87 protein-coding genes and 11 pseudogenes (1 of these 98 running past the window's edge) are annotated in these 101,607 nt (G+C 59.8%); 44 read left to right on the forward strand and 54 right to left on the reverse strand.

Translation table 11 applies throughout. From position 1 onward, the window contains the following. Both AC1DZ8_RS28990 and AC1DZ8_RS28995 read left to right on the forward strand, forming a co-directional pair. Positions 1 to 139, forward strand: partial view of a DUF899 family protein gene (locus tag AC1DZ8_RS28990; protein ID WP_477402025.1) — the end only. 566 nt of this gene lie to the left of the window's left edge; only the last 139 of its 705 coding nucleotides appear in the window; its start codon lies beyond the left edge, outside the window; it ends in the stop codon at positions 137 to 139. A 35-nt stretch (positions 140 to 174) separates the two neighbouring features. Further along, a complete protein-coding gene (locus AC1DZ8_RS28995) occupies positions 175 to 807 on the forward strand; it encodes a cupin domain-containing protein (RefSeq protein ID WP_477308166.1) in 633 nt (210 codons plus the stop codon). A gap of 950 nt (positions 808 to 1,757) precedes the next feature. Here AC1DZ8_RS28995 and AC1DZ8_RS29000 read toward each other — a convergent pair. After that, a complete protein-coding gene (locus AC1DZ8_RS29000; protein WP_477308168.1) occupies positions 1,758 to 1,994 on the reverse strand; it encodes a hypothetical protein in 237 nt (78 codons plus the stop codon). 323 nt (positions 1,995 to 2,317) lie between these two features. Between AC1DZ8_RS29000 and AC1DZ8_RS29005 the strand changes: the two genes are divergently transcribed. From AC1DZ8_RS29005 to AC1DZ8_RS29020, 4 genes and pseudogenes are all read left to right on the forward strand, one after another. After that, on the forward strand, positions 2,318 to 2,410 hold the full coding sequence (locus AC1DZ8_RS29005) for a sigma factor (protein ID WP_477308249.1): 93 nt from the start codon (positions 2,318 to 2,320) through the stop codon (positions 2,408 to 2,410). Between the two features lie 521 nt (positions 2,411 to 2,931). Continuing rightward, positions 2,932 to 4,435, forward strand: a pseudogene (locus AC1DZ8_RS29010) (ATPase domain-containing protein). After that, on the forward strand, positions 4,432 to 5,472 hold the full coding sequence (locus AC1DZ8_RS29015) for a sensor histidine kinase (RefSeq protein ID WP_477308251.1): 1,041 nt from the start codon (positions 4,432 to 4,434) through the stop codon (positions 5,470 to 5,472). The pseudogene AC1DZ8_RS29010 and the gene AC1DZ8_RS29015 overlap by 4 nt, the downstream one beginning before the upstream one ends. 52 nt (positions 5,473 to 5,524) lie before the next feature. Further along, a pseudogene (locus AC1DZ8_RS29020) lies at positions 5,525 to 5,851 on the forward strand (alpha/beta hydrolase); the annotation flags it as partial. A gap of 72 nt (positions 5,852 to 5,923) precedes the next feature. Here AC1DZ8_RS29020 and AC1DZ8_RS29025 read toward each other — a convergent pair. From AC1DZ8_RS29025 to AC1DZ8_RS29040, 4 genes are read right to left on the reverse strand one after another with little or no spacing between them, the layout of a single operon-like run. Next, complete coding sequence (locus tag AC1DZ8_RS29025) at positions 5,924 to 6,256, reverse strand: hypothetical protein (RefSeq protein WP_477308170.1); 333 nt, start codon at positions 6,254 to 6,256, stop codon at positions 5,924 to 5,926. A gap of 2 nt (positions 6,257 to 6,258) precedes the next feature. Then, on the reverse strand, positions 6,259 to 6,618 hold the full coding sequence (locus AC1DZ8_RS29030) for a hypothetical protein (protein WP_477308172.1): 360 nt from the start codon (positions 6,616 to 6,618) through the stop codon (positions 6,259 to 6,261). Further along, positions 6,618 to 7,838, reverse strand: coding sequence for an NRAMP family divalent metal transporter (locus AC1DZ8_RS29035; protein WP_477308174.1), 1,221 nt, complete (start codon positions 7,836 to 7,838; stop codon positions 6,618 to 6,620). The genes AC1DZ8_RS29030 and AC1DZ8_RS29035 overlap by 1 nt, the downstream gene beginning before the upstream one ends. After that, complete coding sequence (locus tag AC1DZ8_RS29040) at positions 7,835 to 8,233, reverse strand: hypothetical protein (RefSeq protein WP_477308176.1); 399 nt, start codon at positions 8,231 to 8,233, stop codon at positions 7,835 to 7,837. Before AC1DZ8_RS29040 ends, AC1DZ8_RS29035 begins: the two co-directional genes overlap by 4 nt. A 346-nt stretch (positions 8,234 to 8,579) precedes the next feature. Between AC1DZ8_RS29040 and AC1DZ8_RS29045 the strand changes: the two genes are divergently transcribed. The 3 genes from AC1DZ8_RS29045 (at position 8,580) to AC1DZ8_RS29055 (ending at position 13,173) form a co-directional block, all read left to right on the forward strand. After that, positions 8,580 to 11,921 carry a DEAD/DEAH box helicase gene (locus AC1DZ8_RS29045; RefSeq protein WP_477308178.1) on the forward strand — a complete coding sequence of 1,114 codons (3,342 nt, stop codon included), beginning with the start codon at positions 8,580 to 8,582 and terminating at the stop codon, positions 11,919 to 11,921. Positions 11,922 to 12,341: 420 nt separating this feature from the next. Beyond that, entirely contained in the window at positions 12,342 to 12,563 is a 222-nt protein-coding gene (locus AC1DZ8_RS29050; protein ID WP_477308180.1) for a hypothetical protein, read from the forward strand. A 79-nt stretch (positions 12,564 to 12,642) separates the two neighbouring features. Then, positions 12,643 to 13,173 carry a YciE/YciF ferroxidase family protein gene (locus AC1DZ8_RS29055; RefSeq protein ID WP_202322604.1) on the forward strand — a complete coding sequence of 177 codons (531 nt, stop codon included), beginning with the start codon at positions 12,643 to 12,645 and terminating at the stop codon, positions 13,171 to 13,173. Positions 13,174 to 13,233: 60 nt separating this feature from the next. Here the strand turns inward: AC1DZ8_RS29055 and AC1DZ8_RS29060 are convergent, their stop codons facing one another. From AC1DZ8_RS29060 to AC1DZ8_RS29080, 5 genes are all read right to left on the reverse strand, one after another. Further along, positions 13,234 to 13,914, reverse strand: a complete 681-nt coding sequence (locus AC1DZ8_RS29060; RefSeq protein ID WP_477308182.1) for a cysteine hydrolase family protein — start codon at positions 13,912 to 13,914, stop codon at positions 13,234 to 13,236. Next, positions 13,853 to 14,065: a hypothetical protein gene (locus tag AC1DZ8_RS29065; RefSeq protein WP_162256690.1), complete on the reverse strand. Its 213-nt coding sequence runs from the start codon at positions 14,063 to 14,065 to the stop codon at positions 13,853 to 13,855. Before AC1DZ8_RS29065 ends, AC1DZ8_RS29060 begins: the two co-directional genes overlap by 62 nt. Positions 14,066 to 14,641: 576 nt before the next feature. Beyond that, positions 14,642 to 16,756: a catalase gene (katE, locus tag AC1DZ8_RS29070; RefSeq protein ID WP_477308184.1), complete on the reverse strand. Its 2,115-nt coding sequence runs from the start codon at positions 16,754 to 16,756 to the stop codon at positions 14,642 to 14,644. A 34-nt stretch (positions 16,757 to 16,790) separates the two neighbouring features. After that, positions 16,791 to 17,258: a DUF6894 family protein gene (locus AC1DZ8_RS29075; protein ID WP_477308186.1), complete on the reverse strand. Its 468-nt coding sequence runs from the start codon at positions 17,256 to 17,258 to the stop codon at positions 16,791 to 16,793. Positions 17,259 to 17,271: 13 nt separating this feature from the next. Continuing rightward, entirely contained in the window at positions 17,272 to 17,580 is a 309-nt protein-coding gene (locus AC1DZ8_RS29080; protein WP_441935437.1) for a hypothetical protein, read from the reverse strand. A gap of 420 nt (positions 17,581 to 18,000) precedes the next feature. On the opposite strand from AC1DZ8_RS29080, the gene AC1DZ8_RS29085 reads away from it, so the two are divergent. The 8 genes from AC1DZ8_RS29085 (at position 18,001) to AC1DZ8_RS29120 (ending at position 26,084) form a co-directional block, all read left to right on the forward strand. After that, positions 18,001 to 20,397 carry an FdhF/YdeP family oxidoreductase gene (locus tag AC1DZ8_RS29085; protein ID WP_477308188.1) on the forward strand — a complete coding sequence of 799 codons (2,397 nt, stop codon included), beginning with the start codon at positions 18,001 to 18,003 and terminating at the stop codon, positions 20,395 to 20,397. 30 nt (positions 20,398 to 20,427) lie between these two features. Beyond that, positions 20,428 to 21,012 (forward strand): c-type cytochrome, encoded by a 585-nt coding sequence (locus AC1DZ8_RS29090; RefSeq protein WP_477308190.1) that lies wholly within the window; start codon positions 20,428 to 20,430, stop codon positions 21,010 to 21,012. After that, positions 21,009 to 21,998 (forward strand): cytochrome c oxidase subunit II, encoded by a 990-nt coding sequence (gene coxB, locus AC1DZ8_RS29095; protein WP_477402031.1) that lies wholly within the window; start codon positions 21,009 to 21,011, stop codon positions 21,996 to 21,998. Before AC1DZ8_RS29090 ends, coxB begins: the two co-directional genes overlap by 4 nt. Beyond that, positions 21,995 to 23,905, forward strand: coding sequence for a cytochrome c oxidase subunit I (gene ctaD / locus AC1DZ8_RS29100; protein WP_477308253.1), 1,911 nt, complete (start codon positions 21,995 to 21,997; stop codon positions 23,903 to 23,905). Before coxB ends, ctaD begins: the two co-directional genes overlap by 4 nt. Continuing rightward, complete coding sequence (locus tag AC1DZ8_RS29105; RefSeq protein ID WP_441935446.1) at positions 23,902 to 24,504, forward strand: cytochrome c oxidase subunit 3; 603 nt, start codon at positions 23,902 to 23,904, stop codon at positions 24,502 to 24,504. The genes ctaD and AC1DZ8_RS29105 overlap by 4 nt, the downstream gene beginning before the upstream one ends. After that, on the forward strand, positions 24,501 to 24,809 hold the full coding sequence (locus AC1DZ8_RS29110; protein WP_477308195.1) for a hypothetical protein: 309 nt from the start codon (positions 24,501 to 24,503) through the stop codon (positions 24,807 to 24,809). Before AC1DZ8_RS29105 ends, AC1DZ8_RS29110 begins: the two co-directional genes overlap by 4 nt. Continuing rightward, positions 24,797 to 25,675 (forward strand): cytochrome c oxidase assembly protein, encoded by an 879-nt coding sequence (locus tag AC1DZ8_RS29115; RefSeq protein WP_477308197.1) that lies wholly within the window; start codon positions 24,797 to 24,799, stop codon positions 25,673 to 25,675. Before AC1DZ8_RS29110 ends, AC1DZ8_RS29115 begins: the two co-directional genes overlap by 13 nt. A 121-nt stretch (positions 25,676 to 25,796) precedes the next feature. Further along, the gene (locus AC1DZ8_RS29120) at positions 25,797 to 26,084 is read left to right on the forward strand and encodes a c-type cytochrome (RefSeq protein WP_477402074.1); all 288 of its coding nucleotides are present in this window, start codon (positions 25,797 to 25,799) and stop codon (positions 26,082 to 26,084) included. Between the two features lie 2 nt (positions 26,085 to 26,086). On the opposite strand, the gene AC1DZ8_RS29125 is transcribed toward AC1DZ8_RS29120, so the two are convergent. From AC1DZ8_RS29125 to AC1DZ8_RS29135, 3 genes are all read right to left on the reverse strand, one after another. Next, positions 26,087 to 27,007 (reverse strand): cytochrome c, encoded by a 921-nt coding sequence (locus AC1DZ8_RS29125; RefSeq protein ID WP_477308199.1) that lies wholly within the window; start codon positions 27,005 to 27,007, stop codon positions 26,087 to 26,089. A gap of 49 nt (positions 27,008 to 27,056) precedes the next feature. Further along, positions 27,057 to 27,950, reverse strand: a complete 894-nt coding sequence (locus AC1DZ8_RS29130) for an SDR family oxidoreductase (protein WP_477308201.1) — start codon at positions 27,948 to 27,950, stop codon at positions 27,057 to 27,059. Between the two features lie 365 nt (positions 27,951 to 28,315). Continuing rightward, positions 28,316 to 29,470, reverse strand: a complete 1,155-nt coding sequence (locus tag AC1DZ8_RS29135; RefSeq protein WP_477308203.1) for a zinc-dependent alcohol dehydrogenase — start codon at positions 29,468 to 29,470, stop codon at positions 28,316 to 28,318. Between the two features lie 370 nt (positions 29,471 to 29,840). Between AC1DZ8_RS29135 and AC1DZ8_RS29140 the strand changes: the two genes are divergently transcribed. The 6 genes from AC1DZ8_RS29140 to xth all read left to right on the forward strand — a co-directional run bounded on the left by AC1DZ8_RS29140 (position 29,841) and on the right by xth (position 33,691). Further along, positions 29,841 to 30,581, forward strand: a complete 741-nt coding sequence (locus tag AC1DZ8_RS29140) for a DUF4142 domain-containing protein (protein WP_477308205.1) — start codon at positions 29,841 to 29,843, stop codon at positions 30,579 to 30,581. Positions 30,582 to 30,602: 21 nt separating this feature from the next. Continuing rightward, positions 30,603 to 31,199 carry a hypothetical protein gene (locus tag AC1DZ8_RS29145; RefSeq protein WP_477308207.1) on the forward strand — a complete coding sequence of 199 codons (597 nt, stop codon included), beginning with the start codon at positions 30,603 to 30,605 and terminating at the stop codon, positions 31,197 to 31,199. A 694-nt stretch (positions 31,200 to 31,893) separates the two neighbouring features. Next, positions 31,894 to 32,085 (forward strand): DUF3606 domain-containing protein, encoded by a 192-nt coding sequence (locus AC1DZ8_RS29150; RefSeq protein ID WP_441935462.1) that lies wholly within the window; start codon positions 31,894 to 31,896, stop codon positions 32,083 to 32,085. 154 nt (positions 32,086 to 32,239) lie between these two features. Then, positions 32,240 to 32,449 carry a hypothetical protein gene (locus tag AC1DZ8_RS29155; protein WP_477308209.1) on the forward strand — a complete coding sequence of 70 codons (210 nt, stop codon included), beginning with the start codon at positions 32,240 to 32,242 and terminating at the stop codon, positions 32,447 to 32,449. Positions 32,450 to 32,561: 112 nt separating this feature from the next. After that, entirely contained in the window at positions 32,562 to 32,858 is a 297-nt protein-coding gene (locus AC1DZ8_RS29160) for a SemiSWEET family sugar transporter (protein ID WP_477308211.1), read from the forward strand. A gap of 38 nt (positions 32,859 to 32,896) precedes the next feature. Further along, positions 32,897 to 33,691, forward strand: a complete 795-nt coding sequence (xth, locus tag AC1DZ8_RS29165) for an exodeoxyribonuclease III (protein WP_477308213.1) — start codon at positions 32,897 to 32,899, stop codon at positions 33,689 to 33,691. A gap of 238 nt (positions 33,692 to 33,929) precedes the next feature. Here the strand turns inward: xth and AC1DZ8_RS29170 are convergent, their stop codons facing one another. Then, positions 33,930 to 34,178 carry a DUF6894 family protein gene (locus AC1DZ8_RS29170; RefSeq protein WP_057143639.1) on the reverse strand — a complete coding sequence of 83 codons (249 nt, stop codon included), beginning with the start codon at positions 34,176 to 34,178 and terminating at the stop codon, positions 33,930 to 33,932. 167 nt (positions 34,179 to 34,345) lie between these two features. Between AC1DZ8_RS29170 and AC1DZ8_RS29175 the strand changes: the two genes are divergently transcribed. After that, complete coding sequence (locus AC1DZ8_RS29175) at positions 34,346 to 34,555, forward strand: hypothetical protein (RefSeq protein WP_477308215.1); 210 nt, start codon at positions 34,346 to 34,348, stop codon at positions 34,553 to 34,555. A 31-nt stretch (positions 34,556 to 34,586) separates the two neighbouring features. Here the strand turns inward: AC1DZ8_RS29175 and AC1DZ8_RS29180 are convergent, their stop codons facing one another. The 4 genes from AC1DZ8_RS29180 to AC1DZ8_RS29195 form a co-directional block, all read right to left on the reverse strand. Continuing rightward, positions 34,587 to 34,793, reverse strand: a complete 207-nt coding sequence (locus AC1DZ8_RS29180; protein WP_477308217.1) for a hypothetical protein — start codon at positions 34,791 to 34,793, stop codon at positions 34,587 to 34,589. Between the two features lie 74 nt (positions 34,794 to 34,867). After that, complete coding sequence (locus tag AC1DZ8_RS29185; RefSeq protein WP_477308219.1) at positions 34,868 to 35,110, reverse strand: hypothetical protein; 243 nt, start codon at positions 35,108 to 35,110, stop codon at positions 34,868 to 34,870. 87 nt (positions 35,111 to 35,197) lie between these two features. Next, positions 35,198 to 35,455 carry a DUF6894 family protein gene (locus AC1DZ8_RS29190; RefSeq protein WP_477402037.1) on the reverse strand — a complete coding sequence of 86 codons (258 nt, stop codon included), beginning with the start codon at positions 35,453 to 35,455 and terminating at the stop codon, positions 35,198 to 35,200. A 1-nt stretch (position 35,456) separates the two neighbouring features. Then, positions 35,457 to 36,182: a Crp/Fnr family transcriptional regulator gene (locus AC1DZ8_RS29195; RefSeq protein ID WP_477308223.1), complete on the reverse strand. Its 726-nt coding sequence runs from the start codon at positions 36,180 to 36,182 to the stop codon at positions 35,457 to 35,459. A 433-nt stretch (positions 36,183 to 36,615) separates the two neighbouring features. On the opposite strand from AC1DZ8_RS29195, the gene AC1DZ8_RS29200 reads away from it, so the two are divergent. The 3 genes from AC1DZ8_RS29200 to AC1DZ8_RS29210 all read left to right on the forward strand — a co-directional run bounded on the left by AC1DZ8_RS29200 (position 36,616) and on the right by AC1DZ8_RS29210 (position 39,311). Then, on the forward strand, positions 36,616 to 36,840 hold the full coding sequence (locus AC1DZ8_RS29200; RefSeq protein ID WP_477308225.1) for a hypothetical protein: 225 nt from the start codon (positions 36,616 to 36,618) through the stop codon (positions 36,838 to 36,840). 1,480 nt (positions 36,841 to 38,320) lie between these two features. After that, on the forward strand, positions 38,321 to 38,518 hold the full coding sequence (locus AC1DZ8_RS29205) for a hypothetical protein (protein WP_477402076.1): 198 nt from the start codon (positions 38,321 to 38,323) through the stop codon (positions 38,516 to 38,518). 124 nt (positions 38,519 to 38,642) lie between these two features. Further along, positions 38,643 to 39,311, forward strand: coding sequence for a methyltransferase domain-containing protein (locus AC1DZ8_RS29210; RefSeq protein WP_477308229.1), 669 nt, complete (start codon positions 38,643 to 38,645; stop codon positions 39,309 to 39,311). A gap of 27 nt (positions 39,312 to 39,338) precedes the next feature. Here AC1DZ8_RS29210 and AC1DZ8_RS29215 read toward each other — a convergent pair whose 3' ends face one another. Both AC1DZ8_RS29215 and AC1DZ8_RS29220 read right to left on the reverse strand, forming a co-directional pair. Next, positions 39,339 to 40,535, reverse strand: a complete 1,197-nt coding sequence (locus tag AC1DZ8_RS29215; RefSeq protein ID WP_477308231.1) for a glycosyltransferase family 4 protein — start codon at positions 40,533 to 40,535, stop codon at positions 39,339 to 39,341. Further along, a complete protein-coding gene (locus AC1DZ8_RS29220) occupies positions 40,535 to 41,359 on the reverse strand; it encodes an amidohydrolase family protein (protein ID WP_477402040.1) in 825 nt (274 codons plus the stop codon). Before AC1DZ8_RS29220 ends, AC1DZ8_RS29215 begins: the two co-directional genes overlap by 1 nt. A gap of 172 nt (positions 41,360 to 41,531) precedes the next feature. Between AC1DZ8_RS29220 and AC1DZ8_RS29225 the strand changes: the two genes are divergently transcribed. From AC1DZ8_RS29225 to AC1DZ8_RS29235, 3 genes are read left to right on the forward strand one after another with little or no spacing between them, the layout of a single operon-like run. Beyond that, the gene (locus AC1DZ8_RS29225; protein WP_477402042.1) at positions 41,532 to 42,698 is read left to right on the forward strand and encodes a glycosyltransferase family 1 protein; all 1,167 of its coding nucleotides are present in this window, start codon (positions 41,532 to 41,534) and stop codon (positions 42,696 to 42,698) included. Beyond that, entirely contained in the window at positions 42,691 to 43,821 is a 1,131-nt protein-coding gene (gene glf, locus AC1DZ8_RS29230) for a UDP-galactopyranose mutase (RefSeq protein WP_477308237.1), read from the forward strand. Before AC1DZ8_RS29225 ends, glf begins: the two co-directional genes overlap by 8 nt. 5 nt (positions 43,822 to 43,826) lie before the next feature. Then, positions 43,827 to 45,461 (forward strand): family 1 glycosylhydrolase, encoded by a 1,635-nt coding sequence (locus tag AC1DZ8_RS29235; RefSeq protein ID WP_477308239.1) that lies wholly within the window; start codon positions 43,827 to 43,829, stop codon positions 45,459 to 45,461. A gap of 686 nt (positions 45,462 to 46,147) precedes the next feature. Here AC1DZ8_RS29235 and AC1DZ8_RS29240 read toward each other — a convergent pair. Beyond that, positions 46,148 to 46,324: a hypothetical protein gene (locus tag AC1DZ8_RS29240; RefSeq protein ID WP_477308257.1), complete on the reverse strand. Its 177-nt coding sequence runs from the start codon at positions 46,322 to 46,324 to the stop codon at positions 46,148 to 46,150. Between AC1DZ8_RS29240 and AC1DZ8_RS29245 the strand changes: the two are divergent. After that, a pseudogene (locus AC1DZ8_RS29245) lies at positions 46,269 to 46,382 on the forward strand (short-chain dehydrogenase); the annotation flags it as partial. The gene AC1DZ8_RS29240 and the pseudogene AC1DZ8_RS29245 overlap by 56 nt on opposite strands. 4 nt (positions 46,383 to 46,386) lie before the next feature. Here the strand turns inward: AC1DZ8_RS29245 and AC1DZ8_RS29250 are convergent. The 4 genes and pseudogenes from AC1DZ8_RS29250 to AC1DZ8_RS29265 all read right to left on the reverse strand — a co-directional run. Beyond that, positions 46,387 to 46,623 (reverse strand): annotated as a pseudogene (locus AC1DZ8_RS29250) (hypothetical protein); the annotation flags it as partial. Positions 46,624 to 46,724: 101 nt separating this feature from the next. Beyond that, positions 46,725 to 47,141: an HD domain-containing protein gene (locus AC1DZ8_RS29255; RefSeq protein WP_477308241.1), complete on the reverse strand. Its 417-nt coding sequence runs from the start codon at positions 47,139 to 47,141 to the stop codon at positions 46,725 to 46,727. A gap of 29 nt (positions 47,142 to 47,170) precedes the next feature. Further along, entirely contained in the window at positions 47,171 to 47,581 is a 411-nt protein-coding gene (locus AC1DZ8_RS29260; RefSeq protein WP_477308243.1) for a DUF427 domain-containing protein, read from the reverse strand. A 169-nt stretch (positions 47,582 to 47,750) separates the two neighbouring features. Further along, positions 47,751 to 48,386, reverse strand: a pseudogene (locus tag AC1DZ8_RS29265) (molybdopterin cofactor-binding domain-containing protein); the annotation flags it as partial. A gap of 975 nt (positions 48,387 to 49,361) precedes the next feature. Between AC1DZ8_RS29265 and AC1DZ8_RS29270 the strand changes: the two are divergent. The 3 genes and pseudogenes from AC1DZ8_RS29270 (at position 49,362) to AC1DZ8_RS29280 (ending at position 51,320) form a co-directional block, all read left to right on the forward strand. Then, positions 49,362 to 49,739 carry a DUF2934 domain-containing protein gene (locus tag AC1DZ8_RS29270; RefSeq protein WP_477308245.1) on the forward strand — a complete coding sequence of 126 codons (378 nt, stop codon included), beginning with the start codon at positions 49,362 to 49,364 and terminating at the stop codon, positions 49,737 to 49,739. 667 nt (positions 49,740 to 50,406) lie between these two features. After that, positions 50,407 to 50,846, forward strand: a pseudogene (locus AC1DZ8_RS29275) (Ros/MucR family transcriptional regulator). Positions 50,847 to 51,077: 231 nt separating this feature from the next. After that, entirely contained in the window at positions 51,078 to 51,320 is a 243-nt protein-coding gene (locus tag AC1DZ8_RS29280) for a hypothetical protein (RefSeq protein WP_477402045.1), read from the forward strand. A gap of 1,031 nt (positions 51,321 to 52,351) precedes the next feature. On the opposite strand, the pseudogene AC1DZ8_RS29285 reads toward AC1DZ8_RS29280, so the two are convergent. Both AC1DZ8_RS29285 and AC1DZ8_RS29290 read right to left on the reverse strand, forming a co-directional pair. Next, positions 52,352 to 52,459 (reverse strand): annotated as a pseudogene (locus AC1DZ8_RS29285) (ATP-dependent DNA ligase); the annotation flags it as partial. 615 nt (positions 52,460 to 53,074) lie between these two features. Continuing rightward, complete coding sequence (locus AC1DZ8_RS29290; protein WP_477402047.1) at positions 53,075 to 53,368, reverse strand: hypothetical protein; 294 nt, start codon at positions 53,366 to 53,368, stop codon at positions 53,075 to 53,077. A 280-nt stretch (positions 53,369 to 53,648) separates the two neighbouring features. Here AC1DZ8_RS29290 and AC1DZ8_RS29295 point away from each other — a divergent pair, with 280 nt between their 5' ends. Further along, positions 53,649 to 53,999, forward strand: a complete 351-nt coding sequence (locus AC1DZ8_RS29295) for a hypothetical protein (protein WP_477309624.1) — start codon at positions 53,649 to 53,651, stop codon at positions 53,997 to 53,999. Positions 54,000 to 54,214: 215 nt separating this feature from the next. Here the strand turns inward: AC1DZ8_RS29295 and AC1DZ8_RS29300 are convergent. The 3 genes and pseudogenes from AC1DZ8_RS29300 to AC1DZ8_RS29310 all read right to left on the reverse strand — a co-directional run bounded on the left by AC1DZ8_RS29300 (position 54,215) and on the right by AC1DZ8_RS29310 (position 56,990). After that, a pseudogene (locus tag AC1DZ8_RS29300) lies at positions 54,215 to 54,557 on the reverse strand (low affinity iron permease family protein). Positions 54,558 to 55,723: 1,166 nt separating this feature from the next. After that, on the reverse strand, positions 55,724 to 56,389 hold the full coding sequence (locus AC1DZ8_RS29305; RefSeq protein ID WP_477402049.1) for a response regulator: 666 nt from the start codon (positions 56,387 to 56,389) through the stop codon (positions 55,724 to 55,726). Between the two features lie 238 nt (positions 56,390 to 56,627). After that, entirely contained in the window at positions 56,628 to 56,990 is a 363-nt protein-coding gene (locus AC1DZ8_RS29310; RefSeq protein WP_477309622.1) for an ArsR/SmtB family transcription factor, read from the reverse strand. A gap of 682 nt (positions 56,991 to 57,672) precedes the next feature. Here AC1DZ8_RS29310 and AC1DZ8_RS29315 point away from each other — a divergent pair. Both AC1DZ8_RS29315 and AC1DZ8_RS29320 read left to right on the forward strand, forming a co-directional pair. Beyond that, complete coding sequence (locus tag AC1DZ8_RS29315; RefSeq protein WP_477309621.1) at positions 57,673 to 57,858, forward strand: hypothetical protein; 186 nt, start codon at positions 57,673 to 57,675, stop codon at positions 57,856 to 57,858. A gap of 237 nt (positions 57,859 to 58,095) precedes the next feature. Next, a complete protein-coding gene (locus AC1DZ8_RS29320) occupies positions 58,096 to 58,290 on the forward strand; it encodes a hypothetical protein (RefSeq protein ID WP_477309620.1) in 195 nt (64 codons plus the stop codon). Between the two features lie 668 nt (positions 58,291 to 58,958). On the opposite strand, the gene AC1DZ8_RS29325 is transcribed toward AC1DZ8_RS29320, so the two are convergent. Further along, positions 58,959 to 59,438, reverse strand: a complete 480-nt coding sequence (locus tag AC1DZ8_RS29325; RefSeq protein WP_477402051.1) for a hypothetical protein — start codon at positions 59,436 to 59,438, stop codon at positions 58,959 to 58,961. A gap of 154 nt (positions 59,439 to 59,592) precedes the next feature. Here AC1DZ8_RS29325 and AC1DZ8_RS29330 point away from each other — a divergent pair, with 154 nt between their 5' ends. Together AC1DZ8_RS29330 and AC1DZ8_RS29335 are read left to right on the forward strand one after the other, a co-directional pair. Beyond that, positions 59,593 to 59,814, forward strand: coding sequence for a hypothetical protein (locus AC1DZ8_RS29330; RefSeq protein WP_477309618.1), 222 nt, complete (start codon positions 59,593 to 59,595; stop codon positions 59,812 to 59,814). 184 nt (positions 59,815 to 59,998) lie between these two features. Beyond that, positions 59,999 to 60,274 carry a hypothetical protein gene (locus AC1DZ8_RS29335; protein ID WP_477309617.1) on the forward strand — a complete coding sequence of 92 codons (276 nt, stop codon included), beginning with the start codon at positions 59,999 to 60,001 and terminating at the stop codon, positions 60,272 to 60,274. 644 nt (positions 60,275 to 60,918) lie between these two features. On the opposite strand, the gene AC1DZ8_RS29340 is transcribed toward AC1DZ8_RS29335, so the two are convergent. The 9 genes from AC1DZ8_RS29340 to AC1DZ8_RS29380 form a co-directional block, all read right to left on the reverse strand. Then, positions 60,919 to 61,824: a glycosyltransferase gene (locus tag AC1DZ8_RS29340; protein WP_477309616.1), complete on the reverse strand. Its 906-nt coding sequence runs from the start codon at positions 61,822 to 61,824 to the stop codon at positions 60,919 to 60,921. A gap of 86 nt (positions 61,825 to 61,910) precedes the next feature. Then, entirely contained in the window at positions 61,911 to 63,371 is a 1,461-nt protein-coding gene (locus AC1DZ8_RS29345) for a nucleotidyltransferase family protein (protein WP_477402054.1), read from the reverse strand. After that, positions 63,368 to 64,048 carry a glycosyltransferase family 2 protein gene (locus AC1DZ8_RS29350; protein WP_477309614.1) on the reverse strand — a complete coding sequence of 227 codons (681 nt, stop codon included), beginning with the start codon at positions 64,046 to 64,048 and terminating at the stop codon, positions 63,368 to 63,370. Before AC1DZ8_RS29350 ends, AC1DZ8_RS29345 begins: the two co-directional genes overlap by 4 nt. Continuing rightward, positions 64,045 to 64,809, reverse strand: coding sequence for a glycosyltransferase family 2 protein (locus tag AC1DZ8_RS29355; RefSeq protein WP_477309613.1), 765 nt, complete (start codon positions 64,807 to 64,809; stop codon positions 64,045 to 64,047). The genes AC1DZ8_RS29350 and AC1DZ8_RS29355 overlap by 4 nt, the downstream gene beginning before the upstream one ends. Positions 64,810 to 64,822: 13 nt before the next feature. After that, positions 64,823 to 65,899 (reverse strand): serine kinase, encoded by a 1,077-nt coding sequence (locus AC1DZ8_RS29360; RefSeq protein WP_477402056.1) that lies wholly within the window; start codon positions 65,897 to 65,899, stop codon positions 64,823 to 64,825. Beyond that, complete coding sequence (locus tag AC1DZ8_RS29365; RefSeq protein ID WP_477402058.1) at positions 65,900 to 66,349, reverse strand: PqqD family protein; 450 nt, start codon at positions 66,347 to 66,349, stop codon at positions 65,900 to 65,902. 449 nt (positions 66,350 to 66,798) lie between these two features. Beyond that, on the reverse strand, positions 66,799 to 68,271 hold the full coding sequence (locus AC1DZ8_RS29370; RefSeq protein ID WP_477309610.1) for a nucleotidyltransferase family protein: 1,473 nt from the start codon (positions 68,269 to 68,271) through the stop codon (positions 66,799 to 66,801). A gap of 520 nt (positions 68,272 to 68,791) precedes the next feature. Then, entirely contained in the window at positions 68,792 to 69,952 is a 1,161-nt protein-coding gene (locus AC1DZ8_RS29375; RefSeq protein ID WP_477309609.1) for a sugar ABC transporter substrate-binding protein, read from the reverse strand. Positions 69,953 to 70,052: 100 nt separating this feature from the next. After that, the gene (locus tag AC1DZ8_RS29380; RefSeq protein ID WP_477309608.1) at positions 70,053 to 71,408 is read right to left on the reverse strand and encodes a sensor histidine kinase; all 1,356 of its coding nucleotides are present in this window, start codon (positions 71,406 to 71,408) and stop codon (positions 70,053 to 70,055) included. A gap of 682 nt (positions 71,409 to 72,090) precedes the next feature. On the opposite strand from AC1DZ8_RS29380, the gene AC1DZ8_RS29385 reads away from it, so the two are divergent. Then, positions 72,091 to 73,842 carry an adenylate/guanylate cyclase domain-containing protein gene (locus AC1DZ8_RS29385; RefSeq protein WP_477309607.1) on the forward strand — a complete coding sequence of 584 codons (1,752 nt, stop codon included), beginning with the start codon at positions 72,091 to 72,093 and terminating at the stop codon, positions 73,840 to 73,842. 459 nt (positions 73,843 to 74,301) lie between these two features. Here the strand turns inward: AC1DZ8_RS29385 and AC1DZ8_RS29390 are convergent, their stop codons facing one another. The 12 genes and pseudogenes from AC1DZ8_RS29390 to AC1DZ8_RS29445 all read right to left on the reverse strand — a co-directional run bounded on the left by AC1DZ8_RS29390 (position 74,302) and on the right by AC1DZ8_RS29445 (position 91,954). Further along, a complete protein-coding gene (locus AC1DZ8_RS29390) occupies positions 74,302 to 75,546 on the reverse strand; it encodes an adenylate/guanylate cyclase domain-containing protein (RefSeq protein WP_477309606.1) in 1,245 nt (414 codons plus the stop codon). After that, the gene (locus tag AC1DZ8_RS29395; protein WP_477309605.1) at positions 75,543 to 75,932 is read right to left on the reverse strand and encodes a response regulator; all 390 of its coding nucleotides are present in this window, start codon (positions 75,930 to 75,932) and stop codon (positions 75,543 to 75,545) included. Before AC1DZ8_RS29395 ends, AC1DZ8_RS29390 begins: the two co-directional genes overlap by 4 nt. Next, positions 75,929 to 80,017, reverse strand: a complete 4,089-nt coding sequence (locus AC1DZ8_RS29400; protein ID WP_477309604.1) for a GAF domain-containing protein — start codon at positions 80,015 to 80,017, stop codon at positions 75,929 to 75,931. Before AC1DZ8_RS29400 ends, AC1DZ8_RS29395 begins: the two co-directional genes overlap by 4 nt. A gap of 388 nt (positions 80,018 to 80,405) precedes the next feature. After that, entirely contained in the window at positions 80,406 to 80,837 is a 432-nt protein-coding gene (locus AC1DZ8_RS29405; protein WP_477402062.1) for a DUF2062 domain-containing protein, read from the reverse strand. A 229-nt stretch (positions 80,838 to 81,066) separates the two neighbouring features. Then, positions 81,067 to 81,291 (reverse strand): annotated as a pseudogene (locus tag AC1DZ8_RS29410) (PRC-barrel domain-containing protein); the annotation flags it as partial. 51 nt (positions 81,292 to 81,342) lie between these two features. Continuing rightward, the gene (locus tag AC1DZ8_RS29415; protein WP_477311038.1) at positions 81,343 to 81,564 is read right to left on the reverse strand and encodes a hypothetical protein; all 222 of its coding nucleotides are present in this window, start codon (positions 81,562 to 81,564) and stop codon (positions 81,343 to 81,345) included. Positions 81,565 to 81,576: 12 nt separating this feature from the next. Next, positions 81,577 to 83,304 carry an SEL1-like repeat protein gene (locus AC1DZ8_RS29420; protein ID WP_477402064.1) on the reverse strand — a complete coding sequence of 576 codons (1,728 nt, stop codon included), beginning with the start codon at positions 83,302 to 83,304 and terminating at the stop codon, positions 81,577 to 81,579. Positions 83,305 to 83,332: 28 nt separating this feature from the next. Then, positions 83,333 to 84,742 carry an HlyD family type I secretion periplasmic adaptor subunit gene (locus tag AC1DZ8_RS29425; protein WP_477311034.1) on the reverse strand — a complete coding sequence of 470 codons (1,410 nt, stop codon included), beginning with the start codon at positions 84,740 to 84,742 and terminating at the stop codon, positions 83,333 to 83,335. Positions 84,743 to 84,852: 110 nt separating this feature from the next. Next, positions 84,853 to 87,159 carry a peptidase domain-containing ABC transporter gene (locus AC1DZ8_RS29430; RefSeq protein ID WP_477402066.1) on the reverse strand — a complete coding sequence of 769 codons (2,307 nt, stop codon included), beginning with the start codon at positions 87,157 to 87,159 and terminating at the stop codon, positions 84,853 to 84,855. A gap of 170 nt (positions 87,160 to 87,329) precedes the next feature. Further along, complete coding sequence (locus AC1DZ8_RS29435; RefSeq protein WP_477311030.1) at positions 87,330 to 87,509, reverse strand: hypothetical protein; 180 nt, start codon at positions 87,507 to 87,509, stop codon at positions 87,330 to 87,332. 3,558 nt (positions 87,510 to 91,067) lie between these two features. After that, positions 91,068 to 91,514: pseudogene (locus tag AC1DZ8_RS29440) on the reverse strand (DUF4347 domain-containing protein); the annotation flags it as partial. Positions 91,515 to 91,606: 92 nt separating this feature from the next. Further along, positions 91,607 to 91,954, reverse strand: coding sequence for a hypothetical protein (locus AC1DZ8_RS29445; protein ID WP_477310709.1), 348 nt, complete (start codon positions 91,952 to 91,954; stop codon positions 91,607 to 91,609). 1,085 nt (positions 91,955 to 93,039) lie between these two features. On the opposite strand from AC1DZ8_RS29445, the gene AC1DZ8_RS29450 reads away from it, so the two are divergent. Both AC1DZ8_RS29450 and AC1DZ8_RS29455 read left to right on the forward strand, forming a co-directional pair. Then, positions 93,040 to 96,819 carry a glycosyltransferase gene (locus tag AC1DZ8_RS29450; protein ID WP_477310707.1) on the forward strand — a complete coding sequence of 1,260 codons (3,780 nt, stop codon included), beginning with the start codon at positions 93,040 to 93,042 and terminating at the stop codon, positions 96,817 to 96,819. A gap of 82 nt (positions 96,820 to 96,901) precedes the next feature. Further along, positions 96,902 to 97,978, forward strand: coding sequence for a tetratricopeptide repeat-containing glycosyltransferase (locus tag AC1DZ8_RS29455; protein WP_477310705.1), 1,077 nt, complete (start codon positions 96,902 to 96,904; stop codon positions 97,976 to 97,978). 55 nt (positions 97,979 to 98,033) lie between these two features. Here the strand turns inward: AC1DZ8_RS29455 and AC1DZ8_RS29460 are convergent, their stop codons facing one another. Next, positions 98,034 to 98,765 carry a glycosyltransferase family 25 protein gene (locus tag AC1DZ8_RS29460; RefSeq protein WP_477310703.1) on the reverse strand — a complete coding sequence of 244 codons (732 nt, stop codon included), beginning with the start codon at positions 98,763 to 98,765 and terminating at the stop codon, positions 98,034 to 98,036. Between the two features lie 176 nt (positions 98,766 to 98,941). On the opposite strand from AC1DZ8_RS29460, the gene AC1DZ8_RS29465 reads away from it, so the two are divergent. Beyond that, entirely contained in the window at positions 98,942 to 99,850 is a 909-nt protein-coding gene (locus tag AC1DZ8_RS29465) for a hypothetical protein (protein WP_477310701.1), read from the forward strand. Between the two features lie 1,039 nt (positions 99,851 to 100,889). On the opposite strand, the pseudogene AC1DZ8_RS29470 reads toward AC1DZ8_RS29465, so the two are convergent. Next, positions 100,890 to 101,291, reverse strand: a pseudogene (locus AC1DZ8_RS29470) (hypothetical protein); the annotation flags it as partial. Between the two features lie 91 nt (positions 101,292 to 101,382). Between AC1DZ8_RS29470 and AC1DZ8_RS29475 the strand changes: the two are divergent. Next, a partial coding sequence (locus AC1DZ8_RS29475) for a tetratricopeptide repeat protein (protein WP_477402069.1) occupies positions 101,383 to 101,607 on the forward strand: 225 nt, incomplete at its 3' end.

The following is a 101,607-nucleotide window of genomic DNA, read 5'->3' on the forward strand; positions in this document are numbered from 1 at the left end:
GGCAAGCGAGATGACGAGGGAGATGGCCGACCCCGGACAAGATCCCCGAGACGCCCCAGACATCGCGTCCCTCTGGTCGATCCTTGACCTTACCCCTGGCGGACGCGGGACCGATTGGTATCCGAAGCTCAACTACTAGTCTCGAGCCGCCTATCGGAAAGAGGAAGCTTCGGCATGAGCATTCTGGAGAGTGCGAAGAAAGCCGTCGAGCGGATTGCCGGTGTTGCGCGACCGGGGAAAAATGAGCTCGACGGTCTCGTAGTGAGGCGTAAAGCGCATACGTTCCGTTTCAAGGATGATGGCCTCGTGCCCAATCATCCGGTTTGGCCCCTCGTCTTTTATCGGGGCGCCGTGCGGCTGCCCGATAAATTCGATCCCGCCGCCGTCATGGAAGCGCTCTTCAGAGCCAATGGCTGGGGCGATAGCTGGCGCAATGGCATCTACAACTACATCCATTACCATTCGCGGATACACGAGGTGCTCGGCATCGCACGTGGCCGCGCCAAAGTACAATTTGGCGGCAAGAAGGGCCGGACGCTATCCCTGAAGGCGGGCGATGTGGCGATACTTCCGGCCGGCACCGGTCACGAATGCCTGTCAGCATCCAGTGATCTCTTAGTCGTTGGCGCGTATCCGCCTTTTGGAACGTACGACGAATGCACGACTGCCGAGCAGCATGAGGACGCACTCGCTACGATCCCGAAAGTTGGCCGCCCAGGCAAGGACCCCGTTTACGGAAAAAACGGTCCCCTTCTTGGGTTGTTCGAACGTGCCTCACAGACAAAGAGTAAGCCTGGAGGGGGATGATCAGCTCACTCTGCCGGGAGCGAGCAGACGATCCCTAGGCAATGGCACAATGGCGTACCAGGCCGGAACCGAGCGACCCGAGATGCGTTCTGCCCTTCGAGGGGGCTAGAAGAGACGGAAGCGCGGTCCGTCTTTAGACGACGACATAGCCAAATCGCACAGGGGATTGTCGCAGGACGTCACAATGACCCAGATTATACCAATGCCACCCAATCCAATGTTGGAACAACCTGCCAGCGAAAACCGACCGGACAAAAACGGTGAGGCTATCCCCCCGTCAAAATCCGCGCAGCAGCAGGTGGCTCAACCTCAGCGGTCGCTGCCGCTGCCAGAGCAAATGGCGCGCTCGCCAAGTCGGTATTAGTCGTTGAGAAGCTTACCGCCAACACCATCCGTTCTCCCATTTGGCATGTGCGGCGGTCATCAGGCAGCGCGTCCGCCGCCTTACCTCCATGGGTTCAGTGTCCAGCGGAACGCCGAAGGACAGTGTGATCAGTCTTGCCCCAGCCGTTGGTGGCCGTGGCGATTGACCTTTCGCCATCGTCATAGTCGAGCGAAGGTCCATTTTTTCAGGACTTCGGATCGAGATCCGCCTTGCCCCATGTCAGCGACATGGAGACGGTCGCACCGTCCCTTGCCCGCGGTGACCGCGGAGCAGCGCCAGTCGCCATTCCGTGCGCGGCGCGCGATGTGGATGGACTTCTCTGCAATGCCTTCAGGGAACATTGCGGACTGACGAGTTTGTTCGATCGGCCACTAGGCCTGAGACTATCTAGATCGAGGGGAAGCAATGAATCGAGTCTGAAAAGGTGCCGCAAGCGGACCGGCGGCTGCTAGGGTGGCGACGTGAAGAGCGGGCATACGGCCACCCGATACCAGATGCACGCGCATGTTGTGCCTTTGCTTCTGTAACGCCGCACTATTGCGGCTGAGGTTGACGCCAAGAAACCCTAACTGGCGACCTTCCAGTCTCTCAGCCGGCGCGCCCGCATCGCGATCTTCAACATATCCTCATCAGCCATGCCGGTCTGGAAAAGCCTTATGAGCTCGCCGGCAATTTCGTGCGCGTCTGAGGTTTCCGGAAGCACATGAAACTCAGCGCACAGCCAGTCAAAGACAGCTTTGAGTGCATCGAGGTCGTGGGGATAAAATGCTTCGCCGTAGGGGCGCACAGGTCGGTTTTGCATCAGACGCCTCCAAAACGGGGAGAGTGCGATGGTCGCTCTCTAGCAGCGAAGCCCCAAGGATGGTCGCCGACCTGGTCGTTGTCGCAGGGTACCTAAACGAGGTCATTAAACTATGATGTATCGCCCAGCAGATTCATTTGTGAAGACTTGCCGCTGCATCGATCGCTGCTTATAGCCGCTCCCATAGGTGGCAATGCCAACAACGATGTTTGCAGTGATCCGATCCGGCCTTTCGCGCGTAGTCGTCTGGTAGGCGTAAGGAGAACAGGCGACCACTGCCACGCCGCCCAACCAGCGCGAAACTGTTCGGAGTATGTCTCCACATTCTTGGCGACCGAGCGGACGCGGAGGAAGCGCTGCAAGAGGTGTTTTTGAAGGTCTGGGCAAAGGCCGACCGCTTCGCAGTATGGAGCTGAGCCCTATTTCATGGCTGGTTGCGATTGCGCGCAACCAGGCGATAGATCGCATACGGTCACGTCGTCCTCCATCTCTGGAGATCGATCATGCGCGAGATTTTATCGATCCCGTTCAGTGGTCAGGCACAGCTCCTTGCACGCGATAGCATCCGGCTACTTCATCAATGCATCGACCATCTCAGCAACGAAAAAGCCGAAGCCGTTCGATTGCATATTTCGACGGCGAATTTTATGAGGTGCTGGCCCAGCGGTAAAACACACTGCTCAACACGATGCGAACATGGCTACGTCGCAGCCTGATAAACTCAGGCAGGCAGTCGAGGCGTGACATTCGCTCTTGTCCAACCGCAAGTGTCCGTTGGTCACCGCCTAATCCCAAAACGTTATGCAAATCAAACCTGCTAGGATAACGAACGTCTCCGACCGACATTCGGCGCAGACCTGCTTCGCTGACCAGGACCGATACGGTGCCCTTTGCCTAGGGAACCATTGAAAATGCCATCCGTTAGGCTTTTCACGAAATGCATCAGCGAGGCCACGTGGACAAGGGCGACGCTTCACCAATCCGATCAGGCGTTGAGGGTCTCGATTACGTCCTTCGAGGCGGCTACGCGAAATTCCGCTCGCATCTCGTGGAGGGGCGGCCTGGTTCAGGCAAGACCACTCTTGGTCTACAGTTTCTTATCGAGGGCGCCGAAAACGGCGAGAAGTGTCTCTACATAACGCTTTCCGAGAGCAAGCGGGAGCTGCGGTCAGTCGCTCACCGGCACGGGTTTTCACTCCAGGGCATTGATATCCTTGAGCTCGTGCCACCCGAACTTAGCCTCGACCCGTCGCAACTTCAGACCCTGGTTCACTCTTCCGATCTGGAACTTGGGGAGACGGTTCAATCCGCGCTCTCTGAGATCGAACGCATGAAACCAGACCGGGTGGTGTTCGATTCACTGTCGGAAATTCGATTGCTGTCACAAGGATCTTTGCGCTATCGGCGCCAGGTTCTGGCATTGAAAAGCTTCTTTTTGCTCAGCAATGCGACGGTGCTTTTGCTCGACGACCTCACAGCCGAACATGACGATCTCAACTTGCATTCGATCAGCCATGGCGTCATCCGGATGGAGCAGCTCTCTCCAATCTATGGAGGGGAGCGGCGGCGGCTTCGCGTGATTAAAATGCGTGGCGTCCAAATCCGCGGGGGCTTCCACGATTTCGTCATCCGCCCTGGCGGCGTTACCGTCTTTCCCCGACTCGTTGCCCGAACATGAAATGGCAGCGCACGGGACACCAGCACTCAGCAACAGCTCTGTCGATACGCTTGTCGGCGGAGGCCTGGAACGCGGCACCAGCACCCTGTTGATGGGCCCGTCCGGAGTTGGGAAGTCGACGATTGCGTGCACCTATTGCTACGCGGGGCTGAAACGGGGAGAACACGTTTTGGTCCTGCTGTTTGATGAAACCAAGCGCATCTTTCTGGCGCGCGCAACAGGCCTCGGCATGGAGCTGCAGCCTTTTGCCGACGATGGGAGCCTGTTGCTGGAACAGGTAGATCCTGCCGAGCTATCGCCGGGCGAACTGTCGTCCCGCATCCAATTAGCTGTTGAGAGCGCAGGAGCCAGGATTGTCGTGATCGACAGCTTGACCGGCTATCTCAATGCCATGTCGGAGGAACAGCATCTTGTGCTCCAGATGCACGAGATTCTTACATACCTAAACCAGAAAGGTGTGGTGACAATCCTGCTCTTGGCCAATCACGGGCTGATTGGGCAGATGTCCTCACCTGTCGATATGACCTACCTTTGCGATTCCGTTATGCTTCTGCGCTTTTTTGAAAACGGCGGGCGGCTGAGACGAGCTGTTTCGGTTGTCAAGAAGCGCGTCGGGCCGCATGAAGACACCATTCGCGAATTCAAGATCAGCGCAGCGGGCCTGGCAGTCGGGGAGCCCTTGGCGGAGTTTCGAGGCATTTTGACAGGTGTACCTATTTATGACGGCAAGCAGGGCGACCTCCTCAAAGACAAGGCATCATAATGTCGTCAGATCTAGGTGTGATCGTACTCGCCCCGGTGGGGCGTGACGCAAAGATTGCGGCCTCGATTCTCGCCACGAATAACATCCCGTCGCACATATGCTCCACCCTCGACGAAACCCTTCCATATTTGGAACACGCACATTGTCTGGTCGTTTCCGAGGAAGCGTTGATTAGCGCTGACCGAAACAGTTTCGCGTCCTGGCTGGAACACCAGCCGGCGTGGTCGGATTTTCCGATAGTGCTTTTGACCATGCGCGGCACAGAAATCGACAAGCGCCTTTCGTTTCTGGACGGGTATTTGATTGTACTGGAGAGGCCGTTCCTGGCCTCTAGCCTCGCCAATTCCGTGCGCTCGGCACTGCGCGCCCGTGCCCGCCAGCTGGAGGTGAAGTCCTATCTCGAACAGAAGCAGGAAGTTGCCGACCGGCAGAAGCTGCTAATCCGTGAACTCCATCATCGTGTTAAAAATACTCTGGCTAACGTTCGTGCGATGATGAGTGCGACCGCCAAGTCGAATGGCAGCGTGGAAGACTTCATGCGCGATTTCTCCGCAAGAATTGTCTCTCTGGCTGACACGCATTCGATGCTGACAGACGACTACTGGCAGATGGCGTCCTTGCAGAAGCCCCTCGAGTCGGAGCTGCGACACTACGACACCAGCGACAAGTCGCGTGTATTACTCGAAGGGCCGGACGTTGCGCTTGTCGCTGATTTAGCGATACCGGTCGGAATGGCATTTCATGAGCTAGCGTCAAACTCTTCGAAGTATGGGGCATTGTCCTACCCTCAGGGCCGCCTTGACGTGCGGTGGTCAGTCAGCAACTCAGGCGAGACCCAGATCGTCAATCTCGCTTGGCTGGAACGGGGTGGGCCTGCGGTAGAGCAGCCCAAACGGCGGGGTTTTGGTACGACACTTCTGGAGAAAGTTGTCGCCGTGCAGTGCGATGCCAAGGTCGAATTAAACTACCATCGCGACGGTCTACGCTTTGCGATGACATTTCCGGTGCGTGACACAAGGCTAGTGCCTGGCTATTGACGGCGGCGCACGTGATGATCGCTTGCCTAGTTTGGGATGGCGGATCGATGCGATGGGACGCGATGCCTATGAGGAGTTGGTTTCCTTCATCCACGATCCTACGGTCGTCCATGGCATGGTCGAAGACTACCGCGCAGGTGTCAGGATCGACCATCGCCACGACCTTGATGATCGAGATGCAGGCCGGAAAGTGCGCTGCCCGATGCTTTGCCTCTGGTCGCAAGACGATGACTTGGAGCAGATCTATGGCGATCCGGTCGCAATATGGAAGCACTGGGCCGACGACGTGGGAGGCTTTGGGATAAAGAGTGGGCACCATGTCGCCGAAGAAAATCCAGCCGTTCTCGCAGCAGCGTTCAAGGCCTTTCTTCAAAAATGATACCAGTTGATCGATCGCCGTTGCGTGCCAGTTACCTGATCGTCTGAAGCTCGACTGACCGGTGACCGGACCTCAGCGTTCGACCCGCACGCTGGATTGCATCGCTGCGAGCTCCTGCTCGGAGCAGCGAAGGACCGGCCGCGCGGGGTCGGAAATGTCAAGCTTGTCCCACGAAATTCGACAGATCCCTTCGCGATGGCGCAGCCGGACGAGGTCGAGCAGGGCCGTGCCCATTGACGAGGCGGACAGACGCTCGAAGACCGCGAAAATGCCGACATGGTACTCAGTGACGACAAGTTCATCGCCATCTGCCTCGGCGATGATCTCCTCCAAATGGCCTATGCAATGACCCTCTTTCGAGAAGACGCGCCGGCCAACCAGTCGGTCGAGATTTGCGGTTGCCATCGTCAAGCTCCCGGAATTCTTCCGACGATGTGTTCCCGCAACCAGTCCTGCCAGTCAAAAATAGCAGTCTTGCGCACATCGATATCGAACTCGATGTCGAGGCCGATGTCGCGAACCTTGCTCCATGCCACCCGATAAGGCTTGGCATGGCGTTCGCCGCCCAGCTTGGCGGCCAGAATAACCATCCAGCGTCCAGGGAGCGCTCCCAGGCGGCGCGCCAGCGCAATGGAGCCGATCTCGACGGCGATGACCCTTGGGGGCTTACCTTGTCTCAACTGGGCTACTATCCCGTCCACCTTGCCGATCTTGACCTGATTGCGGTCGACAACCTGCTTGTCCAGAACGTCGCGTATCATGTGCATCAACTGCCTCCAAATATTTGCAGAGGAATGGTGACAACCGCGAGGATGAAGCCAAGCGCGATAACAAAGAGCACTGCCGCGTTGGAGATCACGCCGTTGCGATGTTCGCCCATATAAGACCGGTCGTTGAGCAGGAAGAGAAATGGCACCACCGCCAGCGGTAGGCCTGCGGCCGTAAGGGCCATTGAAAAGATGGTAAGCTTCAGCGGATCAAGGCCGAGCGCAATCGGAATGGCGGCCGCGAAGATCGTGACGGTATAGACCATGGTGAAGCCTGGGTCGTCGCGAGGCTTGCTGTCCTCGCCCCAATTCCAACCGAACCCTTGCGCGACGAGGTATGCCTGCTGAAGGGCGATCTCGACCGTGGCGCCGAAGCAGGCGATGCCGAGCGACGCAACGAACAGCACAAAGCCCCAGAAACCGAACACCGGAGTCAGCATCAATGGCAATTGGTGGTAATCGTCCACCTGCGTGATGCCGTTCGTTCCAAGCACCAACGCAGCGACGATAAGCACGGCTATGGAGATGGTGCCGCCGAAACTCATGCCGAGCCCGGCAATGGCGCGATTGATACCGAGATAACTCTTGTCCCACTTGTCCTCGATCGCTCCCGCGGAATAGAACATGAAGAGATATGGCGAGATGGAAGCACCCAGAATGCTGACAGCCATGAACCAGTAAGTAGCCGAGTCGTGATGCGGCAAGGAGGGCACCGAACTGACGGCGACCCGCGTCCAATCAGGCTTGAGAATGACCGCCGCTACGACGAAGCAGAGCGTTACCAGCCCCAACAGCGAAACGCCTTTCTCAATCAGGCCGAAAGTGCCTTTCCACAGCAAGAGCCACGCAATGAAAGCTACCGGCAGCGCCCACCATTGGAAGCCGATCCCGGTGGCGAGTTCGGCAGCAACGGAGACACCGCCGATTTCAGCAGACAGCACCAGGAAATTGACCAGCAATGTACTGACCAGAGGCCAAAGGAACGCATTGAAGCCGAAGCGCTCGCGAATGCCGTCGGCTATCGTGTGCTTGCTGACGGCTGCGAAACGGCCGGCCATCTCCACCAGGAAAATAATGCAGATAGTCCCAAGGAGAATCGCCCAGACCAGCTGAAAGTGGAACAATGCACCGGCCTGGGCTGCTGTCGCCAACGATCCGACCTCAAGGAAACCGCCAACGCTGGTCACCACGCCGAGCGAGATTTCAAGCAATTTTTTCATGGATTTGTCGCTTGATCGGCGGGATCTGCCACAACGAACTTGGAAATGACAGTTCGAAGCTCCTGACCGGCTTGCCCCGCTTGTGCTCTGTCGCCGCTCGTGACGGCATTTTCGGCCCGCTCGGCAGCGGCTGCGAGTTGTCGCGCCAGTCGCCTGGAGGAGTCCGAACCGTCCGCCGTTTGTAGTTGCCGATCGTAGTCAGCTAACGCTTCGGCCAAAGACCGCAACGTGGCTCCCGCATAGTGGGAAGGTGCGGCGCCGGCGGTCCAACTGTCGATGACCATGATCGCTGAATTAGCGGTGGACTTGGCGTTCTGCGCCTGCTTGTCTTGAGCATCGGATGAAGAACAGGCAGCTACGCCGGCGAGCAACAAAGCCGCCAGCAGACGCGACATGATGGTATTGGCGAACGTTAGGACGCTGCGTGACATCGGATGCGTAAAGCATTGCGGTCGAAAAGGTTCCGCAAGCGTTCGGCTCAGGAACTACCCTCCCTGCTTGTGATCGTCACGTTCGCCGCGATTTCATTGCGGGCTTTGCTAACGACCGTATCCGGAGACCCGACTGCATCCTGCACGTCCTGCCGCCGAGGCGCACCAGCGAACCGTCAAAGAACAGCCCATCGCCGCTGTCCGTTGGCCGCCGCGCTGGGGCTACACGCCTTCTTGAAGCGCGCCCGCGGCCTTTGGAACACACTGTGCGCAAGCCCGTTAGAAGCGGGCAACCTCGGACCGAAACTTCATGAAACGACAAAAAGACTTAAAACCGCCGATCCACGTGGTGGGGTCGAGCACGCTTTCAGAATCGGGTGTCCCAAGCGAAGAACACGCAACAAGTTCGCGTCGAATACCAGCTTCGGCGATTGCCGCGCGGCTGGTCCAGGCCGTACGGGATGGCGGCGCGGATGACATGATTTTCATCGCACGGAGCGAAAACCAGGCAGAAGAAGTCTCAATTTCTTTCGCGCAGTTTATGCCGGAAACGCAGGTGATTTTATTGCCGCCGTGGGACTGCCTACCGTACGACCGTATCAAGCCATCGCGTGAAAGCATGGGACGACGTGCAACCGCGCTTCTCGCTTTGGCCAAGCCGGCCAACACTCGTCCTCGCGTAGTGGTCATGTCCCCAGAGGCGGCGCTGCAGCGCTTTCTTCCTGCCGATGCCATTGCGAGGGCCTTCACATCCCTGGCCACCGGCGACCGCGTTGATGTTGAGGCATTCCGCGATCGCCTGCAGACTTATGGCTACCTGATGGACGATCGGGTCGACGAGCCTGGGGAATTTGCCTTGCTTGGTCAGGGCATCGAGGTGTTTCCATCAGGAGCGCCACATCCCTATCGGATTCTAATCGAGCGTGGGGCCGTCGACAGCATTCGGTCATACAACCCGGTTTCGCAACGCACAGATGAGAGTTTCGAGAACATCACGCTGGCGCCTTCGACGGAGTTGCTGGAATGCAGCTCAGCGCCGGCTGGACCTACGGAAGCACAATGCATGGAAATGCAGATGGTCGGGGCCGGCTACAAGCTCAACAACATCTTCGAACTCTTGTCGCACGCCCGTGTCGCAATGGAGCCGGCTGTGGACGAACGCTTCGACGCCGCGATCGCGTTGATCGATGACGCCCGCATGATGCGCGACAGGCAGCAAGGCCGCAAGCCGACTTCGGAGCGCTTCTACCTTGATCGCCCGACCCTTGATAAGCACCTGGCGAAACGTCGGATGAAGCTCGATTTGCTGGGCTTGTCGCCAACGCCCGATTTTATCGTCGAGATCAACCCGTCAAAAGCCATGGCAAACTTTATTGCCGAACAGATCCAAGGCGACCGGCGTGTCGCCCTCGCCGGCCCTACGGTGGACCTCGATCGAATGGTCAAGACGCTGCAGCGGCATCTGACGCTCCATGTCGGCTACGCCGAAAGCTGGGCATCGGCGCTGGGCGCCGAGCCTGCAACCTTGGTCAGCCTCAATGTCGATATCGATGATGGCTTTGTCGATGAAAAGGCCGCAATTGCGGTCGTATCGGCCGCCGACGTGTTCGGTACACGATTAAACCCGGGAGATCATGGAGCCCTCTCCCTCGCTCAGCAGCCAGAGTTGCGAACCGGCGACGTCGTTTTGCATGAAGATCACGGCATCGCCGTTCTGCGAGACCTTGAGACCGTCGAGGTTCAGGGGATGGTCACCGATACCGTTCGGCTTGAATATAATGGAGGAGCCACGCTTCTGGCGCCCGTAGAGGAATTCGGCCGCATCTGGCGTTACGGGGCCGATGAAGAGGCAGTGACACTCGACAGGTTGAAAGGGGATGGCTGGGCCAAGCGCCGGGCACAGCTCGACATGGAGATTGCTGAGGCGGCAGAACAGCTTGTCAAACTGGCTGCCGAGCGTGAGAGTACTGGTGCCCGAGCGTTGAAACCACCGCGTATTCCTTACGCTCGTTTCGCCGGAAGGTTCCCCTATCCGGAAACCGCCGATCAGGCCGAGGCGATTGCCGCCGTCATCGACGACCTGTCATCTGGCAAGGCGATGAACAGGCTGATCTGCGGCGATGTCGGTTTCGGCAAGACGGAAGTGGCGTTGCGCGCTGCCGCCGTTGTCGCGTTGAATGGTTGTCAAGTCGCCGTCGTCGCACCGACTACAGTGCTGGCGCGCCAGCACTACGAAACATTTTCCCGCAGGTTTGAGGGCACCGAGGTGAGTGTGGCCCTTCTTTCGCGCGTCGTCGGCGAGGCTGAGTCAAGAAAGGTCAAGTCCGGGCTCACGGATGGATCGCTTCGAATCGTCGTTGGGACGCAGGCAATCGCGGCCAAGGACGTCATCTTTGCCGACCTCGGTCTGCTCGTTATCGACGAGGAGCACCGCTTCGGCGTCAAATTCAAGCAAACGCTTCGCGGCCTCGGCCAGAAGCTGCACGTTCTGTCTATGAGTGCCACTCCCATACCGCGTACGCTTGCGGCAGCCATGGTTGGCGTCCAGGAAGCCAGCCTGCTATCCACGCCACCGGCAAGACGGCGTCCGGTGCGCACAGAACTTGCACCATTCGATAGAGCGTCGGTCAAGACAGCACTCATCCGCGAGCATCGACGGGCTGGCCAAAGTTTTTGCGTGGTCCCACGCATTGAGGACATCGAACCCACGCTTGCTGAACTGCGCAAATTGGTTCCCGATTTATCCGTGCTGGTGGCCCATGGCGACATGAACGCCTCCGAGATGGACGAGGCTATCGTGACCTTTGCCAATGGGGATGGCGACATCCTTCTGTCGACAAACATCATCGAGAATGGCCTGGATGTGCCACGCGCCAACACCATCGTCGTGTTTCGAGCGGACCGGTTCGGGATGGCTCAACTGCACCAGTTGCGCGGCCGTGTCGGCAGGGGGCGGGTGCAAGGTTTGGCATACTTGTTAACCGAGGCTGGGAAGGACGTAGCGCCGCAAACGCGCTCGCGGCTCTCGACACTGCTCGCTTTCGACCGGCTCGGGTCAGGGCTTGCCATCAGTGCCCGCGATCTCGACCTGCGCGGCGCGGGCGATCTGGTTGGAGAGGAACAAGCCGGCCACATGAAGTTGATCGGGTTGAGTCTCTATCAGCGGCTGTTGGCGCGGGCGGTCGATAAGGTGCGGGGCAAAAATGCCACCTCGACCTTTGAAACCGAGATCGAACTGCAATTCTCGGGCACGCTTCCGTTCGACTATGTCCCCGAGGCTGTGGTGCGCCTCAACCTCTATTCGCGTTTGCAACGCTTTGAGACCCTCGCTGAAATCGATGCTTTTGCCGAGGAGCTTGAAGATCGGTTTGGAAAGCCGCCACCTGAGACGACCATGCTAATCGATTTCGCACGCCTTAAGCTTGCGGCGGTGAAGGCCGGCATCTCCAAGATCGGCGCTGGCCCCGTTGCCATAGCGATCGAATTTACGACGCCCGGTTCCAAGTCATATGACCGCTTCGTCCAGCGCCCCGACTGCGTTCGACGTCAAGGGCGGCTCATCTTTAAGATCGCCACGCAGCCTGGGCCGGAGCGGTTGGCCGCTGTTCATGAACTGGTGCTAGACGCTTTGGAACCGGCCCATCCGGCGTGATCGAAGCTTAACACTGGCTGGGGAGGTTCACGGACGGTGCCTCGTCCCATTGAGGGGGACGGGCTGCCACGGCGAGCGCCTACGCAGATACTGGCTTGTCCGCTGGCAAATCCGACTGTACCTGGCTTCCTTCACTGATCGATATGATCCCGTGCTTGAAAAAGACGGTGTTTGTCTCCCGGCCGGAATGCTCAGGCTCGCTTGGCCTGACAGCCAGTTCGCAATAACCCTTCGTGCTGCACTGGTCTACGAGGCTCGACAATCGAGCGTTCTCGCTGCTGGCACGAAACTGCCTCCCGTCAATCGTAGTCACCACAAATTCAGTCACCTTGTTCTCCCTTCGTTGGTGAAATGTTTACTTGATTTCTCGGGTCGCTCGGCTTGCCAAACGGACCTCCCCGAGTCTTCGGATGAAGGACGATGAGTAACCCGCGCCGAAGCGGTTCGTTCCCTGCAGCGTCGGTGAAGCCCCCGTATGGAGCCCTTCGTCGTGCATCACGGCGGTCATCCGTTGAAACGCCCAGCAGCAAACAGGATTCAAACGATAGCACCGAGCAGGTGCGCCGAGCACAAAAGTCGGTCACGTTTCGCATCGCTTTTGAAGAGCTTTTCGAGGCTAAAAAGAAAATTGATCACACCTGATTTCCGGAGGAACCCGCCGCGATCATCCTAGTTGGATTAGCACCCGAAGGGGTGATTTCAACCAAAAGGAGATTGTCAGATGGCAGCCACCAAGAAAGCAAGTGCCAGCCCCAAGGGCCTCGAGGATCTGTTCCTCGACGGCCTCAAGGACATATACTACGCTGAAAAGAAAATTCTCAAAGCCCTGCCGAAGATGGCCAAGGGCGCAGAGGACGCCCAGGTGTCCGCCGCTTTCGAGAAACATCTTGTCGAGACGGAGGGCCAGGTCGAGCGACTTGAGCAGGTGTTTGATATCCTTGGCATTGCTGCGCGCGGCAAGACCTGCCCTGCCATCGACGGCATCATCGAGGAAGGATCCGAAATCCTGGAGGAATACAAGGGTTCGACCTCGATCGACGCGGGCCTTGTCGCCGCCGCGCAGGCGGTCGAACACTATGAGATCGCGCGCTATGGCACGCTGATCGCCTGGGCGACATCGCTAGGCAAGGATGACATCGTCGAACTCCTCAACGCCACACTCGAAGAGGAGAAGGCCACCGACGATGCCCTGACCTCACTCGGTGAGTCCGGCGTGAACGACAGGGCGGCCGAGCAGCAAAAAGCGGCTTGATCTCACGCACTTAAAAAAGGGCCACGGCGACATCGTCGTGGCCCTTACTGTTAGGGTCGGTCACCCACCAATCCAACAGTTTACAAGCTGCTCAGTGGTCGCGGTCTCGATATGCTGGCCGTAGCGATTGCTGAACAGCCCGATCATGGCATCATGGGCCTCATCCGAGGCGCTGCAGACCGCATCCTGGACCACGATGGTACGCAAGCCATAGTCTGCCGCGCCCAACACCGTCGAAAGCACGCACATATCTGTTTCGCCGCCGGTGACGATTACGGTGTCGCAGCGCCGCTGCGCCAGTAGAGTGCGAAGGTTCGAGCCAAGCCAAGGCGAATACACCGGCTTGTCTACAACTGGCGCCGGCGGCGTAAACGCTCGAAGTTCCGGGACCAAGTCCACCATTCCCGGGCCAAGGCGCTCAAGCGTCATGTCCGCCCATCGTTTATAGTAGCGTTTCCAAGTCCCCTGCCCGGCGCCGGGCCGCCTAGCCGGTATAAACCGCGTGAAGACCAATCTTGACGGCTGTGTGCTGCAAAGATCTACGATCCTAGGAAGCACACGGTCCATCCATGGCAACGACCATTGCGACGGTTCGCGAAACATCGTCTGCATGTCGACGCAGATGTGCACTGCGTTGCTGCCAATGGGTTCCTCGCGCAGCGTAGGGTCAGCGGCCATGTCAGCGCGAGATCGAAAATTGCGGCGGGGATTGCTGCGCATCGAACGCAACACCCAGGCCATGAGCCACGGCGCTTGCGGCGATCATGTCGTCGAGCTCGCTTCTGGAAACCGGACAGGCTTTCATGACAGTCAGGACAGCCGCTGCTGCCTGCCTCACCGACACAACATCGTGCCGCTTCTTCCGCACCTCGACGTACTGCTCGATAAGCATTTTGAGGCGGCGCTCCTCTACCTCGTGTGACATTTTGATCCTCCACCCAGATCAACCGCGACGGGCGGTGCCCTTGTGGCACCCGCCGGGATTTCGATTGCTGTTAATTTGCGGCCCCGATCCTTGTTGTTCATTCATGAGCTCGCCGTAAACGCGGCGTCGCATGGCTCGCTCTCGCACGACACCGGCCAGGTCGCAATCAGTTGGAACGAAATCCCGCAAACCAAAGGGCTTGCGTTCGTTTGGGAAGAAACGGGAGGCCCGCCGCCTGCGGGCATCCGAAAGGCAGGCTTTGGCACTGTGATCGCCGAAGCTACGATACGGCGGCAGCTTCAAGGATCTACCGGGCGCGAATGGTTAGATCGCGGCGTGCGAATCGTCGTCGAAGTGCCTAACGTCACGAGCGAAACGTAGAAACCGTTCACCGCACATGAGCGAGCAGTCGTAGCGGCAAAAGCTGCGTCGGTCAGCGCCGACACGATGTGCACACCATTCGGAGCTGTGCTCTGTCAGAAATTCAGCAAAATGAAGGGCCCACTTTGCGGGCCCTTCTTTTGCAAGCCTCAAGACGCGGCCTCACAGCTTGACGGCGGCTTCCCGTGCCCACAGCCGCAGACCCCGGCAACTTTCAATGAAATCCGTGGCACTCGCCTTGTCAGCCAGCGGCAGCATTCCCTCGTCAGCCCCGGGCTCGACGCCCGCTTTGGCCAGAAGCGGCACGGCGCCGGGCGTGAAGCCGATGAACTTGCAATGGGAAAAGGCATCCGCAACGAAATCGCGAGCCGCTGCTTCGCCGGCCAGCAGATTGGCACTCTCTTCGGTGAGCAGGATGGCGACCGCGTCAAACAATACCGATGGGCCGCCATCGATCATATGCTTGGCCACAATCTTGGTGCCATCGCTGGCCACCGCGCCGCCGACCTTTGCCGCGATAACTTCCATGGCGGCCCCCTCATTCTCAATGGCAGCCTGCAAGGCTTTGAAGAGACCGGCATCCGTGCCGGTGCCGATCAGGACGCCAACCTTGCGGCCAGCAAAGCTCTCCGGACCATTGGCAATGATGCTCAGCGCTGGCGAGGGCTCGAGATCCGTGCGCGGCGATACAGCGGCGTCGGCTGGCTTCGGCATCTCGGTGATGCCGAGCTTGTCGGCGACCGTGACAGCCAGTCCCTCATCGATGTTCAGCAAGTGCGCGATCATCCGCTCGCGGATGGCTGGGGTTTCAACCTTGCTCAGTTCAAAGGTCAAGGCCTGAGCGATGTGGCGTTGCTCGGGTGGGGTCTGGCTGTTGAAGAACTGGGCGGCCTGGCTGTAGTGGTCGGCGAAACTTTCGGGCCGCAGCCGGACCTTCTGGCCCTCCTCCCCGTCAGCGAAGGAACGGAACCCACGGTCAGGGGATTCGCGCGGGCCGACGCCGAATGAATTTGGCTGGTAGTTGGCCCGTCCAACAGGATTGCGCATCGCCATATGGCCGTCCTGCTGGAAATGATGGAATGGGCATTTCGGCGCGTTGATCGGCAGATGCGTGAAATTGGGGCCGCCCAGGCGTTTCAGCTGCGTGTCGAGGTAGGAGAAGTTGCGGCCCTGCAGCAGCGGATCGTTGCTGAAGTCGATGCCAGGCGGAACATTCTGGGTCATGAACGCGACCTGTTCAGTCTCGGCGAAGAAATTATCCGGCATGCGGTCCAAGACAAGACGCCCGACAGGTATCGGCGGCAGGATCTCCTCCGGGATGATCTTGGTCGGATCAAGGATGTCGAAGTCGAAATTGTCGGCGAACTCCTGGTCGAACAATTGCAGGCATAACTCCCATTCGGGGAAATCGCCCGACTGGATGGCGTTCCAGAGGTCCCTCCGATGAAAGTCGGGATCGGCGCCGTTGATCTTGACCGCTTCGTTCCACACGACTGATTGCATGCCAAGCTTGGGCTTCCAGATGAATTTCACGAAAGTCGATTCATCGGCGGCATTGACGAGCCGGAAGGTGTGCACGCCGAACCCTTGCATGAAGCGGAAAGAGCGCGGGATGGCGCGATCCGACATCACCCACATGATCATGTGCATCGATTCCGGCGTCAGGCTGATAAAGTCCCAGAACGTGTCGTGCGCCGACTGCGCTTGCGGAAAGTCACGGTCAGGCTCCGGCTTGACCGAATGGATGACATCGGGAAACTTGATCGCGTCCTGAATGAAGAACACCGGGATATTGTTTCCCACGATATCCCAGTTGCCCTCTTTGGTATAAAGCTTCACGGCAAATCCCCGGACGTCGCGGGCAAGGTCGAATGACCCCTTGCTGCCGGCCACCGTCGAGAACCGCACGAATGCCGGCGTTTTTTCTCCAGCTCGCTGGAAGATGTCGGCGCGCGTATATTTTGCGAGCGACTCGTAGGTTTCGAAAAAGCCGTGGGCGCCATAGCCACGCGCATGCACTACCCTCTCAGGAATGCGCTCATGGTCGAAATGGAAAATCTTCTCGCGGAAATGAAAATCCTCGATCAGCGTGGGACCACGTGCGCCGATCTTGAGCGTGTTCTGGTCATCTGAGACCGGCCCGCCCTGGGCTGTTGTCAGGACGTCAGTGTCGCCCTCCGCAACCTGATGCAATTCCCCGCCCTGGCCTCTGACCAAGGTCAAGTCGTGGACGGTGGCGGACGATGCGTTGGCTTCGGCTGCTGGCTTACGCGGCATAGTGCTCTCCTTTGAAATGCTGAGAATGACGGGCTCAAATTTCGGACTGAGGTCGTTGACCCAGCTCGGCGGCGGCGCGTTGCAAGTCGGAAAAATCGACCGTGGCGACGATGTCACCGCGACGGTCACGCGCCCTGACGGCCCAGCCCACCGGTGCTTCACCCCGAGATAGGGCGTCTTTCCACAAATCCTCCGCCGAGCGCCTGCATTCGTCGCGCACCGCGTCCAGATCGGGAAAGACCAGGCCACTCACGTCACGGATCTCCCCATTGTCATGATACTCAAGCCGATACTCATCCCCCGCATCGGCTATCCGCTGTTCGCCAGAATTCTCTTCCTCGACACCAAATTTGGCGGCATGCAAAAGCATGATCTTCGATTTTTCGATCAGCTCTTCAGGGGATAAAACCGCCGGTTGCGCGACGGTGACGAGTATATTGTCACCACCCTCGCCGCGGAATTCCACCACGTTGTTGGCAACGACGATTTCCAGAACCTCCATACCTATGCTCCCTTCACATCTGGTCGTTGTAAGGCTGTTTGGTGATCCCGACCTGCTTGGCCAACTCTGAAAACGGCGGCACACCGGCTTCGAACTGGCTCGTGTTCGCGAGTTGCAGAAGGCGCAAAGGGAAGCAGACGGCATCACGGTTTGCCGGTGACATGTCCTCGAACAGGCGCTCGTCGCCGGTGAACGAGGCTTCCGCGGTTTTCAAGGCCCTATCGATATCGTCGATCGAGAGGAGTCCCTTCCGTACCAAGGCGTTGTTGACCGCTGCAACCGCCATCAGCAGCCCCTCCAGCTGTAGGTTGGCGACGTTCATCGATTTTTCTCCATCACATACGTCCGATGGTGGGCGGGACAACGGGTCTGCTAGCTGGACGCGCCATGGGGAATCTCCTTCGAGGACGGTGGACAACTTTCCACACGAGACGAGGTTCCAGAGCCGCCATGCAATCCCGAAGCGGCCGACGCCACGCTTCTCTGACGTCAGAAATCGGTGCCAAAAGTTGAGGAAAACGAAGTCAGTCCATGCGTGGAACCGTCAGGCAGATCCCAAGTTTCATATTGCCGGGAAACGCTGATTGGCCAACCCTTCGCATTGTCGAGCATGTCGCAGCCAGGAAGTCATCCCGTGGCCGGCGAAGGGAAAAAGGTTGCGGGCCAAGTGGCGTTGCTTGGGCGTCCACGGCAAATGAGAGCGAGAGCGACGGAAATCTCGCTGTGGCAAACGAGGTAGGAAATGGCGTCGAACACGAGAACAGCCACTATCAAGCCGTATAAAGGGCCCGCCGGTGGGTGGGGCTCAGCGAAATCCGTGGCTGGTGTTCTCCTTAAGGAACATGTTCCCTTGAAAGGGAGCCGATTGCTGTCGACGCAGAACAAGCCCGAAGGCTATATGTGCGTGAGCTGCGCCTGGGCAAAGCCGGCGCAGCCGCATCCGCTCGAATTCTGTGAGAACGGCGCCAAGGCGACAGCTTGGGAAACCACGTCGCGACGTGCAGGCCCGGCGTTCTTCGACAAGCACACGCTGAGAGAACTCGAGCGATGGTCGGATCACGACCTCGAAGAGGAGGGTCGGCTGACGCACCCGATGCGCTGGGACGCTGCCAGCGACAAATATGTGCCGGTCGAATGGCCCGCTGCATTCGAAGAGATCGGCAGGGAGTTGCGCGCTCTGGACCCGCATCAGACCGATCTTTACACATCCGGCCGGGCGTCACTCGAGGCGAGCTACATGTACCAGCTGTTCGCGCGGATGTACGGCTCCAACAACATGCCCGACAGCTCGAACATGTGCCATGAAAGCTCCTCCGTTGCGCTTCCCGAGAGCATCGGCGCATCGGTCGGCACCGCCATTTTGTCCGATTTCGAGAACACGGACTGTATATTCTACATTGGCCAGAATGTCGGGACATCCTCGCCACGCCTGCTTCATGATCTGCAAGACGCGGTCAACCGAGGCGTGAAGATTGTTACTTTCAACCTGCTGCGGGAGCGCGGGCTGGAGCGCTTCGTCAATCCGCAATCACCCGTCCAGATGCTGACCGGGAAAGAGACACCGATTTCGTCGCAATATTATCAGGTCAACAACGGCGGCGATATCGCAGCGTTATTCGGCGTCTGCAAGGCTCTCATCGAAGCAGACGACGCTCTGAAGGCCTCCGGTCAAAACCCTGTCGCCGGACGCGATGCGACGCCACACGATCCGGACAACGCAGCCATGATTGCCTTTGCGGCATCGATGGCATCCGCTGCCAAGAAGCACGTTCTCGATCACGATTTCATCAAGGAACACACGACCGGCTTCGAGGAATTCGCAGCAGCTGCGCGCGCCCACCAATGGGACGAGCTTGAGCGTGTATCGGGCCTGACACGCGCCGAAACGAAGAAGGCCGCTGCCACCTATGCCAACTCAAACGCAGTCATGATGGTCTACGGCATGGGCCTGACACAACAGCTCATGGGCGTCGAGAACGTTCACATGGTCTGCAACCTCGCCCTGCTGCGCGGCAACATCGGCAAGCCCGGGGCGAATATTTGCGCCGTTCGCGGTCACTCCAACGTGCAGGGCCAGCGCACCGTCGGGATTACGGAGAAGCCCGGCCTGGCGCCCCTCGACAAACTTTCCGAGCTCTATGGCTTTGAGCCGCCGCAATGGACCGGCCGCTCGACGGTGGAAACGTGCGAGGCGATTATGACGGGTCAGTCCCGCGCGTTTATCAGTCTTGGCGGCAATTTCCTCAGAGCGGTGCCAGACACCGCGGCCATGGAAGAGGGATGGCGCGAACTTCGTTTGAGCGTTCAGATAGCCACCAAACTCAACCGCAGCCATGTTCTGCACGGAGAGGTCGCATATCTGCTGCCGTGCCTTGGCCGCATCGAACTCGACCAGCAGGCGAATGGGCCGCAGGCAGTGTCCATGGAAAGCTCGATCGCTCATTTCCACGGTTCGCGGGGCAAGACCAAACCGGCAAGCTCTGAACTTCTGTCCGAACCGGCCATTATTGCCGGCATCGCCAAGGCTACGCTTGGGCAAACCAAGGTCCCATGGGACGACTGGGTTGGCGACTACGCCGAGATCCGCAATGCCATTGAGCGGACTTACCCCGAGACTTTCAAGGATTTCAACGACCGGCTTTTCAAGCCGGGCGGATTCGCGAGACCGCTGCCGGCGCGTGAGCGCAAATGGGTGACGAAAACGGGTAAGGCGAACTTTATCACGCCGGACAAGCTTTTCCCCGACTTTTCAACCGCCGACAGAGCAGATGTTTTGCATCTCGCCACGGTGCGCTCCAACGACCAGTTCAACACTACCATCTACGGCTACAGCGACCGCTTCCGTGGCGTTGAGGGCACGCGCCGGATTGTATTCATGAATGCACAAGATATCGCTGGCCTGGGCTTCGTCGATGGTGACATCGTCGACATGACGACAGCAATCGACGACAACAGCGTTCGCAGCGTCGGTGGCCTCAGGATCGTCCGGTACAACATTCCCAAAGGCTGTTGTGCGGCTTACTATCCTGAGACAAATCCGCTGTTTCCCTTGGCGCATCACGATCCAAAGTCCAAGACCCCTTCGTACAAACTTTTGCCGGTGCGTTTGAGCCGATCAACCCTGTCCCAGAATGGTTGAGTCCCTTGTAGGCGAATGATGAAGAGGGAGATGAGCTACTCGAATGGCGCCTTTGCGGCTGCGGCGATAGCGCTCGGCATTGCCAGCGCCGCCTTGGGATGGCTTGGCGAGTCGCGAGAGCTTCGGCTGGATCCGCCTGTCGCGTCTGATCTTGATGGATTCCGGCTGATGCCAAACGGCATCAGCGGAACGCCGCCCGAGAGTTATTTTGCGTTGGGCAAGCCTTACGAAACGGACGCCTACAATCTAAGCCAGGGCAAGCGTCTTTACGCCTGGTTCGGCTGCTCGGCATGCCATGGTGATGGTCGCGGCGGCGCTGGCCCGTCGTTCCTGGACGGCTGGTGGCTTTACGGGCCCGAGATCGTTTCCATCGTTGCGTCCGTCAGGGACGGCCGGCCGCATGGGATGCCGGCCTTTCGCGACCGGATGACGATCGAGCAGATATGGCAGCTCGCCGGCTACGTTCAAACGATTGGCGCTTACAAGCCCAAAGTTGCGGCCCCCAGTCGAAACGATGACAAACACACCCGCCCCGCCGAAAATCGTGGTCCCGCAAAAATCCTCTTCGACCAGGGGCCGGCGGCGGTTCACCCTGACCAGGGGCCCTCGCCTTGAGAGCCGCGCGCGTCATCGCGTTGTGGGCCGCTACGATCGCGTGCGGCTGCAGCGGAAACCAGTCCGCGCTCGACCCCTCTGGCGCGCCCGCGCTCCATATCGAACACCTGATTATCGGCATCGTGGCCCTGTGCTCGGTAATCTGGCTTGCTGTGATGCTCGTGCTTGGTGGCGCACTGTGGCGCAGACGCCAGCCGGACGAAACGGAAATCCGGCAACGGCGGCTGACTGTGGTCGTAACTGCGGCAGTGGCCGCGACCGCCATTATGATTGCCGGCATGACGGTTGCCAGCTTCTACACCACCCGAGGCATCGGCCTTCCGGAAAAAGCCTCTATAACGATCACTGTAAGAGGGCAGCAATGGTGGTGGCAGGTAATCTACGCCGGTTCCTCCGAAACACCCGGCTTTCAGACCGCCAATGAAATTCACATCCCTGTTGGTCAGGATGTTCATGTTCGGCTTGAAAGCGCTGATGTCATCCACTCTTTTTGGATCCCCAGTCTTGCCGGCAAGCAGGATCTTGTCCCGGGGCGCTCCAACAGCCTGCTGCTGCGGGCCGAGAAGCCCGGTGTCTATCGCGGTCAGTGCGCCGAATTCTGCGGACTGCAGCACAGCCATATGGCGGTGATGGTCATCGCCGAGGCGCCAGCCGACTACGCACGCTGGATCGCGTCACAGAGTGCTGATGCAATCCCGACGACGGGTCCTGACGTCGCCGCCGGACGCGCGGCTTTTCTGGCAAAGCCGTGCGCCGCCTGCCACACCATTCGGGGCACAGCCGCCAACGGCACCACCGGACCTGACCTTACCCATGTCGGCAGTCGTCAAACAATCGCGGCCGGCCTCGTCGAGACCACGCGCGGTTCACTGGCCGCATGGATCGCCGATCCGCAGACGCTGAAGCCCGGAAACATCATGCCGATGGTGCCGCTGACCAGTATGGAGCTCCAGGATATCGCCGCCTATATGGAGAGCCTGAAATGACCCGCTCAAAGGATGATGGGCTCAGGGACACGGCATTCAGCGACAAGGAACTCAACCGGGCCCTCGCCTCGACCTGGTCAGCGCAGCCGGGGCTGTGGGGCGCCCTGGCGACAGTGGATCACAAGGTGATCGGCCGACGCTATATCGCGACAGCTTTTGTTTTCCTGGCGCTTGGCGGGGTGCTGTCGCTGCTGATGCGGCTGCAACTGTCGCAGCCTGAAGCCAGGTTCATCGGACCCGATCGCTACAACCAGATTTTCACCATGCACGGTTCGAACATGATGTTCCTGTTCGCCGTCCCCGTCATGCAGGCAATGGCCGTCTACCTCGTGCCTTTGATGGTGGGGACACGCAACATCGCCTTCCCGCGCCTCAACGCATTTTCCTACTGGATCTATGTCGCGGGCGGCTTGCTCTTGTGGATTGCCTTCATCGTCGATACCGGCCCAGACGTCGGATGGTTCGCTTACGTGCCCTTGTCGGGCCCGCAATATGGCGTGGGAAAACGCGCCGATATCTGGGCCCAGATGATCACCTTCACCGAGGTTTCCGCCCTCGCCATCGCCGTCGAGATCGTTGTGACCGTGTTCAAGCAGCGCGCGCCAGGGATGTCGCTCGACAGGATTCCATTGTTTGTCTGGTCGATGCTCGTGACGTCGTTTCTTATCATTCTGGCCATGCCGGCGATCATGATCGCAAGCACGAGCCTTATCCTCGATCGCCTTGTCGGCACGCACTTCTTCAACCCCGCCGAAGGCGGCGATGTGTTGCTGTGGCAGCATCTGTTTTGGTTCTTCGGTCATCCCGAGGTCTACATAATCTTCCTGCCGGCAGTGGGCATGGTGTCGACCATTGTAGCGACGTTTACGCGTCGGCCAGTGTTTGGCTACCTGGCGATGGTTATGGCCTTGGTGGCGACGGGTGTCCTCGCCTTCGGCCTTTGGGTCCATCATATGTTCGTTGCTGGTCTTCCACGACTGGGAGAGAGCTTTTTCACCGCCTCCAGCATGGCGATTGCGGTCCCGGCCGGATTGCAGATTTTCTGCTGGCTTGCCACCATCTGGGCGGGAAAGCCGATCTTCAAAACGCCGTTCCTGTTCGTCATCGGCTTCATGGTGATCTTCGTGATTGGCGGCCTCACCGGCGTCATGGTGGCCTCGGTTCCGTTCGATACCCAGGTCCATGACACCTATTTCGTCGTCGCCCACTTCCATTATGTCCTGGTCGGCGGCGCGGTTTTTCCGCTGCTCGGCGCGATTTATTACTGGTTCCCGAAGCTGACGGGCAAAATGATGAGCGAGACCCTTGGCCGCTGGGTCTTCGGCCTGATCTTTGTCGGCTTCAACCTGACGTTTTTTCCGATGCATATCCTGGGTCTTCAAGGCATGCCGCGTCGCATCTACACCTATCAGCCCGAGATGCCTTGGACCGGCCTCAACATGTTCATTAGCCTTAGCGCAATCGTCCTGGCCGCTGGCTTCCTTGTGTTTTTCATCGATGCCATCCGCAGTGCCAGGTCAGGCGCCGTCGCGAGTGCTAACCCCTGGGGAGCCTCGACGCTTGAATGGGCGACGGCGTCGCCGCCGAAACCCTACAATTTTGCCAGGTCACCCGTGGTTAGCGACGGAGAGCCCCTGTGGGCCGAGGCGGCCGCCCTGCCCGTCGCTGCCGGCTTGCGGGTCGACCGGCGTGAGCTTTTGATCACCAGCGTCGTTGAGGGCATTCCGGAAGCGCGGGAATCAACGGTCGGCAATTCGATCTGGCCGCTTTGGGCAGCGCTTGCCACCACCTTGACGCTGGTCTGGTCCATATTCAGCCCATGGGCGGTTGTCTGGGGTTCCATCCCGGTCGCGGTCTCACTGATAGGTTGGTTCTGGCCCAAGGGCGCGCCGGAGGACGAGTCATGAAAGAAAATATCGTGCTCGATCTGACCGAGCTTCCAGCGCACGGCCTTGGCACCGCAAGCCCGTCATGGTGGGGAACGCTCGCTTTCATGCTCATCGAAGGGACAGGCTTTGCCCTCTCGATCGTGATCTATCTCTACCTGATGAGCCTGGCGCCGCGATGGCCATTGGGCGCCCCGCCGCCGGATCTGTTCGCCGGCACGGCGCTGACAGCCCTTCTGCTGGCAAGCCTTGTTCCCAACATCCTCGTCGCACGCTGGGCGCGCGAGCAGGATCTGCGAAAGGTTCGCCTCGGATTGATCGTCATGGCCATACTGGGAATAGTGCCTCTGGTCCTGCGTGTCTTCGAGTTTCCGGCGATGCATATCAAGTGGGATCAAAACGCATACGGTTCGATTGTATGGGTTATGCTTGGCCTCCACACCACCCACATCCTGACGGATGTGATCGAGACGCTGGTACTCGCCTGCCTGATGTTTTCCCGGCATGGCGACACGCCGCGCCGGTTCGGAGATGTCAGCGACAATGCGATGTACTGGAACTTCGTGGTTGCGACGTGGTTGCCCATGTACGCCTGCCTTTATTGGATACCTCGGCTTTGAGCAAAACATGGCTGCAATGGACCGGACTTGGTGTCGCCCCGCTGGCCTGGGCGCTCAGCACCCAACTTGGCCAAATCATGCCCTACCTTGACTGCCGACAGAATAGTTCGTGGAGCGCCATGCTCTGCGGCGTCCTTCTGGTTGTTTCGATCGCTGGCCTAACTGCAGCGCGTACGGCTTCACACGGGATGGCCCAGACCAGGCGCTTTATTGTTGACGCGGGATTTCTGATCGCGCTGGCATTTGTCTTTGCCTTGGTGTTGCAGGAGGCAGCCACGATACTGCTGGACGCATGCCAACGCTGATCTGCGCCCTGATCTGCGGTATGATGGCCTGGCCGGCCATGGCGCATGGCGACGATGCGCATGGCTTGGAGCCTGCCTGGACTTTCGATCCGTGGATGGTGGTGCCACTCGGGACGCTGGCAGTTCTGTATTGCGTGGGAGCGGCAAGGCTGGCTCGACGCACAAATCGGCCCGGTGGCATGCACCGCCCCATCTGCCTTTACAGCGCCGGGATCCTGACCCTGGCTGGTGCGCTGCTATCCCCGCTGCACTGGCTTGGCGAACACCTTTTTACCTTTCACATGATCGAGCACGAGATCGTCATGGCTGTGTCGGCCCCTTTGATCGTGTTGGCGCGGCCGATTGGAATCCTGCTTTGGGGATTGCCCGCCAGGGCCCGTATGGCGGCGGGAATGCTGATGCGGGCGCCTCTGATGCGCGGGCTGTGGGACAGGGGCACAAGCGCGACCAGCGCAACCATCTTGCATGGCGTTGCAATCTGGGCCTGGCACGTGCCGATAGTCTTCGACGCCGCCGTGACAAACCCCGCAGTGCATCGCTTTCAGCACCTCACTTTCTTCGCCACGGCGATCTTGTTCTGGTGGGCGCTTGTTTGGCGAAGTGATTACGGCTCGGCGGCCTGGCACCTGTTTTTCACTATGATCCACACGAGCATTCTGGGCGCATTGATGACTCTGGCTCCCCGCGTCTTGTACGTCGCGCAGACGCAAGCCGCGATGGCCTGGGGCTTGACGCCGCTTGAGGACCAACAACTAGCAGGCATGATCATGTGGGTCCCAGCCGGCACCATCTATGCGGGCGCGGCATTGACGATGCTGGCGCTTTGGATCAGAGGCTCGAGCGAGAGAAAGGCGCAGAATGTCTAGTCCACTCGCATCGGTCCCCGGCCGGGCCGCCTTGGCGACGGGGCTTGTTGTGGTGGCTTGCGCCGCGTTTGTCACGACCAGTGTCGTGCGTGACAAGCACACCAAAGCCTCCATCGCCAGGATGATGACCGGGGGCGATCCCGGTCGAGCGCCGGCGATCTTTCGTCGCTATGGCTGCGCCGGATGCCACACAATCTCCGGGATTCCTGGGGCGGACGGCCAGGCTGGGGCGCCACTGGCGGAGCTGTCGAAGCGTGTCTATATCGCGGGTGTGCTGGAAAACCGTCCCGAGAATCTTGTAGCCTGGATCGTTTCGCCGCAGCGCTTCTCCCCGCAGACCGCCATGCCGCAATCGGGGATTTCTGAACAGGAAGCGCGGGATCTTGCGGCGTATCTTTATGCCCAATGAACCTATGGGTGTGGGGTCGCGACCGGCGGAAGCGCTTTGATGTAGTGCGCGATCGCCTCGCGGTCGCCTTCAGGCAGCATGGCGGTATTCGTCACCACGTCGGCCATCGACGATCCCACCCGGCCGTGGTTGGGCGTCTCTCCAGTTCTAAGCATTGTGGTAATATCGGTCTCGGCCCAAGCCCCCAATCGTTCCTGCGTAATGTTGGGCACGAACCCGGTACCTTGCGGGTCGATGCCGCCGGCAAACAGCGTATCGGATCGGATTGCTCCAAACGCATTTCGCCTAGAGTGGCATTCCGCGCAATGAGAAACGGTTTCGACGAGGTATGCGCCGCGATCAGGCAGCGTTTTGCCGTCTGCGTTCGCAGCCGACCGGCCCTGGCGGAAAAACATCAGCTTCCAAAATCCGACGGACCGGCGAATGCTGAACAGGATTGCTGGATCGTGCGGGGGCACACGTCCAGACACTTTTGGCAGCGTCATGAGATAGGCGTAGACATCGTTGATGTCGGCGACGGTCATGCCGGTGAAGCTGGAGTAGGGGAAGGACGGGTAATAGTGTTCGCGCCTGGGAGACACTCCACCAATCAGCGCATTTGCCAGATCGGCGGCGCTCCATCTGCCTATACCGTCAACGGGATCAGGGGAAATGTTGGGCGGCCTGAAAGTGCCGAACGGCGACCCAAGCGCCATGCCACCGCCCAGTTGTAGTCGATCTGACTGTCCGGGGGTAGCGTGGCAGGAGGCGCAGTCCCCCGCCGCGAAGACCAGCTTGCCGCGGCCCACATCCCCTTTCACTTTGAATCGCGGATCGTCTGGCGAGAACGGCGGGCGAGCCGAGGTCACCAAGAACGCGGCGATCGCAGCAGCCGCTGCGGTCAGGAGAATGGCGACAGCAACTTTGTATGTAATGCGCCCCATGGCGTCCTTAAACTTCGATGTCTCTATATGGGGTCACGCGAATATAGGGTCACGCGACACCCTTGCCGCCAGTGACGCCGTAAACTTCGCCATTTATGAAACTGGCTTCCCGCGAGGCCAGCAGCACATAGACGGGCGCTAGCTCGACCGGCTGTCCAGGACGGCCGAAATCGCTGTCCTCACCGAAATGCTTGACCTTTTCATCTGGCTGACCACCGCTTGGCTGCAGCACGGTCCAGACAGGCCCGGGAGCCACGACATTGGCCCGAATGCCCCGCTTGATCAATTGCTTGGCGAGCGCCTTGGTATAAGCGACAATGCCGGCTTTGGTGGTGGCATAGTCGAGCAGGATCGCCGAAGGCTCGTAGGCCTGGATCGATGCCGTGGTGATGATGGAGGCGCCGGCAGGGAGATGCGGCGCGGCTGCTTGAGCGATCCAATGAAGTGCGTACAGATTCGTTTTCATGGTCTTGTCGAAGTCGTCTGTCGTCAACTCATCAATGCTCTCGCGATATTGCTGCCTCCCGGCATTGATCACAAGCAGATCGAGGCCACCGAGGGCGGAGACAGCTTTGTCTACCAAACCCCGACACCAAGCCTCGTCCTTGATGTCGCCAGGCAGCGCCAGCGCCTTGCTGCCCGCGGCTTCGATAAGGTGGATGACCTCCTTGGCATCCGCCTCCTCTTCCGGGAGGTAAGAAATGGCTACATCCGCTCCTTCCCGTGCAAAGGCTATCGCGACGGCCCTCCCTATCCCGGAATCGCCCCCTGTCACGAGCGCCTTGCGCCCAGCTAGCTTACCTGAGCCCCGATAGCTTTCCTCGCCGTGATCCGGCACCGGATCCATATTTCCGGCAAGGCCAGGAGTGGTCTGCGGCTGTTCTGGAAAGGGCGGCGCCGGATACTCCTGACGCGGATCCCGAAGTAATGCACGATCATTCACCGTGAAGCCTCCATATCCTCGTTGACCTTGCCGCAACGCGAGGAGAAACCCTTTGTTCCGCTGAGAGCCTGGTTAGAAAAACAGTCGCCGCGCAGCAGAAGTCATCTCCCGCCCAATAGTTGCGTCGGCCTCGGAACGCGACAAAGCCGCAACGGTCGACACCAGCTGGCGTGGCATCAGATTCGCTTCGGTCTACTGCGCAAAGGAACACACAAAGTTCCTGCATGTCGTAACATGGCAGGAAGCTTCATCTCGGGCGGTTCGCACCCATGCAAGATGGAATTCCCCCGCCGCAGCCCTCAAGGTTGCGCAATCGAAGTAAGTTTCCATCGAATTGAAGGCGATTGCCGGGCGGGTGATTGAGCCTACGGTTTGATGACGACCTTGATGCAGCCATCCTTCTTGTCGCGGAAGGTCTTGTAAGCCTCCGGTCCTTCTTCGAGCCCAATGCGGTGGGTAATCAGAAAGGACGGGTCGATTTTTCCGTCCTCAATGAGCTTCATCAACGGCTCCAAGTAGCGCTGGACATGTGTTTGGCCCGTTTTCATTGTCAGCCCTTTGCCGACGAACATTCCCATGGGCACAGTAATGCTTCCAACGAACACCCCCGGCAACGAGACAGTACCGCCCGGTCGGCAGGCCATCAGCGCCTGTTGCAGCGCATAAGGCCTCTCCATCGCCGTAAGGTCCGTTTCCAAGGTCTCCATGACGCCACCGGGGCCGTGGCTCTCCATGCCGACCGCTTCGATGACAGAATCCGGCCCTTTACCGCCCGTCATAGCCAGGATCTGCTTTTGCAGATCTTCGTCGTCATATCTCAGCGTTTCCGCTCCCGACGCTTGCGCAAGCGCCAGCCGTTCGGGGACGATGTCCAGCGCGATGACCCGGCCCGCGCCTAGGAGAAAGGCTGACTTGATTGCGAACTGGCCAACTGGCCCGCAGCCGAAGACGAGCACTGTATCACCGGGTTGAATGTTGCAGTTTTCCGCCGCCTGATACCCGGTGGGAAAAATATCGGAGAGAAACAGTACCTGCTCGTCTGTCAGGCCATCTGGCACCTTGATAGGGCCAACGTCGGCATAGGGTACGCGCAAGAATTCTGCCTGGCCGCCCGCGAAGCCGCCATACATGTGCGAATAGCCGAACAGCCCAGCAGTTGGATACCCCATCTGCTTGGCCTGCTTGGCGCCGGCTGGATTCGACCTCTCGCAGAGCGAAAACAGCTGCCACTTGCACATCCGGCACTCGCCGCAGGCGATCGTGAACGGCACCACGACGCGCTCGCCCATCTTGAACTTGGAGTGACCCTTCCCGACTTCAACGACCTCGCCCATGGTCTCGTGCCCAAGCACGTCATGGGCGTGCATTTCTGGGACAAATCCTCCCATCAGATGAAGGTCTGACCCGCAGATCGCACAAGCCGTAACCTTGATGATAATATCGCGGTCGTTCTCAATGATCGGCTCATCCACCTGCTCGCACCGTATGTCACTTTTGCCATGCCAGGTGAGCGCCTTCATTGTCATTCTCCGTTGATGTGCCTCGCTAACCTGCCGCTTGACAAAATGTTCCTGATCCAGCGCGAACCTTTGCTCGGTTTGAATATTCACAAAGCAAACAACCAGTGAACTCGTCCGTACGGATTTGACCTGACACCACGTCAGCCTGTGCGAGGACGCATTTCAGCACCGAGGGCCGCTCATAGGCTCGACGGCGAACCACCGGCTCTTCCGCGCAATTCGCGCCGCCCCAAAACTGTTTCGCCTGCTTCAACGCATGTGAACGACGAACAGCGCCTTCAGTGAATTTGGCCGCGCGTTCGTATTTGCCTGGGAACAAACACGCCGCGAGCAGGTTTGGATTCACCAATCTCAACTGAGGAACATCACCATGAGAAACAGTCTTCGTCTGGCGTCGCTATCGTTAGCCGCGTCGGTGGCATTTGCCTGGCCATCGCTCGCTGCCGAGACCGCCCAGGATTTCGTCACCAAGGCCGCGATCGGCGGAATGTTCGAAGTCCAGTCGAGCAAGGTCGCCCAAGACAAGCTGCAGGACCAAGGCCTAAAGGACTTCGCCCAGAAGATGATCTCCGATCATGGCGCCGCCAATGCGAAGCTTGAAAGCATCGCCGGCGAACAGAAGCTGAAGGTGCCCGCCGACCTCGATGCTGCACACAAAAGCGATGTCGACAAGCTGCAGGCGGGTGCGGCGCCAGTAGACGCATCTTATGCAGACATGCAGAAGGCGGCCCATGCCGATGCGGTCAGCCTCTTCGAGGCCTATGCCAAGGACGGCGACAACGCCGCCCTGAAATCCTTTGCGGCTGACACGCTGCCCACCCTCAAGATGCATCAGGACATGATTCAGAAGGTTGCAACGACCGCGCCTGCTTCTGACGGCAGCACACCGGCTGTCACCAGCGGCGCCACCAATCCGGCAGCTCCAGTTCCCGGCGCCAACAGTTTTACCGAAGCCCAGGCCAAGAGCGCGATCGAAAAGGCGGGTTATGCCGACGTCTCTGCCCTGACAAAGGATGACAACGGCATCTGGCGCGGAACAGCGAGCAAGGACGGCAAGTCGACGCCGATCGCGCTCGATTACCAAGGCAACGTTGTTGCCGGCACCAAGTGAATGGAAAGCGAGGAGAACCAGATGAAAACCGTAACCGGACTGTTCGACAATTATGACGATGCCAATGATGCCGTAGGCGAACTCGTGGCCACAGGCGTCCCGCGCGATGACATCAGCATTGTGGCCAACAATGCGACCGGCTGGCACAAGGATGAGGAAACCGACGCCGGCGAGGACGCGGCCACTGGCGCTGGCCTGGGCGCCGTCATTGGCGGCGCCGGCGGCCTGGCAACAGGCCTCGGCCTGATGGCCATTCCTGGGGTGGGACCTGTGGTTGCAGCTGGGTGGTTGGCTGCCACTGCTGTCGGCGCGGTTGGCGGGGCCGTGGTCGGTGGTGCAGCAGGGGGCATCATCGGCGCCATGACAAACGCCGGCGTCCCTGAAAACGACGCCCATGTCTATGCCGAAGGCGTTCGTCGCGGCGGGACGATGGTCACGGCCAAGGTCGACGAAAATCTTGCGGCGAATGCCGAACAAATCCTCAAGCAATACAATTCGGTCGACGTCGCTGGCAGACGCAATGAATACGAGGCTGGCGGATGGACCGGTTTCGACCCGAACGCCGACTTCTATAGCGGAGAAGACCTACAGCGGGATAGACGTGGACGCGATCTTTGATGTGACACTCGCAAGGCGGCCAAGGCCGCCTTGCTCCTTTCAGATCCGCTCATCGCTCATCAGCGGGAGCGTGAATTTACGTGCCCTAAGCGGCCGCAATCCCGCAGCCAAGCCCCTCGCCAGATTTTGAGATCAGGCGCCCAAACAATCGAAACCGCGCTTCGTAACGCTCGTTGCTGTTCGGTGGCTAGGAGCAGGATTCAATTCTATGAGCGTAGACAAGTCGACCGATTCAAGTCGCGTCGTAAAAGGGCAAGAGCTTGAAATCGACCATCTTACACAGGTCGCATCGATAACACCGAGGCAGGCACGCAGGCTCCTACAAAAGCACGGCGCCGACTGGCCCAAACTCAAGCGGGAAGCTGAAGCACTAAAACCGAAGACTGACGATATTTAACGTGTGGCAGCCGCGTCAGTCCAAAACCGCCGATAAGATGGAAAATCGCCTTGGCCTCGCCCGGCTTTAGCTTCTGGGTACGTCCGTCAGGTTCGACGATATTTTGTATATATACGTCGCACTTCCACGTCTCGACAAGATGCGCCCCAAGAGCCCGGCGGACTTCATGATATGAGTTGCCTCGCGAATTCGGGATGCAAGTCAGCGTCAAAAAATTTGCCAGCCCGCCAATGAGATAGGTTGAAACAAATCGCCTCGAATGGCGTTTCCGTCGATCGCTTTGTATGGAGGAACAAAATGGCTGATGATAAGAGCAAACGAGACTTTCGCGACCGCGATCGTGTATCGGCTGACGAGGACTACGAGGTCGAATATTTCGCCAGCAAGACAGGCATCACCCCCCAGCAAGTGAGGGAACTCATCGCAAAGCACGGCAACAGCCGTGAGATACTGGAAAGGGAAGCACTGGCGCTGAGAGGCCGAGCCTGAGGTAGGTGTTGAATCCTGTCGGTTGCGGCGCGTATTTGGGCCGCCCGATCGATCCCAAAAATTGGCTTGTGAGGGATCCTCGCCTCGCCGCGTTCCTTTTGTTAATTTTTTCTATTGGGACGTTCGCTAAACTCTAGGTGCGGGGGGCAAGCTGATGGAAAGCTTTCGGGTCGAATTGATGAATGGCAAAAAGGTCGTGCGGAGCCTTTCAGTTGCGGCGCAAAGCCATGTGCACGCGGTGGTTAAGACCGTCCCTAAGCCTATGATGCCCGGGAAAGCATCCGGAAAACTGTGGATTAGGGTAAGACTTGCTGCTGGCGGAAAAACCAGCGCGTTTCACGTTATTGAACAGGCGGAAAAGTAACCGAAAACCCCATTCCCGGAATGGGTCTGCACCTTAGGCGGGAGGCTCGGACGCCTGCTTGCGCGACAGCTGGCACGCATGTCCGAAGACCAGCTTCATTAGGGCGGCACGCATGAACGCAGTCACGCTTATAGGTTACCTCGCAACTGTCTGCTCCATGACCAGCTTTACACCACAGGCTTGGAAGATCATCAAAACGCGAGACACAGGCGGGATCTCCGCGCCGATGTATGGAATCACGGTTTTGGGTTTTGCCCTGTGGTTGGTTTTTGGCATGATGACGCTGGAATGGCCCATAATCATAACCAACGGCGTCTGCCTTTTGCTGTCAGCCTTCATCTTTACGATGACGGTTCTACCTCGCGATGAGAAGGATGCAGTCGCCGACGTGCTTGATCCGGATCATTAACGCGCATCCAGAACGCAACAGGGCAATAAGAGGTCCGCATGACCCGTATTGCAACTTTCAATGTAAACGGCGTCAACGGTCGACTGCCAGTACTTCTCAGATGGCTGGATGAAGCCAAGTGCGACATCGTTTGCCTTCAGGAACTCAAAACATCTGACGAAAAGTTTCCGTTGGATGCGATCAGGAACGCTGGATACGGCGCTATCTGGCATGGCCAGAAGTCCTATAACGGCGTTGCAATCCTTGCCCGCGGGACGGATCCCGTAGAACGCCGACGCGGTTTGCCTGGCGATCCCGACGATACGCATAGCCGCTACATCGAGGCCGACGTAAATGGGCTTGTGATCGGCTGTCTCTACCTGCCTAATGGCAATCCAGCGCCAGGTCCCAAGTTCGATTATAAGCTCGGCTGGTTTGAAAGGCTTATCAGCTACGGTCAGTCGTTGCTTGAAGCCGGCGGGCCAACCGTGCTCTGCGGAGATTACAATGTGGTTCCGACCGCACTCGATGCGGTCGTGCCGAGGCGATGGACCGGCGACGCGGTGTACTTCCCCGAAAGCAGGGACGCCTACAGCCGGATGCTTGCTGAAGGATGGATCGATGCCGTTCGTCACACTCATCCAGAGAACGCCATCTACACCTACTGGAACTTCTCCTATCGAGGCGGATACGACTGGAGTTCAGGACTTCGAATGGACCATCTCCTGGTGAGTCCTTCCCTCTCTTCCCATCTGCGCAGTGCCGGCGTCGATGTGGAGACACGCGGATGGGAGAAACCAAGCGATCACGCGCCGGCCTGGATCGAGATCGATGAGCAGAACGGCCGAAGCTGAACGGTGCGCAATGCTATATGGCATCCGCAAATTCCGCATCAGTTCCCCACTCACTCTCACGACGGGTCAACCGATCATTTCTGGGCTTCAGGTCGCATGGAGGGCCGCAAAGAAGATCGTCGAGCAATGCTAAAGTAAAGGCCCGCGCCAGACCAAGCAACAACGACCACCGGTATCGGCAGGTGCACACCTCAAGCCGCGACCAGCCTGAAAACGTGACGTCCTTGCGGTCGCCGGGTTAATGGCTTGCCATGGAAGGATGGCCCGGTGCATCCCTCCATTCAAGCGTGATGGTAAGGTGCAGATGGTGTCTGCCTGCTTCATCACAAACGTTGAATTCGAAGGCACGCTTGGTGCCGTCCGGATGTGATTCCCTCATGATCGCTGCGAGGGCCCGAAGTCCTGCCTCACGCGCGTCATGCACGTCGACAAGATCGTTTGGATCAGCGATATCGGCATCCGGCACGTCGAAGAAATATCTCGCCATAGCCGTCTAATTTGCGGGATTGGAAAAGGTTCAATGTTGAATTTTTCCGACCGCACGCACGAGCGATCCGCAAGGGTACCCCTTTGAATGAACAATTCGAACGGCAATGCCACTTCTTGGCACGTCGGAAGTTGTCCTGCTGTTCCAGGAATTGGCTGGATCGAAAAATGCTGAGAGGTAAGGCGATGAAAGAGGTTCGTCGCAGTGAGGTTGAGCGGATCGACCAGTTGGCAGAAAGCGCCACTGCCGACTTTCTCCGCCGCTCGTCGCTCACATATCTTGAATGCTGCATCGCGGTAATGCTTACCCATCTCGGTCCTGAGGAGGTAGCGGCAATCCTCGAACGAGAAGCGAAAGACCTGCGGGAGTTTGGGTGACGGCGCTGACGTTGGCGGGTCAGCTCGATGGTCAGCGGGATTCAGTTTCCGGAACATCCAGATGGAGGGCTTTTAACGCGCGAGCCGAGCCATCGAATTCGATCGCAAATCCAGCATCGACAGCAATCAGCGCGATGAGATCCTCAAGCTCCCGATCCGTATGTTGGTCAAGCGGGAACGTCTTCCTAAGGCTGTGAAGGATGTCAGCTATGAATACAGGGATGATCCACATTGCCAATTAGACAGCTCACAATCGCCTGGCGGATCTGCGACCTATTTGGCTTTTGCTGCGGCACAGTGCGCCCTCCTGCTCTACGCGCGCAGGGCTCTTGAGCCCGTGGCCTCTGCTACATCGAATGAGACTGGCACGCCGCGCGCATCGCATGTTTTCGCCGGCAATCGCTCCAACTCATGATCGGCTGCCATACAGTCCGGCATTAGCGTTCTGATGGCGCGGATCGCCTGCGCCATCGAGATGAACCGGCCCATGCTCCTGAAGAGAACATAAGCTTCAGCTGCCTTCTCAACCGTGAGCGCATCGAAAGTGTGGGTCATCTTTAGCCTCCCTAAGAGACGAAGTAGGCATGGTTCATCGCAGTCTTCAAGGCTCGGTATGACTCCGAACAGTCCCGATAAGGCCGGTCATGCTGATCCGAAATCGGGCTCGCCAATCACTGCGGCAAACGGCAGTACGAGAACGACCCTGCCGCTCTGGTCAGTGATCTCAAAACTGCAGTCGAACCAGCTGCGGATTGCGTCCATGCGGGTGCCGAATACAAGATCTCGCGCGATGGCGAGCGCATGGCCGCGAACAGCCTCCTCCACGGGCAACTCGTCGCCTTCATAATCGGGCATGATACGACCGCGATAGCGTATGTTCATGAAGTAACGCAAATCCAACTCACCGGCCTCGCTTGATGAGGAGGGCGAATACGTTGGAATATTCCTTCTCGGCATAACCGTAGGACTGCCCGGCGAGATGTTCCAGCTTCTCTCGATCGCGCATCGTGATGTGACCGCGGCCGGCTCGAATGGCGCCGGTACCCTCCAGCATTTGCACTGCGAGCGTGACGCCGGGTCGACGTGTACCGAGCATGATACTCATGAATTCGTGGGTGACCGGCATGTCGTCATGCTCCAGCCGATCGTGGGTCATCAGCAGCCAGCGCGCCAGCCGCTCCTCAAGCGAATAACCGGCATTCGCATACGCGGTCTGACTGACTTGAACGATGAAGGTGTGTATGAAGCGCAGAAGGTGCGCGCGCAATGTCGGGCTGCGGTCCATAGCCGACTGGAGTTCGCCTGACTCAATCCTAAAGGCTTCGCCAGTCGCCTGGACGAGGCAGGTGTGCGGTGTCCGGTCGACACCGAGCACGACAGATGTTCCTGCGAAACCTTCCGACCCGACCATGCCGACCTCGAACCTCCCCTCCCCGGTATCCGCCACGATGGAGGCGATTCCATATTCCGGAAAAGTCACATGTGCGATCTTCTGATCTGCTCGAAACAAATGGTCGCGCACCTCTAATGTGACCGTCTCTAGGTGCGGTCGTAAAAGCGCATAGTCATCCGCCGACAGCGAAGCTAACAGACGGTTGCGAACGGTCGATTGCTGAGCCTGGCTCATGCTCTTGGCCTCCGGTCTGGGGCAAGAGCACGAGCACCGCTATCTCTCAGCCGCTCGCGCCCGAACAGTCGGCAAGCGATGACTTAATTATCCCGCCTCGTTCTAACCAGCGCAACGGCTAAGAGCATTTTCCGAAGCCACAGGCGGCTTGGGTACGAGTCCGTACCAACATTTCTTAATGCAGCCGAGTCCCACGAAGATAGGATTCCATTGTCATCTAGAAGTGAGGACAAGGCAGTGGAAAAATCCGAAATGAACGTTCGCTGCGTTGAATTGGTCGAAGGTTACGGAGAATGGCACGTCCGTGTGATCGAGGAAGACCACGAGCACACCCGTTCTTTCGAGATCGAATCGTTTGCCTTGGCCTACGCGGAGGGCCAACGGCGGCGGTTAGCACTCGCAGATTTTACGCGGATATAGGCTCGGTGAGCCGATGGGAAAAGTCCGCATTGATCTAGACGACGAAGTTTCCAACAAGCCGGCAAAACAGGAGGCTGCCTTGGCAAAACGTCGAATCGACAAGGAAAAATTTGAACGAGCCGATCGTGAAGCGCGCAAGCTGATCGACGCCGAACGCCAGGCCAGAGATGCCAAGACCGCCCGGCTGAGAGAGTTGAGGCTCAGCGCAGGCCAAGACTTGGCTCTTGCCAAAGTATAGGCATATTTGCTCGTTTATGAGCGCTTCTGTCCCCACATCTTTGCAATTGGCTGCCTACAGTCTTCCGGAGGCGCATGCGCGTCACACAGGCTTCGGCACTCCAAGCCGATCGGAGACTTGCCGACCCAGGTCCAAGCGACTGGGGCAGTCGCAGAAATCGATGCTTCATTGTTGTTTGTCATGGAACTGTCTCTCAACGGCCGGAACCTTTGAGACCAGTCAAGGTTGAGCTGACGTACTACGTTTTATCGGTCCCTGCCGCTGGCCAAGATGTTCCTCGTCTCGGTCGGCCCGCCGGTCGCAGGCAAGGGCCAGACTTCTTTCCCGAGGTGTCCTATGACGAACAACGTTCCCGAGAACCAAGCCCGACAAGGCCCTCTTGGCAGGCCCGTCCTTGTTGTGCTCATAGCCACGCTGCTGCTAGCCATTGCCGCCTGGGGTGTCGCCGAAATCTATGGCGTAGTCATCAAAGGACCGTCGACAGACCAGCAAGACAGCCAGGCGCCTGTGAGCACCAGCCCAAACCCGGCATCAACTGATCCAGTTCAATCTCAGTCTGATAGTGTTAACAGCCAGCCGATCGACCAAAATCCCAAGGTGGACAAGAATCCAACCCCGCAGTCCAGCACAGGCGGGGACCAGCAAGGGGTGCAGCCGTCACAACCAGCGGCACATTGAGGATTAAACGGGTCCACCGACGCCGCATATCGTCGTTGGGTTCTCGACCGCATTGCCGCTGTGCGACCGCGTCTTTGAAAGCCGCTGCAGCGGCATCGCATGCCGGCCTGGATGGTCCATAAAGATTGAGAATGATCGCAGCCGACTTCTCGGACAAGCCGTGCTTCGATGCGAATTCATCTGCGCCGTATTGCCCCGTCCGCGCGTGTGACCTTCGGCCCTGCATTGCTCGTTCCTCGATCGCCAAGGTGGATCGGCGATCACAAAATTCACGCGCATTTCGGCAAACGTCAAGACTTTAGCCGGCCGGCTTTATGCAACGGTAGTTGACCAATGACAATCGCTCGCCGTCTATTGAACCGCGAGATACCGGTTTGCTTAGGCAATTCGCTCTATTGGACATCGGGGACACCCATGCGGTGAACGCTTTCCTCAGTGCATCTAAGCCCACAAGCCGCCAACAAGGGGCGACGTTACAGACCGACCTTGACGCGTCGAGACGAGCGTCCAATTCGCACAACTGCGCGATCTTTTCTTCAGTCGAAAGCAGTCCGTCTTCAACTATCTGTTGGGCCTTGGTCTCGGCGAACATCACCATACCGAAGTGTCCTCATTGGAGATTATCGGCAACGTAGATCAGCTAAGGACGTTCCACAGCCTCGGCGGCAAATCGAGGTCTACCAAAAAGCGCCGCATCGCGCGACCCTGCCGGAGTTGAACGACATCAAACCTCGAAGTGCTCCGGGTGGGAACAAATCATCTCCCGGAAAATTCCTATTAGGCATATCTGAAATGCTTGAACGTGGAGGAAATGATGGGGTTTTTCGGGAAGTATTTTTCCGGCCTCTTGGGCAAAAAAGAACAGCCAGAAAAGCGCAGCGGCGACATGCGTAAGGCGACCGGCGCTGGTCCCGCTTTGGCAGCTCACTCAAAGGACGCAAAGACAACGGCTCCCAGCGGTCAAAATGCGACGGCAGCGAGGAAGAAAGCCGATGGCTGATCCAAAAGGACTCCGCGGAAATGCCTCACCGTTGTGCCAGCGATCTGCCCCCAGGTCGGGTGGGCCTGAACGGTGCGACCCGGTACGATCCTTGCTGCGCTACGCCCGCGCGGTTTAATCACACATGCGCATTATCCCGGCGCCCGGTACGGTGGTTTTTGGAGACCTCGGCGATGTCGAGCCCCTAAGCCGTAAATTTGGCGGCGATCGCGGCACGCCACTTGACCGTTACTACATCGAGAGTTTCCTGCAGCGTCATGCGGGGGACATTCGAGGACGCGTCGCGGAGATCGGCGACAATGTCTACACGCTCCGTTTTGGTTTGGCACGAGTCGTCACTTCCGACATTATCGACTCACCCGAAAGTGCCAATCCTCAGGCCACGATTTGCATCGATCTCCAGAACGAGAATGCCGTGGAAGCCGGGCGCCTTGACTGCATCATCGTGACCCAGACGCTGCACATGATCTACGACGCGCGTGGTGCCATTGCTACGATCCATCGAGCCTTGGCACCAGGTGGCGTCGTGTTGGCGACGGTACCAGGCATCACTCCCATCGACGCGCAGGACGGGCCAGAAAAATGGTTCTGGGCCATGACACAGAGTGCCGCACGACGCCTGTTCGTGGAAAGGTTCGGGGCGGCCGGAGTGGAGGTACAGCAATTCGGCAACGTGCTTGCCGCCACAGCCTTTCTGCAAGGCCTCTCTTTCGAGGAGATCGACCGCGCAAGCCTTGACGTTGTTGATCCGCTCTACCCTGTCATTACCGGGATCAGGGCCACCAAATTCTGATCCTGCTGTGCTCGTGCTATCCTGAGGTCAGGGAACGGAGTGGAGGCGCGCCTTGTCGGTACGAGGTCCCAGCAACTGACGGAAAATATGGCTCGTCACAGTGGCCGACTGACGGATATCGAAGCTGGATTGCGCCCGCCTCACGCTCGCGCCAGCCATCGACTTTAGCCTGGCGGGATTGGATAGCAGCGAGATTGCCGCCAGGGCAACACCTTCCCAGTCGCCGGGATATTCCGAGACGATGCCGGGCCATTCGGTGGTTCCTATAAGAATCCCGGTTTCCCCCGCAGAGACGATTTCCGGGACGCCGCCGACGCCGATAGCCACGACCGGCACGCCAGACGCCATAGCCTCCAGAATGGTAAGCGGCATCGCGTCAGCGCGCGACGTATGCAACAGCAAATCTAGCGCCGGATAGATCCGATGGGGTTCGCGCGCGAGCCCGACCATATGGATGCGCGACTCGAGTCCCGCACGACGAATTGTGGCGGTCAGGTCCTTTTCCATCGACCCCGTGCCAACCACTGCGAAGTGCACCTCGGGCCGCCTTTGCAGTATGAATTCGGCTGCTTTGAGGAATTTGTCGGGGCCTTTTTCCCAGGCCAGCCTGCCAACGAACCCGACCAACATATCGTCAGGGCCGATGTTGATCGTTTGCCGGAAGTCCAAGGGGTCAGCCGACATCGGATGATACGTTGCGAGATCGACCCCGTTAGGAACGAGGCTCACACGCTCAGGCGACAATCCCACCGCAAGTGCTTGCGACCAGGCTTCGCGGCACACCACAATGGTGTGGCTCCCGGTTGTGCGCGCCACACTGATTTCCTGCGGATGCAAGCTCATCCCATGCAGCGTGGCAACTGTCGGCGTCGCGCTCAGTCGGCCCGCCATAGCGGCCACGGTATGCGCGTTCATCAGGTGAGCGTGGAGCAGGTCGATACCGGTTTCGCGAACGAGCGTGCAGATGAGTTCGATTGTCTTCCAAGGTGGATCGTCACGCAGGGGCGCAATGTAAACGTCATTGCCCTCAGACCGCAGCAATGCGGTGTAAGGGCTTTCATACGGGCACAGGAGCGAGACTTTGAACTCGTTCGAGGGCAGGTTCGCAGCCAGATTGCGCACGTAATTTTCCATGCCGCCAACAATGACGTTGCCCAAGACTTCAAGGACATGCGTGCGCTCATCGGTCTGGCCGCCTGGCAGCACTCGCGGGGTCCGGGCCATTAGTTTCCTCCTTGCGACGGGCGCAGCCTTAGCCAGTCCATTGCCGTCCCTGACAAGATCGCATTTCGGTCATCTGACGCGACGTCGAGCTGATCGAGAATTGCCGTGACCTCGTCCATCGCAGCGTGGATGTGAGCCCCACTGCACGGCAGGAAGCGGTCGCTTCCAAATTGCAGAGAACGTGGCCCGATCACGTCGATTGCCTTGCGAAAAACCTCGTTGCGGTAGATCGGAGGTGGCCCAAACGACAGATCGAAGCGAAACTGGCTCTCGGCTGGATCAACTCCATTGATGCGGTCGATAACACCCACAGCGTTGGCTTCGTCACACCATGGCCAGCCAAGGTGAGCTAAAGTCACCCGAAGGCCGGGATGATCGCGGACCGCCTCGTAAAAGGAGGGACGGCAGAACCGGCCAGATCGGCCGTCAATGAAAATTCCGCTATGAAACAATATGGGGAGGTCAAGCCTCGCGGCGACCGCGTACACGCGATGAGCGCACTCATCATACGGATACCAGCCGGTCGGAACCATCTTGAGCGCGCGAATGCCGGCAAGCGCGGCCGCCTCCTCAAGGTCGTCGGCTGATTGCGGATGGAGCGGATTGACAACCGCGAACCCGATCAGCCGATCCGAGTGGCCTTTGACGAGCTCGGAAAGGTATCTGTTGCCAGCGCGCAGCGACTCCCGGTCACTAAGCGAATAGGGCGGGGTTAGGAACGGCGCCAGCAGGAATGCGATATCGACGCCCGCATCGTCGAGCGTCTGTAGCACATCCGTCGTCGTCTCTCGGCCGGATGTATGAAGGTGTGCATCAACGATCATAGGCGCCTCCCCGCCGACAACTAACGGAGGCGTGACCCGTTCCAGCCATCGTGAAAAATCGTGGTGCCTTTGATGTCCGGCTAAGAAAAACAAAATTCCGGCTCGCTGTGGAACCCGAGCTGCGAACGGAACTTGATCCAACACAAGCCAACCCTAATGCGGGAACGTTGCAATGGATCAGACTGTATCCAACCCCTTCCTCGTGCCTTTTGACAAACCACTTCTGATTTGTTTTTCCCACTTGCGGTGGGACTTTGTTTTCCAACGCCCGCAGCATTTGATGACGCGCGCCGCGGCCGACTACGCCGTTGTGTTCTTCGAGGAACCCCTTTTCGAATCTGTTCAGATACCTCTTCTGCGCCGCAAGGCGGTTGCGCCAGGCCTGGAAATTGTGACGCCGATACTGCCGCAGTGTCAGTCCGGAATTGAGGTCGACAGAGCTATCGCCATTCTGCTTGAGAATGTCGTCGCGGGCATCGAGCACGACCATTTGGTGACTTGGTACTATACCCCTATGGCCCTCAAGTTCACCGAGGCGCTGCAGGAGGATGTCTGCGTCTATGACTGCATGGACGAACTTTCTGCCTTCAAAAACGCGCCTCCCGAACTCGAGCGACTGGAAGAGCAGCTCTTTGGCAAGGCCGATGTCGTGTTCACCGGTGGCATGAGCCTTTTTGAGTCGAAGCGTCGCCGGCATTCCTCCGTCCATGCGTTTCCAAGCAGCATTGACACGGCACACTTCCATCAGGCGCGCCGGCCTCAGGCAGACCCTCCAGATCAGCGGAGCATTGCCCATCCCCGCGTAGGCTTCTTCGGAGTCATCGACGAGCGATTCGACATCGACCTGATGGCTCGAACCGCTGCAGCTATGCCTACGGTCCAGTTCGTCACGATCGGTCCAGTGGTCAAGATCGACCCGGCCACGCTGCCCGTCGGCTCAAACATTCATTGGTTGGGCGCCAAGCGGTATGCCGAATTGCCCGGATACATGGCCGGTTGGGACGTGGGGTGGATGCCTTTCGCCTTGAATGATGCGACGCGTTATATCAGTCCGACGAAGACGCCTGAATTCCTAGCCGGCGGACTACCTGTGGTGTCGACTGCAATCGTCGATGTGGTGCAAACCTACGGCCGTCGCGGATTGGTCGACATTGCTGATGCAGACTCGATGCCAGCCGCCCTCGATGCCGCTCTGCGCAAGGGCTGTGAAGTGGCCAAGGTCGACGCCTTCCTATCAGGAATGTCTTGGGACACGACCTGGAGCGCAATGCACGATTTGCTCAAGCCCGCGAAGGTTTTGCGTAATCAGGGATTCAGGAGCTTGGTCCACCATGTTTGATTGGCTCGTCGTCGGCGCAGGCTTTGCCGGAAGCGTTTTAGCAGAGCGCCTAGCCAGTCAGCGCGGAGAGACAGTGCTGATCGTCGACCGTCGCACTCACATCGGCGGCAACGCTTTCGATTGGTACGATGAAGCCGGTATTCTTGTGCATCGGTATGGGCCGCACATCTTCCACACCAATGCTGAAGCCATTGTCGCCTACCTGTCCCAGTTCACGGCGTGGCGTCCCTATGAGCACCGTGTGCTGGCCAAGGTAGACGGTAAGCTTTTGCCAATCCCGATCAACCTGGACACGATCAATCGCCTCTATGGCCTCGACCTGAACTCCGACCAGATGGAGCGGTTTTTGGCCGAACGCAGAGAGTGCGTGGAAGAGATCCGCACGGCCGAGGACGTGGTCGTGGGAACGGTGGGGCGGGAGCTCTACGAGAAATTCTTCCAAGGCTACACGCGAAAACAGTGGGGGGTCGACCCCTCGCAGCTGAGCAAGTCAGTGACGGCGCGCGTGCCGACACGAACCAATCGCGACGACAGGTATTTCGCCGACACGTTCCAGAGCATGCCGGCGAGCGGCTACACACGCATGTTTCAACGGATGCTGGCCCATCCCAATATCAAGGTGATGCTGCAAACGGACTACCGCGAGGTTCGAGAGGTCATCCCCTATCGGCGCCTCATCTATACCGGTCCAATCGACGAATTTTTCGACTTTAGGCTCGGAAAATTGCCGTACCGATCTTTGCGTTTTGAGCACGTCACACTCGACACGCCATGGTTCCAGCCGGTCGCCGTCGTCAACTACCCGCAGACCGAGACCTTCACCAGGATCACAGAATACAAGCATATGACGGGACAGCAGCATCCTCAAACCAGCCTGACCTACGAATATCCGACGGATGACGGCGATCCTTACTATCCGGTGCCCAGGGCGGAGAATGAAGTGCTTTACAAGCGATATGAGGGGCTCGCTACTCAGCAAACCAATGCAATTTTTGTCGGTCGGCTGGCAACCTACCGGTACTACAATATGGACCAGGTGATTGGTCAGGCACTGGCCGCGTTCAATCGCATTCAGAAGACGGGCGGCCCTGAGCTATCCCTTGCCAGGAGCGCGGCGGGGTAGTCAGGGTGGAAGTTTGGGGCGGCATTGAGTGCAGTGTGGTTCGTGTCGGTGGCGTGATCCGCGATCAGCTCGCCGAAACCGGTCATTCAAAACGCATCGAGGATTTAGACCTCGTCGCTTCCCTTGGTATCAAAACGCTTCGATATCCTGTGTCGTGGGAACACGTCGAGATGGTGGAGGGGCAGGATGAGTGGAGCTGGCACGACGAGCGGTTTGAGCGCATGCGCGAACTCGGCATCAACCCAATTTCAGCCCTTGTCCACCATGGCAGCGGGCCGTGCTGGACGTCCATTCTCGACCCGGATTTTGCCGATCGTCTCGCGGAGTTTGCCGGTAGGCTCGCACGTCGGTACCCGTGGATAGGGACTTTCACGCCGATTAATGAACCGATGACGACCGCTCGCCTCAGCGGTCTATATGGATTCTGGCACCCGCACCGCGCGGACGAGCCAAGTTGTTTCCGGCTTTTGGTTGCCCAATGCCGCGCGATCGCCAAGGCAATGTCGGCCATCCGCAAGGTCATCCCCGATGCCCGCCTTCTGCAAACCGAGGATTTCGGAAAGATATTCGCGACCCCAGAGTTGGCATATCAGGCTGAGTACGAGAATGGTCGGCGATGGTTATCGCTGGATCTGCTTTGTGGGCATGTTGGTCAGTGCCATCCGTTCCATCAACGCCTCCTCGACGCCGGTGTCGATCCAGCCCACCTGGCAGAGTTGGAGGGCACGCCCTGCACGCCGGATCTGATCGGCGTTGACTACTACCTCACCAGCGATCGATTCCTAGACCATCGGGTCGAAAGGCACCCTCGAGAACCGGTCGGCGGCAACGGCATCGTTTCTTATGTCGACATCGCTGCTTTCCGCGCCGACGCGCCAGCTTGCGAACTGGGGTTTGCCGCGCGCCTTCGCGAGGTGTGGCGCCGCTACAATCTACCGGTGGCCATCGGAGAAGCGCACAACGCCTGCACGCGCGAGGAACAGCTGCGCTGGTTCATGGAGGGATGGGAGGCTGCCACTGAATGTGCGGCTGGGGGCATTGACGTACGGGCCATCACCGCTTGGTCAATGTTCGGCGCCGTGGACTGGAATTCCATGATGATGCGCCAGGATGGATACTACGAATGCGGGGTGTTCGACGTGAGGGCGGATTTTCCGCGCCGGACAATTATGGCCGATGCCATTTCGGCACTGGTGAACAAGCAATCGTTCGGTCATCCCGTCCTTGCACAGAAGGGCTGGTGGCGTGCGCCGCGCCACAGGATGGGAAAATCGCCAACGATCCAACTGAGAGGATTTGACCGGCGGCTTTCGATCCTGGGAGAATGTTGCAGCCGCCGGAGACTACCAGCGAGGGCGGCGCCCCAGCAGGCAGAATTGCCGGATGCATGGGTTGTGTTAAGCGTAGGGGGCACCGGACGCCGCTCACCAAGCATTTTGTTTGCCACCTATTGCCCAGGCAAGACGCTCTCGCTCGCGGTGCCCGATGGCGTGGACTGGGTTGCCGCCTGCAACGCGTTTCTCGACCTTGTGATCGATGGGCTCACCGGAGCTTACGAGTTGCTCGCTGCACATCGCGACAACCAGTACCGGGTCGCCGAACGCCCGGCACATGCCGCTGCCTTGGCACATCAGCGCTGATCCAGTGCGGTACTGTTGCCGGCCGGTGCTATTGACCTCCCTAGAAAAAGCGCGCGGCGGCAGGGATCGGCGAACCGCCGCCGCGCCTGGGATCTCAGGCTGCTTGGCGGTTCACGCCGCTTTCAGCCATTTCGGTTAGTTTCTGGTCCGTCGCCCGCTCTTCCTCAAGCGTCTCGCGTAAACGCAATTCGTTATGACACTGACTGCCATGCCGCCTTGGCCTCCCGCGTCGATGAATTGATAAGCCTTGCAGAGGGTGCGGGATGGGACCGGAATCGTGCGGCTTCAGGATTAATTTACCTAGCTGCCAAGCGGCTCATTCCTCTTTTTTAAAGCACCTGATTACCCGTCGCGCAGTGCCCGAGGATCGGCCCAATAGGCGGTTAAGCGCGACGTCCGCCCGGCCCGCGACTTAGCCTACGATACAGACGAGAGGTTTTTACGGCGCCGCCGAGATAGGCGCAAGACTGCCATTCGGCACTAGAAAATGCGGCCGGCGACTGGGCTGGATCAGCCTCTTGGATCAATTTGGGCGAACCGCGTCGTAACCCATTGACAAATCCCAACGATGTTAGTCGCTGAGGATGTACGAAAACACTTGATTTCATTGACTTTTTGGTGGGCCAAAATCGAAAGCCTTCCCGTGTTGTTCCGCATGGTTCCGCAGCCATTGCCAGTGCATCACGCTAAACGCCATCCTGCTTCGCCGCCGAGTTAAACATAGCGACCCCGACTGCCGAAACCTGAAACAGGCGATCGAAGGCTTCTTTGTCTTTGCGCAAACTTTTTTGCCCGGCATGCGTTGGTCGCAACCCCGTCGCGCTGACGGTCGAAAGATTTGGCAGGATCGACGTGCTGGTCAACAACGCCGCTTTCCAGATCCATTCCAGTGACTTCAGCGACCTGACAGAAGGAACATTTCACGGGCATCCCTTCCCTTGCTATCTGCGTGGGCGGCCACCAGTTCGGCTTCTCGCGCAAGCCAACGATCGATGCGCCGCGCGGCCGTCTTGCCAGGCAAAAACCGGCTTTTGCGCTCGTCGCTCCATCGCGCCCGCGGGAAATTCTCACGGAACCGCTCGACTGTCATTTGATCATACGGAAATGCATCAACGGCGCCGGGGCCTCTTTCGCTCTTCCGGGCCAGAATGACGATCGTCAGGCCCTTTCACTTCATGCCCTCCAGATCAGCGAGTGAGTTGTGGCCAACACTCCAAGACCTCCGCCATGCTGGCTCAATGCTACGCCAGCGCCGGGCGCCCGCTATTGGGAGAACTCTTGGTCAAGTATGCGGAGGCCCTCTTCGTATTTGGCCGCCGACAGTCCCACCTGCCTCGACTGCCAGATGTTGTCCTCCAGATCGGCGCGTTTTACGGGAAGCGCTACCGGGTTCGACGCAGCCCGCCTGACAAAAGCGAAATACTCCTCATCGCGCCTGCGCGACATGGCATCGACCGCAGAGGCAATTGTCGGCCCAAAGCCTGCTTCTTCAAGTTTAGCGCGCGTCCAGCCTTCGCCTTTCTCCAGAACGTCATGAAGGTAGGCAACTGTCTTCTGATCGATCGTCTCGACAGCCGCGACGACACGGCGGCAATGCTCGATGTAGGGCCGTCCGGTTTTATCTCGCTGCGACGCGTGAACTTGCTCCGCAATCTTTGCCGCCAGGTAGAAAATGCTCATCGCGCCTGTCGCCGCTTTGATTGTTCTGCCTAGTCGACGACATGTGGCGTGTGTCGGTTGTCCTCGGCAGGTTCGACATCAATACGGGCCTTTTCCGGATCGAAAGCGCCGTGACGTGCAATGGCCAGAGCAGCCGTATCGGGCGTTTCATAGGCCCACATGAAATCGTCCGAAGAACTGCCGACGGCGTGGACACGCCAGTAGCTTGCGGTACCTCTAAGCGGGTGCCGGCTGGTGGTGCTGGTCTTTTCGAAAAGGTCGAAATAGATATCCTCGAACGGGACATAGAAGACGGGCCTGTGTCCGTCTTCCCGCAGTACCTTAGCCCGTTCCGTAGCAGCCACTATGGCGTCGGAAAATCGCACCGTCACCGTGCCGGAAAACGGCTCTATGGCCAGTCGGCCAAAATGCTCTTGTGAAGTTGCGCCTGAAGTTTGCATTTGAACTCTCCCTGGCTGGCGATTGACTGCATGACGCAATTTCTACCCGTCATGCATGGAAACCAAATGCGCGGCGGTGCTTCAGGTTCCGGCTTGTCTGATGAAGCCGAATGACAGCCGGCTGAAGTGCCAGCAGGATGCGCGTGTAAGTGGTCGCAGCCGCCAGACGTCACATAAGTTTGTCAAGCGTCAGCGGCAGGTCACGAATGCGCTTTCCCGTTGCGTTAAAAACGGCGTTCGCGACAGCGGCGCCGATGCCGGCGATACCGATCTCACCAACGCCGCAAGCACCCATCGGTGTATGCGGATCAGGGATATCGGTCCAAATGATCTCGATTGCTGGCACGTCCAAATGGGTGGGTATGTGATGCTCAGAAAGGCTCGCATTCATGATCAGGCCATTGTTGCGCTCGTCGAACTGTGTCTCCTCCAACAGCGCCAAGCCCAGGCCCATTGTGATGCCGCCACGAAACTGGCTGGCGGCCGTCTTGGAATTGAAGATGCGTCCGCAATCGAAGGAACCCAGGACGCAGCTGACCCGCGTCTCGCCGGTGATGGAATTGACACGCACTTCGGAAAAGATCGCGCTGTAGGAATGCATCGACCAGTGTTGCATTTCCATGGGCTGGGGAGCCCTGGCCTCGACCGTCACTTCGCTGCGTCTAGCGCGTGAAAGGACGGAGGCGTAACTCTCGTGGCGACCCGGCTCGTCGAGCTTGGCCAGGCCGCCGTTGAGCCCGCCCACCTCGTCGGCGCTCAGGTCCGCAAGCGGCGAGTCATTGCCGGCCAGCTTAAGCAATCGTCTCCGTACTCGACCGTCACGTGATCGAGCGCTAGGCCAAGCCGCTCGCGCGATTCCGATGCTTGTGGCATTCGTGATCGATGGATGCGGGTCAAGACCTCGCGGTCTAGACCACCGCTACGCGATACCGCCCGTAGCCGATCTTCACAAGCAGACCCTTTGCACATCCGGGACAGGTAACACCGCGGTATTCCAGCGCCCGTCAGGTCACAGGTCCGCACTTCACCGCCTTTCCGGGCGAGGGCAACCGCCCAGTCTCGAAGTGACGGTTGCTGTCCGCCAGCAAGGCGAAGTGCTTCTGCGCGGTCTCGGTCGCGTTTTCGCATCTTGGGTTCTTGAGGCGCATCTTGGCGACGGGTTATCGAGAATTCGTAATTCGCGGCTTCGCCGATCCCGGCGAGCCAATTCGTGCGCCTAGTGCGTTGTTTTCGTTCGATTTTAAGAGTTACAATCGCTTCTTTCCCCGCTATTATCCCCGCTTTAAAGCGCGGCCATCACACTCCGACTCGATACTCTTCGCGACATTCGACGGCGGAGCAACAATAAAGGCGCGAGTTGGCTGGGTCATCGTCCTCGACGGCGTCGAGGATCGATGGCGCGCCGATGAAGTGACACTTCGGGCACCATGGGTGTCCGTCTTTTATAGGCTCGTAGTCATCCCTTTGCCGCCCGTCCGGCGTCGCCGCGATTTGGCCCGCGAAGCTGACCAAGGCGCCGTGTATCGGCAATGTCGAGGATAAGCTCCTCCATCCCAATGAAACAGGCAGCGCCCTTATGGTCGCCGCTCCGATTCGCATCATATGAAGGCTTCGCCGAAGATTCCGTGCCTGGTATGAAAAACCTGCGGAAGAACAGCTAGCTCCTTAGCCCTAATTCGCCGTCACACCTTCCGAACTGCCTACCCCTCAAATTCCCATTCCAAGCGGATCAAACTTCTTCGCCCCGCGTTGACCGGAATCGTAACTAGGAGGAATCGCCATGGGCGACGATCGGCACCAAAGAATTCAGCAACGGGCATACGAAATCTGGGAACGCGAAGGCGGCGTTCATGGCGTTGACGAACGTCAGTGGCACCAGGCTGAGGCAGAAATCGAGCGCGAGGACCAACTGGAAACTGAGCAGGCATTTACCGAACCAAGTGCCGTCGGAGCCACGGTGTTATCGGCCAAGACGAGAAAGCCGCGGCGCGCTGAGACCGCAAGTTCCGACGTGATGACGGTAGATGCGCTGGCGATGCGTACCGGCATTACAGGCGACCAAGCCCAAGACCTAATTGATAGGTTGGGCCATGACCGCGAAGCGATCGAGGAAGCTGCACGGATCTTGGCGACCGGCCAACAGAACTTCAGCAAATAGAAAGCCCGCCGAAGCGGGCTTCTTTCTTTGCAATGCGGTGGCTAATGCAAATACCCCAAGAGCCACAAAATGATGATGATTGGGATCGGGATCCCGAGGAGCCAGAGTAGTCCGCCTCTCAGCATGATTTCCTCCCTTGAAAGTTGCCGGAAGTGAACGCTCCTCAATTGTCTTAGTTCCGCCGCTGGGTCTTGCCGCTTGCGATGGTAAGCGGTCAGCCCTCGGAGACCAATTGCTCAATGAATGGCGCTGCGCTGATGCGCTCCAAGGACGCTGGCAGAAATCAGGATCTTCTCACGAACGACGTAGATAACCTGGACGAGGTGTCCATCGCTTCGTCTGGCAGAGACGACATGTTTTTGGCGAAAGCTTCTAGCGCGGTTGCGTGATCACGAATAGGCGTTTTTCGTCTTACGGGTCAATCTTGAACATGCGAAAGCGCCTAGTCATTGATCGCGTTGAGACCCGCAGCTGACGTCACGTAAAGACTCAGTTATGTCTGAGGGTGGCGGGCCCCAACCCGCCTTGGCCGGTGCTGGTTAGCAGCTCCCACTGCGGCGCCGGCCATTTGTCGTCCCGCCAAAAATCGGTGGAACTCGATGTCGGGACTCTGGTTGCGTACCTTAGCTCGGTCTAATATCCGGGCATCACAACAGGGGGCCAACGAATGACGGACACCCACGACCATCACGACCACGACCAAGCGGTTGAACTAGCCGAACTAACGGTGGATGTTGTCGCCGCTTACGTCAGCAATAACCCGGTGCCAGTCGGCAGCCTGCCCGACCTGATTGCATCTGTGCACGCTTCATTGTCAGGTCTGAGCGGCCAGATCCCGCCGCAGGCCGAGGCCAAGGAGCCAGCCGTCGACCCTAAGCGCTCAGTGACGCCGAATTCATTTACTGTCTCGAGGACGGAAAAAAGTTCAAATCTTTGAGGCGGCACTTGTGGAGCGCGCACAACCTTACCCCTGACGAGTACCGCGCCAAATGGGATCTGCCCAGCAGCTACCCCACGACAGCGCCAAAGTACTCCGCGACCCGCTCTGCACTGGCGAAGGCCGCAGGACTGGGCAAGGGTGGCCCCGGCAAAGAAGGCATCAGTTAAGCCGAAGGCGAAGGCTTCAAACTCTAGGGACAAGAGCCCGCTGCCAGCTTAGTGAGAGCCAATGGCAACGGGCCAAGCTGGTTGGAACACGTTGCGCAGATGTCCATGAGCGTCGCCTTAATTAGGCACCTAGAATTTTAGTGACTCCGCGATAATGCCACCTTGCCATTCAACCCAGCATGTAGGATTATATTCCTGTTGCGGCGATCCCCTCAAACGGAGTTCGCTACCATGGCCAGAACCAAACCTTCCAGCCAGCTATCGCAGGATGAGATCGAGCGCTTTCTCCTGGCAGCAGAGGCGCTGCACAAGAGCATCGTCCGGCCGCTGCTCGCGTATCACAGTGAGCACTATCGCGCGCTTCGTGAGGTCAATGAGCCGCTGTTGAAGTCGATCGAGACGATCACCGGCAAGCGCGCGCCGTTCATCCAGCCGAACATGACAGGGCCGGTTAGGCCGCCCACGGCTGGGTAGCGGTCCCGAAGAGGGCAGATGCTTTTTTCGCAGCGCCTTGGAACTTGCGTCTTCTCATCGAAGTTTATGATTGGCTTGGTAATCCCCTCACCAAGTCTCTGGGAAGGGAAGCCCGTCGATTGCGCCATCAAGAGGCGGGCTTCCTACCACCGCTGCTGGCGCCGGCTGTCGGGCTAGGTTTGTCATAATCGCCTAAAATTTTAACGCTGTTGCCAGTTCGCTACAGCGAATTTTCTGGCAAGCTAATATAACATTTGGCAGCGCTGGGACGACAGGTTGTTGGCGGGGGCCAATCGTTGAAACGCCTGGCGTAGTACGAGGGAAGATGGCCCGCTGACTTTGGTCGGCGGGTTTTTCTTTTTTCCTCGGTCTGGCCAGCGGGGGCTCATGATCACTGACCTGTTTTTGGCTGCGGTTGCGGCATTCTCGATACTCGTGCCGCTGTATTTCATCCTTAAGTAGAGGCTCGCCATGGCCGGCATGGCATTAGCACAATGCAACCCAACCCTGCCGCCCACTCATCTGCAGACGATAGAAAAAGCCCGCTGCGGAGGGGCTGCAGCGGGCTTTTCAATGGGAGCGGCCACAGTCCGGGCTGGGGAAATCGACCGCCGCAGCTACAACTCACGACATCGGCAAAGGTTGCAAATGGGAAGCCCATCTTGTGGATAAGGCGTAGCTTGGATCAAAATAATTTTCTTATTCCTTAGTTGCCATATGCTCGATTGCATATAAAATTGCTCCCCGGCTGGGGAACTACATATGTCAGAGTAATCGAACGCTGCGTCGCAGCAGTATCCAACGCTTGACGACTTACGCTTTCTCGCGTTTGCGATGGTGTTCTTTTTTCACTTCTCTGTTTGGCAGGGATGGTCTTATGCATCACTGTCGCGACCATTAGTTACTACTGCCTGGAGCGCCCGATCCTGAGCAAAGAGCCTCGCCGAGAGAACCGCCGAGAGTTCGTGAACACACTCTTGGGGGGCTGAATGAAGCTGGATCGCAGCCGTACCGTGCTGCTGAGAGTCATTCTCTCGGAAATCCTGCAGCGAAGCATGGCGCAAATCCTCCTCGCCGCGCAGGTGCTTCACGCGGCCGATCAGCCCCGGCTTGACCCATTGCGTCGTCGGCCGCTTCAACCGGATTTGCGTCTTTGGTTGCGCTGTTTGTCGTGCTGCTCTTCACCCATAGCGCAGTGGCGACCCTCGACCCCTGTCACGTATCAATGAAACGAAGGACGCACGCTCACGCCGACTTTGTGTGTCGCCCCCCATGCGGAGGGGTCAGCCGTGACCGTTTGCCTTGCGGACTCTACGCATGAGCTGCTTATCCACCCAATCCTGAATTGGTCGGTGGGGGTTGCGATTACGCCAGGTAATCGGCGCACTCCGATTTGCACCTACATGCAGTGCCAAATCTGTGAGCGACGGGAATGTCTTCTTGACCCCGTCGATTGTCACGGTAACCGGAATTAAAACCCCGCTCGGCATTCCTTACCCCTCGCGACGCTAACCAAATCCCGCCTCCGAGGTAGGCGGAGACGGCCCTCCCAGAGGCCCATTTAGGGACCGGCAAAGGGGCTGTTCGGTGGTGACCCGGAGAGGATCACATGTGCAACTTGGTGCCATACTTTGTCTGGCACATCGGCCGAACAGATGAGGGATTCCGAACGAAAAGGCCCCGACCGGCGCCGAGCATTAAGGCGGGGAGGATTCCCGGTTTCGATTTAGACGCCAGCCGACACGATTTCGCCATCAAGAGGCGGGCTTCCTCTCATTGCTGCGGGCGCCGGCCTGCTCCAATCGCACTGCTGCCTGTTCGAACGTATGGACTAGAGCTTCCTTGGCTTCGTTCAACACGCTCTGGCTATATTCATCGATGGGCCCGAATGTATGGAAGTCGGCAAGCAAAGCGGTTTTCAGCGCTTCAAGGTGCCTGATAGGGTTTTTTTGGGCCATCGATACAGCCACAAGTTCCGACCGCATGAAAAGTTCGAGGGCGATAATCCTGCCCTGCAAATGCTCGTCCATAGGTTCGCGCTCTCCCATTTAAGTCACTCCTCCCCTGCGGTTGGGTAGGCCGATAGGATTAGTTGCGCAATTGCTAATATGTAATACTTTCGGCAGTGCGGGGAGGGAGATCCGATCACCCGCGGTGGCCGGTGCGGCCTGTACCCCCAAAACGAGAGCCCCGGGTCGCACCGGCCATTCCCTACAGACAGGGTAGCGTTGGGCGCTGTCTGGCTATCCGGGGCCGCTTGATACGCGTTGCCGGAGCGTTGGGATCCGACTTAGGTCCGATTCCCAGACAAATAGGTCCGAGACTGTGATGGGGACGGAACGTGCAGCTGACCGCGGCATTAAGTTCCGACCGTCGATTAACGTCCCTTCGTCGCCGGTTTTTCGTTCCGCCGCCTTCCTGCCCACGAGGGCGGCGGAACACTTTGCAGCAATCCCCAAAGGACGATCAACGAAGATGAATCACGTCGAACTTTCGCCAGCCCTCGACACCCGGTTGGCCTCACTCAAGGCCAGGATGCGCGAAGCGCATATAACAGAGGCAGACATGCAGGTCTTTAAGAAGGTGGCATCCATCATGGGCGGCGACAGCGGCCGAATTGACAGCGATGACCTCATTGCAGCTTCGTTCCTTGTCGACTGCAAACAGGACAACCTCTAAGCGACTGTAACCGCGGCTGTGGTTCTGCATTGCCTCAAGGATGGCCCGAAAACGCTACCGACCTCTTCCTGACCTCGTCTGCGCGGATGCCTTCCTTGTCGGCTGCCGTCATTACCTGGTCGGCAAAGATCGGTGATGGCCGCCGGATCGTCGGTGATGGCATGCGGCATGTGTTTCTGCCATCCATTTGTCGAGGAAATTGGTTCCGCGTGTGCTCACCTAATGGCAGCCTCCTTTTCCAACTCACGGAGCTTCGCCTTAATCTCCTCAGGGTCCCCATATTCAAGCCCGATGACATCGTTCCTGGTTTTCCTTGAGCGCGACAATTGATCTCGTCAAGCTTGGCATGGATCGCGACTGTGTCCCGGTAGCCTTGGATCAGCACTACACCGGTGATGACGATATCCGCCACCGAGAGGGCATAGGTGACGGCATTTGTCAGATCGAACGGGACCAGCGCCGGGCAAATCACCATGGCCACGATCATGACGTAAAACCCGGTGGTCGGGAAAGAAAGTCCGCCGCAAGGAAGAGGAGACGGTTTTGTTCACTCCGCATCGTCTGGGGATCGAGCAAATTGTCTGCCTTAGGGCACATACGGTTCACCGCTCTTGCCCATAGTCAGCGTCCGAATGAGCAAATGTTCCAACGGCTGATCGCGGCTTGCCCCTGGTCGCCGGCTCAAAGAAAAAGCCCGCCGGCGCGGCCCGAGCGGGCTTGTCCTTTCAGTTGGGCCTATTTGCCCATCTGCATTGCCATTTTGCAGAAATCTGCGTGCGACTTCGCGACGGCTTCGTCGGCACACTCCTTCATGATTGCGGCGCGGTCGTCCGCACTCATGGCCGTCCACGCAGCTTTCGTATCCGCTTCCGACTTCATGGGACGCGATAGGCTCGCCCGCCTTCTCCAAATCTTGTCGGAGGTCGAGCGAGCGAGGCTACAGATGCGGTTCCAGCAACGCAAAGTCGTCGGCACTGACGCGACGCAGCAGGTCGTTCGTGGCCTTGATGATTGGACGATCCATGGCTCGTTTCCCGTGGGCAAGAGCACATGTAATCTCCCTACCGCTCGCGCCCTGTCGCACTGCGAGCCGTGCAAGGAAGATAGCCAGATTCAGACGGTCGTTTTTGCTTCGTACGAAACCGACAATTCGATGCGTGCTGTCAGTTCATACTATCGGTGCCAGCAACCAGGCGCGCTTCCCTCACGATCGAAGCGCGGTCCAGACCGATCAGCGAGATGATTTCCCTGATCTACTGTTCCGTCGCGCCGGTCTCGCGGGCGAGAGCCCGAACGGCTTGTTCGCTGAGTTTTGAATCGGGCGGCAATGCTCCGGCCTCCATGTGGGGCAGGAGTGCGGTCGTCGCTCCCAAGCGTCAGCGCCCTTTAGTCGGCCGACGATTATTTCACCGTACGCTTTCGAACAAATGTTGGCTACAAGCGTTTTAGAAGATCATCATTTTCAAGGTCGATGCCGTGAAGGTCTTTCGTGTCGAAGAAATGGAGAGCGACGCGGTTCACTCCACACAAGTGGTTGAAGCTCCGACACCCTTTGAGGCAGCTTCTGCGATTGGAAGAAGTGTTACCTTGCGAAGGTCGGAGACAGACTGGGTGCGGGTGACCGACATCACTTATAGCCCCAAAGCCAATGGGCACCGGACGACGGTGTTCGAGTACCATGGCATCGGAAAATCAGCACGCGTTTGGACTTAGGTTCAGTCGGGTCAGCGCCTAAGAAATGCTCCTGTGGCGCCGTCGCGCTCGCGCATGAGCAGCGCCGCCTCGGTGCGGTTGCGCACACTGAGCTTGGCCAGAACCCGCGTCATGTGATGCTTGACCGTCTTCTCCTGTAGCGAAAGCCGCGCGGCGACTTCCTTGTTGCTTAAGCCTTCCGCCACCAGGCGCAGAATATCTGTCTCGCGGCCGGTGAGTTGCTGGATGGGATCGGCCTTGCGGGTGGTCGGCTGCAACAACAGGTCCGACAGAAGCCGGGCCGACAGTGTCGGCGAGACATAGCTTTCGCCAGCCGCGACATTGCTGAGGATTTCAGCCAGCGCCTTCGAACCGACGCCTTTCAGCACATAGCCGCGCGCGCCGGCCTTGAGCGCCTGGGCAACGTCGGCGTTGGCTTCCGACACGGTCAGCATGACGACCTTCTGGCCGGGGTGCCCGGCCATGATGTTTGCCGCGGCGGTGAGCCCGCCGCCCGGCATGCTGATATCGAGCAGCACGATGTCGGGCCGCATGGCCGCGACCAGCCTTTCGGCATCCTCGGCGCTGGCGCCTTCGCCGACCATTTCGAAACCGCCGATCTCGCCGAGGCTGCGCACTACGCCCTCGCGGAACAACGGATGGTCGTCAACAATGGCGATGCGGATGGCGTGGGTCACGATTGCTAACTTATCACTCGGTGGAAGCGTGCCGTAATTCTTCTTCGATGCTTGAAGCCCGCGCCTCTTACGGGCGGAAAGAAGCGCGGGCCGATCGGAGGCCCGATCTTCGGCAGGCAATGGAGGGCACCACCTGCCGCACGCCTCAACATTTAGCGACAGCTAATGTTCCGTCAAGCCGGTTTGGTCGGCTCGAAGGTCGGCTTCCAGTCACGGGCGCGCCCTTGGGGTACTGGTCTCAGGCTACTACACTCCAATGGCGGAGCCTGTTCGCAACATAGTGCGGGCCCAGGCCCTTGAGCGGTGTTCCTGTCTCCAGGAAGCCATCCAGCAAGGCTAGCAATTCGCGCGCTGCGCCGGACGAGCAGATGTAGTAAATCGTCTGACCCTCGCGACGGGTATCTACGAGGCCGAAGGCGCGAAGCTTGGCAAGATGCTGCGAGAGAGACGATTGGCTGAGCTTAACTTTCTTGGCAAGGACACCGACCGAAAGTTCGCCAGCGACCAGGTGGTTCATGATGAGGAGCCGTTTTGGGTTCCCCATCAATTCGAGAAACTCGGCGGCAGTTTTGCCATTGTCGGCAAGTTTCTTTGAAATCATCGAATCAGACTAAGGGGCTAGCCGAGGGGGACTATTGGCTAGCAGCGAGGTGTCCTTTCGGCAAGCTGCCCGTCTCTCCTTTATTAGCTCTCGCTTTTCTTGACGTCAGCGCCGGCCGTGCAAGACGGGCGACGAATAAGTTCGTATGCTCACCTTGGGTCAAACGGGAGGGGTATATGCCAGAGGGAAATCTACCACATATCGATGCAGTTTCGGGGCAGGCTGCATGGTCGATTGTTCAAGTGCTTGCAATGCGAATAGCCCATGAAAAGATCATACCAAAGGAGGTTCTTCAGGAAGACGTCGCAATGGCGATACGGCACCATCGGACCGCGCCGGGGTTAACCCCGGCACAGCGAGCTGCGGTACATCTTCTGGCGCAATTCCAGACAATGCTTCATACGGCGGATGAATCAGACGCCCCCTAATCGCCTTCTGGGCGGCCGGCGGCTCTGATCATGTCGCGCTGCCGGCAATAGCGCCAGCGAGCATCGAGGCAGCGATAGGTGGCGCCGTGGCCCTATTTCCTTCCTGTGAGGTAGGCCAGCGTCCGGCCTTGTCAGTCGGCCCGACATGTAGGAATATAATCCTCGTTGCGGCGAACCCCCTTAAACGGAGATCGCCAATGGCCAGATCCAAACCTTCTAAATAGCTTTCGCAGGATCAGATCGATCGCTTCCTTATGGCAGCAGAGGCGCTGCACAAGAGCATCGTCGGTCCGCTCCTAGATTACCACTGCGAGCACTATCGCGCCCTTCGTGACGTCCATGAGCCGCTGCTGAAGTCGATCGAGACAATCACCGGCAAAAGGGCGCCGTTCATCCAATGGAACCTGACAGGGCCGGCCCAGCCGCCGACGGCAACGTAGCGCTACAGAGGTAGGACCAAGGTCCAGTCGCGGGCCAATAAGGTCCGACAAGGTGGATCACATGGAACGCGCGGCTCTAATCCGAATTAGGTAGACACCCGTCGATTAACGTCCTTTCGTCGCCGGCTGTTGGTCCCGCCACCCTTCAGCCCAGGGGGATGGCGGGATCCTTCTTTTGGGTGTGCTTGGAGTAGATGTCGAGATTAACGATTTCCGGGAGAAGGGTGGAAAACACCCATGGAAAAAGATGGGCCTGCCCGCGTTTCGGTCGTTTTTTTCGGCGGTCAGTGGGTCGTCCAAATCGTCGAGCAAGGACACCTCAAAAAGCGTGAATTCGAACGCGAGCAAGATGCCAGAGATTTCGCTGAAGGTCACCAACTGCGCCTAACGCTTTCCGCTGATGCAAACACGAGGTTCGGCGAGACCACCTAGAGGAGCCTCCCCGAGCGCGCGTTAACCCGCTGGCTGGATTCGCATGCACCACTTGGGGCACCGGCCATTGCCCTACTGTTGGGTAGCGGTCGGTTCGCGCTTCCGGTCTCTTTGTTTTTCTAGAACCGCTGGGCTTGTTCGCCCCATTCGGGAGCCGTGATGTCGTGGGCGAACTCACGGAAAGCCTTGCGCAGAGCGTCAAGGTCGAGAGCCCAAAGATGCTCGCCTCTCTCGTTGTCCAAGGTCGCCATCAACTCCAATGAACTGATGGTATGCACCCAAAAGAAGTCTTCAAGGGTTCAAATCTGACTTCTTTTGGGGGCATCTCACAGCGCAGATGGGATCGCCGTCCTATCTAGGGTCGTGCAGAAGTGGAACCGTACCGCCTCTGACGGACGCCGAATTCATAAGACGCGCCCCCGGCCTCTTCCACAACACGGTACCAATACTTGTGGGAATATCTTGCCGAGACCGGCGCGCCGGCAACCTCGACTGCTGCCGCCTTCGCATCTTTAGCCGCGACACGGTGGGAAGCTATGAGCTTTAGACCGCAAAGTTCCTCAACCCGATATTTCCGCATGCTGATTAGCCATTTCCAAGGGACGGTTGTTCCCTTTAACTACGGCTCGTTGGCAACAACAGTTTCGCGCAAGCCCTCGACGCTCAGCTTACAGAGACTGCAATCGCGAGATGTCCTCGGCTGTCGCAGGACGCTCAACGATAGTGCGCCCTGAAGCGTCTTTCACCTCCAGGCGGCCATCCTCAATCTCTTCCTTTGTACCGTCGGGATGGGTGACTTCGGTCTTGTCATCTGAAATCTCGACCTTGTCGCCTGCTGCATTCACATGCTCCTGCCCGTGATGGCCATTGTCGTCACCGGCATCGTGGCCTGCACCATCGTCACCGCCACCGCCAGGCCCAGAGTTGCCGCCGCCGTGATCTCCATCGCCGCCAGACCCGGAGTTGCCGCCATGGCCGTCACCACCGCCACTCCCGCCGCTGCCACCCTCGCTTTCGGCATACGCAGAGGCCAGCTGGATCTTGCCCAAGCTTCCAAAGCTGAGTTGATAGGGCGCCGCCACCAAAGCCAGTACAGTTGAACCCCGCAGAGCAAGCAGCAAAGTTCGGGTCAATGTTGATTTCTGCATGATTGGTCTCCTCCTCGATACACTAGGCCAACGCTGAGGAGGCTGAGATATTCCCGCCATATCTCAGAAAAGTGAAAGCAGGACCTTTGCTACGCTGCCGTAAGACGATTTGTATCTGGCTCATAGGGCTTAGGTCCGATTTGGCGGGATATCCATGATCCGGTGCGCCATCACCGGAAAGGAACTGGGCGACGCGGCGGTTGCGTATATCAAGGACAAGTTCGACGGCCGACCCGACGTGGTGCTGCTGACCCAGGACAGCCTGCAATTTCTCACCCCGCGGTTTGTCGCCATCCGCGATGCGCTCGACACGCTTCCCGACGTCCGCATCGTAGCCGATATTTCCCCCAATCCTGTCAGCAAGGAGGGGGATTAGCTACGATGCGGATGGTGATCCAGGCACATCCGCAGGTGGACGGGGTGCTGGGCGCCGATGGTGTCGTACTTGGCGCCCTGCAGGCGCTCCGGGAGGCGGGCAAGGACAGGCCGGATCAGTTTATCGGGGGATCGACGGTGAGCCCGAGGCAATAGCCGAAATCACAAAGGGAGGTCCCTACAAGATGACGGTCAGCCTGAATTCGCCTGTCTTCGGATATGCGATGGGCCAGCATGCGGCCGACTGGCTGGAGGGAAAGCCGATCCCGCAAGCGATGGATATTCTGCCGCACATCATCAGGGCGCAAAATCTTGGCGACTATCAAAAGGATGTTGCCAATCCAGGGGCGGTCTATGCCGATCCGGCCCGAAGAGATGCCTATTTACGGATGTATGGCAACATCTGCTACGACAGCCGCGACCAGTATCTCAATTTTCCCTGGTCGTCGGAACCTCAATAGTAGACGCACCGTCCTGAGAAAGGCTTGGCAACAGGCCATGCGAGCAGACCAACGCCTTTACGACGCTGAGGTGTCGAATTGTTGAATACAGGGGATCGCCCGAGCAAGCAGTCGAAATCGTTCGCGACAAGAAATGTACCGTCCGCGTGATGCGCCAAAGCGGGAAACGCCGCTTGTCGGCAACCCATCCCCTCGCCGGTCGACGAACAAGCGGGATCTGTGAACCTCTAGATTTCCTTCGAGACGATAGCCACGACAGCAGAGAGTTTGCCAGCCCGTCTGAGGGTCGGTCGAACGTAGATTTTTTTCATGCCATGGTCACCGGGTTTCAGGTTGGCGTCGGCCCTGCCGGAACGGCAGGAGAAGCTTGCGGTCAAGCAGTGACGGCAGTCAGCTTGCCCTTCTTGTTCAGCTTCGGCTTTTCATAAACGCTCTTTGTCATTGGCGCCACTATTTGCCCGTCAGCGGTGCCTTACTCGGACGGGAGTTGTCAAGGGGATAAGCTCGCGCCGCCTTCGCACTAGGCAAGCGCGGGCCATCGTTCCCAGCACGGACGCGCCCGATGGGTGCGAAAGCATCCGAAGCCCGGCGCGATATGACACACAAGAGGAATGATTAAAGTCGACCCTTGTTTGCGAGTTGCATCATGCGTCTGTTGCAGTCCCCTTCGGGCGCAGCGCCTCCGGGTCGAACTCGATATGCCGCCAAACCTCCTCCAGGTTTATTGTCGGATCGCCCTCAAACAGGGTCAGCGGATACATCGACTGTCCGGGATGCACCGTGCGGACGTAGGCCGGTGCCGAATCCCCGATGATGGTGGGCGCGGCGGTGTAGGCGTGGAAATGCGGACCAACCTCATAGATCGAACGGAACTTGGTCCGGGGCCCGACGATATAGGCGATGCCCATCGCGATCATCGGAATCCAGACCCGCTTGAGAATGAGATGGCCGGCATCGTCGAAGCCGGCGAAATAGCCCGTGGGCTGGGTGATGATGTTGCCGTGAAATTCGGGCCTGACATAGGCTGACAACCGGCTGAGGAAATCGCGCGACAGGGCGTCGTCGTCATCGATGCGCAAATGCGCGTGCTCGGCATCCGGTCCGACATCGGGATATTCCAGCGCGCCCATCGGCACCGACACCAGCCGTGCCCAGTCATATTGGCCGATCGTTGCCTCCAGCGCTGTGCGGTGGGCGTCCGACAATCCTTCCGAGATATAGATGACCAGTTCGCGACGGTCTCGCTGCATCGGCAAGTCCTGTGTCAACAGCGAAGGCAACAGAATGCCGGAGAAGAATTGGAGGCGTTCAAGCAGCCTCGCCTCATCGAACAGCCAGGCGATATGTTCCTGCGGACTCAACCTGTCGTTGAAGACCCAGCCTTCCCTGCCGCCAAGGAAATGCACGCTGTAGCGAACGGTCAGCACGATGCGTGCATCCGGGTTCGGGCGCAGCGGGCCGTGCCACCATCGCAGGAAGGCGCTGCGCAGCTTCAGCGGGCGCATCTGCAGCTCGCGCTGCCGTTTCTCGCCGTGCTTCCAAAGTCTCATCAACACCCCTGTCGAGATCTGTTTATGCCAGAATGATTCCGGACGGGCTCCATGTTCTTGCCTGTACGATTGTTCTGGTCGCAGCCTTAGCTCTCTGCGGGCTGCGTGATCTCCAGCGCGACAGATCGGAACGGCAGCGCACCGTAGCGCGCCTTCTGCCCGGGGTCGCCGCCATGGCGCAAAAGCCGGCTCGGCCGCGACACCAGTCTGATGTCAGTCTCACCGGCCATGATATCGATCGGCCCATCGATGGCCAATGTGAGCACTCCACGGGCCTTGGTCCATTTGCGGTAGCGGATGCGGCCGATGTGGCGGCCGGCGCTGTTGACCTCCAACTCGATCCTGCGCCGGCCTGGCGGCGCCGCAAGCTGAACGATGGCATGGAAATACGCGCGGCCCTGATGCAACTGCGGCGGCACGGCGACGGACTGCTCGATATTAGGCGATGGATGGGGTTCGCTATCGCCGCCTGCAATCTTGCGCACTTTGAGCAAGCGGTCGCCGGCCCGCCGCGCTTGCCGGCGGGCCGCGCCTTTGCGTAGCAGCCTGACGACGCGGCGGATGGTGTTGTCGACGACGGTCGCGGTTTCGCGCGGCTTGGCTTGCGCAAAGCTCCGGAGATAGGCCAGCGGCCTCGCTTGTGCTGTCGTCGCCATGGTGTCGAGCAGCGATTGGGGAACCGGCAAGCCCGCCTCACCAGACAAATAGCAAAGCGCAAACAGCGCCGGCGCCTGTAGCGACCGGGCGGCGATGATCGCCTCGAAAAGGCGCCAGTCGACCGTCTGCCGAGACAGGATACTGGCTGCATCCACGAGCCATTCGCTGTTTTCATGGCTATTGAGACCGCCCTGGGCAATGGCGAACGCCAACCCGTCCTCCGGCGAGGCCAACCGCACTCCCACTCCATCGAGCAGCGCCGGGCGCGACCGCTCCCAGAATGCTTCATCGTCACCCGCGCCGCCCTGCCCCGGATGGAACAGGCTGAGATGAAGGTCGATGTCGCCGGCATTGTCTCTGGACATCTTGACGCCGCGCATCGAGGCCAGATGCTCTCGGACATAGTGATGGCTGACACTTTGCGCGGGCCGCCAGCCTCGGTCGATGAAGCCGTCATAGGCAGTCAGCATGTCTTCGGGGCGAACGGCAATCTCAATGTGGTGGACGACCCGCTTCTGGTCTGCATCGGTGAGGCGTGCTGCCCCTTTGAGCAGCAGCATTCGGGCACCCGTGCCGGCAATCGCGACAAGGGCCGGCATTGCCTCGCCAAGCGCCATCAGCGAACGCGTCCACAGCATCCTGCGCAAGCCGACGAGCCGGGGATAAGCGCTGTGCGCGGCAAGGCGCGGCCCGAAACGCGTCGCTATTTCAACCAGCAGGCCGTGGTCGCGCAGCGAGGCATAGTCGATGTCGTTGGCCAGCAGCCAGGCGTCCGCATGCGCCAGCGCGATGGCGTCGTTGGCATGGATCGCGGCCTTTACCAGCCGGTCGTGCCAGCCGATCGGAAAGGCGCGCGGGGGCGCCGGCAGCAAGAGACTTGTCAGGCTCACGCAGACGAATCCCCAGCGCGTCGCCTTCGCAAGATGCGCTCCCTGGCGACATGGAGGTAGCCGCGGTCCTTGAGCGGGTCATGACCATAGGACATGCTGCCTGGCCAGACGCGACGGCGAACCAGGGTTTCGGGCAGCAGATCGAGGCGAAATCCCGCCTCTCGGACCCGCGCCAGCCAGTCGACCATATCGCCACGATTTCCCGGCGGATCGATAATCGGCCCGACCGTTTCGAACACACCGCGCTGGATGACCATGGTGGAGCGGACCCAGCCAGCTCGAACCTGTCCGGCCATCGATTCCTTGCCGAAAAGCTCGAGATTTGAAAAGACACCGTCGATCGTCTGATCCTTGAACAGCACGGCAAGCTGTCGCTCCATCTTGCCCGGCAACCAGACATCGTCGGCGTCGAGCGTGGCGATTATGGCATGCCGACTCTCGGCCATGCCGCGTGTGGTTGCGCCGCCGCAACCGGTATTGGCCTGCACAATGACACGAACCAGCGAGTGCGCCTTTCCGGCCAGAGCGGCGGTCGCGTCCGTCGAGCCATCGTCAACGACAAGGATTTCGGCCGGCAACACAGTCTGCCCGAGGATTGACGCTATCGCTTCGCCGATCGTCGCCGCGGCGTTGAATGCCGGAATAACGACGCAGTAGGCGGTGATTGACGCGCTCATTTTTCGAACTCGAAATAGACGTGCTGGAGAGCCTTCATGTTGAACAGGTTCTCGGGAATGCGCGCGCCGGGATTGCTGCGTCGTCGCACGATCGAGCGGCGCAGCGCATGGATCAGAAATTTGATGACGATCTCCTTGTCGCGGCTCATGTTGCCGGCGTGCTGGCGATAGTAAAGCGTGGTGGTTTCCACCAGCCGATACGGCTCGCCAGTCTCGAAGCAGCGAAGCAGGAAGTCGGTGTCCTCGCCCTGGGACAGGCTTTCATCGAACATGCCGACCCGATCGACCAGCGATTTGCGGAAAATGCCGGCGCCTACATGAATGCTGCGGATGATCGCCGTGTTGGAATCCGCTGCCGGCGCCAGCGTCAGATGGTCGATCTTGTCGATCATCATGATCTGGCCGTAGGTGAGACTCAGTTCGTGTGAGGCATCGAATTCGGCCAGGTCGGTCGTCAACCGCGCAGCCGTCGAAACGTCGTCCGAATCCAGGAAGGTGACGAATTCGCAATCTGGCCTCAGTTGCTTCAGTCCGACATTGCGCGCCTTGGAGACACCCTGGTTCCCGGTCGATATCATCCTGATGAATGGATGGCGCTCGGCCAGGCTGCGCACGATGGCCGGCCCTTCATCAGTCGAACCGTCATCGACCACGATGATATCGAGATCGCAATCGGCTGCCTGTATGACGAGCGAACGAAGCGCGGCTTCGATGAATTTCGCCCGGTTGTAGAGCGGCACAATGACCGAGACCTTCTTCATTGCCGTCCTTGCCTCATGCCAACCCATCCAGAAAATCGCCGATCACCTGCGAGACCCCCGCGCGATCGCTGCCCAGCGACAGACCGAAACAGGGCAGCGATCGAACCAGCTCGGCAAAGCGGGCAACACCGCTGTCACGCTCGCCCGGCATCTGGAACAGCCCCGACGGCGCAAGCGCCAACATCGCCCGCGCCCGCGACACCGCGCTCAGTTCGCTGTGCCGCTGCTGGACGAGATGCGGCACCAGCAAGGCCCTTATTTCCAGCGAAGGCGTCATTGCGACACCGTCGAGATCTTCGCTGAAGAATTCATATTTCCCCTGCCAGTTGGGTTCCCGCCCGGCTGTAATGGCATCGTAGAGGCCGAGGCGTCGGAGGCCACCGGCATCCTGCTTGAACGTCCGGAAGACCGGAAAGGCCATCGGAAAGCCGCCGCCATGGTCGAGAAGAACATAGTCGTCGCCGACAGTTTGCAATCCGGCAAGCACACCGTCAACGACGCTGCCGGACTTGCCGGAGCCGCCGCGGCCTACCAGCAGCACGCCCTTGCCCTTCTTGCCAAGCGTGCCGGCGTGCGCAAGCCGCATGCCCCGGGCGCTGTAGAACCAGTGCAAAAAGACGCGAAGCGGCGAGCCGGGCTCCCAGGGTGGATAGGCTCGCTCTGACTGCATCCACTGCACGCCGATGTTTCGCCTGATGTCGAAGACCTGCCAGAAGCGCAAATCATGATCGAATTCGGCACGAAATGCGGTGCCCGAAAGCGCTTCTTCGAAACGGCGCGAATGGAAGAGCGCATCGCCCCATCCCGGCGGCGCCATCATCCCCTCGACGCCTGGCCACGTCACCAGGATGCGGCAGGGTTCGCCACGATCTCGGCCGGCGCCAGCCTGCGAAAGCCGCTGCCGGGCAAGCTCGGCATAGCCGGCGTTTTGCGTGTAGAGCGAAACCTCGAGGTGGGGCAATTCCAAGCGGACAGCGGGTACCATCATATCCATGGCGGTTTGTGCCCGCTCGATCGCCCATCCGGCAAATGCCGGCAAATTATCCAGGGTAATCCCGTCGCCGGTCGTGAAGGCTGTCGTCGCGACCAACTACGCGTCTTTTCTGACGGGCCAGCCGGCGGATGGGTCGGTGTCGTGGATCGGATCGGCAGTGATGAGGTCGGCAATGTCGTCGAACGCTTCGAGCAGCATGGGGCCGCTCACAGTGCCCGCCACATCGCGCCAGTCAGCCGTCAGCGGCAGGGCGATGGCCCCCACAGYGGGAGTAACGAGACCATGGTCGATGATGCTGGCCACGAAGCCAGCGATCTCATCTCGCCTGCCGGGCTCGGCAACGACGAGGGCATCCGTCACCTCAGCTAGGTCGAAACCCCTGATAATGCCGTCGAGAACGGCACTGCCCGATGGCGACACCGAAAAATAGTGTCCCGACGCCAGATTGAGGACGACATACTCGCCGTCGAAATTCTCGCACGAGACGTCTCTCGCGAGCTTGTATGGACCGGACAAATTCAGAACAACCCCCGCCTTCAGTACCATTCCGTCGCATCGCGAAACCAGCCAGGCGCCCCACCATCGCCCGCGTGACCGCGCCAGCCCATGCAGCTTTCATGGGTCACGACAGTGCAAACGCTTCTGCAAAAAAATAGTCAATGCTGGAAATAGTCAATGCTAATGTGTGACCTCCCACACATGAAACATCGATCGAGGGCAGGAATTCGAACGCCAAACCTGTGTTTGCCGGACGGCATGCCTGGAAAATCCTGCCGCCGAAGGTCCCTTCGACTGGGCCGTGCCCCACGTCGTCAAAATTTGCTCGAGCGGCGAGGCTTCCTACCTATCAGTCGGGTGGACCAAACCAAATCCAGCACAGAACCTCAGTCTGCGGCCCGAACGCCTTCGTCTTGAATGCGGCCCAGGCCCTGATCGAGGCTGGCATGTCAGCGGAAATCATCCGCACCGAGCGCTACGGCGCCTAAGCGGATATTTTAGCGAGTTGGCGAAAACCGTGCCGACAGCAATTGGAACGGCAGGGCGCCATAGGCGGCGACTTCGGCTTCATTGTCCCAGGCGCGGAACTGGCGAGACGGCCGGGCCTCAAGCACCAGAGGCCGCCGGGCGTCGTCCACCGTCACCTTGCCGCGAAAGCGCAGCACGCGTCCGCCGCCGGCGCGGCTGATCACCATGGAGCGCAACCGGGCGACATGGCCGCCGCCGGCATTGATTTCCATCTCGATACGGCGCCGGACCGGCGGAACGACGATCCTGACGGTGACGTCCAGCATCATCTCTCCAGTCCTGTCCGGAGACGGCAGGGTCTGGGAAAGCGCAAACGGCGCCGGCGTCGCTCTTGACTTGCGCAATGTCGGCCTGCCGCGCCAGACGGCAGCGGGCGTTGGCTGTTGCACGCGACCCTTCTTGCGTTTAAGGCGCAACTGCTTGGCGAAACCGCGCGACAGCCAGACAAGGCCGCCGAAATCGGTGCGAGGCTTGGCTTGCAGCACCAAGGACCAGCGTGAAAAGCCGGCGCGATCGGCCGTCGCCACCGTACGTGCGAGTTCGCCCGGCGGCACCGCGATGCCGGTCTCCAGTGTCAGATAGGAGAGCGCCACTGCCGCGGCGACGGCCAGTCCGCGCCTGGCGACGATGTCGGCGAACACACCCCAGTCGATCTCGCCGCCCTTGATGGCGACGGCGCAGTCGACCAGCCAGTCGCTGTGGGTGTGGGCGTCGAGCCCGCCATGCCCGATAGCGAGCGCCATGCGGTCGGCTGGCGAGGGAACAAGCACGCGCATGCCATTGAACTCGACCGATAGCGCCCGCTGCCAGATCGCCAGATCATCTTCGGCGCTTTGCTGCGATCCGTCATAGGCCTGCTGGTGCAAATCAATGTCGCCGAACCTGCCCTTGAAGAAATTCATCGACCTCAAGGACGCCAACCGGGTGCGCAGATACTGCGGGCTGACGCCGGTGGCGATCTGCCAGCCGCGCTCGATCAGCACGTCGAAGGCGGCAACCATGTCCTGTGGGCGTACCAATATGTCGATGTCATGCGCCACCCGGCCGCGCTGCGCCGACGCGTTGACGGCGATGCGGCTGGCGCCCTTGATCAGCATCACCGTGCACCCAGCATCGATCATGGCCTGCAGCGCCGGCTCGGCCTCGCGGGCAGCCAGCCGCGATTTAGTCCACAGCATCCTTTGCAGGCCGACAAGACGTGGATAGGCCGGATGCGCAGCGAGCTTGCGGCCGAACCGATCGGAGATTGCAGCCAGCAGCCGATGCTCGCGGAAGGCAACGTGGTCGATATCGTTCTCATCGAGCCAGCGCCCCGCGTAGCGGCCAGCCGCTTCCTCATCGGGGAGCAATGCGGCCTTCAGCAGGTGGTCGAGCCCGCCGGTGGGCCACGACCAGCCATAGTCCGGAAACCGGCGGCCGATACGGCGTAGGGCATTGGCCATCAGTCGGCGCCCGCCTTATTCGCTGCATTTACTGCCCGCCGTAGCATGGCGAGCCTTACGACTTCGAGATAGCCCCTTATTGCAGACCAAAGTTGGAGGTGACAACCTTCGCCGTTCGCGCGCTGGCGGCGGTGGCGTTAGGGTAATCTCGGTTTTTCGGCCACTGTCGACTTGGTCTTTCGTGGACAGTTTACGCGCCATTCGTTTTGACCCTTCTTGGCGTAAGTGCGAATCGCGCCGCAGCAAGCATACATGCAGCAAGCATACATAGTGATTCCGCTGGCGCTCCGACAACGTCAGACGTGCCAGAAACAGTCGAAGTGCGGGACATCGGCGGGTCACCAGAGATGTCTGCTTCTGGGCAGCAACAATATTGAGCTGTACGACCGAGAAAGGCGCAAAGCTGCTCTACGCAACGCGGGGCGACCTTGATTCAGGGCTGACGTTGGCCTTCATGTCGAAATTGATGCTTGGACCCGACTCAAGAACGATGGACATTGAAAAACACCGTACAATGCGGCTACTTCTGCTCTGACGACCAGGGGAAGTTTATGTAACGGTCGCGGCTGTCGTAGCAGATATTTCCATACATCTTGAGGTAGGCATCCCGGCGCGCCCCGTCGGCATACACCGAGGCTGGATCCAGCAGATCGGTCTCGTACTGCGCGAGGTTGGCACTTGTCAGGGCGATAGGTAGGATGTCCATCGCCTGCGGAATGCTTTTTCCCTCGAGCCAATCGGCCGCAAACTGCCCCATGGCATATCCGAAGACAGGCGAGGACAACGAGATGCTCGCCTTGTAAGGGCTATTCCCCTTCCGGATTTCAGCAACAGCTTCCGGCTCGCCATCAATTCCGCCGAGGAATTGATCAGGTCTGTCCTTGCCTGCCGCGCGTAACGCTTGCAGCGCGCCCAGCACCACAGCATCTGCGCCTAGAATGACGTCGACATCCGGATTGGCCAGCAAGATGGTTTTCATGGTGGCGGCGCCGCCTTCCTTGGTAACCGGCTTGGGCGCAATATCGGCAACGATCGTCACGCCAGGCATCGCATTCAGCCCATCGCGCATTGCCGCGAACCGGGGCGCCAGAAACTCCATTGTATCCTGGGTCAGCAGAACGACCTTGGCCTTCCCTCCCAGCCTGGTATTGATATGGTCGATCGCAGCATCGGTCAGCACCTTGCCGGTTCGATATTGCGGAGCATTGAGCAGCAGCGTTGCCGGTGGAGGTACAATAGTGCCAACAAACGCTCCCGACCAGATCGCCTGCTGAAGAGCCGGACTGAAAGCCACTGGATCCGAAGAGGTGGCAACCATGGCACCAACCTTCGCTGCGACGAAAGACTGCACTTGGGCTATCGCCTTGCCCACATCGTTTTCCGCTAAAACTCTTCGATACTCCAGGCCGCGATTCTTTGCAGCCATGGACAGACCATGGTCGATCCCTTGCAGGAAGTCGCGGTCGTTCTCCTGCACGTAGGCAAGCACCCTCGTCAGATCAGCCGGCGCGTTGCAGGTGGGCGCGTTCGGATTGAAGCTGGGAAATACCGTCCGCTGCGTGATTCCAGGAGTGCCCTGCTGGGCTCTGGCGAAAGTACTCCCCCCTATTGTCGCGATCGAAAGCAAAGCTATGGCTGACCAAATCGGCCATCGACCGGCAATATTCTTCAGATCAAACACGTTTCCTCCCCTCGACATCCACCGCTGGCGGTGACGATTGTCATGTCAACGCTCGTGGTCCTGTCGCAGTCAGTGTTCCACTTTGTGATAGCGCGGTCTACTAGGCCGCGATGACGCGCCGTGGCTTTGTCGAAAACACAAGATGAGCGGCGGTGCCAGGCTGGAGATTTCGATAGTCGATCTTGGCGCCCAAACTGATGCACATTGCATTGATGATCCTGCTCCCGACACCGGTCCCTTTGGCAGGCGCGCCATCCGCCTTTCCAACGCCGTCGTCTTCGACCACCAACTCCGCCTGCTCGCCTGGCAGTTTGCTCAGCCGGACGCGGATTTCTCCAACACCATCCGGATAGGCATACTTGAAAGCGTTGGTAACCAGTTCAGTGACCACACCGCCAAGGTTGATGCTAGTGTCCGTTTCGAGGTCGATTGGCTCGATGTTGTAAGACAGGCTAACGCCGTGAACTTGGCTGCGCATCGACGTACGCAGGTGGTCGAGCAGCCCGGTCAGATATGCGTCCAGCTCAACCGAGCGAACGTCGGACGACCCATACAACCGTCTGTGCACTAGCGAGATCGCAAAGATGCGATCCTGCGTTTCGGCCAGCGCATCTTTGGACGAACGATCGCCGACAGCCTTCGACTGCAGCTTCACCAGAGACGAGACGAGAGCCAGGCTGTTGGCGACCCTATGATTGACCTCCGACAAGAGCACTTCGGCCCGATCGCGCGCCTTCGCCAGGTCCTCAGTTCGGGTGGCGACACGTTGTTCCAGCTCGCTGTTGAGCGCATTGACCTCGTCGCGCGTATCGCGAAGTTCTCTGGTGTAGCGCGCGGCGCCATAGGCTGCTCCACCTACCACGGCGACGATGACAAATCCGCCGATCGCCGAAACGAGCCGGAGCCATCCGCTATTGGCACGCTGTTCGGCCACGCCGGAGGTCAGTCGGTCATCCGCTCGTCCAATGATGCCCGAAAAGAACACGTTGGCTTCGTCAGTCAAACCCTTGCCCCTGTTCGTGCGGAATATCGCCAGAATCTCGGCGTCGCGCTGATCACGTTTGAGAGCGATCGTCTGGTCCATCTCATCGAACTTGGTGGCGATGATTGCGGATAGCCGTTCAAGTGTCGTTTCGGAATTGGCATAGGATGTCAGCAATGTCTGCAACGCTTGGAGATGGCGCTGGGCCTGTGCCTTTGCGGTTTGATAAGGACCAAGATATATCTCGTTCCCGGTGATGACGAAGCCGCGCTCACTCGCCTCGGCCGTCTGCATTGCATTTCTCAACTCGACGGCCGCGATACGCGTATCACGCGCTTCAATCGCATTGTCGAAATAGGATTGGGCTCTCTGCCCCAGCCAGAAGTTGGTGGCGACAATGGCCATAAGCGCCGCAAACCCGATCAGCAGGGAAACAAACGTGAGTCGGACAATTTTGCGGTTGGAAAATTGCATCCGGGCATTCCTGCCCGATTTCCAGCGCGCGCGCCATCATGTAGCGAAAGCTAATTTGACTTCATTTCATCAGACATCACGGCGTGCATGATCGTAAGCGCATGGGCCGGCGCAGCCTGCGGGTGGTTAGCGCTGACCCTTTACCTTTATTCAACGAGCCTAATTTAGGATTGGCGCATGCACTTTTTCCCTCCGACCTGAATGTGGCGGTGGGCGAGACGACGGCCGCTCATATGACCGAGTCGGACTTCCTCTTCTAGCCAACCAACACGAGGGGCGGCGGGCAACGTCGTCCCTCCGAAGAGGCGCACTGCTGGCCGGCAGCTTTGGGGCCGCTTCCTGCCTGTCCGGTTTCGGGGATCGCCCAGCGGTAAGCTGCCGTTCTTCGCCCGACCCCATTGCGGACATCGACGCGCCGCCGCTTCAACAGCGGCTCAGCGCCCCCTTCCCGCCATAGAGCTGGTCGCGCCATTTCCCGCGAGCAGTCGTTCCACTAAAAAGGCCGTGGGCGGCAAGCCGACTGCCGTGTCTTAGGCAGCAGCGTCGAAAATCTTACCTTTGGTGGTCAGGGCGGTGGGCAACCCGCCCTCTTGGCCCATTCGACAAATCCGGCCAGATGGACATGTCCTCGGCGTCGCAATACAATTACGGATAGTTCCTGCCTTGGGGGCCATCGCACAGTATGGCTGAACAACGCGCTCAACGTCGCCTTGCCGCCATCCTGGCCGCCGATGTGGTCGGCTATAGCCGCATGATGCAGCAGGACGAAGCCGGCACGCTAGCGATACTGAAGGATCGACGGAAAACCGTTCTCGAACCGACGGTCGCCAATCACGGTGGCCGGATCATCAAGCTGGTAGGTGATGGTGCTCTCATTGAGTTTGCCAGCGCTGTGGACGCAGTCGAGTGCGCCGCACGGCTGCAAGAACGCATGGCTGCCGGAAATGCTGACCAGTCGGACGGTCTCCAGATCGTGCTGCGCATTGGAGTCAACCTGGGCGACGTCGTAGTCGACGGCGATGATCTCTACGGGGACGGCGTGAATATTGCGGCGCGCTTGGAAGCCCTTGCCGATCCCGGCGGCGTTTGGATTTCAGAAGACGCTTACCGGCAAGTTCGAAGTAAGCTCGCGCTTTCGTTTGACGATCTTGGTGCTCGGGTTCTCAAGAACATCGCCGAACCGGTGCGCATCTATCGGGTCACAAACACGCCGGCAGTGACGGTTACGGCGACGACCACTTCGACACCTGAGAAGCCTTCGATCGCCGTGCTGCCGTTTGCCAACCTGTCGGGCGATCCTGAGCAGGACTACTTCGCCGACGGAATCGTCGCGGACCTCATCACCCAACTGTCGCGACTGCGCGATCTGCTGGTCATTGCTCGGAACTCGACCCTCATGTTCAAGGGCCGAACTGTGCGGGTTCAGGATGTGGCGCGCGATCTGGGGGTACGCTTTATCCTTGAGGGGAGTGTGAGGCGCGCAGGGAACAGAATTCGCGTAACGGCTCAGCTGATCGATGGCGCGTCGGGTGGGCATGTTTGGGCCGAGCGCTATGACCGGGAGCTCACCGACTTTTTCGAACTTCAAGACGAAATCACCAAAGCCGTCACCGTTGCACTCCAGGTTAACTTGACCGAAGGCGACACAGCGCGGATCGCGGCCGAAGGGACCCGCAACTTGGAGGCGTGGGAAGCCTTCCTGCAGGGCCAGACCGCAATACTGAAGTTCACAAAGCTCGACAATATCCAAGCACGATTCTTCTACGAACGAGCCGTACATCACGATGCAAACTATGCGCTCGCCTTCGTTATGCTGGCGCACACCCATTGGTTGGATGCGCGGCTTGGCTTCACCCCCGATCCGGCGATCTCTCTTGGGCTAGCAAAGGCGGCCCTTCAGCGTGCGGAGGACCTTGTAGGCGAAACCGGCGCAGTTCTGCACTACAAGGGAAATGCTGCGCTGATGGAGCGGCGCCACGATGAAGCCCTTGAATTCCACCGCCGCGCGGGCGAACTGGCGCCGAGCGACGCCTACTGCGCGGCCGCATTCGGCATGACACAGGTCTATAGCGGCGATTTTCAGGGAGCCATAGCAACCCTGAAAACCTCGCGGCGACTCAGCCCATACGCCATCAACTGGGCTATCTACTACCTCGCCTGGGCCGATCTCTGGCAGGGCGATCTGGAGCAAGCGCGGTCCGATGCTGCGCTCTACCTGGCGCGCGAGCCAAACGAGCCTTTTGCCTACATCTTATCGGCAATCACCGCTGCCGCCACTGGCCGGCTCGACGCCGCCCGCGGTCACATCACCGTCCTGCTTGGCAAACATCCGGAGATGACTCGCTCTGGTGTTGCCGCCGCACAGTTCTATCGCGATCCCGAGCGCCTGCAGCGAATTATGGCTTGGCTCAAGGATGCGGGTCTGCCCGAATGACCATGTGAGTTGTCCTCGGCCGTGATTGGCCGAGAGTGAAACGTGGCAGGATACTACGGCTCAGGGCCGAAGGCTGGCAGTCCGCTTTGTGCAGCCAAGGTGGAAAAGCAGGTATTCGCCCGGATGAGGCGACCGCCCGAATCTCACCCAAGTCGGACGGGCTGGAAAGGACTGAGAAGCGATAGAGAGAGAGAGGGCGGGGGCACTCGTTCAAGAGCGCTGCTAATTAGGAATGCGCAGCGATTGAAGCTTCGCTCATCCGAGGCCGGCTTTGCGAAGTCCTTTGATCTAGATTGCCAGGAGGGTGCGGCAGTCCCTGGCGATGGCCAAGGATGTTCCCGGGTGCGCGCCATCGCCAAGATCGGCGCGCCCGCCGATGCCGTTCATGTATTGAAGAATTTCGGAGCAAGCCTCAAGGAGATCGAAGGGAGAGGAAGCGGACATTTGAATGTAGGACGATCAATCCATGTTGATCCGCGGACCTGTCGCCCCGTTCAGCAATCGCTTCAAGTGGAAGCTCGCAAGCTGGTCCTCTGCGCGCCTGCCAACTTCAGCAGCGAACGAGGTGAGGGCACCAGGGTCGCCGGCTTCCAATTTGGCGAAGGCCGCGAGGTAATCCTTTGTCGCGAGGTCGTCGCATTGCTCAGGCCGCAGTGGCTCGAAAGCGCGCAGCGACTCCGTTCGTCCTCTCAACACGAGGTCACCCACCGGCCGCCCTCGGAAATTCGCAACTTGCCTCGCGACGCTCTCGCTCACGCAAATACGGGTGCCTAGTTGCTTGTTGGCGACTTCCAGCCGCGCCGCGATATTGATGGTGTCGCCATAGGCGGAGTAGTCGAAGAAGCGGGCGCCGCCGAAATTGCCGACGATAGCCGGCCCGGCGTGGACGCCGATGCGGGTGGGGCCGAGCGCCACGCCCCTGGCGCGCCAGCCGGCGCAGAAGTCTTCCGAAAAGTCGTCGAGGTCAAGCGCGCAGGCGACGGCGCGGGCGGCATGGTCGGGCTGCTCGCGCGGCGCGCCGAAGAGCACATGCAGTGCGTCCCCGACGATCTTGGCCACCGTGCCTTCATGGTGGAAAACGATGTCGGTCATGCCGGCGAGGTACGCGTTGAGGAGTTCGCCCAGTACCGCCGGGTCGAGCGTTTCCGCCATCGCTGTGAAGCCGGCGATGTCGGTGAACAGCGATGCCACCTCGCGTCGCTGCCCGGCAAGCTCGCCAGCGTCGCCGGCGAGCCGTTCGGCGAGGTTGGGCGAGAAGTAGCGCGACAGCGAGGCGTGCGCACGCTCGGCTGCCATCTGCTTGCCCCGCGCCTCGCGCAAAAGGGCAAGGTGCCTCAGCGTCTTGGCGATAGTCGTCTCCAGGTCGGCGAAATCGATCGGCTTCATCAGGAAATCGAAGGCACCCCGGTTCATCGCCGTGCGGATGTTGGCTATGTCGCCGTAGGCCGACACGATGATGGTCGACAAACGCTCCTCAGCGTCCTGGAGCTTCGCAAGCAGCGACAGCCCGTCCATGCGCGGCATGTTAATGTCGGTAACGACCATTTCGATGTCGGGATTGGCGGCGATAACGTCGAGCGCCTCAACACCGTCGCGGGCGAACAGGAAGGAAACTTCGCCAGCATGGATTTGGCGGCGGAATTTCTGCAGGACCAGCGGCTCCAAGTCCGGCTCGTCGTCCACGACGAGGATCAGCGCCATCATGCCGCGAACTCGACGCGGACGTCGATCTCGCCGCGCAGCGCGACGAAGTCGAGCGGCTTCGTCAATAGCGCCTCGGCGCCGTTCTCCAGCGCCTTCCTCTTGGTCTCTGCGTCGCCATAGGCGGTGATCATGATCACGGGCACATCGGGACGCAACGCCTTCGCTTTAGGGAGAAGCTCCAGGCCGCTCATGCCCGGCATGTTGATATCCGACAGGATCAGGATCAGCGAGGCGCTTTCCGCCGCCTCGATCACCTTGAGCGCCTGCGGCGCGGAAAGGGCGAATGCCATGTCGAAGCGCCCTACCTTTAGATCGCGCCGGAACTGCTGCCTGAACAGCACCTCGACATCAGGCTCGTCGTCCACGATCAGGATGAGCAGACTCAAGCGTTGCCTCCTGCTTTGGCGAGCGTCGCGGCCCCGCGCGGCAAAACGATGCGGAATTCGGTGAACGCTCCCAGCTCGGTGTCGACCTCTATGGTGCCCGCGTGCTGTTTCACGACGATGTCGTGGCTCAACGATAGGCCGAGCCCCGTCCCTTCGCCTGCCGGCTTGGTGGTGAAGAACGGGTTGAACATTTTTTCTTTCACGTCCGGCGGGATGCCCGTGCCGTTGTCGCGGATTCTGATCTCGACCGCATCTCCCAGGCTTTTCGTCGATGCCGCCAACACCGGTTCGTAGCCGGTTTCGCCTTGACCCGCGCGCCGCTTCGTCGTCGCGTAAAAGCCGTTGGAGATCAGGTTCAACAGCACGCGAGTGATCTCCTGCGGAAAGAGATCGACCTCTCCAGCAACTGGATCGAAATTCCTTTCCAACATGATGTTGAAGCTGTTCCCCTCGGCGCGTGCGCCATGATAGGCTAGGTTCAAGCTCTCCTCCACCACCGCGTTGATGTCGACCGGACGGTGCTCGCCCAAGCCCGAGCGCGAGTGGAGCAGCATGTTCCTGACGATCGAGTCGGCGCGCTTGCCGTGCTGCACCACCTTGTCGAGATTGCCTTTCAGCATATCCGACAACTCGTCGATCTCCGCGCGGGTTTTGTCGTCAAGCGCCACGCCTTGCAGCGCCTCGCGCAGCTCCACGATCAAATCGCCGGACAGCGAGGCAAAATTGTTGACGAAGTTGAGCGGGTTCTTGATCTCGTGAGCTATTCCCGCCGTCAGCTGGCCGAGCGAGGCGAGCTTTTCGGTCTGCACGAGCCGATCCTGGGCCATGCGCAGGTCTTCCAGCGAGCGCGTCAGTTCCTCCGTGCGGGCCTGCACTTCATCGAACAAGCGCACATTCTCGATGGCGATACCGGCCTGGTCGGCGAAGGTTTCGACCAGCTCGATCTGTCTCGAGGTAAAATCCCGCACCTCCGCGCGGGTCAGCGCGAATACGCCGACCGGCGCGCCCTCGCGTAAAATCGGGACGCACAGGATCGTCCGATAGCCGCCGAGCTTCTGAAACTGCGTCGCGCCGTATTCCGGGTCGGCGAGCACGTCGGAAACTTGGATGGTCCTCGCCTCGAGCGCGACCCGCGACGTCACCGAATAGCGGCCGGGCCTGAACGGATTTGCTCTGGCGAAGGCTTCCAGCGCCGGAGGGTTGCGGTAATTTGCCGACCAGCGGTAGGCATCGCCGTCGCGCTTGAAGATGACGCCCTTGTCGGCGTCGCAGAGCCGCGCCGCCGATTCCACCAAAGTGTCGAGCACCGGTTGCAGGTCGAAGGTCGAGCGGCTGATGGCTTTCAATACATCCGCCGTCGCGGTCTGCTGCCGCAGCGACTCGCTTAGCTCGGCTGTGCGCGCCTTGACCTCATCGAACAGGCGGACATTTTCAATGGCGATCACGGCCTGGTCGGCGAAGGTCTTCAGAAGTTCGACTTGCTTAGCGGCAAGAAAGCCCGTCTCAGCACGCCCGACTGCTATGCAACCGATGGGCAGGCCGTCACGCAGCATCGGCACGGCGACAGCACTGCGCAGGCCCGAAAAAGCCGCCGCGGCGCGATGCGTGAATTCACTATCCAAGGTGAGGTCCGGGATCTGCGCCACGTCGAGATAGAGAATTGCCCGTTCGGCAGCGCTGCCGCGAGTAGGTGCCACGGGAAAGGTGTTGCGCACGATCTCAACGCTTTCTTCGGTGATGCCGTGATGCGCGACGAAATGCAAAAGCTCGCCGTCAAATCTGTAGACAAAGCAGAACTGAGCTTCGCATAGACGGGCGGCGCTTTGCGCGATCATATTAAACACTGGCTGCCCATCGGTGGGCGAGCGGCTGATAACGCTAAGCACATCGCTGGTCGCCGTCTGGTACTCCAGCGCCTCTGTGGCCTCCCGTGTCCGCTGCTGCACCTCCTCGAAAAGGCGGACGTTCTCGATCGCAATTACGGCCTGGTCGGCGAACGTCTGCACGAGTTCGACCTGCTTGTCGCTGAACGCGCCTGGCGTGCGACGGGGCATGGCGAAGACGCCGATCGCTTCGCCCTGCCGCAACAGCGGCACGGCAAGCATGGCACGATAGCCGGCGCGGTCGCGGGCTTCGGAAAACGTGAATTCCTTATCCTCAAGCGCGTCGGCGACATTCACGACCGCCTTGGTCAGCGCCGCCCGTCCCGTGAACGTCTCGCGTCCCGGTTTGATCGGATGGGTTCGCACGAACTCCAGGTATCCAGAGGGCGTGCCGTGGCTCGCCTCGGGAGAGAAGGACCCATCGCGCGCCAGAAATATGAGGCCCATTTCGGCATTGCAGAGTCGGCACGCGGAAGCGATCAACGTGTCGAGAACTGTGCCTAGATTGAAGGCAGAGCGGCTGATGACTTTGAGCACGTCGGCCGTCGCCGTCTGCTGCTGCAGCGCTTCGGTTAGCTCGGCGGTACGCGCTTGGACCTCCTCGAACAGCCGCACGTTGGAGATGGCGATGACGGCTTGGTCGGCGAACGTTTTGAGCAGCTCGATCTGCTTGTCAGTGAAGGGTCGCATCTCGATGCGCCGGATCATCAGCGCTCCGACCGCTTCCCCGTCACGCAGCAGTGGGATCGCAAGGATGGTGCGAAAGCCGAGCCGGTGGGCCATTGCCCTACCCGTTGCAAAGTCTACACCCGCCTCGGTCAGGTCATGAACATGGACCGGTGCCCGGTCGAGCACCGCGCGGCCGGTGACCACGTCGCGGGCAACAGGCAGCCCGGCGTCGTCAACCTGGATTGGCCCATGATGCGCTCCGACCGCCAAACGATCGCCCTGCCGCAGATAGATGGTCGCGTCATGGGCATCGCAGAGACGTGCGGCGCTTTCAGCGACGGCGTCAAGAACCGGTTCGATGTCGGTGGGCGACGCCGCGATTACGCGCAGGATGGAGCCCGTCGCGGTCTCGCGCTCCAGTGCCTCGGTCACTTCGCGATTGCGCGCCTGCACCTCGTCGAAAAGGCGCACGTTCTCGATCGCGATGACCGCCTGGTCGGCGAAACTCTCCACAAGTTCGATCTGGCGTTGTGAGAACGGCCCCACGGTCCGCCTCGCCATGCCGAAGACACCGATCACGTCTTGGCCTCGCTTGAGGGGGACCGAAAGGGCTGCGCGGAAATGGCCCATACTTGCTGCTTCTTGCCTTTTGTATTCCATATCCTTGGACACATCGGGCACATGAATGGTTGCTCCATCGAGAGCGGCTCGACCTTGAAATGTCCCGCGCCCGATCGGGTGTGGATGGCTTTCCTCAAAAGCGCGAAGTTCATCGGTCCAGCCGGTGCCGGTCATGACCCGTAGCCAATCGCCATCACGCAGCGAGATCGCGCCCATATCCCCGCCAGCCAGGTGGATCGCCGAATCAAGCAGCGTCGTCAATACGGGTTGAAGGTCGAACGCAGACCGGCTGATCACCTTGAGCACGTCGGCCGTCGCCGTTTGCTGAGCCAGCGCTTCGCTGAGTTCGGCTGTCCGCGCCTGCACTTCTTCGAACAGCCGCACGTTCGAGATGGCGATCACGGCCTGGTCGGCGAAGGTCTTCAGCAGCTCGATCTGCCTGTCACTGAACGGTCTCACCTCTCTTCGCCGCAGGCTGATCGCCCCGATCGCTCTTCCATCGCTCATGAGAGGTGTCGCCAGAATCGTGCGGAATCCGTAGTGAATGGCCATTTCCTGGCCTGCCGCGAATTCGGCCCCGGCCTTGGAGAGGTCTTCGACCTGCACTGTCCCCGCATCGATCACGGACCGCGCCATTACCCGGTCGCGCTCCAGCGGCCACGGCGCCTCATCAACCGCGATCGGGCCGGAATGAGCACCGAGATGGAGCATATCGTCCTTCCTGAGCCGGATGATCACGTCATAGGCGTCGCAAAGACGGGCGGCGCTCGCCGCCACGGCGTCAAGGACCGGCTTAATATCGGTCGGCGACGAGGCGATGACCCGAAGCAGCTCGCCGGTCGCCTTCTCGCGTTCGAGGGCTTCATTAAGCTCGCGCGTGGTGACTTCGAGTTCGCCGTGTGATTCCCGCATGTGGAGGTTCTAGCCTTCGCACCGCTACCCACTAAGTTGGGAGACGAACCATAGGCAGAAGAAAGCTAAAAATACTAGGTCACCGACGGTCGATCGATTCGTCCCCCTTCGCAGCGAGGAAGATCGGAAGCCCGACTCTCGAAGTTTTTCCCCACCGATAGAGCGGTTCGCCAGCAATCGGAACCTTTAGGCACTCCTGCTGGGGGCCTGCGTGGGCTTGATCGCGACCTCATGTATCTATGAGCAATGTCAGGTGTTGACGCAAGGGGACGTCCAGGGTGGTCGCCTGCAAGGTCTGCTACCGGGCCGCAGCAAAGAGATCACCTCAACGGCCGGGATAAGGCGCAAAGCCGCCATTTCTCAATGAAAGAGAAAAGCCCGCCGCAATTCACCCGCCAGAACGGCGGTGTCGAGCAGGCAGAGGGGGCGATAACGCGATGTCTTCTTCCTCAAGGGGGCGGCTCCCCTTCTCGGCCAGTCGCTTACGCCTCTGTTCGCGGAAGGCGAAGCCACATCGCGTGATGCCATAGAAGAACAGGCCAAAAATCAGCCCCAGTGGCACCGCGCCGAACAGCATCGGCTTTAGCACCGGTTCCCACAGTTGCGAAATTGAATGGGCTTGGAACATCTCACTCAGATGCGCTGGCGGGCCGTTTCGCACGTGGCCGTTCAACATGATCTTGCCGGCCTCCCAGGACGCTCCCGCAACAAGCGGGAATGTCAGCGGGTAGGCGCAGAATGCGCCTCGAAAAATATTGAAGCGAGCGTGAGAACGACCGGCGCGGCCACACATAAGTGCGTAAGCGCTCGAAGAGACCATCAGGATTTCGGCGTCTAAATAGCATCCCCTGCCCACCTTAAAACGCAGTCTGAAGTTGATGCATTGTCGTCTCGTTGAAAAGCAACCTTTCCGCTTTGTTCTGAATTTGGATCAGCCAAGAGCCGCGTCGAGAATTGCAAGTACGATCGGGCACCGCCTTGCCGGTGAGTAATAACTTCAGTCCACCTGGTGGACGCCCCGCGCCGGTTAGGGCGCGGGCCATTTCCAGCTATTGACTGATAACGATCCGCTGCCTGTCACGATTCTGGGCATAGGTGCCCTTGTCATAAGCGGTCTGCGCCTCAAGCTGGTCTTTGGTGAAATTGGTGTAGAGATAGCGATTGCCGTCCTTGTCGGCCATGAACTTCAGCTTCTCAAGGCCCACGGCCACCTGTTTTTCGCCCACGCCGAGGAAACCGCCGCCGTCGACGATCACGGCATCCTTCTTGTCGGGTGCTTAGAACCACTGGTGCGCAGGCGCATCGAGTCGGCCTGAGCGTATTGCCTAACCCGCAAATCCTGACGCGCGATCCTGGAGCGTACGCATGATCGCTTCATAGACGCTTGCAATCTCTTGATCGATCTCCTCGTGCGTTATGCCTTGGGCCTCTGCAGCCCGCACAGCGTCAGCCGCGATGGTGGTTACGACAAGGGCCGGGTCGTCAATTCGTGACGGCACATGGTCGAGAATCCATTTGCGGAGAAAGTCGGCGGCGCGCCTGCTCATATTCTGTCTGCTTCAAGCCGAGTCAAAATCAGCGACTTCCTCGGCCGCCTCCTGGATGCCCTGCGCGGCGGCCCGCTCGAGCCAAAGGCGGCCAGCCATCTGGTTGCGCTCTCCGGCAAGACCTCTGGAAAGATATCGACCCAGCATGAGTTGGGCCTGTCCGTGCCCGCATTCGGCGGCGGCAGCGAACCATTTCTGCGCCGCCACATGGTCCATGGGCAGGCCCTCGCCGGAACTGTGCAGTGCCCCCAGCGCAAACATAGCCCCAGCATGACTGTCGGCGGCGGCCCGTTCGAACAGCTTCACGGCGGCCTCCGGCAAGCGCTTGCCGCCGTCCCCGTTGAGCAACATCTCCGCAAGTGCCACTTGCGCGTCGAGCACGCCGCCTTCGGCTGCCTCGGCAAACCAGGCGCGGGCGTGATCCGCGTCGGCAGCCACGCCACGCCCATCCCTGAGGATGCGCCCATACATGTATTGGGCCTCGGCCACGCCTTCGGCAGCGCGTCTTAGCCATTGCGCAGCCTGGCCTTCGTCCTGGCGTACACCGACACCTTTGGTGAAACAGAGCCCTAGATTGAACGCAGCGTTCAGGTCGCCCGACAAAGCGGCAGCCTCGAACCATCTGGCTACACTTGCAGTATCTGCCGGCTCACCAGCCCCTCCAAGCACAAGGTTGGCCAGGTCTACTTGTGCTGCCTGGTTCCCGCTGTTTGCGGCAGTACGCAGCCAGCGTGTCCCCTCTTTCTCATCCTTGGCAACACCGTTTCCCGTCAAGTAGAGAGAGGCCAGTGCGCGCGCTGCAGCCTGGTGACCCGCCTCGGCGGCCCGTCGATACCATGTTGCGGCTTCTGCAAAATCCGGTGGCCGGCTCTTGGCGTTACGATCGCCCAGGAAGTAGGCTGCCTCGACGTTGCCGGCCAGCGCGGCACGCCGCGTCCACGCCTCCCCGGCCACGGGATCCCGGTCGACGAGGCTCCCGTCGATCAGCGCAAGCCCTAACCGGAATTGGGCCGAGGGAAGGCCTTTCTCCGCAGCTTGTTGATAAAGCCGCGCGGCGGCAGCAAGATCGCTCGTGACTCCGAACCCATGCTCGGTGAGGACCGCGAGAAGGTAGGTTGCAGTCGGCAGGTCGGCATCTGCCGCGCGCCGTACCTCGTCGGCAATCCTGCTCCGTTGTTCGGGCCTGCCGCGCCGGGCCAGCGAGAGGGCTAGGCCGAGACTTCCTTCGGCGCAGCCGGCTGCGGCAGACCTTTCGTACCAGCGCTGCGCGGCATCCGGATCCCGCATCGGCTCTGGGCCGCTGGCCAGAATGTAGCCGAGGATCGCCTGTCCCGTTGCCGAACCTGCCTCGGCCGCCTTCGTGGCAAAACCGAGCGCAGCAGCGAAGTCAGGTTCGCCAGTGCGATCTCGTTTAAAAAGGCTCTCTGATCCGGCACCCCGGTCGTCAGCATCCGCGGCCACCAGCCCGGCGACATAGAGGGCAGCCAGGAGCGCCTGCGCATCAGCGTTCCCGTGGTTCGCTGCCCGCAGCAGCCATCGCGTACCTTCCGTACGGCTCGCCGGCACGCCTGAACCTTCGAGATAGCAACGGGCGACCCTATACTCAGCATCGACTAGTCCCGCGCGTGCCGCGACCGCCAAGTGGGGAAAGGCTTCTGCGGGTCTCTCGCTGAGCTCGATTGCCCGGCGCAACGCCGCTGCCGGGAAGGCGCGAGCTGTCAGCCGGTTCAGGATTGTCATCGATGCGACCCTCCGTAGTCCAACCGCCCTAGGGTTCCCTCATCGCTTCCTGGCCGATAGGGAGCATCACGCCAAGAATGTATTTGAGCACGGTCCGCTGGCCGACCTTCACGTCTGCAGTCACCGGCATGCCGGGGCTGACCACGAACCCGGCGGGCACGTCGTGCAGCGCGACCTGGTCGATGGAAATCCGCGTGCGATAGAACGGCTCAGCATCCGAGGGCAGCATGGCGAGGGAGCTGTTCGGATCGCGCGCTTGGTCTCGCGCCGAGAAAGAATCGGGGCTGAGCGCTCGCACGGAGCCGTGAGCGAGGCCGTATTGGGAATAGGGAAAGGTGTCGAACTTGATGACCACGGGATCGCCGACATGAACGAAGCCGCTGCTCCGCCCGACGATGTTTGTCTCGATCTCAAGCGGCGCGTTGGCTGGCACCAGAGTTATCAAGCGCTCGCCAGACTGCAGAACCGAGCCAACCGAGACCTTCGCCACCGACTGGACGATGGCATCGACCTCGGCCTTCAGTTCGACCAATTGCTTGCGCAGCTTCGCCTTGTTAAAGAGTTCGCGGGCGTCGGACAATCGCGAGCTCGCCTCCGACAGGCTCTGCGAGACTTCCGCTCGCCAGCTCTGAATGTAGCCATTGCGGTCGGCAGCCGCGCCCGCCTGCTGGCGTTTAGCGGCTTCTGTTGTCTGCTCGGCATTGCTGAGCGAGCGGGACATTTCGGCCCAGTTGTCCTCGGCTAGGAGCGTATTGAGGCGACTTCCCACCTGTCTTGCTTCCAGCTGCTTGCGCATCTGTTCGATCGACGCCGCGACTTTGAGCCGCTGGCGGTAGCCGTCGGCATCAGATTGTGAGCGCGAGATCACGGAGCTCAGTTCGTCAAGCTGCCGATCAAAACTCTCAAGCTTGGCGTCATAGACCGCCTTACGGCGCTCGAAGATGGACGCCTGCAGGGTCCAACTCGGATCGAGACCGTCATAGTTGAAGGCTTGCCCGTCGGCCTCTGCCTTCAACCGAGCCACTTCGGCGTCAAGGGTCGAGACCTGCATCGCCAGCGACTGGAGGTCGGCTGAGGCAAAGGTGGCATCGAGGCGGGCGAGCAATTGACCGGCTCGCACATGCTGTCCTTCGCGCACGTCGATCGAGCGAACGATCGCCGTCTCCAGTGGCTGCACGATGACGTTCGGCGATTGTGAGACCACCAGTCCTCTGGTCGTCACCACCTGGTCGACCGGAATCAGCCCTGCCAATGCAATCAAGGCGATCACCAAACTCGAAATAACCCAGATGATACCCCGCGCCGCTCGCGGAATTGGCGCATTGGCGATCGCCGTCGACGGCCACTGGAATTCGAGGAGGGCCGGTGTCGTCGGATCGGTCGTTGTGGTTCGGTGCCAGCGGGCGGGGTGGATGGCGAGGGAGGTGCTGCGGCTCATGGCTTGCTATCCCATTCCACCGTTTGGCATGCCGCCTGGCGCTTCGGCGCTCGAGTGGACCGCCGATTTGCGGGCGATCCTTGCGCTCAATCGATCGCAGCGTGACATCGTCAATCCAACCGCGACGGTACAGCCACCGGGCGGCCGGCGCGGCCGTCGAGGTGCCGGTTCTGCTGCGACCACAGTTGCCTGTAGAGGGGGCATCGTTCGAGCAGGGTCGCGTGCGGTGCCACGTCGAGTACCCTACCCTGCTCCATTACCAGGATCTTATCACACTCCGTGAGAGAGGAGAGCCGATGCGAAACGATGATCATCGTGCGCCCGCTGGCGATGCGCATCAGGTTGTTGCTGACAACCGCTTCGCTCTCCGGGTCGAGTGCACTGGTGGCTTCGTCAAGGATGAGGATGGTCGGATTGTGGATGAGGGCGCGCGCGATCGCCAGCCGCTGCTTTTGACCGCCCGACAGATTGGGCGATCCTTCCTCGATGTAGGTGTCGTAGCCATTGGGCATTCGTTCGATAAATTCTTCGGCTCCGGCCAGATGCGCGGCACGCATGGCGTCGGAAAGCGTCAGCCCCGGGCGCCCGGCAATGATATTGTCGCGGATCGAGCCGCGGAACAGGAAATTGTCCTGGAGCACCACGCCGAGCCCCTGGCGCAGGTGGCGCAGGTTGAATTCCTTGAGGTCGACACCGTCCAGCTTGAGGAACCCGCTATAGTCGCGGTTGATCCCCTGCAGGAGACGCGCGATCGTCGATTTTCCTGACCCGCTGCGCCCGACAATACCGAACATGGTCCCTGCCGGAATGTTGAAGGTGATCCGGTCGAGCGCGGGCGTCTTGGTGCCGATATAGCTGAAGGTCAGATCGCTGAACGTAATCTCGCCGACGAGCCTTGGTCTCAAGCCGAGGGAATTCGAACTGCTCTCCAGCGGCCGGTTCAGGACAGATGCCGCCTCGCCGATCGCTGCCCCGACCTCCTCGTAGTCTTCGATCAGTCGTGCCATCCCGACGAGGGGTTGTGCGACGCGCTGGGAGATCATCATGAAGGCGAACAGGCCGCCTACCATGTATCCCGAACTGTCGTTCATCGCGAGATAGGCGCCGATCAGCATAGTGCCAAGCACCATGGCACGTTCGATCGGCGTAACCAGGGTCTGCGGCCAGCTGGCGAACTGGCCGAAGGCCAGGCGCGCCCTTCCCGACTCCGCCACCTGCTCGTCCCAAAGCGCCTTGCGTTGCGGCTCGAGACCAAGTGCCTTCACGGTCTTTATCCCGACAACAGTTTCGCCGAGCGCCGCCGATTTCCATGTCTCGGCTTCGATCACCCGCAGGTACCTGCGGCGCAGCGGTTTGAGGAAGGCGAGAATGATCAGCACGATCAGGCCTGCGCAGGCTATCACAATCCAGGCGAGCTTGGCGTTGATGTAGAACATCACCGGTATCAGCACGCACAGTGTAATCAGGTCGAGCAACGTGCTGAGCAGTTTGCCGGTCAGGAACTCGCGGATGCGATAGACCTGGGCGAGACGGTACATCGTCTCGCCGGCCGGATGACGCTCGAAATAGTCCAGCGGCAGGCGCAGGAGCCGACTGAAAACGTGCAGCTGCAGTTTGGTGTCCAGACGCGCGCCGACGACATTGATGATCAATCGCCGCGCGTGGCCCAAGAGTGTCTCGTAGGCGAAGACGACGGCGATTATAGCCGACAAGAGCAACAGGGTAGAGCCACTGTTGAACTGCAGCACCTTGTTGACGACCGTCATGACGATGAGCGGCGGCAGGATGGTAAGCACGCTGAGCGTGAAGGAGGCGATAGCGACGTCGCGCAGGGGTCGGCTTTCAAGCCGCACCAGTTCGACGAGCCAGCCGAGAGTGAAAGGCGCATCCGCCGCAACATAGGATCGCGCCTGTCGCAGCAGCACAGCCTCGCCCGTCCACACCTGCGACAGCCGCAACTCGTCGATCGCAGTGGCTTCGCCATCATCAGGCGCGTCCGCGCTTTTGAGGAAGACCAGGTTGCGCTCGGCACTCGCCCCCGTGAGGAGCCCCGCGCCCCCGTCGTTGAACAAGAGAACGACCGGTCCCGTGTCTTGAAAGCGCAAGAGGTGAGACCAGCGAATGCGGACGGCGCGCGACCACATGCCGCCGTTCCGCGCCCATTCAGACAGATCAGTGGAGCCTGGGAACGGGCTTGCGCTTGCCGCCCTGAACTCCTTCGGGTCGAGTTCGACCCCGTAATAGCGGGCGACCGCGAGCATAGCCTTGAGGCGCGGGCCGACCTGGTCAAACTCGGCGGGACCACCGGGAGTCCGCCCCGCTGCGCTCTCGCCGCCGGACTTGCCGGCCACGTCGGCTTCGGTGCCGGTGCGGATCTGGCCCGGCTGGGTTTCGGCGTTCAAAGGGATGCTCACCATGGACTTCCCTTCCGGCACGCAAGCGAAGGCGCAGTCATGCCCAGCGCAGACCGTCCTTTGCCCATTCGGAAATGGTGAACGCGCAGGCCTTGCTCTCTCGCAAAGCCCGCGCGGCCATTTCTTACCCTTGGACCGGCTTCTATCGTGGTTTGTCCGGTCACCATTCCTGCTCACTCATGTGGCTTCAGAATATCCTTCAGAGCCTTCTTCACTGTGTCGTCGGTGTTGGCGTAGCCGGCGCCCTGCTTGGTCTTGTCCGAGATCAGGTCGGTGCTTGCACCCAACGGCTTGTTCTGGTTCTGACTAAATCCCCTGATCGTGTTGAGGACATTCAGGAGGTCGGTCGTCACCGAACTGGCCGCCAGGCCGACAAGCTGCCGGAACGACGCATGGCTGACGGCACCACTGTCGGTCGAGCCGGATTGCAGGAACTGCGTCGAGTCCTTTAGGCCCAGCGTATTGGTCGTGACGTTGGCTTTGTGACCAGGGCCGTTTTCGGCATTGTTATGGTTCCCGGAATTACCAGGTGCATCCTGATCTCCATTGCCAAAGCCGTTATTGCCATGGCCGTGGCCACCTGTGTCACCGCCTGGGCCGGTTGCTCCGGTCGCACCCGTCGATCCGGCTGAGCCCGTCGCTCCGGTCGAACCGGTTGCACCGGTAGAGCCGGTCGAGCCTGTTGCTCCGGTGGAACCAGTGGCTCCGGTAGAGCCCGTTGCACCAGTCGCTCCGGTATCACCTGTTGCTCCAGTCGAGCCAGTCGCACCAGTGGAGCCGGTCGCTCCGGTAGAGCCCGTTGCACCAGTCGCCCCGGTATCACCGGTTGCTCCGGTCGAGCCAGTCGCTCCAGTGGAGCCAGTCGCCCCGGTAGAGCCCGTTGCACCAGTCGCCCCGGTATCACCGGTTGCTCCGGTCGAGCCAGTCGCTCCAGTGGAGCCAGTCGCCCCGGTAGAGCCCGTTGCACCAGTCGCTCCGGTATCACCTGTTGCTCCAGTCGAGCCAGTCGCACCAGTGGAGCCGGTCGCTCCGGTAGAGCCCGTCGCTCCGGTAGAGCCCGTTGCACCAGTCGCTCCGGTATCACCTGTTGCTCCAGTCGAGCCAGTCGCACCAGTGGAGCCGGTCGCTCCGGTAGAGCCCGTTGCACCAGTCGCTCCGGTATCACCTTTTGCTCCAGTCGAGCCAGTCGCACCAGTGGAACCAGTCGCTCCGGTAGAGCCCGTCGCTCCGGTAGAGCCCGTTGCACCAGTCGCTCCGGTATCACCTGTTGCTCCAGTCGAGCCAGTGGCGCCGGTAGAGCCCGTCGCTCCGGTAGAGCCCGTTGCACCAGTCGCTCCGGTATCACCTGTTGCTCCAGTCGAGCCAGTCGCACCAGTGGAGCCGGTCGCACCTGTCGAGCCAGTAGCACCTGTCGAGCCAGTCGCTCCGGTCGAGCCTGTGGCACCGGTCGAGCCTGTTGCTCCGGTCGAGCCGGTTGCCCCGGTCGAGCCGGTTGCCCCGGTCGAGCCCGTCGCACCAGTAGAGCCTGTTGCTCCAGTCGAGCCTGTGGCACCAGTCGAGCCAGTCGCTCCGGTCGAGCCAGTCGCTCCAGTGGAGCCAGTCGCTCCAGTGGAGCCAGTCGCCCCGGTATCACCGGTCGCTCCGGTCGAGCCCGTCGCTCCAGTGGAGCCCGTCGAGCCCGTCGCACCAGTCGCTCCGGTATCACCTGTTGCTCCAGTCGAGCCTGTGGCACCGGTCGAGCCTGTTGCTCCGGTCGAGCCTGTCGCTCCAGTCGAGCCAGTCGCACCTGTCGAGCCAGTAGCACCTGTCGAGCCAGTCGCTCCGGTCGAGCCTGTGGCACCGGTCGAGCCTGTTGCTCCGGTCGAGCCGGTTGCCCCGGTCGAGCCCGTCGCACCAGTAGAGCCTGTTGCTCCAGTCGAGCCTGTGGCACCAGTCGAGCCAGTCGCTCCGGTCGAGCCAGTCGCTCCAGTGGAGCCAGTCGCTCCAGTGGAGCCAGTCGCCCCGGTATCACCGGTCGCTCCGGTCGAGCCCGTCGCTCCAGTGGAGCCCGTCGAGCCCGTCGCGCCAGTCGCTCCGGTATCACCTGTTGCTCCAGTCGAGCCTGTGGCACCGGTCGAGCCTGTTGCTCCGGTCGAGCCGGTTGCTCCGGTCGAGCCCGTCGCTCCGGTCGAGCCTGTCGCTCCAGTCGAGCCAGTCGCACCTGTCGAGCCAGTAGCACCTGTCGAGCCAGTAGCACCTGTCGAGCCAGTCGCTCCGGTCGAGCCTGTGGCACCGGTCGAGCCGGTCGCTCCAGTGGAGCCAGTCGCCCCGGTATCACCGGTAGCTCCGGTCGAGCCCGTCGCCCCGGTCGAGCCAGTCGCCCCGGTATCACCGGTTGCTCCGGTCGAGCCAGTCGCTCCAGTGGAGCCAGTCGCCCCGGTATCACCGGTTGCTCCGGTCGAGCCCGTCGCCCCGGTCGAGCCAGTCGCCCCGGTATCACCGGTTGCTCCGGTCGAGCCGGTCGCTCCAGTGGAGCCAGTCGCCCCGGTATCACCGGTTGCTCCGGTCGAGCCCGTCGCTCCGGTCGAGCCTGTCGCTCCAGTCGAGCCAGTCGCACCTGTCGAGCCAGTAGCACCTGTCGAGCCAGTCGCCCCGGTATCACCGGTTGCTCCGGTCGAGCCGGTCGCTCCAGTGGAGCCAGTCGCCCCGGTATCACCGGTTGCTCCGGTCGAGCCCGTCGCCCCCGTCGAGCCAGTCGCTCCGGTCGAGCCGGTTGCACCAGTAGAACCTGTCGCTCCCGTATCGCCGGTAGCACCGGTTGCTCCGGTCGAGCCGGTGGCGCCAGTCGAGCCGGTTGCTCCGGTCGAGCCTGTCGCACCAGTAGAACCTGTCGATCCCGTATCGCCGGTCGCACCTGTGGCTCCGGTTGCACCAGTCGACCCTGTTGCTCCGGTATCACCGGTTGCTCCGGTCGAGCCTGTCGCGCCAGTAGAGCCGGTGGCGCCAGTTGCACCTGTGGCGCCTGTCGCACCAGTCGAGCCTGTGGCCCCGGTCGAGCCGGTGGCACCAGTTGAACCTGTCGCTCCCGTATCGCCGGTCGCACCTGTGGCGCCAGTTGCACCAGTTGAACCCGTCGCACCGGTAGAGCCCGCTGCACCAGTCGCGCCGGTATTACCGGTTGCTCCGGTCGAGCCTGTCGCACCAGTAGAACCTGACGCTCCCGTATCGCCTGTTGCACCTGTAGCTCCGGTTGCGCCTGTCGCGCCTGTCGCGCCGGTCCCGCCTGTGGCGCCCGTTGCACCGGTCCCACCCGAAGCACCTGTCGCGCCGGTCCCGCCTGAAGCACCCGTGGCGCCTGTCGGACCAGTAGCGCCTGTCGCGCCAGTCCCACCTGAAGCACCCGTGGCGCCTGTTGCACCGGTTCCGCCCGAAGCACCCGTGGCGCCTGTCGCACCGGTGGCGCCTGTAGCTCCCGTCGCACCTGCGCCGGTCGCGCCTGTGGCTCCAGTCGGACCGGTGGGGCCTGCCGGGCCTGTCGCGCCTTGGCTTGTAACGGCTAGGTTACCGCCAACAAATGTGTCACCGTTTTTGCCGTTGTTGCCAGAATCGGGGCCGAATGCGAACGCAGTTCCGCCAACGTTGTGTAGCAGCGTTCCATAGATGTTAAAGCCGCTGTCATATATTGCATAGTCATGCAAAGTCTCTGGGATCGAAATCGTTATAGCAAAATTTGGGGCAACAGTGTTAGCGGAGGATGGAAGAACAAAGCTTCCGACAACGGTGTTGGTTGTTGTATCGATTATATAAAATGTATTGATGCTCTTACTACTTCCGGATGCGACAGTACCAGTGAGCGTCAAATTGCCCCCTGCAAGGACCCCAGTGTAGGCCGCCACGCCAACCGATGTGATCGGCGGCAAGCGCGAGCCGGCCGTGTTTTCGGGCATCTCCCATGAGCCACCCAGCTTGGCCGCTCCAACCAGCGATCTCGATGCGCGGACGTCCGCGCCGATGGCCTCTTCCAGCGCCGCCACGAAGGTCTCGCCAGCATTCCCTAAAGCCGTCTCGCAGCTCCACAGCCGCAATTCACCGTCCGCAGCAAGCGCCCTGCCGATTGCGGCAAAATCGTCAGCCGCTTCCTTCAATGTGGCGACCGACCACTCTCCTGCGGCAAAGGTGACCCGCCCGGGTGCGCCATGCGCGATGATGTGGACCGCGTCGAGCCCTTCGTGTCCCGCGAGCAGTGCAGCCATCTGCGCCGCCGCCGGCCGGCGGCCATCGAGCACGAAGGCCTGAACTTCGGGGCGCACGTTGCAGAGAACCGTCTGCAGGTCGGAGACTGAGGGGTCGACAAAAAGAATTTCAGAGGCGCGGGCCATGACTGGCTCCTGTTGGCTTCGAATTCGTTTTCAGACGGAAACCGCCCAGCGGGATGGCCCGCGGGCGCTGAAAGAAAGAGGTTTGGGAGCCGTCATCTTCCTGACGGGCCAACGGCGCCGTCGGGACGTGCGACGGTGGGGCTCTCTACGCGAAGAAAGCTGCAGGCCTGGAAATTGCCGCCATCGTCAAACGTGCCAATCGCAAGTGAGCCCGCTGCGGCCGGAACCTTGACGGTGACAGCGACGGCGAGGCTTCGCTTGACGGCGTTGGGAAGAATGACCTGACCGACGATGGCGCTCTTGGCCGTGTCCAGGATCAAATAAGGCACATTTTCTGTCGTGTCGCCGATGGGCAAGACGCCTCTAACGGCAACTTCCATGACTGCAAACCCTTCTATGTAGCTCATCTTTTCCTCCTCGGTCGGCGGCGGCTGCGCCACTGTGTGTCTTGTTTCGTGCCTAGGTTTCTGTCGCTGCAGAGCGCCCGCGCTCGCTGAGGCCGGTCGCAGCTTCTACCGGCGCTCGAGCCCCGCGCATCGACAATGCGCTGACCCGGGCTGCCGGCCGATCCCTGAGCCAAAAGGCGCCGCGCAGCGCGACGAGACGGGCGCGCAAGGCTCGACGGCCTATTCGTGCCGCTCGATCGAGCGGCGTCCCACTTGTCTTCACCGAGGGCGTGGAGTTCGCAGGCGTGCGGCGGTCCACAGGGCGCCGAGAAATGCCCGTCAATCGCGGCGCAATCCTTGCTGGCGAGAAGGTACGGATAATTGAGGGGTTGATCGAAGCGGAAACATGCGTCGCGGGGGCATCGTTTCGCACTTGGTATCACACCAACCACAGCCAACTCCCAAGACCTGTCAACTTGCGAGGGAATCGACTACTTGCGAGGGAACATCAGGTTGGGAAAACGCTGGCCTTGAGTTCAAGGCAGTAGGACGTCTTCTTCAGCACGCCACCAGTCACCTTCTGCGCCCTCACGCACGAAGTGGCTTGCTCCTGGATACTCTCCTGGCTTCGCAGCCTGCACGGACCCGCAGCCCCTCCGGCCCGGTCCACAGCTACCCTCCCAGATACATTAGACATTAGTAAATTATAAAATTAGCAACTTGTAAATAACCTGTTTACGATTTGTTAATTGCGCAACCACGACTAACTACCTTGGCAAACATCGAGATCGCGCGCATGCGGCAAATGCATCGAAAAATCCGTGGCTTAAAGATGCTCTACGTTCGTTGGCGGCGAACCCTTGATATCGCGGCGGGGTTTGTGCGTAGCGATGGAGCCTACTGGCACACTTGTTCGCAAGCCCTCACCCAAGGTGACCGCGAGCCCCTTGCTGCGGCAGAAGGTGCTGGCTAACAATGGATCACGCTGAGGTAGCATCCAGATGGCCGAGGCGGGGGAAAATGGGCATGGGGGATGAAGGCCGGATAAATTCGCGTTGGAACGGATCGCCGTCCCAGATGGCGCCATTGCACAAATGTAACAGCTTCTGCCCGCAGTCACGGGGGCCGATAGTCAGCATATGACAAGCGGCAAGCGCCTCTGCCTCAACATGATCGTCAAGAACGAGAGGGCGAACCTTCAACGCTGTCTCGGGGCGGTTGTCGACCACATCGACTGCTGGGTCATCGGCGACACTGGCTCGACCGACGGGACCCAGGATTTCGTCAAATCGTTCTTCGCCGCGCGCAACCTGCCGGGCGAGTTGCATGAATTCCCATTTCACAATTTCGAGCAGGCGCGCAACGCCGCGCTCGATCACGCCTATGCCTCGCCGCTCGCCTATGACTATCTGCTGTTTGACGACGCCGACATGGAGCTGGTGGTCGAGGATGCTGGCTTCCGCGAGGGGCTCGACGGCCCGGGCTACCGGCTGCTGCAACGCTCGGATTCCGGCCTCGCCTACTGGAACACGCGCCTCGCCAGGCGCGACGCCGGCGCACGCTACCATGGCGTGACGCACGAATATCTCGACGTGCCCGGCGGCGTGCAGGAACTGAGGGGCGCCTGGTACAAGGACCACGCCAGCGGCTCGAACCGAGCGGACAAGTTCGAGCGCGATGCCAGGCTTTTGCTGGAAGCCCTCGAAAAGGATCCGGAAAATCAGCGCTACTGGTTCTACTTGGCGCAATCCTATCGCGACGCTGGGCGGACGGCGGAGGCTGCGGTGGCCTACGCCAAACGCGCGGCCATGGGTGGCTGGGACGAGGAGGCGTGGAACGCCCGCCTGCAGGAGGCTCGCTGTTTGCGCCAACTCGGCGACGAGGCAGGCTTTGTCAGCCAGGTGCTTGCCGCTTTCAACCAACGGCCGCAGCGCGCCGAGCCGCTCTATGATTTGGCGCGGTTCTACCGCGACAAGGGGATGAACGATGCCAGCGTGTTGTTCTCCGAAGCAGGGCTGGCGATCAAGCGGCCGGAGCAAGACATCCTGTTCCTTGAGGATTTCGTCTACACGACAGGCCTGCGCGAAGAGTATGCGATCGCGGCGAATTATGCGCGCGACCCGGTGCGCAAGGATCGCGGTTTTGCGACGTGCAACTGGCTGGCGCTGGACCGTAGTATCGACGATGGACCCAGAGAGTTGGCGCGATCCAACCTGTTCTTTTATCTGCAGCCCGCCAAGACAATGATGCCATCGCTCTGCGCGCGCCCTCTCGGGCTCACGCCGCCCGACGGCTACCGACCAAGCAGTCCGTCAGTAACGCGATTGGGTGCCCAGATCGTCCTGGTTCAGCCGACCGTCAACTACACACTGAAGGAAGACGGACGGCCTGGTACGCCCAACGAGGCGCCGGGCCAAACGCGCAATTTCCTCGTTCACCTGAGCGAAGATCTGGTGGTTCAGTCAACTACGGAGATTCTGGCGCCGGCCGACCTGCCAGAAGCCGCCGACCGAGCAGAACCAGGTTTCGAGGCCATTCGCCTGTTCGCTTGGCGCGAACAACTGTGGACTTTCGCATGCTCGCGCGCGTTGATAGCAGACAGCTGGTGCGAACCAGTTATCGCGCGCATCGACGACCGCGGACCTGGGCCATACCAAATGACCGACTGGCGTGCGCTCCACCCCCTGGGTCCGAAGCTCCACGAAACCAGCTGGATGCCCCTTATCAAGCCGGCCGGTATCGATAGCGACAGTGAGCAGCTGCTGTTCTTTTGTGCGGGCGATCCCGTCCGCATCGTCGACGATCAAGGGCAAACCATCTCGCAGACCGTGCCTGCCGTCTGTGCCGACCAATTCAGGGGGGGCACGCAGGGGATTGTGTTCGACGGCGGGTGGCTAGCACTAGTTCACGAGGTGCGCACGCGGCCGAACGAGGCTCGGCCAACTTACCAGCACCGCTTCGTCTGGTTCGACGACGCAGGCCGCCTAGGGAAGGTCAGCCGACCATTCTTCTTAAACGACAAGGGGCGCGAATTTGCAGCCGGCCTGACCTGGCATCCGAATGAGGAACAGCTGCTGATTTCCTATGGCGTCGCCGACAGCGAGTCGTGGATTGCCCTCGTTGATGCGTCGGAGGTACGCCTGCTGCTGGAGGCCATAGGCAACTTATTGTCGGGCGAGGCTCATTGGAACTCACTGGCCATGAATTCGTTGGCCAGCGCAAATGAACGACCTCTTTTGCCTCAGCGGAAGGAGCTAGGAATGGACCATCGGCCCGTGAGACGCGAAGATGGCAATCCTAGCCCGCCTGACGGCGGCATTTCCCACCAGGGAAGCAGCGGAGCCTCGAGCGAAGCGAAAGGTACAGAAGAGATCCTTCTCGAACTGGCGCCGTTCCTTCGTTTGGTGGATTCGCCGCAAGAGCGACGCGCGCAATCGCGGGCCTTCGATGCCCGCATCGCCCCTCTCTTGCGCACAGGGGATGCCGCGCTGCCTCAGATCCACTGCTTCTACGAGGTGCTGTCCGACAATGCAGAGCATCGAACGTTGATTGCCGCCACTACGTCGATGCGCGCGGCAGGCCATCCCGTGAGACTCTGGACTTACTCGCCGAACAAGCTTGAATTCCTTCTCCCGCTCGGCATTGAGGTCCGGGCCGCGGACGACGTGATGCCGCGCGCCCTGTTCGATCGAATTGTTGCCGGCTCCGAGATCAGATATTTCAGCGACGCCTTTCGATACGCTGTGCTTTACGAGCATGGCGGATTGTGGATGGACTGCGACGTGGTCATGCTGAGACCGTTTCCGTTTCGTGGCGATTATTTTTTCAATCTGCAATGGCGCGGCGGGCACCAAGGTCACTTCATCTGTGGCAACGTGATCTATGCCGAAGCTTATAGCCACCACCTAAGAGTGCTCTACGAAATGTCGATCGAGCGATTTTTCGGTGACAGCGGAAAGGGATTCGGCGAGATCGGTCCGAGGCTGCTGTCAGATTACATTGCTTCGGATGCAGGCGCCGAATTGCGCGAATGGGTGTTTGGGCCGATGCTCTTTAATCCGATCGATTGGACCGAGATAAGCGAGTTCGACAAGCCGCTGTCACAGTTGGCCGACTATCTCAACGATGAGCGCGTCTTTGGAATACACCTTTGGACGGCACGCAACCAAGCTCGCTCGGACGCCGAAGGTGCGCCGCTTAACTCGCTGCTGATCGACTACCTGCACAGTTTCCCCTCGCTCACGAACCTCGCTGACCGCTTCAACACCGATAAAAACCGGCACACCGGCAACCGTCACGCCTATGCCCGGGTCTACGACCGGCTGCTGTCGTCTCGACGATTGTCCATGCGGCGGATCATGGAGATCGGGCTTTGTCGTATACCGGCGGAAGGCAGCCAGACCGAGACGCCCTCCGTCTCGCTGTGGCAAGCCTATTTTCCGTATTCGCGAGTGATCGGCGTGGATCTGACGGATTTTTCTCAACTGAACAATCCCAGATTCGAATCGTTTGTTTGCGACCAATCCAAGCTTGACAATCTGCGCTCCGTCGCTGCGAAACTCGAGCCGGGCTCGCTCGATGTGATCATCGACGACGGCAGCCACGCCTCGTTTGACGAGCAGCTGACGTTGCGCGAATTCTTCCCGCTGCTGGCCGAAGGTGGATGGTATTTTATCGAGGACCTCGACTGGCAGCCGCCAGGCGAGGATGCTGGCAAGATTACCCTCACCAAGGATCTGATACGAGAAATCCAGCAGGAGGGGGCCGCACGATCCGTCGATCCCTTGGGCCTCAGCATGCTCGCCGATCAGTTCGCCGAAATCCTGTTCTTTGACAGCCACTTCGAGCTGAGCCGGGCAAAGTTGCTCGGCGGCCTGGTCGCGATCCGCAAGCGCGGAGGGATTGGCTTTGTACGTTGAGCCTCACAGGGCATCGCGGGCGGGCTCGGGCGTTAATGCGTACAGGATAGACGCCCGACATGCCTGATCGCGGAGCGCTTCGTTGAAAGTTGCGGTCTACACCATCGCTTTGAACGAGGCCGGGAACGCCGAGCGTTGGGCCAACTCGGCTGTCGACGCGGACTACCGTATAGTGGCGGATACCGGTAGCACCGACGACACCGCAGGACGGCTGACCGCTGCCGGCGTCACTGTGCACCGGATAGCGATCCGCCCGTGGCGTTTTGACGACGCCCGCAACGCCGCCATGGCCCTTATCCCTGCCGACGTCGACGTGTGTTGCACCATGGACATGGACCGGTTTCTCGAACCAGGCTGGCGCCCGAAATTGGAGGCGGCCTGGAACGCCGAAACGACAGCCCTCTTTTGCCAGACGATCTATAGATCGAGTGTTGATGATCCGACACCGTTGCGAAGCTGGCCGGCGAAGAATTTTCACCATCGCTGGGGCTATCGGTTCAAGCGACCAGTCCATGAGGCCCTCGTCTTCACCGGAGAACGGGAAGTGACGGCAACCAACACCGAGATCGTCATGTTCGAGGTGCAGGACCTCGCCAAGCCAACAAGGAGTACTTACCTGCCGCTGATGGAGATTGCACATAAGGAAGATCCAGCGGATGCGCAGATCTGTTTCTGGCTCGGGCGGGACCTGATGTGGGCCAACCAGCAAGATCGAGCCGTCCAGTTGCTTGAGAACTACCTTTCCTTACCGACAAGCACGTGGCGCGAAGAACGGGCCGAGGCCATGCGTTATATCGCGCGTATGCGCCCGGAACAGAGCTTGTCCTGGCTGGATAAGGCGCGGATGGAAGCGCCGCACCGCCGCGAGATCTGGGCCGACCTGGCCGAAGAGTTCCACGGCAAAGCCGACTGGTTGAATCTGTTTTGGGCTTGCACCAACGGTATCGAGAAGACGCACCGCACCGGAAGCTATCTGGACGATCCGAACTGCTGGGGATTTCGGTTGTTTGACCTCGGCGCCATCGCGTCATGGCACCTGAATGCGATGGACCATGCCGTCGAGTGGGGCAGGAAAGCGCTCGAGCTTGACCCAACCAACGAGCGTCTTTCGAACAATCTGAATTTCTTCATTCAGCTGCAGGAAGAGGGCCGGGCATGAGACGTCAAATCACCCCTTGGCAAAGACGCCGCTGCTCAGGCTGAGCCCAAGTTCCTCACGTATTAATCCGCACCGATTCTTCGGGCCGTTCGTCACTTATCGCGAGCGGTGGCAGGCACACATACGCCTTGAGTGACGGCATCACCCCGTTCATCAAGCAATCAATTCCTGTATTGTTTAGCTTCAGCCCGAAACCGGCAAAATCGACGATCATTGGTCGTATTGGAAGGCACCAATCCAACAGCGCGCGCGCGCCGCGAGGTGAGACGGAATAACAGACGGTCCCCAGCAGATAATGTGCGCGGAGCAGAGCGGGTTCGATTTCCGCCTTTTGGAAATCCGCAACATGCGTCATGACTTCGCCAGAGAAAAACTCCAACCTGGCACCAGTACCGCCAGGAAGGGCATTCAGCCACGCGTAGCATCGGAGGCTTGCGCTCCACAGGATAAAGTCCCAGTCGGCTCCAACTTTTGACAAGAGGGACGTGGTATGTCGTTCGAATTGGTGCGAGATGATCGCATCGTCTTCGGCAACCGTCATCACTTTATGGCGTGCGACAGCTTCTCTCCACAGCGTCACGTGCGAAATAGCGCAGCCCAAACTGCCCGCTGCATAGTCTAGATTCGGCGCGATGACCTTGCCCCTCACTAGTCGATCGCGATCAACTGACTTACCGTCAATCCCGGAGAACCTCCGAGTGTTGTGGAGATGCGAGTTTAACTTACGAAATATATCTAGGCGCCCGACACTGCGATCGAGATTGATGACATGAATTTCATCTATCATGCTTTTGGACCTGTTTCGAAATCGACGGCTCGCGCATTCGTTCACTTCCATCGCACGAGCCAGTTCGCAGCAAGGCCGCCATTTGAAGACCGTTTCAAGTCTAGCTGGTTTGGTGATAGCTGACGAGATGCCCCGGATGACCGGCTCGAGCTTGATGATTTGCTACAGGAGAGTTTATGACGCGGCGAGAGTTGGCAGTTGGCGTCATCGTTGTGGCAGGATCGGCTGCCAAAACAGGAGGGCTTTGGCCCAGCTTGGAGATCAACTCAGCCATGCGCCCTCCCCTAAATGGGTCGTCCGTCACCCTTCTTTCGGCTCCCATCGAACTCGCAGGCGACTGGGGCCACATGCTTCCAAGCGCGGCAGAACAAGTCGTCGAGCGTATGCGCTACGCCTGCCTGGATGGCGTGCGTTTGCTCTCTGATCATCAGCCTGCGCGGCTTCGCGTCGATCAGCATACCTCCGGACAGCCGGCGATTTGGCTGCATCCGGACGACATCGGCGTCGCTTGGATCATCGTCGACATCGGCGAACGGGACTGGTCGAAGCTTGCTTATCAGTTCGGACATGAGCTCGGCCATGTCATGGCCAATAGCTGGCAGCCGGATGCCAAGCCGGCGCCACCCTGCCAGTGGCTTGAGGAAGCGATGGTTGAAGCGTTCGCGCTGCGTGGCTTGGGAGGCTTGGCGAAGGACTGGAAGGAGAACCCTCCGTTCCCTGGCGACAACGCTTTCGGCGATGCCATTGCTGAGTATCGCGACAACATGGTCCGAGGTTACACCGCGCTCGCCGACGTTCAGGGGCTCACTCGCGACGCGGCGACCTGGTTCGCCGATCATCGCAGCGAAATCGAAATACCAGGTCTCAATCCTTTCGCTCAAGCAATGTCAGTGACCATCCTCACCGAATACGACCGAGCGCCGGACTGCATCGAAGCTCTCGGCGCACTAAACCGTTGGCCCGGTCGAACCGGTATTCCGATGGCCGAATATCTCCGACGATGGGAACAGAGCTGTAGGGAATTGCAGGCCTCGCGGCAATTGCCGCTCAGGTTGCACGATTTGTTCGCGCAACGGGTCAAGTGAGTGGATGCAAGAACATCCAGCCCTAGACTGCTCTATCGGGTTCGGATTAGCGCGGCGACCTGATTTCCGCCTTGGCCGGCGTTATTGGGCAACCGCCAAAGCGGCGCCGACCGCCTTTTTTGCCGGTATATCTAGCTCCGCGTCGTCTAAGCCAATTGGAGTTTCTGGAATATGCCGGGAGCAACCCGCATAGGAAACGAGTGCGGCTTGGTCGCGAGCAATTCCAGCGTGTCGTCCGATCGGTGCGATCTGGCGCTATTGGCAGCGCGATATTGTGGCCAAGGCCGCACCTCCGGTTGGTTGCTCGACTACCCCTGTGTGGTCACACTATACTTGCCGCCCTTGCCCCACTTTATTCAAAGCGGTGGAACCCCAAACCGCCTGGCCAGGCCAACCCACCCGCTCCCCAACTCACCGCGCCGGCCATTTTCTCTTCGCAGTCTGGGACAACGAAAAGTCCCTCCGCCCGGCTCACATGCCTTGCAATCGGCTCTTATTTTAGAAATTGCTAAATTTCTCGATGATTTGAATGCCAGAGTTTAACGCAGTCGTGCCAATGGACGGCGACGTTTTTTTTGCTGTGGTGTTGGAAATGCGAACCCGGACTTTGGTTAGGAACTCGAAGGCCACGGAAGCCTTGGAATTGCGCGCGAAGATAGCATCCTTGGAAGAGGAGCAGAGGCGAAGAGTTGCGTGCTCGGCCGGCATGTTAAAGCTGGCGCAAGTCGGCCAAGAATTGAAGTGGCTTCGGTTTCGCTTGGCCGTTCTGGAAGAATGTGTGGCAGCGCTTTCAACCCAACAAAAACTGCACGACTAGGCCTTTTCGATCGACGGTGCGGCGGTCGCGAACCATCTCACTAGACCATCTGGTTAGCCGCCCGATAATCGGCCTCCCACGGCAACGCGTCAAAGTCGGGCTTGTGCTTCGCCGCACGATAAGTGTCCTGGGTGACGTAGCTACCTCTGGAACCCTCCACGATACATGCAAATGGCGGATTTCCTGGACATCGATAAAGGCCTACTAGTTTTTCTTTTCACCAAGCTTGCCGGAAATCGCTTCAACAACCCGTCGCGTCACCTCGTCTTGAACATCGAAGATGTCGGCAATTTCGCGGTCGAAGCGCTCGGCCCACACGTGGTTGCCGCCTTCTCCCGCATTGATAAGCTGCACATTGACGCGCAACCGCTTGTTGGATCGCCGGGCGCTGCCCTCGAGAACATATTTGACGCCCAGATCGCGAGCGATCTGTCGGACGTCGGTCGGCTTGCCTTTATAGGCAAAGGTGGAGTTGCGGGCGATGACGAAGAAGCCGGACACATTCGACAGATCGGTAATGATGTCCTCCGTCAGCCCGTCGGTGAAAAATTCCTGTTCGGAATCGCCGCTCATGTTGATGAAGGGCAGCACAGCAATCGAAGGCTTGTCGGGCAGTGCGAGCGGCTGCGACGACGTTTCCAGCTCGATCGAGAGCTGGGGCAAATGTGTCAAGAAAGCGCTGGCGCTCGATCCGGCCGACATCTAGGCCCGCATAATGCTTGCTGATCTTCGAGCATTGCAGGGTGATGTCGAAGCTGCTGTCGAAGAACACGACCGAGTGTTGGCTGCGGCTCCAAACGACGCTGACTCACTTGCCTTCCTTGCGGGTAGCCTTGCTCTTGTTGGCAGCGACCCGATGCGGGGATACGAACTGGCCAAGCGAGCGGTCCGGCTAAATCCTCATGTTCCCTGGTATTATGGAATGCTTGCGCGATGCAGC

The sequence above is a fragment of the Mesorhizobium sp. P2_F7 genome (genome assembly GCF_056403695.1).

Excerpts from the sequence above, each read along its gene's own strand:
- AC1DZ8_RS29135 (WP_477308203.1), bottom strand. The coding sequence starts at position 29,470 with ATGAAGGCGCTCACCTGGCATGGCAAAAGTGACATACGGTGCGAGCAG.
- AC1DZ8_RS29200 (WP_477308225.1), top strand. The coding sequence starts at position 36,616 with ATGGGAAAAGTCCGCATTGATCTAGACGACGAAGTTTCCAACAAGCCG.
- AC1DZ8_RS29325 (WP_477402051.1), bottom strand. The coding sequence starts at position 59,438 with ATGCAGAAATCAACATTGACCCGAACTTTGCTGCTTGCTCTGCGGGGT.
- AC1DZ8_RS29260 (WP_477308243.1), bottom strand. The coding sequence starts at position 47,581 with ATGCAAACTTCAGGCGCAACTTCACAAGAGCATTTTGGCCGACTGGCC.
- AC1DZ8_RS29405 (WP_477402062.1), bottom strand. The coding sequence starts at position 80,837 with ATGGTCTCTTCGAGCGCTTACGCACTTATGTGTGGCCGCGCCGGTCGT.
- AC1DZ8_RS29215 (WP_477308231.1), bottom strand. The coding sequence starts at position 40,535 with ATGGCCCGGACCCCGCGAGTGCTGCCAGGCGGCCAGACCGATGAGCGC.
- katE (WP_477308184.1), bottom strand. The coding sequence starts at position 16,756 with ATGCCGCGTAAGCCAGCAGCCGAAGCCAACGCATCGTCCGCCACCGTC.
- AC1DZ8_RS29160 (WP_477308211.1), top strand. The coding sequence starts at position 32,562 with ATGAACGCAGTCACGCTTATAGGTTACCTCGCAACTGTCTGCTCCATG.
- AC1DZ8_RS29125 (WP_477308199.1), bottom strand. The coding sequence starts at position 27,007 with ATGGGGCGCATTACATACAAAGTTGCTGTCGCCATTCTCCTGACCGCA.
- AC1DZ8_RS29155 (WP_477308209.1), top strand. The coding sequence starts at position 32,240 with ATGGAAAGCTTTCGGGTCGAATTGATGAATGGCAAAAAGGTCGTGCGG.
- AC1DZ8_RS29385 (WP_477309607.1), top strand. The coding sequence starts at position 72,091 with ATGGCTGAACAACGCGCTCAACGTCGCCTTGCCGCCATCCTGGCCGCC.
- AC1DZ8_RS29030 (WP_477308172.1), bottom strand. The coding sequence starts at position 6,618 with ATGCACATGATACGCGACGTTCTGGACAAGCAGGTTGTCGACCGCAAT.
- AC1DZ8_RS29090 (WP_477308190.1), top strand. The coding sequence starts at position 20,428 with ATGAGCTACTCGAATGGCGCCTTTGCGGCTGCGGCGATAGCGCTCGGC.
- AC1DZ8_RS29270 (WP_477308245.1), top strand. The coding sequence starts at position 49,362 with ATGGGCGACGATCGGCACCAAAGAATTCAGCAACGGGCATACGAAATC.
- AC1DZ8_RS29185 (WP_477308219.1), bottom strand. The coding sequence starts at position 35,110 with ATGACCCACACTTTCGATGCGCTCACGGTTGAGAAGGCAGCTGAAGCT.
- AC1DZ8_RS29220 (WP_477402040.1), bottom strand. The coding sequence starts at position 41,359 with ATGATCGTTGATGCACACCTTCATACATCCGGCCGAGAGACGACGACG.
- AC1DZ8_RS29000 (WP_477308168.1), bottom strand. The coding sequence starts at position 1,994 with ATGCAAAACCGACCTGTGCGCCCCTACGGCGAAGCATTTTATCCCCAC.
- AC1DZ8_RS29140 (WP_477308205.1), top strand. The coding sequence starts at position 29,841 with ATGAGAAACAGTCTTCGTCTGGCGTCGCTATCGTTAGCCGCGTCGGTG.
- AC1DZ8_RS29060 (WP_477308182.1), bottom strand. The coding sequence starts at position 13,914 with ATGGCCTGGGTGTTGCGTTCGATGCGCAGCAATCCCCGCCGCAATTTT.
- AC1DZ8_RS29055 (WP_202322604.1), top strand. The coding sequence starts at position 12,643 with ATGGCAGCCACCAAGAAAGCAAGTGCCAGCCCCAAGGGCCTCGAGGAT.
- AC1DZ8_RS29400 (WP_477309604.1), bottom strand. The coding sequence starts at position 80,017 with ATGCGGGAATCACACGGCGAACTCGAAGTCACCACGCGCGAGCTTAAT.
- AC1DZ8_RS29320 (WP_477309620.1), top strand. The coding sequence starts at position 58,096 with ATGGAAAAAGATGGGCCTGCCCGCGTTTCGGTCGTTTTTTTCGGCGGT.
- AC1DZ8_RS29050 (WP_477308180.1), top strand. The coding sequence starts at position 12,342 with ATGAGTAACCCGCGCCGAAGCGGTTCGTTCCCTGCAGCGTCGGTGAAG.
- AC1DZ8_RS29370 (WP_477309610.1), bottom strand. The coding sequence starts at position 68,271 with ATGGCCAATGCCCTACGCCGTATCGGCCGCCGGTTTCCGGACTATGGC.
- AC1DZ8_RS29335 (WP_477309617.1), top strand. The coding sequence starts at position 59,999 with ATGACGGTCAGCCTGAATTCGCCTGTCTTCGGATATGCGATGGGCCAG.
- glf (WP_477308237.1), top strand. The coding sequence starts at position 42,691 with ATGTTTGATTGGCTCGTCGTCGGCGCAGGCTTTGCCGGAAGCGTTTTA.
- AC1DZ8_RS29310 (WP_477309622.1), bottom strand. The coding sequence starts at position 56,990 with ATGATTTCAAAGAAACTTGCCGACAATGGCAAAACTGCCGCCGAGTTT.
- AC1DZ8_RS29380 (WP_477309608.1), bottom strand. The coding sequence starts at position 71,408 with ATGCAATTTTCCAACCGCAAAATTGTCCGACTCACGTTTGTTTCCCTG.
- AC1DZ8_RS29145 (WP_477308207.1), top strand. The coding sequence starts at position 30,603 with ATGAAAACCGTAACCGGACTGTTCGACAATTATGACGATGCCAATGAT.
- AC1DZ8_RS29415 (WP_477311038.1), bottom strand. The coding sequence starts at position 81,564 with ATGAGCAGGCGCGCCGCCGACTTTCTCCGCAAATGGATTCTCGACCAT.
- AC1DZ8_RS29355 (WP_477309613.1), bottom strand. The coding sequence starts at position 64,809 with ATGAAGAAGGTCTCGGTCATTGTGCCGCTCTACAACCGGGCGAAATTC.
- AC1DZ8_RS29430 (WP_477402066.1), bottom strand. The coding sequence starts at position 87,159 with ATGGTGAGCATCCCTTTGAACGCCGAAACCCAGCCGGGCCAGATCCGC.
- AC1DZ8_RS29025 (WP_477308170.1), bottom strand. The coding sequence starts at position 6,256 with ATGGCAACCGCAAATCTCGACCGACTGGTTGGCCGGCGCGTCTTCTCG.
- AC1DZ8_RS29105 (WP_441935446.1), top strand. The coding sequence starts at position 23,902 with ATGAAAGAAAATATCGTGCTCGATCTGACCGAGCTTCCAGCGCACGGC.
- AC1DZ8_RS29035 (WP_477308174.1), bottom strand. The coding sequence starts at position 7,838 with ATGAAAAAATTGCTTGAAATCTCGCTCGGCGTGGTGACCAGCGTTGGC.
- AC1DZ8_RS29420 (WP_477402064.1), bottom strand. The coding sequence starts at position 83,304 with ATGACAATCCTGAACCGGCTGACAGCTCGCGCCTTCCCGGCAGCGGCG.
- AC1DZ8_RS29315 (WP_477309621.1), top strand. The coding sequence starts at position 57,673 with ATGGCAGCAGAGGCGCTGCACAAGAGCATCGTCGGTCCGCTCCTAGAT.
- AC1DZ8_RS29045 (WP_477308178.1), top strand. The coding sequence starts at position 8,580 with ATGAAACGACAAAAAGACTTAAAACCGCCGATCCACGTGGTGGGGTCG.
- AC1DZ8_RS29210 (WP_477308229.1), top strand. The coding sequence starts at position 38,643 with ATGCGCATTATCCCGGCGCCCGGTACGGTGGTTTTTGGAGACCTCGGC.
- AC1DZ8_RS28995 (WP_477308166.1), top strand. The coding sequence starts at position 175 with ATGAGCATTCTGGAGAGTGCGAAGAAAGCCGTCGAGCGGATTGCCGGT.
- AC1DZ8_RS29040 (WP_477308176.1), bottom strand. The coding sequence starts at position 8,233 with ATGTCGCGTCTGCTGGCGGCTTTGTTGCTCGCCGGCGTAGCTGCCTGT.
- AC1DZ8_RS29170 (WP_057143639.1), bottom strand. The coding sequence starts at position 34,178 with ATGGCGAGATATTTCTTCGACGTGCCGGATGCCGATATCGCTGATCCA.
- AC1DZ8_RS29150 (WP_441935462.1), top strand. The coding sequence starts at position 31,894 with ATGGCTGATGATAAGAGCAAACGAGACTTTCGCGACCGCGATCGTGTA.
- AC1DZ8_RS29075 (WP_477308186.1), bottom strand. The coding sequence starts at position 17,258 with ATGGAGGTTCTGGAAATCGTCGTTGCCAACAACGTGGTGGAATTCCGC.
- AC1DZ8_RS29115 (WP_477308197.1), top strand. The coding sequence starts at position 24,797 with ATGCCAACGCTGATCTGCGCCCTGATCTGCGGTATGATGGCCTGGCCG.
- AC1DZ8_RS29255 (WP_477308241.1), bottom strand. The coding sequence starts at position 47,141 with ATGAGCATTTTCTACCTGGCGGCAAAGATTGCGGAGCAAGTTCACGCG.
- AC1DZ8_RS29425 (WP_477311034.1), bottom strand. The coding sequence starts at position 84,742 with ATGAGCCGCAGCACCTCCCTCGCCATCCACCCCGCCCGCTGGCACCGA.
- AC1DZ8_RS29465 (WP_477310701.1), top strand. The coding sequence starts at position 98,942 with ATGACGCGGCGAGAGTTGGCAGTTGGCGTCATCGTTGTGGCAGGATCG.
- AC1DZ8_RS29065 (WP_162256690.1), bottom strand. The coding sequence starts at position 14,065 with ATGCTTATCGAGCAGTACGTCGAGGTGCGGAAGAAGCGGCACGATGTT.
- AC1DZ8_RS29460 (WP_477310703.1), bottom strand. The coding sequence starts at position 98,765 with ATGATAGATGAAATTCATGTCATCAATCTCGATCGCAGTGTCGGGCGC.
- xth (WP_477308213.1), top strand. The coding sequence starts at position 32,897 with ATGACCCGTATTGCAACTTTCAATGTAAACGGCGTCAACGGTCGACTG.
- AC1DZ8_RS29330 (WP_477309618.1), top strand. The coding sequence starts at position 59,593 with ATGATCCGGTGCGCCATCACCGGAAAGGAACTGGGCGACGCGGCGGTT.
- AC1DZ8_RS29390 (WP_477309606.1), bottom strand. The coding sequence starts at position 75,546 with ATGATGGCGCTGATCCTCGTCGTGGACGACGAGCCGGACTTGGAGCCG.
- AC1DZ8_RS29295 (WP_477309624.1), top strand. The coding sequence starts at position 53,649 with ATGGGGACGGAACGTGCAGCTGACCGCGGCATTAAGTTCCGACCGTCG.
- ctaD (WP_477308253.1), top strand. The coding sequence starts at position 21,995 with ATGACCCGCTCAAAGGATGATGGGCTCAGGGACACGGCATTCAGCGAC.
- AC1DZ8_RS29290 (WP_477402047.1), bottom strand. The coding sequence starts at position 53,368 with ATGGGAGAGCGCGAACCTATGGACGAGCATTTGCAGGGCAGGATTATC.
- AC1DZ8_RS29195 (WP_477308223.1), bottom strand. The coding sequence starts at position 36,182 with ATGAGCCAGGCTCAGCAATCGACCGTTCGCAACCGTCTGTTAGCTTCG.
- AC1DZ8_RS29120 (WP_477402074.1), top strand. The coding sequence starts at position 25,797 with ATGATGACCGGGGGCGATCCCGGTCGAGCGCCGGCGATCTTTCGTCGC.
- AC1DZ8_RS29175 (WP_477308215.1), top strand. The coding sequence starts at position 34,346 with ATGCTGAGAGGTAAGGCGATGAAAGAGGTTCGTCGCAGTGAGGTTGAG.
- AC1DZ8_RS29225 (WP_477402042.1), top strand. The coding sequence starts at position 41,532 with ATGGATCAGACTGTATCCAACCCCTTCCTCGTGCCTTTTGACAAACCA.
- AC1DZ8_RS29450 (WP_477310707.1), top strand. The coding sequence starts at position 93,040 with ATGACAAGCGGCAAGCGCCTCTGCCTCAACATGATCGTCAAGAACGAG.
- AC1DZ8_RS29340 (WP_477309616.1), bottom strand. The coding sequence starts at position 61,824 with ATGAGACTTTGGAAGCACGGCGAGAAACGGCAGCGCGAGCTGCAGATG.
- AC1DZ8_RS29280 (WP_477402045.1), top strand. The coding sequence starts at position 51,078 with ATGGCCAGAACCAAACCTTCCAGCCAGCTATCGCAGGATGAGATCGAG.
- AC1DZ8_RS29080 (WP_441935437.1), bottom strand. The coding sequence starts at position 17,580 with ATGAACGTCGCCAACCTACAGCTGGAGGGGCTGCTGATGGCGGTTGCA.
- AC1DZ8_RS29085 (WP_477308188.1), top strand. The coding sequence starts at position 18,001 with ATGGCGTCGAACACGAGAACAGCCACTATCAAGCCGTATAAAGGGCCC.
- AC1DZ8_RS29350 (WP_477309614.1), bottom strand. The coding sequence starts at position 64,048 with ATGAGCGCGTCAATCACCGCCTACTGCGTCGTTATTCCGGCATTCAAC.